The following is a 109,565-nucleotide window of genomic DNA, read 5'->3' on the forward strand; positions in this document are numbered from 1 at the left end:
CTCACCGAAGTGAGCCGGGGTATCAACATATCTGGCGTTGACTTTTGGCACGCTGTTGAGTTCTCAAGGAACGGACGCTTCCTTTGTACTCACCCGCAGAACATTCTCTGGGGCTTTCCTCCGGGCGCTTCCCTTCGGTATTTCGTGTTTCCAACCTTACCAGATCCGTTTTCCGTTCCGTTTCCGGTTCGGATTTCATTTCCGGTGGCCGTTGGAGGGCCTTTGCCTTTCGGCGTGTTCACTACGTTAGCGGATTCCCTCCGCAACTCATAATCGAGTTCCGCGGGTTCGAATTTCGGCATGCGAGCACGCGAAATAGGTCCCCGCTGGGGGAAGTCGTAGGTAGTGGTTGGCCGCTTCCAGCTCCCGGCAGATTGCCGTGACCGGTTCAAGCGGCTCGGACTACATTACGGAGACCCCCGGGCCACGTCAAGTTCGGCGGCGACGGGGCGCGTGGGCCCGATAGGGGCTGACCGTAGGGTCGTTGGCCGTCCAGAAGCGCCACGGGTGCCCGGCCCCCTCTCCCCCGACTCCGGTGCGGGGACCCTCACTGACCTGGTCGGCGTCCACCGGGGTGCCCGCCAGGATCGAGAAGGGGCTGTCGGGGCCACCGAAGAGGTCCGCGCCGTCGAGGCTCCGGTCCACGTCAAGAGCCGTGGCCAGTCGGGCCGGGCCTTTGGCCAGTTCCTTGTCGTTGCGGGCCGAGAGTCGACGCTTGCGGGCCAGTTCGGCGCCCACGGTGATCTCGCCGGCGCGCAGCAGGACCGCGCTCGCCATCCCCTCCGGGCCGCACACGAGGTTCATGCAGTGCCACATGCCATAGGTGAAGTAGACGTACACATGTCCGGGCGGGCCGAACATGACGTCGTTGCGGGGCGTGCGGCCGCGGTAGGCGTGGGAACCGGGGTCGACCTCACCGGCGTAGGCCTCGACCTCGGTCAGGCGCAGCTCGATCGGTCCGTCGTCCGAGTGGCGCACCAGGACGCGCCCCAGGAGGTCGGGCGCCACCTCCAGAACGGGGCGGTCGAAGAAGTCTCGGCTCAGGGGCGTACGGTCAGGGCTCGCGATCATGCCTTTCGAGCGTAGTACACCTCCGTCCGTTTGCTCCGGGCGTCCGTGGGTGCCCGGTTGTGGGGGCGTCGGGGGTGTTGACGCGGAACCGGGCGGGGTCTCCTCGCGTTGGTACCGGTCGAAGGTTCAAGTCGATAGTCGGGACGAGCCACAGGCGGCGGCCTGGGGAGGAGTGTCATGGGGTTCAAGAAGCTGCTCGCGAGTCTGGGGGCCGGCGGTGCCTCCGTCGAGACCGTGCTGACCGAGGTCAACGTGGTCCCGGGCGGCGTGGTCCAGGGCGAGGTGCGGATCCAGGGTGGATCGGTGGACCAGCAGATCGAGGGGCTCTCCGTCGGTCTGCAGGCCAGGGTCGAGGTCGAGGGCAACGACCAGGAGACCAAGCAGGACATCGAGTTCACCAAGATGCGGCTCGGCGGTGCCTTCACGCTCCTGGCGGGCGAGGTGCACGCGGTGCCGTTCGGTCTGGAGATCCCCTGGGAGACCCCGGTCACGAGCATCGAGGGGCAGCAGCTGCGCGGCATGAACATCGGTGTGACCACCGAGCTGGAGATCGCGCGCGCCGTGGACTCCGGCGACCTGGACCCCATCAACGTGCACCCGCTGCCGGCGCAGCAGGCCATCCTGGACGCCTTCATCCAGCTGGGCTTCCGCTTCAAGAGCGCCGACATGGAGCGCGGTCACATCCGCGGCACGCGGCAGAAGCTGCCGTTCTACCAGGAGATCGAGTTCTACCCGCCGCAGCAGTACCGCGGGCTGAACCAGGTCGAGCTGAGCTTCGTCGCGGACGACCGGGAGATGGACGTCGTCCTGGAGATGGACAAGAAGCCCGGTCTGTTCAGCGAGGGCAGCGACTCGTTCCGGTCCTTCCAGGTCGGGCTGAACGACTTCCAGGGCACGGACTGGGCGGCGTACCTGAACGAGTGGCTGTCCCAGGTCGGCAGCAAGCGCAACTGGTTCTAGGCTCGAAACGCACAGCAATCGACCAGGAGGTGCTCACGTGACCGAGCCGAAGAGGCCACCGCTTCCCCACGACTTCCACCCTCCCGTGCCGTCGTTCACGGTCGTGAGCGAGGACATCGAGCCGGGGGCGACTCTCAAGGACGCTCAGGTCCAGTCGGGCGGCGACACCTCGCCGCACTTGCGCTGGGAGGGTTTTCCGGCCGGGACGAAGAGCTTCGCCGTGACGTGCTTCGACCCGGACGCCCCCACGGGCAGCGGGTTCTGGCACTGGAGCGTGTTCGACATCCCGGCCTCGGTCACCGAACTGCCGGCCGGTGCCGGCAGCGGCAAGTTCGAGGGGCTGCCCGAGGGCGCGGTGCAGGTGCGCAACGACTACGGGGCGAAGGAGTTCGGCGGTGCGGCGCCGCCGCCCGGGGACCCCGCGCACCGTTATGTGTTCACCGTGTACGCGGTGGACCAGGAGAAGCTGGGTCCCGATTCGGACGCCTCGCCCGCGGTCGTCGGCTTCAACCTGCGGTTCCACACGCTCGCGCGTGCGCAGCTCATCGGCGAATACGGCGCCCCCGCGGAGAACTGACCGTTCACCGATTGTTTGCCCGCCTCTGGTCATGGAAGTGATCAGAGGCGGGCATTTTTTATTGCGTTGTCCATCTCGGCGTGCCCGTTCAGAGTTGATCCAAGCCCGCCAGGCGGTGGGCCGGTGCATACGGGAGGTGGGCAGGTTGATGCGGGACACTCTGGTGCTGAACGCGAGCTTCGAGCCGCTCTCGACGGTGACGCTCAACCGGGCCGTCGTCCTGGTGCTCCAGGACAAGGCCGTGGTGGAACAGGCCCACCCCGGGCTCCGTGTGCGCGCGGCGGCAGTGGAGATACCGGTGCCCCGGGTGATCAGGCTCTGCAGATACGTCCGGGTGCCGTTCCGAAGACAGGCACCGTGGTCGAGGCGAGGAGTCCTCGTCCGGGACCAGCACCGGTGCGCGTACTGCGGCAGACGGGCCACGACGGTGGACCACGTCGTGCCGCGCTCGCAGGGCGGCGCCGACTCCTGGCTGAACACGGTGGCTTCGTGTGCGCCGGACAATCACCGCAAGGCGAACCGGACGCCCGAGGAGGCCGGGATGCCGTTGCTGCGCCAGCCGTTCGAGCCGACTCCCGCGGGGGCGATGCTCTTGTCGCTGGGGCGGGAGGACTTGGCTTCGTTGCCGGAGTGGTTGGCGCAGCCTGCGGCTTAGGGGCCTGACTCTGTCTGCGGGTTGTCCTGGGCCGGACGCGCACGCCCCCGCGCCCCTTTCGGGGCGCTGCCTTCGGAGGGCTCTAGTCGATCGGCGGCTGTTCGCGGCGCTCCTTGCCGGACGAGCCGCCTGAACCGCCGCCCAGGGGGCCGAAGTTGCCGAGGGCGCCGCCGAGGCCCTTGAGGGCGTCGCCGATCTCGCTGGGCACGATCCAGAGCTTGTTCGCGTCGCCCTCGGCGATCTTGGGGAGCATCTGGAGGTACTGGTAGGAGAGCAGCTTCTGGTCCGGGTCGCCGGCGTGGATGGACTCGAAGACCGTGCGGATCGCCTGGGCCTCGCCCTCGGCGCGCAGGGCCGCGGCCTTGGCCTCACCCTCGGCGCGCAGGATCGCGGACTGCTTCTCGCCCTCGGCGCGCAGGATCTCCGACTGCCGGACACCTTCGGCCTGGAGGATCGCGGCGCGCTTGTCGCGGTCGGCGCGCATCTGCTTCTCCATCGAGTCCTGGATGGAGGTCGGCGGCTCGATCGCCTTCAGCTCGACGCGGTTGACGCGGATGCCCCACTTGCCGGTGGCCTCGTCGAGGACGCCGCGCAGGGCCGCGTTGATCTCCTCGCGGGAGGTCAGGGTCCGCTCCAGGTCCATGCCGCCGATGATGTTGCGCAGGGTGGTGACGGTGAGTTGCTCGATCGCCTGGATGTAGCTGGCGACTTCGTAGGTCGCGGCCCGCGCGTCGGTCACCTGGTAGTAGATGACGGTGTCGATGTTGACCACCAGGTTGTCCTGGGTGATCACCGGCTGGGGCGGGAAGGGCACCACCTGTTCACGCAGGTCGATGCGGTTGCGGATCGAGTCGATGAACGGGACGACGATGTTCAGGCCCGCGTTCAGCGTGCGTGTGTAGCGGCCGAAGCGCTCGACGATGGCGGCGCTGGCCTGTGGGATGACCTGGATGGTCTTGATCAGGGCGATGAAGACCAGCACCACCAGAATGATCAGGACGATGATGATTGGTTCCATCGTGGCTCCCCGTACCCTTCATGCCTCGGTGTGTGCCCGCGCGGCACGGAGACCCGCGGGTTCTCAAAGATCTTGCTGGTCGAGTCTGTCAGACCGCCGCACGGCCCGTGGGGCATTCACAGGACGATGGCCGTCGCTCCGTCGATCTCGACGACGTCCACTTCTTGGCCGGCCTCGTAGGCGCGGTCCGCGTCGAGCGAGCGCGCGGACCAGATCTCGCCCGCGAGCTTGATGCGGCCGCCGGAGCCGTCGACCCGTTCCAGGACGACGGCCGACCTGCCCCTCAACGCGTCGATTCCGGTGGCCAGTTCGGGCCGCTGGGCTCGGTGCCGGGTCGCGATGGGGCGTACGACGGCGATGAGCGCGACCGAGACCGCGGCGAAGACGACCACCTGGAGGACGGTGCCCGCGCCGAGGCTAGCGGCCACGGAGGCCGCGACGGCGCCCGCGGCGAGCATGCCCAGCTCCGGCATCGCGGTCAGTACGAGCGGGATTCCGAGCGCGGCGGCGCCGATCAGCCACCACACCCATGCGTCGATGTCCACGTGGTCATCGTAGGACCGGGGGTCGCTTCCGGGACAGGGCGCGGTCAGTCGGTCCGGACGCGCCCCTTCAGGACATCGGCAGGCCCGTGGCGGTCCAGCGGTCGTTGCGCTGTTCGACGACGAGCGGGAGTCCGAAGCAGAGGGAGAGGTTGCGGGAGGTGAGCTCCAGCTCCAGCGGGCCCGCGGCGAGGACCTTGCCCTGTCGGATCAGCAGGACGTGCGTGAAGCCGGGGGCGATCTCCTCGACGTGGTGCGTGACCATGATCATCGAGGGGGCGATGGGGTCGCGGGCGAGGCGGCCGAGGCGGCGTACGAGGTCCTCGCGGCCGCCGAGGTCGAGGCCGGCGGCGGGCTCGTCGAGGAGGAGCAGCTCGGGGTCGGTCATCAGGGCGCGGGCGATCAGGGTGCGCTTGCGCTCGCCCTCGGAGAGCGTGCCGAACCTGCGCTCCAGGTAGTCGCTCATGCCGAGGCGGTCGAGGAAGGCGCGGGCGCGCAGCTCGTCGACGTCCTCGTACTGCTCGCGCCAGCCGGCGGTCATGCCGTACGCGGCGGTGAGCACCGTCTGCAGGACGGTCTGGCGCTTGGGCAGCTTGTCCGCCATGGCCATGCCGGCGACGCCGATGCGGGGGCGGAGCTCGAAGACGTCGGTGCCGGGCTTGCCGAGGGTCTCGCCGAGGATGGTGGCGGTGCCGGTGGTCGGGAAGAGGTAGCTGGACGCGACGTTGAGGAGGGTGGTCTTGCCCGCGCCGTTCGGGCCGAGGATGACCCAGCGCTCCCCTTCCTTGACCGACCAGGAGACCTGGTCCACCAGAGCCCGGCCCTCTCGGACCACAGATACGTCCTCAAGCTCCAGTACATCGCTCATGAGCGCGCTGTCTCCCATTGCAGTCTCGGTCGTCGCTCGCGTCGGTGGACGCGGTCCCCGGATAAAACCTACGCCACCGGTCGGGCGTTCCTGTCGCGAGCCCGGTCCTTAGGCTGTGCGCATGCTCTCGGAACCACGCTCAGGACGCCTGGCCGCATGGGGAAATGCCCTGTTGGCCGGACTTGTTTCCCCGGATGACGCGGTGCTCGCGATGGTCGGCGAGGACGCGGTGCACCGGGTCGAAGGACTTCCCGGGGAGTCGGGCCCCGTGGGTCTCACGCTCGCGATGGGGCGGCTGCGCTCGCTCGGGGTGACGGGTTTTCGGGTGGCGCTGCCCGCGCCCGGGCATCCGCTCGGGCTGAGCGGCCCGCCCGAGTTCAACGCGCGGGCCCTGGAGGCGCAGGAGGCCGTGGTCGCGTTCGGCGCGCCCCATGGGCTCGTGCCCGAGGTGTTCGAGGCGGGGCCCGAGGGTGACGTGCATGTGGAGGTCCGCTGGCACTGCCTGCCGGTGCGGGAGGCGCCCCCGGCGGACGTGCCCTCGCTCGGGGAGGCGGAGCGCGAGCTGGCGGAGGCGCTGCGGGACGCCACGCGGGTGCTGTCCCGGCTCGACGTGGCGGGGTCCGGGCCGGTGGCCGAGGCGGCGCTCGACGCGTACCGGGCGCGGGCCGAGCGGGGGCGCGAGCTGCTGGCCCCCGGGTATCCGCCGCGTGCGGTCCGGGTGCTCGAGCTGGCGCAGCGGGTCGGACTGCTGATCTCCCTGGCGTACGACAACGGGCACGGCGGGGCCGTGAGCGCCTCGGAGATGGCCGCGCGGGGGCAGGCGCTGCGGCCGGTGGAGCGAACGGCGCGGCGGGCGCAGGTGGCCGCGTACAACGCCTATGTGGAGGAGCGGGAGCGGCGCTGAGGGGTGCCCTCCGGGGGCCGGTCCTGGCGCGCGGGAAGGCCCCGCGGGCCGAGGGAGCCGCGGGGCCTTCTGTTCCGGAGCGGTGCTCCGTCCGGCGTGGCAGCCGTTCCGGAGCGGTGCTCAGTGGTTGACCGAGGCGTTTCCGAAGGCGGGGTTGAGCACGCCGATCACGTCGACGCTGTTGCCCGTGATGTTGACCGGGACGTCGACCGGGACCTGCACGAGGTTGCCGGAGGCGACGCCCGGCGAGTTCGTCGCGGCGCCGTGGGCGCCGGCGTCGGAGGCGGCGGACGCGGCTCCGGCGGAGGCACCCGCGGCGAGTCCGGCGGTGACGACGGCGAAGGCGGCCTTCTTGGCGATGCTGTTCATGGGTGGTGCTCCTCCTGCTGACATGGGCGGCCCCTGCGGCGGGGCCGGGGTGCGGGGCTCGATCAGAGGTTCGCGCGAACGTTCCCGGACGTCGGGTTCAGGACGCCGATGACGGTGACGGTGTTCCCGCGGGCGTCGGCGGCCTTGTTCGGGTTCTGCACTGCGCGATCCTCCGGAGCGGAAGCTGCGGCCGGCCGCCGCAGCACGCACTGGAGAACGCCCGGGCGCCCCGGGGGTTGCGCCAAATGGGGGACATATACACGACGGTATGAATCTCAGTCCGGAGCGCGACGGTCCGCGCCCCCGGCGCCGGCCCCGGGGGCGCGCGGGGATCAGTCGGTCACACCGTGGCGTACGGCCCAGAGCGCGGCCTGGGTGCGGTCGGCGAGGTCCAGCTTCATCAGGATGTTCGAGACGTGCGTCTTGACCGTCTTCTCCGAGAGGACGAGGGCGCGGGCGATCTCGCGGTTGGAGCGGCCGTCGGCGATCAGGCCGAGGACCTCACGCTCGCGCTCGGTCAGCGAGCCGCCCCGACCGTGGCCGCCGCCCGCCTCCTCCTGGGAGAGCAGCGCCCCGGCCACCTCGGGCTGGAGCAGGACGTGTCCCGCGTGCACCGAGCGGATGGCGCCGGCGAGGGCGTCCGGGTCGACGTCCTTGTAGACGTAGCCGGCGGCGCCCGCGCGCAGGGCCGGGACGACCGTGCGCTGCTCGGTGAAGCTGGTGACGATGAGGACGCGCGCGGGGTTGGCCAGCTCGCGCAGCCTGCGCAGTGCCTCGACGCCGTCCATGCCGGGCATCTTGACGTCCATCAGGACCACGTCGGGCTTCAGTTCCTCGGTCCGCGCCACTCCCTCGGCGCCGTCGGATGCCTCGCCGACGACCTCGATGTCGTCCTGGACCTCCAGGAACGTCCGCAGGCCGCGGCGGACCACCTGGTGGTCGTCGACCAGCAGGACCCGGATCCTCGTCCTCGCGTCGTGCTCGGCGTCAGCCACCGGGGACCTCCATCTCGATCGTCGTGCCCTTGCCGGGCTCCGATTCCACGGTCAGCCGTCCGCCGACCCCGCTCGCCCGGTCGCGCATGGAGACCAGACCCAGGTGGCGCCCCGCGCGCCGTATCGCCATCGGGTCGAAGCCCCTGCCGTCGTCGGTGACGCGCAGGACGGCTCCCGCGCCCCGCTTGCCGAGGGACACGGTGACCCGCTCGGCCCCGGAGTGGCGCAGGGCGTTGTGCAGGGCCTCCTGGGCGACGCGGAGCAGGGCTTCCTCCTGGGAGGCGGGCAGCGCCCGTACGCCGTTGCTCTCGAAGGTGACCTGTGCGGAGTGGGCGCGGTGCAGCACCTGGATGTGCGTGCGCAAGGTGGCCACCAGGCCGTCCTCGTCCAGGGCGGCGGGGCGCAGCTCGACGACGGCGGCGCGCAGCTCGTCCGCGGCCTCGGCGGCGAGGGCTGCGACCTGGTGCAGTTCGCCCTTGGCGCGGGAGGGGTCCCGGTCGACCAGGGCGGCGGCGGCCTGGGCCGTCAGGCGCAGCGAGAAGAGCTTCTGGCTCACGGCGTCGTGCAGTTCGTGGGCGAGGCGTGAGCGCTCCTCGGCGATGGTCAGCTCGCGGCTGCGCTCGTAGAGGCGGGCGTTGGTGAGGGCGATCGCGGCATGCTGGGCCAGGAGGGACAGCAGCTCCTCGTCCTGCGCGGTGAAGCCGCAGCCGCCCTGGGGTTTGGGGCACTTCTTGTTGGCGAGGAAGAGCGCGCCGAGCGTCTCGTCGCCGTAGCGAATGGGGAGGCCGAGAAAGTCGGACATGTCCGGGTGGGCGGCGGGCCAGCCCTCGAAGCGGGGGTCCTCGCGGACGTCGGCGAGGCGCTCGGGCTCGGCCCGCCGGAGCATCGCCGCGAGGATGCCGTGCTGCCTGGGCAGCGGGCCGATGGCCTTCCACTGCTCGTCGCTGACGCCGTCGACGACGAACTGGGCGAAGCCGCCGTGGTCGTCGGGGACCCCGAGCGCGGCGTACTCGGCGTCGAGCAGCTCGCGGGCGGAGGCGACGATCGTCTTGAGGACGTCGCGCACCTCCAGGTGCCTGCTCATGGCGAGCAGCGCGGCGCTCACCGCGTCCAGGCCGGATCGGGGTCCTTGACTCATGGCGACACCGTACCGGCGGGGTGTGACTGTGCGTATCCGCCCTGTGGTGGCCCCCTGGTGGGCCGCGAGGCCTAGGACCAGGGGCCGACCCTCACCGAGCGCATTGCTGGGGCAACGCATGGTGAGACTGTTACGTGCCCGATGTGAGCCCGGGCATAGGGCGAACATCACGTACGAAGGTTCCTAGTGGATGAGGGAACCCATATGGGGACCGGCGAGCGGGGTCATGCGGGTGCGGTGCGTACCCCCTGATCCACTATGCCGGGTCGTACGTCACTGCTTTGCCACAGAATTTTGCTGCCGCTAAGAATTGCTCCCGTCGCTCGACGCCGCGGTCCTCGCACCGCGGCGTTTGTGCCGGAGCAGCAACCGTCCCCCACCGGTGTAGAGCGACCTCCGCTACCCGAAGAGGTCCCTTACCCATGTCCAAGCCCGTCACCCCTGGTCTCAGTCGCGACAACGTGACCAGAACCCAGAAGTTCTCGATCGCCGGAGTCGCCGCGCTCGGCGCCGCCGCCCTCGCCTTCTCGCTCGTGCCGGGCAACTCCGAGGCCGGGGCCCAGGCCGCCGACGTCTCCCCCGTCGCCTTCGCCGTCTCCGCCGGCGCGCAGAAGACGGTCCACGCCAGCGTCTCCAAGCAGCAGTCGAACGCCGACAAGCAGGCCAGGGACGCCGCCGCGAAGGCGGCTGCCGACAAGAAGGCCGCGGACGAGGCCGCCGCCAGGAAGCGGGCCGAGGACGAGCGCAAGGCCAAGGAGGCCGCGAGCCGCGCGGCCGCCCGCAAGCCGGTCTACGCCAACAACCTCGACGGCTGGATCCGCCAGTCCCTGGACATCATGCGGGCCAAGGGCATCCCCGGCTCCTACGAGGGCCTGCACCGCAACATCCTCCGCGAGTCCTCGGGCAACCCGAACGCCATCAACGGCTGGGACATCAACGCGATCAACGGCACCCCCTCGATCGGCCTGCTCCAGGTCATCAAGCCGACGTTCGACGCGTACCACGTCGAGGGCACCTCGACGAACATCTACGACCCCGTCGCCAACATCACGGCCGCGGCCAACTACGCGGCCGACCGGTACGGCTCGATGGACAACGTGAACAGCGCCTACTGAGCCTTGATCGCCTGATCAACGGACCTCTTCAGCCGAAGGCGAGGTTCAGCGACGCCGAAGGGCGGCACCCCGTGCGGGGTGCCGCCCTCGTCGTGCGTACGGGCGTGTCGTCCGTACGTGCGCGCTTACTTGCGCATGACCTCCGGCTCGTGGCGGCGCAGCAGGCGGGCGACCGCGAAGCCGCAGATGACGCCGAGCGCGAGCAGCACCGTGAGGTTGATGCCCCACTGTCCGACCGAGTGCTCCCACAGGGGGTCCAGGTCGTTGGGGTTCTTCGCGTCCCACGGCGGCATCAGGTGCGCGAGGTCCAGGGTGGCGCCCGCGCCGGCGATGGCCCAGCGGGACGGCATCAGCCAGGCGAACTGCTCCAGGCCGGGCGAGCCGTAGACCTGGAAGAGGACGCCGGTGAAGACGACCTGCACGATCGCGAACATGACCAGCAGCGGCATGGTCTTCTCGGCGGTCTTCACCAGGGAGGAGATGACCAGGCCGAACATCATCGAGGTGAAGCCGAGCGCGATGATCGTCAGGCAGATCTCGGCGGCCGGCGGCATGATCAGGCCCTCTTCGGGCAGCTCGCGCGGGGCGAAGCCGATGGCGCAGATGATGACGCCCTGGATGGCGGTGATGACGCCGAGGACGATGACCTTGGACATCAGGTACGCCGAGCGGGAGAGGCCGGTGGCCCGTTCCCGTTCGTAGATGACCCGTTCCTTGATCAGCTCACGTACGGAGTTGGCCGCGCCCGAGAAGCACATGCCGACCGCGAGGATCAGCATGATCGTTCCGGCGTCGCCGTTGAACTTGGACGGCGGCTTGGGCGGGGCGAGGCCGAAGTCGGCCGGGATGACGACGCTGACGACACCGAGGACCGCGGGCAGGATCACCATCAGGCCCATGAAGCCCTTGTCGGAGGCGATCACCGAGGTGTAGCGGCGGATCAGGGTCCACAGCTGCGAACCCCAGCCCTGCGGCTTGGGCGGCTTGACCGCCTGCGGGGGCGGCATCGGTACGGACTGGGCGGCGACGGCGTCGATGTCCGCGGCGTACATCTGGTAGTGCTGCGAGCCCTTCCAGCGGCCCGCCCAGTCGTAGTCGCGGTAGTTCTCGAAGGCGGAGAAGACATCCGCCCAGGTGCTGTAGCCGAAGAAGTTGAGGGCTTCCTCCGGCGGGCCGAAGTACGCCACCGAGCCGCCCGGCGCCATCACCAGGAGCTTGTCGCAGATCGCCAGCTCGGCGACCGAGTGCGTGACGACCAGGACCGTGCGGCCGTCGTCGGCGAGGCCGCGCAGCAGCTGCATGACGTCGCGGTCCATGCCCGGGTCGAGGCCGGAGGTCGGCTCGTCCAGGAAGATCAGCGACGGCTTGGTCAGCAGCTCCAGGGCCACCGACACGCGCTTGCGCTGGCCACCGGAGAGGGAGGTGACCTTCTTCTCCTTGTGGATGTCCAGCTTCAGCTCGCGCAGCACCTCGCCGATGCGGGCGTCGCGCTCGGCCTCCGTGGTGTCGGCCGGGAAGCGCAGCTTGGCCGCGTACTTCAGGGCCTTCTTGACGGTCAGCTCCTTGTGCAGGATGTCGTCCTGCGGGACCAGACCGATGCGCTGGCGCAGCTCGGCGAACTGCTTGTAGAGGTTGCGGTTGTCGTAGAGGACGTCGCCCTGGTTGGCGGGCCGGTAGCCGGTGAGCGCCTTGAGCAGGGTGGACTTTCCGGAACCGGAGGGGCCGATGACCGCGATGAGCGACTTCTCCGGGACGCCGAAGGAGACGTCCTTGAGGATCTGCTTGCCGCCGTCGACGGTGACCGTGAGGTGGCGGGCCGAGAAGGAGACGTCACCGGTGTCGACGAACTCCTCGAGCTGCCCGCCGACCAGGCGGAACGTCGAGTGACCGACGCCGACGATGTCGTTCGGGCCGATCGACACCGTCGAGGACTTCGCGATCGGCTGACCGTTGACGTACGTGCCGTTGTGCGAGCCGAGGTCGTGCAGCTCGAAGCGGCCGTCGGGCGTCGCGGTGAACTCGGCGTGGTGGCGCGAGACCTGGAGGTCGGAGACGACCAGCTCGTTCTCCAGGGCGCGGCCGATGCGCATCTTGCGGCCGAGGGCCAGCTGGTGGAACGTCGTCGGGCTGCGGTCGCCGTGCACCGGCGGCGCCCCCGCGGCACCGCCGGAACCGGGGGTCTTCTGCGCGTACTGGCCGACCGGTGCGCCCTGCTGCTGCGGCACGTGCGGGTGCTGCGGCGGCTGGTGTGCCTGGGGTGGCTGGTGCGCTTGGGGCTGTTGTTGCTGGTGCTGCTGCCAGGCCTGCTGCTGCGGCTGGTACGGGGCCTGCTGCTGGGCGTGCTGCGGTGCGGCCGCGTGCTGGGCGTGCTGCGGTGCGGCTGCCTGGTGCGGCGTGGCTGCTTGGTGCTGCGGTGCGGAGACGGCCGCGGCCGTGGCGGCACCGGACAGATTCAGCCGCGGGCCGTCGGTCGCGTTGCCGAGGTGGACCGCCGAACCGGGGCCGATCTCCTGCTGATGGATCCGCTGGCCCTGCACGAAGGTGCCATTGGTGCTGCCATGGTCCTCGATGACCCAACTGCGCCCGCTCCAGCTGATCGTGGCGTGACGCCAGGACACCCTGGCGTCGTCGAGCGCGATGTCTCCCTGCGGATCGCGTCCGAGGGTGTATGGCCTGGACGAATCGAGCGTCCAGGACCTTCCATTCAATTCCAGTACGAGTTCCGGCACTCCATGCCCCACTGAGTTGTCCCCCGAGCTAGCCCCCATGTGGGGAGTCTAGGGATGTCGAACATCGGGAGGAACTATTTCAGGAGGAGGCCTCTGACCGAAAGTCGGGCCTTGTGAAGACTGCGTACCGGCCTTTGGGGTTGCCCCGTTGACGGAGCAGAAAACGCCCCGGAGAGTAGTAAGCGCCCATCACGGCCATTACACGTACGAGATGCGTGAAAGCGTATGTATCGAGTGCGGAATGTGCACCGTGATAGCGATGGCAGCCGCGACGGTGGCGCTCGGTGCGGGAGGTTCCCTCACGCCGTCCGGCGATGTCTCGGTGTTCGGCCTGGACGGGGCCGAGGCGACCACGGCGGTCGATATCGCGCCACTTGGGGTGAGTCTGGTGGGCGCGCTGCTCCTCGCCCACTTCTTCCCTCTTCCTGGCGATGCTCGCGGGGCTCGCCTGGGTGGGGCACGACGTCGTGACGATCGACGGCGAGCGGCGGGTGGGAGGGCCTCACCTCTGGCGTCGACACGGCGCCGGGGTCGGTGTCGGTATCGGCACGGGCATCAGTCCCGGGTTCGTCGTGGGCCACGGCCTCGGCGGCATCGCCTTCGGCGCAGGCACCGGCACCGGCACCGGCACCAGCCGAAGCCCCGGACCCCGCCTCCCCGGCGGCGGGCCCGTACCGGCCCAGCGCCCCGCAGCGGCCGCCGAACCCGGATACGAACCCCTATCTACGGCCCCCGGGGGACGTTTCCGGCGCGCCCACCGCGTCGGGCCCCCTCCTGCCACCGCCCCGGCCCCGGCCCCGCCCGCGCTCGGGCGGCCGGCCGCCTCCGCCGCCCCCTCCCCCACCACCGCCGAAGCCTCCGCCCCGCAGGCCCCGCTGACATCCGCCTCTTCCCTCGATACCCGGCACCACGGGCAAACGTCGCGAAGCGAGCGGGAGGCGAACAGCCGGTGTCCGGGAAGCGGACCGCCGGGCGCCCCCGGGAGGTGGACGGATACCGTAGGCAGCACCATGAGTGCTTCGCAGCCCCCTCAGTCCGCCGACGTCCCGACGCTTCTCGTCAAGATCTTCGGCAAGGACCGCCCCGGCCTCACCGCCGGCCTCTTCGACACCCTCGCCGCCTACTCCCTCGACGTCGTCGACATCGAGCAGGTCGTCACGCGCGGCCGGATAGTGCTGTGCGCGCTGGTGACCGTCCCGCCCGCTGGTATGGAGGGTGACCTGCGGGCCACCGTCCACAGCTGGGCGGAGTCCATGAAGATGCAGGCCGAGATCATCTCGGGCATCGGCGACAACCGGCCGCGCGGCCTCGGCCGCTCGCTCGTGACCGTGCTCGGCCACCCGCTGACCTCGGAGTCGACCGCGGCGATCGCCGCCAGCATCACGGGGACCGGCGGCAACATCGACCGTATCTTCCGGCTCGCCAAGTACCCGGTCACGGCCGTCGAGTTCGCGGTGTCCGGCACCGAGACCGAGCGGTTGCGCACCGCCCTCGCCATAGCGGCCGCGAAGCTCGGCGTGGACGTCGCGGTGGTCGCGGCGGGCCTGCACCGCCGCGCGCAGCGCCTGGTCGTGATGGACGTCGACTCGACGCTCATCCAGGACGAGGTCATCGAGCTGTTCGCCGCGCACGCCGGGTGCGAGGACGAGGTCGCCGAGGTGACGTCCGCCGCGATGCGCGGCGAGCTGGACTTCGAGCAGTCGCTGCACGCGCGCGTGGCACTGCTCGCGGGTCTGGACGCCTCGGTGGTCGACAAGGTCCGCTCCGAGGTCCGGCTGACCCCGGGGGCCCGCACCCTCATCCGCACCCTCAAGCGCCTCGGGTACCAAGTGGGCGTCGTCTCGGGCGGTTTCACCCAGGTGACCGACGACCTGAAGGAACGTCTCGGCCTCGACTTCGCCCAGGCCAACACGCTGGAGATCGTCGACGGCAAGCTGACCGGCAAGGTGACCGGCGAGATCGTCGACCGGGCGGGCAAGGCGCGGCTGCTGCGCCGCTTCGCCCAGGAGGCCGGGGTCCCGCTGGAGCAGACCGTGGCGATCGGCGACGGTGCGAACGACCTGGACATGCTGAACGCGGCCGGGCTCGGGGTCGCGTTCAACGCCAAGCCCGTGGTCCGCGAGGCCGCGCACACCGCGGTGAACGTGCCCTTCCTGGACACCGTCCTCTATCTCCTCGGGATCACCCGCGAAGAGGTCGAGGCCGCGGAGACCCACAGCGACTGACGGCCGGGGCCGGCTCGGCTCCGCCCTCCCGTCCTTTCCCCTCCCGCGCGTCCCTCGCACGACGGGGCCCCGCGCCCTACAGGCGGGGCCCCGTCGTCGTAACGGTGGAGGGGTGGGTCACTCGGACGGCGCCCAGTAGTCGACGAGGGTGGCCACGCCCGGTTCCAGTGCCTTCCAGGATCCGGAGTACGTCAGGACGGCGAAGGTGGCGGTCGGGAAGCCCCGGCGGTTCAGCCGCTCCCTGACATCGCCCTCGGCGTCCCCGGCGAGGACGTCGGCCAGGCCGTGGATGCTGGGGTTGTGGCCGATCAGGACGATGTTGCGCACCTCGTCCGGGGTTTCGTTGAGCACGGCGATCAGCTCACCGGGCGAGGCCTCGTACAACCGGTCCTCGTAGACGGTCCTCGGCCGCTGCGGCAGCTCCGAGACGGCGAGCTTCCACGTCTCGCGGGTGCGGACCGCGGTCGAGCAGAGGGCCAGGTCGAGGGGGATGCCGCTGTCGGCCAGCTTGCGTCCGGCGACGGGGGCGTCCCTGCGGCCTCGATCAGCGAGCGGCCGCTCGTGGTCGGAGACATCGGGCCAGTCGGCCTTCGCATGCCGGAAGAGGACGATCCTGCGGGATTCTGCGACGCTCATGCGTCCCAGCTTCGCATGAAACGCGCCACAGGGCGCAGGTAGTTGGAGCGGTCGGCCGAGGCGGGTGAGTGAGGCGGCGGGGCGGGGCTCACGCGGTCGCGCGCAGGGCTATCGCCTGGATGCGTTCGAGGAGGCTCGTGACGACCGGTTCGCTGCTCGCGGCGTGGGCGTCGGCGGGGTTCAGGATCAGCAGGAGCAGGGTCGCGAAGGCGAGGGCGGGCAGGGCGATCCCCCACCAGGGGAGCTGGATCTCGATGCTCCCCGACTCCGCGGGGTCGCGCCGGGTGTGCGTACGGGCCGACATACCGCCTCCGTGTCTTCGAGTGGTCGATGCCCCGTCGTCGCGGGCACAACTCGAAACTAGGCGATCGGCGGCCCTTGGCCCATCCGGTGTTCCACCCACTTGACCCTGACACTGGCCCCCTAGGGGATAGGGGGGCCAGCCCCACCATCCCGCTGCGGACGGCCTCAGGTCACGGTGAGGCGATGGCGGCGATGATGCCGATGATCACGGTGATGGCCAGCATCGCGCCGAGCACGATGAGCAGCTTCTTCTGGCCGTTCTGGGGGTTCGGGTCGAGGACGGGCATGACGCCAGTCTCCCACCCTCGCCCCCTGCCCCGGTCGGTGGGGTCAGGCCGCCTCGGCCGCCGCCCGGTCGGCCCTGGCCGCCACCTCGTCCTCGACCGTGCGGTTGCGGCCCGCGAGGGTGCCGACGACGATCTGGGGCACCATCAGGCCCGCCATCAGGGCGATCGGCAGGCCCCAGCCCCCGCTGTGCTGGTAGAGGACGCCCACCAGGAGCGGTCCGGGGATCGAGATCAGGTAGCCGGTGCTCTGCGCGAAGGCGGACAGCTTGGCCACGCCGACGCTGCTCTTGGCCCGCATGCCGACCATCGTGAGGGCGAGCGGGAAGGCGCAGTTGGAGATGCCGAGCAGCAGGGCCCACGCCCAGGCGCCGCCCGCGGGTGCGAGGTAGAGGCCCGCGTATCCGGCGAGACCGCAGGCGCCGAGGACGATCACGACGGGGCCCTGGTTGGTCAGCCGCGTGGCGACCCTCGGGATGACGAACGCCAATGGCACGCCCATGGCCATCGTGACGGCGAGGAGCACGCCCGCCTCGCCGGCGGGGACGCCCGCGTCACGGAAGATCTGCGGCATCCAGCCCATCGTGACGTACGCGGCCGTGGCCTGGAGTCCGAAGAAGACGGCGAGCGCCCAGGCGGTGCGGCTGCGGGTGATGCGCAGCCCCTCGTCCTGCCGGCGCACGTCGGGGCTGACGTGCTCCGGGGCGGCGGCGGTGGCGGCCCGGTCCCGGCTGACGAGCGGGATCCACGGCACGACGGCGACGACGGCGAGCACCGCCCAGAGGGCGAGCCCGCTCTGCCAGTGCCCGCCGAGCGCGTCGGTCATCGGGACGGTGAGGGCGGCGGCGAGGGAGGTGCCGAGCGCGAGCGCCATCGAGTACAGGCCGGTCATGGAGCCGACCCGGTCGGGGAACCAGCGCTTGACGATGACCGGCATCAGGACGTTGCTGACCGCGATGCCCATGAGGGCGAGCGCGGTGGCGGCGAGGAAGCCGGCGGTGCCGCCGAGGAAGGGGCGTATCACCAGGCCGGCGGCGATCGCGGCCATGCCGACGCAGACCACCGCGCCGGCGCCGAAGCGCCGGGCGAGGCGGGGCGCCATCACTCCGAAGACGGCGAAGCACAGGGGCGGCACGGAGGTGAGCAGTCCGGCGAGGGTGCCGCTCATGCCGAGGCCGTCGCGGACCTCTTCGAGGAGGGCGCCGAGGCTGGTGATGGCCGGGCGGAGGTTGAGGGCCGCGAGGACGATGCCGACGACGACCAGGCGCGTCGTCCACGCGCGCGTGGAGGCTTGTTTCGCCGCCGGTCCGGTACGCGGGGAGGGGGGCGCCGTCGGTGTCATCGTGGTGGTTTCCTCACTAGCCATGGCCCCATCATAGAATCATAGGATGATTGGCTGTCCAATCCGTTTGGGAAGGTAATGTCATGCCGCTGACCACCGCGCGCCGTTCGGCCCTGTCCGAGCAGGTCATCGCCGAGCTGCGCAACCAGATCTCCTCGGGCGAGTGGCCGGTCGGCTCCCGCATCCCCACCGAGCCGGAACTGGTCGAGCAGCTGGGCGTGGCCAGGAACACCGTCCGAGAGGCCGTGCGCGCCCTCGCGCACAACGGCCTGCTCGACATCCGCCAGGGCTCGGGCACCTTCGTCCTCGCCACCAGCGAACTGGCGGGCGTGATGCACCGCAGGTTCGCCGACGCGGACCCGCGGCACGTCGCCGAGCTGCGCAGCACGCTGGAGTCGAGTGCGGCGAGGCTCGCCGCGGAGCGCCGCACCGCGCGGGACCTCAAGCAGCTCGACGCCCTCCTGGCGCGCCGCGAGGAGGCCTGGGCCTCGGGGGACGCGGAGACCTTCGTGACAGCCGACGCGTCGTTCCACATGGCCGTCGTCGCCGCGTCGCACAACGACGTGATGATGGCGCTCTACGCGGACCTCGGCGAGGTGATGCGCGACTGGCTGCGCGAGGACGTCGGCACGAAGCTCACGCCCGAGGCGCACATGGACCACGCCCGGCTCGTCGAGGCGATCCGCGCGCGGGACACGGAAGCCGCGGCCACGGAGGCGGCCGGCTACCCGTTCATGTGCCGGCCCGTCACTTCTGGTGACTGACCCAGGCCGCGCGGACCTCCTTCCAGCACCGTCCGGTCAGGCGCACGGTCTGGGCCGGACCCGCCTCGACCCCGGCCGTGTCGACGTCGATGTCCCACCACCGGTCGCACTCCACGTGCAGGCGGACCCGGTCGGTCTCGGGGTAGGGGTTGTGGCAGTACGCGACCACCGCGGCACCGGCGACGCCGGTGCGGCACTCCGCGCCGAAGGGCCGGGGTTTTCGTGGCTCCACGCGCGCGTGCGGGCCGTTTTGACCGGCCTCGCCGAGGGGCGCGGCGCCGGACGGCGGCGCGGCGGCCAACAGGGCGAGAGCGGCGAGCACCGCACCGGAGAGACGCACACTCCAGGGTGCGCGGCACTGCCCCGGCGCCGCCCGGCACGGGGGCCGAACGGGTGACGCCCCGCCTCCCGCGCGGTGCGGGGACGGGGCGTCATCGGCGTAGGAGATGCCGGGTCAGGCACCCATCATGTGGACGCCGCCGTCGACGTGGACGATCTCGCCGGTGGTCTTCGGGAAGAAGTCCGAGAGCAGGGCGACGATGCCGCGGCCCGCGGGCTCCGGGTCGGCCATGTCCCACTCCAGCGGGGAGCGGCTGTTCCACACGTCCGCGAGGTCGGCGAAGCCCGGGATGGACTTGGCCGCCATGGAGCCGATCGGGCCCGCGGAGATGAGGTTGCAGCGGATGTTCTCCTTGCCCAGGTCACGGGCGAGGTAGCGGCTGGTGGCCTCCAGGGCGGCCTTGGCCGGGCCCATCCAGTCGTACTTCGGCCACGCGTACTGCGCGTCGAAGGTGAGGCCGACCACCGAGGCGCTGTCGCCGAACAGCGGGCGGCAGGCCATGGTGAGCGACTTCAGGGAGTACGCCGAGACGTGCATCGCCGTGGAGACGTCCTCGAAGGTGGCCTCCAGGAAGTTGAAGGCGCCCTGCGGGGCGAAGCCGATGGAGTGCACGACGCCGTCCAGGCCGCCGAGCTCCTCGCGGACGAGGCCCTCCAGGCGGTCCAGGTGCTCCTGGTTGGTCACGTCCAGCTCGATGACCTTGGCGGGCTTGGGGAGCTTCTTGGCGATGCGCTCGGTGAGCGTGGGCCGCGGGAAGGCGGTGAGAATGACCTCGGCGCCCTGCTCCTGGGCGACCTTGGCCGCGTGGAAGGCGATGGAGGACTCCATCAGCACACCCGTGATGAGGATGCGCTTGCCGTCGAGAATTCCGCTCATGTGATCAGTGACCCATGCCCAATCCGCCGTCAACGGGGATGACGGCTCCAGTGATGTACGAGGCGTCGTCGGACGCGAGGAACTTCACCGCGGCGGCGATCTCCTCGGGGCGCGCGTAACGGCCGAGCGGCACCTGAGAGACGATGCCCTCGCGCTGCTCGTCCGTCAGCACCTTGGTCATGTCGGTGTCGACAAAACCGGGTGCGACGACGTTGAAAGTGAGGTTGCGCGACCCGAGCTCGCGGGCGAGGGAGCGCGCGAAGCCGACCAGACCCGCCTTGGAGGCGGCGTAGTTGGCCTGCCCGGGCCCGCCCATGAGGCCCACGACCGAGGAGATCAGGACGACGCGGCCCTTCCTGGCGCGCAGCATGCCGCGGTTGGCGCGCTTGACGACGCGGAAGGTGCCGGTGAGGTTGGTGTCGAGGACGGAGGTGAAGTCCTCCTCGGACATGCGCATCAGGAGCTGGTCCTTGGTGATGCCGGCGTTGGCGACCAGCACCTCCACGTTCCCGTGCTTGTCCTCGATCTCCTTGTAGGCCTGCTCCACCTGCTCGGCGTCGGTGATGTCGCACTTGACGGCGAGGACCCCGGCGTCGGTCAGGACCCGCGGCGGCTCACCCGAGCGGTAGGTGATCGCGACCTTGTCGCCGGCGTCGGCGAAGGCGCGGGCGATGGCGAGGCCGATGCCCCGGTTTCCTCCGGTGACGAGAACCGAGCGGCTCAACGGATCACCCTTTCGATAGCGGTCTGGTACCTCGAAAACCTATCGGTACCTTCCGCGATACGGAGAATCGGCGACCGACAGTGGCTCGGAGGACTCCCTGTCGGGTCCCTACAGAAAACTCTGGCCGCGGGGCCGTCGGGCGCGACATGATCGGACCCGACCGGTGCCGACAACAGGGAGACACCCGTGCCTCATACCATCGATGAAGCCTTCACGGCGCTGCCGCTGAGGGCTCTCGCCGACGCCGCGCTCGCCCGCGCGCGGGCGCTCGGCGCCGACCACGCGGACTTCCGCCTGGAGCGGGTGCGCAGCGCGTCCTGGCGGCTGCGCGACGCCAAGCCGTCCGGTTCCTCGGACACCACGGACCTGGGGTACGCGGTCCGGGTGGTGCATGGGGGCACCTGGGGTTTCGCCTCGGGCGTCGACCTGACGATGGACGCGGCGGCGAAGGTGGCCTCGCAGGCCGTGGCCATGGCGAAGCTGTCGGCGCGGGTGATCGGGGCGGCCGGCTCCGACGAGCGCGTCGAGCTCGCGGACGAGCCCGTGCACGCCGATCGCACCTGGGTGTCGTCGTACGAGATCGACCCCTTCACGGTCCCGGACGAGGAGAAGTCCGGGCTGCTCGCCCAGTGGAGCGCACGCCTGCTGGCCGCCGACGGGGTCGCGCACGTCGACGCCTCGCTGGTCACCGTGCACGAGAACAAGTTCTACGCGGACACGGCGGGCACCGTGACCACCCAGCAGCGGGTGCGGCTGCATCCGGAGCTGACGGCGGTCGCCGTGGACGCGACGAGCGGCGAGTTCGACTCGATGCGCACGCTCGCGCCGCCGGTCGGCCGGGGCTGGGAGTACCTCACCGGAACCGGCTGGGACTGGGCGGGCGAGCTGGCGAGACTGCCCGAGCAATTGGCCGAAAAGATGCGGGCGCCGAGCGTGCGGGCGGGCTCGTACGACCTCGTCGTCGACCCGTCGAACCTCTGGCTGACGATCCACGAGTCCATCGGTCACGCCACCGAGCTGGACCGCGCGCTCGGCTACGAGGCGGCGTACGCGGGCACCTCGTTCGCCACCTTCGACCAGCTCGGCAAGCTCGCCTACGGCTCCTCGCTGATGAACGTGACGGGTGACCGGACCGCCGAGCACGGGCTCGCCACCATCGGGTACGACGACGAGGGCGTGGCCGCGCAGTCCTGGGACCTGGTCAAGGACGGCACGCTGGTCGGCTACCAGCTGGACCGGCGCATCGCCCGGCTCACCGGCTTCGAGCGCTCCAACGGCTGCGCGTACGCCGACTCCCCCGGCCATGTGCCGGTGCAGCGCATGGCGAACGTGTCGCTCCGGCCGGATCCCGGCGGGCTCTCCACCGAGGACCTGATCGCGGGCGTGGACCGGGGCATCTACGTGGTCGGTGACCGGTCGTGGTCGATCGACATGCAGCGGTACAACTTCCAGTTCACCGGTCAGCGCTTCTACAAGATCGAGAACGGACGGCTCGCGGGACAGCTCCGCGACGTCGCCTACCAGGCGACGACCACCGACTTCTGGGGCTCCATGGCCGCCGTCGGCGGTCCGCAGACGTACGTACTCGGTGGCGCCTTCAACTGCGGCAAGGCCCAGCCGGGCCAGGTCGCCGCGGTCTCGCACGGCTGCCCGTCCGCCCTGTTCCGGGGCGTGAACATTCTGAACACCACGCAGGAGGCCGGTCGATGAGCCCGCGCACCGCCAAACCGCACGAGATCGTCGAGCGCGCCCTCGACCTGTCCACCGCCGACGGCTGCGTGGTGATCGCCGACGAGGAGTCGACGGCGAACCTGCGCTGGGCGGGCAACGCCCTGACCACCAACGGCGTCACCCGCGGCCGCACCCTGACCGTCATCGCCACCGTCGACGGCAAGGAGGGCACCGCCTCCGGCGTCGTCTCCCGCTCCGCCGTCACCGCCGACGACCTGGAGCCGCTGGTGCGCGCCGCCGAGGCGGCCGCCCGCTCGGCCGGCCCCGCGGAGGACGCGCAGCCGCTGGTGACCGGCGTCGCCGCGTCGCCCGACTTCACCGACGCCCCCGTCGAGACCACCTCGGCGGTCTTCGCGGACTTCGCCCCCGCGCTCGGCGAGGCCTTCGCCCGGGCCCGCGCGGGCGGCCGCGAGCTGTACGGCTTCGCCAACCACGAGTACGTCTCCAGCTACCTCGGCACCTCCACGGGGCTGCGCCTGCGCCACGACCAGCCCAACGGCACCCTCGAACTGAACGCCAAGTCGCCGGACCGCACCAAGAGCGCGTGGGCGGGACGGGCCACCCGGGACTTCAAGGACGTCGACCCGACCGTGCTCGACGCGGAGCTGGAGCGGCGCCTGGCCTGGGCACGGCGGCGCGTCGAGCTGCCCGCCGGGCGGTACGAGACGCTGCTGCCGCCGACCGCCGTCGCGGATCTGCTGATCTACCAGTTCTGGTCGTCCTCGGCCCGGGACGCCGCCGAGGGCCGCACGGTCTTCGCCAGGCCGGGCGGCGCCACCCGCCTCGGCGAGCGGCTCGCCCGGCTGCCGCTGACGCTGCGCAGCGATCCGCACGAGCCCGGCCTGGAGTCGGCGCCGTTCGTGCTCGCGCACTCCTCCGGCGGGGACGCCTCCGTCTTCGACAACGGACTGCCGCTGAGCGCCACCGACTGGATCCGCGAGGGTGAGCTGGCCCACCTGGCCACCAGCCGGCACAGCGCCGCCCTCACCGGCCTGCCGGTGACCCCGGCCGTCGACAACCTCGTCCTGGATGGCGGCGGCAACCGCTCCCTGGACGAGATGGTCGCCGCGACCGGGCGCGGGCTGCTGCTCACCTGCCTCTGGTACATCCGCGAGGTCGACCCGGCGACGCTGCTGCTCACGGGCCTGACCAGGGACGGCGTCTACCTCGTGGAGAACGGCGAGGTCGTCGGCGAGGTGAACAACTTCCGCTTCAACGAGTCGCCGGTCGACCTGCTCGGCCGGGCCTCGGAGGCGGGCCGCACGGAGCGGACGCTGCCGCGCGAGTGGGGCGACTACTTCACCCGGGCCGCGATGCCCGCGCTGCGCGTCCCCGATTTCAACATGAGTTCGGTCAGCCAGGGCGTATAACCTCGGTCCTTGCACATCCGTGCACCCTGTAAGCACTCCCGAGGAGACGCGAGACCCGTGACGGACATCGTCGACGAGCTGAAGTGGCGGGGACTTTTCTCCCTGTCCACCGATGAAGACGCACTGCGCAAGGCGCTCGCGGACGGTCCCGTCACGTTCTATTGCGGCTTCGACCCCACCGCGGCGAGCCTGCACGTCGGACACCTCGTGCAGGTCCTCACCGTGCGCCGGCTCCAGCAGGCGGGGCACCGCCCGCTGGCCCTGGTGGGCGGCGCCACGGGCCAGATCGGCGACCCGCGGCCGACCGCCGAGCGCACCCTGAACGACCCGGAGACGGTCGCGAACTGGGTGGCGCGGCTGCGCTCGCAGATCGAGCCGTTCCTGTCCTTCGAGGGCGAGAACGCCGCGGTGATGGTCAACAACCTCGATTGGACCGCGGGCCTGTCCGCGATCGAGTTCCTGCGGGACATCGGCAAGCACTTCCGGGTGAACAAGATGCTGACCAAGGACTCGGTCGCCCGGCGCCTGGAGTCGCAGGAGGGCATCTCCTACACGGAGTTCAGCTACCAGCTCCTGCAGGGCATGGACTTCCTGGAGCTGTACCGGCGCTACGGCTGCACCCTCCAGCAGGGCGGGTCCGACCAGTGGGGCAACCTCACGGCCGGCATCGATCTGATCCACCGCCTGGAGCCGGACGCGGCCGTGCACGCGCTCGCCACGCCCCTGATGGTCAAGGCCGACGGCACCAAGTTCGGCAAGTCCGAGAGCGGCGCCGTCTGGCTCGACCCGACGATGACGACGCCGTACGCGTTCTACCAGTTCTGGCTGAACGTGGACGACCGGGACATCTCGACGTACATGCGGATCCTGTCCTTCAAGTCCCGCGCGGAGCTGGAGGAGATCGAGAAGCAGACCGAGGAGCGTCCGCAGGCGCGCGCCGCGCAGCGCGCGCTCGCCGAGGAGCTGACGACGCTGGTGCACGGCGCCGACCAGTGCGCCGCGGTCATCGCCGCGTCCAAGGCGCTCTTCGGCCAGGGCGAGCTGGCCGATCTGGACGAGGCGACGCTGGCCGCGGCCCTCTCCGAGCTGCCGCGCGTGCGGGTCGCCGAGCTCGGCCCGGTCGTGGACCTGTTCGCCGAGGTCGGCCTGGTGGCGAGCAAGTCCGCCGCCCGTCGCACGGTCAAGGAGGGCGGCGCCTACGTGAACAACGTCAAGGTCGCCGCCGAGGACGCCGTCCCGGCCCGCGAGGACCTGCTGCACGGGCGGTGGCTCGTGCTGCGCCGGGGCAAGAAGAACCTCGCGGCCGTCGAGGTGACGGCGGGCTGATCACGCCCGGGGCCGTTCCCCCGCGGGCTGCTCACGCGCTCACGGCGAAGGCCCGGCGCCCCGCATGGGGGGCCGGGCCTTCGCCGCGCAGGACGGCTCGCACGCCGTGGCGGCAGGGCTCAGGCTGTTCGCCGGTTGCCTTTGAGCATCTTGTAGGCCGCGTCGCCCAGGCCGACGACCACGACCGCCGCCGCCACCTGGAGCGCGTGCCGGCCCCAGTCGATGCCCTTGGTCTCGTTGATGCCGAACTGCGTCGCGAGCCAGTTGCCCACGACCGCTCCGATGATGCCGAACACCGTGGTCAGCCAGAGCGGACTGTGCTGCTTACCCGGCAGGATCGCCTTGGCAATCAGCCCCAGCACGAATCCCACGATGATCGCCCACAACCAGCCCATAGCTGCCTCCTTGTACGGCTCTACGTGAGCATTACCGCCAGTGTCGGTCCGTGCGCCGTACGGCGCATGTCGGGCGCCCCCATCCGGGGCGGGACACGGGAAGAAGCGTGCCGGGCGCAGGTCTGCCCCGCTCTCGTGGGCGGCGCGGGTCAGGCGTACCGTGGAGGTGCCGGACCGGGGCAGATTCCGGGGTGAGTCCGGCGCAGCGGACAGGGTGGTGGAACGTGATGCGGAAGCAGAGCGGTGGCCAGGTCTTCCGGATCACCGGGGCCCGTCAGGGCCTCGCGGAGGACGTGCGCGGGCGTCAGCGCCGGTATGTGATCTCCATGTCGGTCCGGACGCTGTCCGTGGTCGCCGCGGCCGTGCTGTGGAACGTCGAACGGCATGTGGCCGTCGTCGCGCTGGTCCTCGGCGTGCTCCTCCCGTACATCTCCGTGGTGATCGCCAACGCGGGGCGCGAGAGCAACCGCTCGCTGCCGTCGACGTTCGTACCCGCTCCTTCTCGGCCAATGCTCGCGCCGCCCGCTCCGGTCGGTCCCGCCGAATCCGTCCCGGAAGATCCCCTGGGTGGTGCGCACGACCAGCGGCGCAGCGCTCCGCACGGTCGGAACTGACCGTCGACGTTCCGCCAAGCTCAAGAAAAGCTCAGATCAATCATGTGGTTCCGGTGCCGGTCATCGGGTCCCGCGTGACATACTTCGTACGCGCTCCGCATCCCCCGTCGGAGCGACAGACCGACGCCGGGCAGCTCCCCCCGTGGCTGCTCGGCGTCGCCTTGTTCGGAACGTTGTGGGACACGACTGTGAGTGACGAAACACCGATCTGTTCCGCCAAGGGCTGCCGCGTCGCCGCGGTCTGGGTGCTCGCCTGGAACAACCCGAAGATCCACACGCCGGAGCGGCGCAAGACGTGGCTCGCGTGCGACGAGCACCGCGAGCACCTCTCCCAATTCCTCGGCGTACGTGGAATGTTGAAGGACGTCGTGCCGCTCGCGGAGTGGACGGACCAGAGCTCCTAGGGCGTGTTTCGAAAGTAGCGTCGTCCGCCCGCAGGGCGGGCCTGGCGGCGTCTGGTGCGTGCGATCCCGACAACGCGGCGAGCGTGCGTGCCAGGCGTCGCCAGGCAGACGGGACTTTCGAAACATGCCCTAGCCGCCGATGGCGGACATCGGGCGCTCCGGCTGGAGGAATGAGGGGTCGTCCAGGCCCGAGCCGGCCTTCTTGCCCCACATGGCGCGCTTCCAGATGCGGGCGATCTCCTCGTCCGAGCCTTCCTCGCTGCTCTCCGGGGCGGCGCGCAGTGCCGCGCGCAGGTCCGTCTCCTCGGTGGCGAACAGGCAGGTGCGCACCTGGCCGTCGGCGGTGAGCCGCGTGCGGTCGCAGGCCGAGCAGAAGGGGCGGGTCACGGAGGCGATGACGCCGACGCGGTGCGGGCCGCCGTCCACGAGCCAGCGCTCGGCGGGGGCCGAGCCGCGCTCCCCGGTGCCTTCCTCCGTGAGCTCGAAGCGGGTGCGCAGGGAGGCCAGGATGTCGCCCGCGGTGATCATGCCGTCGCGCTTCCAGCCGTGCTGGGCGTCGAGCGGCATCTGCTCGATGAAGCGCAGTTCGTAGTCGTTCTCCACGGCCCAGGCCAGGAGGTCGGGGGCCTCGTCGTCGTTGAGCCCCGGCATCAGGACGGTGTTGACCTTGACGGGGGTCAGCCCGGCGTCGCGGGCCGCTTCGAGGCCTTCGAGGACGTCCTTGTGGCGGTCCCGGCGGGTGAGGGTCTTGAAGACGTCGGGGCGCAGGGTGTCCAGGGAGACGTTGACCCGGTCGAGGCCGGCGGCCTTGAGGGCCTCGGCGGTGCGCTTGAGGCCGATGCCGTTGGTCGTCAGGGACATCGTGGGGCGGGGCGCCAGCTGGGCGCAGCGCTCGACGATCCCGACGAGGCCGGGGCGCAGGAGGGGCTCGCCGCCGGTGAAGCGGACTTCCGTGATGCCGAGCCGCGTGACGGCGACGCGCACGAGGCGCACGATCTCGTCGTCGGTGAGCAGGTCGGGCTTGGCCAGCCACTGCAGGCCTTCTTCCGGCATGCAGTACGTGCAGCGCAGGTTGCAGCGGTCGGTCAGTGAAACGCGCAGGTCAGTGGCTACTCGGCCAAAGGTGTCGATGAGCACTGCGGCCCCCTCCCCGGCGGTTGGATGCTCGCGGGTCCCACCGGTAGGGATCCCACTGCTTTCGACCTTACGCGACCCCTGTGACAACCTCATGGGCCATTTGCCACGAGGAACGGCGCGGCCGCGTCGTAGGACTGTACGACGCGGCCGCTACGAACATGTGAACACTTTCCGGTCAGTGGGCCCCGAAGCCGGTGAGGGACTTGACCTCCAGCTCGGCGTATTTGCCCTTGTCGGGCTCCTCCTTGGACAGGACGGAGCCGAGCCAGCCGAGCAGGAAGCCCAGCGGGATGGAGATCAGGCCCGGGTTCTCCAGCGGGAAGAAGTCGAAGTTCGCGTCCGGGAACATCGAGGTGGGCTTGCCGGAGACGACCGGGGAGAACAGCACCAGGCCGACGGCCGCGGTCAGACCGCCGTAGATGGACCACAGGGCGCCCTGCGTGGTGAATCTCCGCCAGAACAGGCTGTAGAGGATCGTCGGCAGGTTGGCCGAGGCGGCGACGGCGAAGGCGAGGGCGACGAGGCCCGCGACGTTCAGGTCGCGGGCCAGGGCGCCGAGCGCGATGGAGACGATCCCGATGAAGACGGTCGCCCAGCGGGCGGCCCTCATCTCCTCCTTCTCGGTGGCCTTGCCCTTGCGGATCACGTTGGCGTAGATGTCGTGCGCGAAGGACGAGGACGAGGCCAGGGTGAGGCCCGCGACGACCGCGAGGATCGTGGCGAAGGCGACCGCGGAGATCACCGCGAGGAGGATCGCGCCGCCGGTGGAGCCCCCGCCGCCGCCGATCTCCAGGGCGGCGAGCGGCGCCGCCGTGTTGCCCGCCTTGTTGGAGGCGATGATGTCGGCGTGCTTGAGCAGGGCCGCGGCGCCGAAGCCGAGCACGATGGTCATCAGGTAGAAGGCGCCGATGATGCCGATGGCCCAGTTGACGGACTTCCGGGCGGCCTTCGCGGTGGGCACGGTGTAGAAGCGGATCAGGATGTGCGGCAGGCCGGCGGTGCCGAGGACGAGGGCGATGCCGAGCGAGATGAAGTCCAGCTTGGAAGTGGCGCTCAGGCCGTACTTGAGGCCGGGTTCCAGGAACTTCGAGCCCTGGCCGCTGTTGGAGGCGGCCGAGCCGAGCAGGTCGGAGACGTTGAAGTGGAACTTCAGCAGGATCAGGAAGGTGATGAGGACGGTGCCCGTGATGAGCAGGACGGCCTTGACCATCTGCACCCAGGTGGTGCCCTTCATGCCGCCGATGGTGACGTAGACGATCATCAGGACGCCGACGAGGGCGACGATGAGGATCTTGCCCGCGTCGGAGGTGATCCCGAGCAGCAGCGAGACCAGGACGCCCGCGCCCGCCATCTGGGCGAGCAGGTAGAAGATCGAGACCACGATGGTGGAGGTGCCGGCGGCCGTGCGGACCGGGCGCTGGCGCATGCGGTACGCGAGGACGTCGCCCATGGTGTAGCGCCCGGAGTTGCGCAGCGGCTCGGCGACCAGGAGCAGCGCCACCAGCCAGGCGACCAGGAAGCCGATGGAGTACAGGAAGCCGTCGTAGCCGAAGAGGGCGATGGCGCCGGCGATGCCGAGGAAGGACGCGGCGGACATGTAGTCGCCGGAGATCGCGAGGCCGTTCTGGAAGCCGGTGAACTGGCGGCCGCCCGCGTAGAAGTCGGCGGCGCTCTTGGTCTGCCGGCCGGCCCAGACGGTGATGCAGAGGGTGGCGACGACGAAGGCGGCGAAGAGGCTGATGATCAGCGTGCGGTGCTCGGAGGCGTCGGAGGCCGCCGCGAGGTTCATGGCGGCGGTGTGCGCGGGGCTCATGCGTCGCCCTCCTTGCGGGGCTCGGTGCCGGTCTCCGTGCGGGATGCCATGCGGGTCTCCATGCGGGACTTGATCGCCTCGGCCTTCGGGTCGAGCTTCGCGGCGGCGTGCCGGGAGTAGAACCAGGCGATGAGGAACGTGGTCAGGAACTGCCCGAGGCCGAGCACCAGGGCGACGTTGATGTTGCCGAACAGCTTGGTGCCCATGAAGTCGCCCGCGTAGTTGGAGAGCAGGACGTACACGAGGTACCAGGTGATGAAGGCGACGGTGAGCGGAACGGCGAACGAGCGGTGCGCGGCGCGCAGTTCACCGAACTCCGCGCTCTGCTGCACCTCGGTGAACTCCTCCGTGGAGGGCGCGTGGGGAGCGGTTTCTTTTCCTGCGCCACCCTTCGAAGGGGGCGGTGCGTCGGTGGCCACGGAGTCTCCTCGTGGTGCGGGTGGGATGGGGACGGTCGGTTCTTCCATCGGTTCTCTGGTCTCGCGTTCCGGGGTGACGCGGATCACGTGGACCACGGTTGGCGATGCTAGGGCCACAGGACGTGATCCGACAGGGGTTGATGTTGCTTCCGTTGTCTGCTCAACGTCGCGGTGGCGCGCACGACGCGCCCCGGACCGCCGGTTTCTTCAGGAAGGCATTGCTGGCCTGGGAGTTCGGGGGATAGCTTCACCCGTGCACGACCCGTCATGTACCTGCCCGAGCACCAGCTGTGTTCGGGCAGTTCCGTATCCGGATGATGTGGAGATCCCATGGCTCATCTGCGTTCAAGACGCCGTACGGCGCTCACCGTGCCGCTCGGTATCGCGCTCGCCGCGTCGGTCGGCCTCGTACCCGGTGCCGCGACGGCGGCCCCGGACGAATCGCCCGCCCCCGCCGTCGCGTCGGCCGCGAAGGACGCCCCCGTTTTCGCGTACGTCGTCAACACCCGTGCGGACCACCGGACGACGGCGTACGTGAAGCGGGCGATAGCCGAGGCCGGCGGCTCCGTCGTCGTCGCACACGACACGATCGGCGTCATCGTCGCGCACTCGTCGGACCCCGCGTTCGGCGAGCGGATACGCGGCGTCCGCGGTGTGCAGTCCGCGGGCGCGACCCACACCGCGCCGCTGCGGGCCGCGGGCACCACGGACGACGGCAAGGCGGAGCTGCTGTCCAAGGCCGACGCCGAGGCCCTGAAGCGGACCGCCGCCCCGGGCGCGGAGCCGATGGAGGGCGACCAGTGGGACCTGCGGGCGATCGGGGCCGACAAGGCGGCCAGGATCAACCCGGGCAGCAGGAAGGTCACGGTCGCCGTGATCGACACCGGCGTCGACGACACCCACCCCGACCTGGCCCCGAACTTCTCGGCGGCGCAGTCCGCCAGTTGTGTCGGCGGCAAGGCGGACACCTCGGCCGGTGCGTGGCGCCCGGCGAACAAGGACCACTACCACGGCACGCATGTGGCGGGTGAGATAGCCGCCGCGCGCAACGGCGTCGGCGTCGCGGGCGTCGCGCCCGGCGTGAAGATAGCGGGCATCAAGGTCGCCGACCCGGTCGACGAGCTGTTCTACCCGGAGAACGTGGTCTGCGCCTTCGTGTTCGCCGCCGACCACGGCGTCGAGATCACCAACAACAGCTACTACGTGGACCCGTGGCTGTACAACTGCAAGGACGACCCCGACCAGCGGGCCATCCTCGACGCGGTCAACCGCGCCCAGCTGTACGCCCAGCGCAAGGGCACCCTCAACGTCGCCTCCGCGGGCAACTCCAACCACGACCTGGACTCCCACGCGATCGTCGACAAGACGAGCCCGGACGACTCCACGCCGGTGATCCGCACCATCGACCCGCACGAGTGCCTGGACGCGCCGGCCCAGCTGCCCGGCATCGTCACCACGAGCGGGACGGGGGTCAAGACCCTCAAGGCGGCGTACTCCAGCTACGGCAAGGGCGTCGTGGACATCACGGCCCCCGGCGGCGACAAGTACCAGACACCGACCGACACCCCGTCGAAGAACGGCAACATCCTCTCCACCATGCCGAACGGCGAGTACGGCTGGCTGCGCGGCACGTCGATGGCCGCGCCGCACGCCGCGGGCGTCGCCGCGCTGCTGAAGTCCACGCACCCCAAGGCGGGCCCGGCGCAGCTGCGCGGCCTCCTGAAGGCGCAGGCCGACCGCATGGAGTGCCCCGCCGAGCCGTACGACCCGGACAGTGACGGTGACGTCGACGCGGTCTGCGAGAACGGCGGCAAGGGCGACAACGGCTTTTACGGCAGCGGACTCGTCGACGCGCTCGACGCCGTGAAGAAGAAGTGACGGGGGACACGGACATGACCAGGTCGACCAGATTCTCCGCCGGGGCCATATCCCGGGCCAGGACCACCGGTTTCCCGCGCTCCCGGCGCGCGCTGGCCCTGCCGCTCGGGGTGGCGGTGGCCTCGGCCGTCGCCTTCCTGCCGGGCCCGGCCTCGGCGCGGCCCGCCGCGGTGCCGGACGCGCCGGCGTCCGCAGCCGCCTCGGCTACCTCGGCCTCCTCGGCCGATGCCGCGTCGATGAGTTACGTGGTGAACGTCCGGCCGGGCAAGGGCACTTCGGCCCGCGTGAAGAAGGCCATCGCCCGGGCCGGCGGTGACGTCGTCATCGCGTACGACCGGATCGGCGTCATCGTCGTCCACTCGGCGAACCCGGACTTCGCCGCGACGATCCGCGCGGTCAAGGGCGTCGACTCGGCGGGCGCGACCCGCACGGCTCCGCTGTCCGCGCAGTCCGACGACGCCCTGGACTCCGAGCACACGCTCACCGCCGCCGAGGTCGAGGCCGCCGCGGGCAAGGCGTCGGCGGGCCAGGACGAACTGGAGCCGCTCCAGTGGGACCTGCCCGCCATGAAGGCGGACAAGGCGCACAAGATATCGCTGGGCAGCCGCAAGGTGACGGTCGCCGTGCTCGACTCCGGGGTGGATGACACCCACCCCGACATCGCGCCCAACTTCGACCGCGAGGCGTCCGCGAGCTGCCTGAACGGGGTGCCCGTCCAGAAGGACAACGCGTGGCGCCCGGTCGCCCAGGAGAGCGACCACGGCATGCACGTGGCCGGTTCGATCGCCGCGGCGAAGAACGGCACCGGCATCACGGGCATCGCGCCCGGCGTGAAGGTGGCGAGCCTGAAGGTGGCCGAGCCCGCGACCGGCCTGTACTACACGGAGGCCGTCGTCTGCGGCTTCGTGTGGGCGGCCGAGCACGGCGTGGACGTCACCAACAACAGCTATTACACCGACCCGTGGCTGTTCAACTGCACGACGGACGACGACCAGAAGGCGCTGGTCGACGCGGTCGGCAGGGCCGCGCGGTACGCGGAGCGCAAGGGCGCGGTGAACGTCGCGGCCGCGGGCAACGCGCGCACCGACCTCGCGCAGGACGAGCTCGTCGACAAGACGAGCCCCAACGACACCACTCCGGTGACCCGCACCATCAAGACCAAGGACTGCTTCGACCTCCCCTCGCAGCTGCCCGGCGTCGTGACGGTCTCCGCCACCGGGGCCAAGAACATCAAGGCGTCGTACTCGAACTACGGCCAGGGCGTCATCGACATCACCGCCCCCGGCGGTGACCAGACGAGGTACCAGGCGCCCGAGCCGCCGGCCGTCGACGGCCGGATCCTGTCCACGCTGCCGGGCGGCAAGTTCGGCTACAAGGGCGGTACGTCGATGGCGTCCCCGCACGCGGCGGGCGTGGTCGCGCTGCTGAAGTCCACCCACCCGCACGCCTCCCCGGCCCGCCTGAAGGCGCTCCTGTACCGCCAGGCGGACGCCATCGCGTGCACGGATCCGTACGACATCGACGCCGACGGCAAGATCGACGCGGTCTGCGAGGGCGGCACGGAGAAGAACGGCTTCTACGGCGTGGGCATGGCCGACGCGCTGGACGCCGTGCGCAAGTAGCGCTGTGCCCGAGTAGCGATGTATCGGCACGGGTCGGGCCGGGCGGCCGAGGAGCCGCCCGGCCCTTTCCCGTCGCACCACGAGAGAATTTGTGTCATGTACGAGTTCAAAAGTTCCGCGTTCGTGTTCGCCGGCACGGAGCAGTGGGTGGCGTGGCCCGCCCGGCCCCGTTGGCAGCTGGTGCTGCGGTTCGCCGCCACGGTGCTGTTCATGCCGTTCTGGATCGCGCTGGGGGTCGCGGTCTTCGCCGCCGTCCTCGCCATCGGCCTGGCCACCGAGGTCATCGCCGCGGTGAGCTCCTCGTACGAGCGGGCCTACGAGGACTTCATGGACCGGGCGATGGGCCGGATCACCACGCTCCCCCGCTGGTGCGTGCTCTGGTCCGAGGTGCGCCACGAAGGGGACGCCTCCTACTACCGCGCCCGCGTCGACGCGGCGCTCGCCCGGTGGACAAAGCGCGCGTCGGCGCCGCGCGTGCCCAAGAAGCCGGCACCTCCTTGCGAGTGCGAGATCCCGCGGCGCGACTACCGCGGCTGCGGCGGGCACTACGTCGTCCAGGCGGCGGCCGCCCAGGGGTGGGAGCTGCGGCCCTCGACGCCGGGTGTGTCGATCCGGCTCTGGTGGTCGGCGGCGTCGGAGCGTGAGGGGACGGCCGCGTGAGCGGCACCGGGGCCGCCTGGGCCGCGCTCGGCGGTGACGCCGCGCTCCTGTCCCGGGTCTCCTTCGTCGTACGCGAGGGCGCCCTGCCCGCGCGGCTGCCCGTCATCGGGCTCGCGCGGGCCTGTGGCGCCGTCTGCGCCCTGGCCGCCGCCGAGCTGTCGGCCGCGCGCGGCAACGGAGGCGTGCCGTCCGGGCACGGGTGACCGTCTGCGCGCCTACGCCCCCGCGCGCGGGGAGGTGGTCGCGCTGGGTGTGGTCGTCGTGCTGTCGGCACTGCTGACCGCGGTGCCGTTGCCGGTCCGCCGGTGAGCCGCGCGCAGGACACCTGTGGTCAGCAGGTACTGCGCCGCGAGGTAGGTGAGCATGATCGCGAAGTCGGGCCTCGGCGGCTGCGGCCACGCAGCGACGCCGGTCGCGATGAGCGTGTCGGAGACAAGGAACAGCGCCCCTCCGGCGGCCGCCGCGGGACCGAGCGCGGTGGCGCCGTACGCCATGGCCGTGAGCAGCAGGCTGTAGCCCGCCACGGGGCCCCGCATGTCGGCCGGCAGGTCCGGCCACAGCAGCGTCACGGTGCCGGCGAGCGCGAGGGCGTACCCGGCGACAAGGACCGCCCCACGCGCGCGGGGCGAACCGCCCGCCGGGGCGTACCAGCGGGTGTCGCCATACCGCCTGAAGAGTACGAGGTAGCAGACGTGCCCGGCGGCGAAGGAGCCCATTCCGGCGAGGAAGGCGGGCTCGGCGTCGAAGAGGAGGAGGGTGTCGCCGCCCCAGCCGAAGAGGAGGGCGGCGATCAGCGGGCGGGGGGCCCGCCGGGTGGCGGCGTAGGCCGCGAGGAGCGGCATGAGCAGCGGCTTGCACACGGCATGGCCGGGGCCGAGGTCCGCGAGGAGCGAGAGGAGGTCCCCGAGCGCGGCGAGGGCGAAGGCGCCGAGGAGCAGCCGGGGCGCGGGCCGCCGCGCCGTCACGCCGCCCGCTCCGCGACCGCCGCCTCACCGGGCCGCACGGTGGCCGTGGCGGCCGTGTCGGCCGTGTCGGCCGTGGCGGCCGTGGCGGCCGTGTCGGCCGTGTCGGCCGTGTCGGCCGTGTCGGCCGTGGCGGCCTTCGGTCGCCAGCCGGGGCCGCGGAAGACCCGCCCGGCCCGCTCGCGCCAACTGGTGGCCGCCCGCAGGTCCCTGGCGATGGCCGCGTACTCATGGGTGGCGACGCGCAGCGGGTTGTACGTGCTGATGTTCTTCGTCAGGCCGTACACGGGACGGTCGGTCTCGGCGACCCAGGAGCCGAACAGGCGGTCCCAGATGATCAGGATGCCGCCGAAGTTGCGGTCAAGATAGCCGCCCTGGGAGGCGTGGTGGACGCGGTGGTGCGAGGGCGTGTTGAAGACGAACTCGAAGGGCCGGGGCAGCTTCCCGATGCGTTCGGTGTGGATCCAGAACTGGTAGACCAGGTTGGCCGACGAGCAGAAGGCGAGCGCCGCCGGGTGGACGCCGCAGGCGATGAGCGGCAGGTAGAACGGCCACACCGTCAGGCTCGTCCAGGGCTGGCGCAGCGCGGTCGTGAGGTTGAACTTGCGGCTGGAGTGGTGCACGACGTGGCAGGCCCACAGGATGCGGATGACGTGATGGCCCCGGTGCGACCAGTAGTAGAAGAAGTCCTGGGCGAGGAGCATCAGCGGGATCGTCCACCACAGCACGGGGACGCGCAGGGGCGTCAGCGCGTAGACGGCCGTGTAGATCGCGACGATCGGGATCTTCCACAGCAGGTCGAAGGCGAGGCTGCCGAGGCCCATGGTGACGCTGGTCGCCGCGTCCTTGGTCTCGTACCCCGCCGCGTCCTCGTCGGGATGGATCCGGTGGCTCACGATCTCGACGGCGGTGAGCAGCACGAAGGCGGGGATGGACCACAGCACGACATCGGGCAGGTTCGGGGACATGCGTGCACGGTAGAACGGCTCCCCGCCCGCGACTAGGGGTTGTTACCGACAAGTATTACCGGCGGTACGAGGCTGGTTGTTGGTGATCCCCGCCAAAGGCCGGGCCGTGGGCTGCCGGAGCGGCGGTCGCCCGGCGGTCTCAGCAGCGCCTCGCCGGGGCCAGCGACGTGACCTCGTCGGCGGGTATCGTCCGCCGCGCCGGCCTCCCCCCGCGGGCCCCCTCGCCCGCCACCCGGAGCACCACGCCCCGGGCGTCGCTCACCACCAGCTCTCCGCAGGCGGTGCCCCGCGCCGTCGTCACCCGCACCAGCGGCGGCCCACCAGCGTCTCCCTCGGCCTTCTTGTCCTCCTCGGCGCCGACCGGCACGACCCAGCTGACCGCCAGGGCGGCCACGATCGCGCACAGGCCCACGACCGAGCGCCGCCGGGCACAGGCCAGGGCGTCCTGGGTCTGCTCGACCTCGTCGAGGACGGCCGCGAAGAGCCGGTCGCCGCTCAGCCAGACCTGCTGCCCGAGTTCGCCGTGTGCGGCCCGCACCGCCTTCAGCGCGCCGGACAGCAGCAGGGCGAAGGCGGCGACGAGCAGGCCCGCCGTGGTCCACCGCCACAGGTCGGGCATCCCCGCGACGCTCTCGCGGCCTTTGAGCACGAAGACGGCGCCGACGAGTCCGGTGAGCCCGGCGAGGCCGTTGCGCCATCCCTCGGCCTGTCGGCGGACGGCGCCGAGCTGGTCGATCTGGAGCTGCTGTCCGAGTTGCGCGAACCGCTTCTTGGCGAGGTCGGTCACGGGGTGGCACCCCCTGGTGCCGGGGGCGGAACCGGTACGTCCCAGAAGGCGCCGCACCCGGAGTCGGGCGACTCGGGCGGCCGGTCCGGGTGCGGGTAGCCGCACTGGCAGTAGACCGGGATGGAACCGGTGAGCGGCTCGGGCCGGGTGCGCCGCCCGCGCCCCTTGGCGGGGCCGAGCACTCCGAAGGCGACCCGGAACACGGTGCGGCCGCGGCAGACCGGGCAGGCGCCGGTGACGGTGTACCAGCGGCCGTCGGGGGAGCGCTCCACGGTGAAGGAGCCGGCGGCCTGGGCCTCCGACTCCTGGAACGGAGTCGGATCGTGGGCGGGCATGGGGTGTCGTCCTCCGTGAGCAAGTCGGCCGGGCGGTCAGGCGGTCAGTCGGTCAGGCGGTCAGGCGGTCACTCGGTCGCGGGCACGTAGCGCTCGGCCCGCGGAGTCGGGGCGGGCTCGGCGGGGCAGTGCGCGGGCAGGGTCGTACCGAACAGGGGGGCGTACAGGGCGAGCCGGTCCCGTACCCAGGGGGTGGACTCCTCGACCTCGCGGGCGGCGACGGCGATGTGGCGGGCGGTGATCTCCCCGGCGACGGCGGGGGCCCGCCCCGTGAAGTGGGAGGTGAGCAGGATCAGGTCCTGCCAGCGGGGGATCATCGCCATGTCGGGCCGTTCCATGGTGAGTTCGAGGCCGAAGGGGCGGTAGCGCGCGAGCCGGTCCCAGGCCCGGTCGAGGGGCCAGCCGAAGCGGGCGGCCGCGCGGACGAGGTCGAGAGGGGCGACGGGTCGGCCGCTGCCGACCAGGTCGCCCTTGAAGAGGGCGGTGTCGTGGACGGTGGGCCGGTGGTCGCGCCACGTCTGGTCGTCGGTGTCGGCGGGGGCCTGCCAGGGGGCACCCAGTTCGGCGTACGGAAGGAGGGTGTCCAGGCTCTGGCCCAAGGTGCAGTCCTGGTCGCGCGCGTGCGCGATCAGGGGGCGTACGTCCGGGGTCTCGCGCCAGACGACGCCCCGTTTGCCGCGCAGGCAGCAGGCGGTGGCGTCCGCCTGGGAAGGGCGCAGCCCGGCGAGCCTGGGGGACGGCAGGCGCAGGGGAGCCTCGTGGCCCGTCAGGGGGCCGAGTACGGCGAGCCGGTCGAAGGTCGGGCCGAGGGGCTGCTCGGCGAGCGCCGCGGCCACCAGGCCGTAGGCCGCGTCGAACTCCTCCTGCACGTCGTCGAAGCCGGCCCCCTCGGTCCGTTGCAGGATCCCGTACACGTTCGGGTTGCCCGGCAAGAGTTCCAGGTCCTGACGCGACACCTCCCGCCAGCGGTCCAGCAGTCCGGGCGCCGACGCGTGGATCAGACCGCCCTCCGCCAGCCGGGTGAGAGCCCGGCGCACCTGCTCGGGGTCGGTCCGCACCTCATGGACCGCGCGGGCCGTTTGGACGAGCGGGACGGGCACCGCTTGGACGCCCAGGGGATCGAGGCGGGACCGGGAAGGCTTCAGCAACTCGCAGTCGAGTCTGCTGCACATGTATCCGGCGAGGCCGCCGAGTTCGGGCACCTTCATCCCGAGGGCCTCGAACTGGGGGGCGAACCGCTCGACGACCTCGGCGAACGTCAGGGACAGCGCCTCCGAGGCGATGCCCACCCGGACGAGCGACACCTGCGCATCGGTCACGTACGGGCTGAAGAATTCGGCGTACGCGTCCTTCTCCGCGCCGCTCAGCCCACGGCGCTTGTCGTCCTCCTCGGCCACGGCCTGCCGCTCCTCCCCCAGCGCGGGAAGCTCCGGCAGGCCCAGCCAGGCGTAGCGGCGCAGCACCTCGCCGTAGAACCGGTGGTCCGGGCGGGGGCCGCGCCTGCCGCGCCCGTCGAGCCCCGCGCACCAGGGGTGCCACGACAGGGCGTTCAGCTCTTCGGCGGTGGCCGGCCGGTCGGCGGGCGGCTCCGCGACGGTGTCCGGTACGCGCAAGGCGAATCCGGCGGCGGCGAAGCGCCGCATCCGGCCGAGCGCCTCCCGCAAGGGAAGCCCGGTCCATGTGGAGAACCGCTCGAGGAGCCAGACCGTGTCCTCGACGGCGCTCTTCTCGGTCTCGAGCCGCCAGTAGGGCCCGAGGCCCCCGTAGCCGCCGCGGCCGTTGAGCAGCCCGCGGTCGATGTCGTCCAGCTCCATGGCATGGGCCGCTTCGAGGTCGGCCACGGCGGGCACGTCGATCCCCGTGACGGCGTGGCGGCGGACCCGCGTCAGCAGGCTGCCGAACGTGTGCTTCTCGGTGGCGGGCGACATGGCGGCCCGGAGCAGGAAGTCGCCCGCGTCCAGGTTGTTGTGGTCGGCTCGGGCCTCCCAGGCGCGGGGCCGCGGGTATCCCTCGACGGAGTCCGGCACGGGAAGGGCCCGGCGGCGTTCGCTCCGCCGGATGCCCGCGTCCCGCAGGATGCCCGAGCGCCAGGCCAGGTAGCGTTCGTCGGCGAGTGCGTACCCGGGTCTGGACCTCTCGTGCTCGATGGCGAGCGCCGGGTCGCTCGGGAAGTAGCCCACCCGGCGGAAGGGAATGGGGGCCCGCTGGTCCCAGGCCAGCACGGAGGTGACCCGGGCGTCCGCGGCCAGCAGTCGTTCCGTGATCCGCGCGGCGCCCTCCGGCACCCACCAGGCGAATTCCCAGAGCCACTCCAGGTGGAACCACTGGGGAGCCTCGAACCTCGCGCAGGCGTCGATGATCTCGCGGGCCACCCACTCCTGGTCGTAGGAGAAGACGCGGGTTCTGCTGGTGCTGAGCTCCGGTGTGTGGCTCTCCCGGAGATCCACCACGCACCCGGCCGGGAATCTGCCGCGTCGGGAGTCGTGGGGCTCCCTGTCGTCGTCCCCCCTGGGCCAGGGGGGCAGGTGGAACTCCAGCTCCCCGGCCTGCTCCCCCGGCGTCCCCACCAGCACCCCGTCGGCCAGCAACCGGCCGTCCCCCGGCACCCACCACAGGTCCCGCGCCGCCCGCACCGCCCGACCCGCGTCGCCTTCGTAGTAGAGCGTGTCCGGCTCCCAGGTCCGCACCGTCTGCCCGTCGCGCTCCACCCGCATGGTGTAGTCGGTGCGCCACACCAGCGCCGCCAGCTCCTTGGCGACGTCGACGGAGTCGTCCTGGAGGTAGAGCCGCACCGTGGTGCCGCCGCCGGGCTGCGACTCGTCGCGGGGCCTGATCCGAAAGAGGCTGCCGCTGGAGGCGATGTCCACCCCCAGCCCGCGGCCCGACTCCGCGCGGCCGTACGCGTCCGTGGCGCGCGTGGAGATCCTGATCTCGTCGGCCAGCATGAAGTAACTGAACACGCCCACGCCGAAGCGGCTGTTGGGGTAGATCCGCAGGTTCTCGTCGGCCCGGCGCCACAGGGCCTGTTCCCTGCGGTACTCGCGGGACTGCTCGAAGCGCCGTCCCGCGCGGGAGAACGTGCCGCGGAGCGTGTCGCGCCCCATGCCGACGCCGTTGTCCTCGCACTCCACGTAGGGGCGGCCCTCGTCGTCGGTCCCCTGCCGGAAGACGATCTCGCCCCGCCAGCTGTACGGGATGCCCTTGCCGGCCTTGCCGTAGCGCAGCCGGGCCTGGCGGTAGCGGCAGGCGTCCAGGGCGTTCTGGTACAGCTCGCGCAGGGCGAGCTTGCGGTCCCCGTAGAGCTGCGTGCCCATGAGGAGTTCGCGCATCTCGTCCTCGGCCAGGCCGAAGCGCATGAGGGGCACTCCGTAGGCGTCGCCCTTGGTGCGGACGTCGTACTGGGGGCGCAGTCTGCCGCAGGTGACCCGCTCGGGCAGATGGGCGAGGAGGCCGTCGGGGGCCGGCCGGCCCAGGTGCTGCCTGATGCGCAGCACCGCGTCGTCGGTCCAGCCGGTCAGCGCCTCCAGGCCGGCGTGGACGGCGGGGTGGGGGCAGGCCACATCGAGGTCGATGGCGCGGGTGTAGCGGTCCCTGACCCACCTCAGCTCCCGCACGCACTCGACGGCCCGGCGGGGGACCAGGCCGTCGGCGACGCCGATGTTGTCGACGAGGACGCCGGGCAGCTCCCGCAGGTCCCCGCCGAGCAGTCCGGCGACGGCGATCAGCCAGGACAGCTCGCGGGGCCGCCAGGTCTCCGTCACCTCGCTGACGCCCGGCGGGCCGGCGAGCACGAGTTCGGCGACGCGGAAGGGCGGCTCGCGCTCCTCGTCGTAGGACCGGGCGGGTACGACACCTGTCTGGCGGCAGATACGCACGAGTTCGTCGGTGAGTTCGGCCACCCGGCGGGCGGAGGCGTCCTCGCCGATGAGCGCCGTGGCCAGCGGGGTCAGGAGCTGCCCGGCGTACGCCTCGTCCCACAGCTCCTCCTTGCCGCGGACGTGCCGGTGCAGGAGCCAGGCGGCGACGGCCTGTGCCTCCTCGGCCCGCCCCCGGGCGGCCAGTTCGCGGCCCTTGCGCCAGATCAGCGCGTGCGCGGCGAAGGTGTGCTCCAGGTCGACCCGCTCCGTCCGGAGTCCGGGGCCCGCCGGGACGGGATCGAGCCGGAAGGCGTCCGCGCCGACCGCCGCCTTGACGCCGAGCGCGTACAGCGCCTCCCGTACGAAGGGGGCGGCCGCGAGCACGGCGAACTCGCCCGCGTCCAGCAGGGGCCCGCCCTGGGTCCGGGAGGGGGCGAGCAGCGGGCGGAGGCCTCTGGTGAGGACCCGCACGGGGTAGTCGTCGTCGGCCCACGGGTCGGGCACCCCGGCCATCGAGGAGGTGTACCAGCGCGCGCACTGCCGGGTCAGTTCGACCAGGGCCTTTTGCAGCCGGGCCCGGCGGTCGTCGTCGCAGCGCACGGCCGTCCACAGTTCGGGGTCGCGCACAGCCGTCGACCACGACTCCTGGAGCGTGCGTCCCGCGCACAGGAGCACCGGGGCGATGGCGTCCGGCCCGCTCGGCGCGTAGTGCGGGGTGGGTGTCTGCTCGTGCCGGGCGGCGCGGGCCAGTTCGGTGGTCCGTGTGGTCGTGTACGCGATGACCTCGGCCACGGTGCGCGGCGCGGTGTCGGCGTCGAGTGCCTCGGCGAGGGCGCGCGTGAAGTGGCTGCCGTGCTCGTCGTCGGCGCCGCAGGTCTGGCCGGGCCCGCAACCGAAGAGGACGGCGACGCGGTCGCGCCACGCGGGGAAGTTGGTGGCGGGGCCGCCGTGCGAGGCGCTGTCCGGGCCCGCCCGGTCGCGGCAGGCGTCGACGGTGAGCAGTACCGTGCCGGCCTGGCAGCCCGCGAGCAGGGAGGTCAGGTCCAGGTCGATGAGGCTGTCGACGGCCACCTCGGGCGGCTGGACGGCCCAGCTCAACTGGGCGTCGGCGGGCACGAGATGGTCGGCGCCCCCGAGGGAGAGGCCGTGCCCGGTGAAGTGGATGAGGACGGTCCCGTCCTGCGGGGCCGTGCAGCAGATCCGGCTGACGGCGCTGCGGATGCGGGAGCGCTGGGCGGGCCGGTCGGGGGCGAGGCCGAGGACCTCGACGCTGTACCCGGAGGAGTGCAGGGCCTCGCCGAGGAGTTCCGCGTCCCGGTGGACGGCCGAGGTCAGGTCGGGGAAGGCCTCTTCCAGTTCGTAGCGCGGGACGGCGATGACCAGTGCCTGCTTGCTCTGCCCCATGGCCCGCGCCTCCCGTTGAACCGAGCTCGACGCGGGCCAGGATTTCACAAGGGGCCCGGCGCGGGGCGGGGTTGGCCCGCACCGCCCAGGATCTTCGGGGCGGTACGGCGCTGGGCCGCGCCGCCCCGGGTCAGCGCGCGCTCTCCAGACCCGCACCGCCCCGGGTCAGCGCGCGCTCACCAGACCCGTACCGACCCGCCCGGCGCGAACACGGGGCTCGTCGCGTCGGCGGGGGCCTCCTTGAGGGGTTCGTCCAGTTCCTGGACCCTCGGTCCCACGCGCGCGGCGATGCGCCCGAGCCGCTCCAGGTCGAAGCCGTAGACGCGGGCGGCGTTGCCGCCGACCATCGCCGCGATCTCCTCCCGGGGCAATCCCGCGTAGGCGGCGCGCAGACCTTCGCGGGAGTAGGGGTACGTGCCCTCGTCGTGGGGGTAGTCGCTGCCCCACATGATCTTGTCGAGGCCGATGCGGTGGCGCAGGGCCGCCTCGTGCGGGCGCATGAAGCTGGCGCCGACGAAGCAGTTCTCGCGCCACACCGCGGAGGGGCCCTTGCCCATCGCCTCGGCGAGGCCCGCGCCGAACTTCGACTCGGCGGTGTCGGCGGCCCGCGTCTTCGTCGCGGTGGCGACCAAGCGCGCGTGGTAGTAGTCCAGCATGTCCAGGACGCCGGGGATCCAGCCGGAGCCCTGTTCGGTGAGGACGAGCCGCAGCCCGGGGTGGCGGCGGAAGGCGCCGCCGAAGACGAGGTGCCACAGCGCCCGGTGCGAGAACCACGTGGTCTCCACCATGAACACCGCGCGCGCCGCGGGCTCCTCGCCGAGGGGCGGTGACGCCGAGCCCGCGTGGTGGTTGACCGGCACGCCCAGCTCGGCGCAGGCGGCCCAGATGGGGTCGTACGTGGCCGAGTGCAGCTCCGGCAGGCCCGAGCCGGGCGGGGTGCCGGGCAGCAGCAGCCCGCCGGTGAGGCCCGCCGCCGATCGCCGGATCTCCGCGACGGCTTCGTCGACGTCGTTCAGGAGGATCTGGAAGACGCCCGCCCTGCGCCCCGGCGCGGCGGCGCAGAAGTCGGCGAGCCAGCGGTTGTGGGCGCGCAGGCCCGCCCAGCGCAGCTCGAACTCCGCCCGGGTGGGCGCGGGGGCCATCAGCGAGGCCGAGGGGAAGAACGGCGGGATGGTGTTCGGGAAGACGACCTCGGCGACGATGCCGTCCGCCTCCAGTTCGGCGATGCGGCGGGCGGAGTTCCAGTTGCGGTCGGCGCTCTCCGCGAGGAGGTCCTCGTAGGGGTTGACGTAGGAGGCCGCCCAGGCGTCGAACGCGTCGTGGTGGCGGGATTCCAAGTAGGGCCGGTAGTCCAGCAGATCGGCGCCCGCGTGGCAGTCGGCGGAGATGACGGTGTAGCGGTCGCCGCTCATGAGGCCGTCCCCAGTGCGGGGAAGTCGTGGCCGGTCAGCCAGTGCCGGCCCACCTCGCGCGAGCGGGCCCAGGAGGCCGCCACGGCCGCCTGGTCGCTGTCCTGTCCGAGGTCGGCGGGGGTCGGGCCGATGCGGCGGGCCAGCGGGGCGAGCTTGGCGGTGTCGAAGCCGAAGACCTCGGCGGCGGCGAGTCCCAGCATGCGCCGGCTCTCCGCGACGGGGATGTCGTGGAAGGTTCTCCGCAGCCACGCGCGCGTGTCGGGCCAGGTGCCCTCGGGGTGCGGGAAGTCGCTGCCCCACAGGATGTTGTCGACGCCGATCTCGTAGCGCTGGGCCAGTTCGCGGCGCTTGGTGTTGGTGGCGCAGATAAAAAGCTGGCGGTCCAGGTACTCGTGCGGCGGGCGCTTCAGCTCCGCGAACGGGGAGAGCTTCTTGCCGCCGTGCGCGCCCAGGTAGAGGCGGTCCATGAACCACAGCAGGTTCGGCAGCCACCAGCAGCCCGACTCGGCGACGCCGAACCGCAGCCCAGGGTGGCGCTCGAAGACGCCGGACCAGAGCATGAACCACAGCGGCCGCGCCGGCCACCACGTCACTTCGGAGACGTAGATGCCCAGGTGGTCGCCGTACTCGTGGCGGGGCGCCGCCCCGGAGTGGGTCATCACCGGCATCGCGCACGCGGCGGCCGCCGCCCACACGGGGTCGTAACGCCGGTCGTGGTAGGGCGCTCTGTCGACCCACATGGAGGGGATCATCAGCGCGCCGAGCCCCGACTCCTTGGCGCGGTGGATCTCGGCGACGACGCGCTCCACGTCGCCGGTGACGGGCAGCAGCGCGACGCCGCAGTGCCGTTCGGGGTGCTCGGACACGAAGTCGGCGAGCCAGCGGTTGTGGGCCCGCGCGCCCGCCATGCCCAGCTCGGGGTCCTGGTCGCCGCTGAGGCCGAGCCCGACGCCGAAGGGCGCGGCCGTGCGGCTGTCCACGGCGTCCGCGTCGGGGAAGACGACCTCGCCGGCCACCCCGTCGCCGTCCAGCTCCTTGAGGCGCTGGGCGGTGTCCCAGCCGCCGCGCAGGCCCTCCTCGTTGTCGCGGAACCACCGGTCGGCGAACGCGTCGTTGCGGATGCCCAGCCGGGTCGCCTCCTGGCGGCGGGCGTCCCGCTCGCCGAGGAAGCCGTCGAAGGCGCGGTGGAAGCGGCTGTCCAGGTAGGGGCGGTACTCCTCGGTGGGGAGCCCCGCGTGGCAGTCGGAGGAGATGATCAGATACGGGTCCTGAGCGCTCATCGGGGGCGCTCCCTTCAGTCCAGGATGAAGTTCTCCAGGTACGACGGGGCGGAGCGGTCGAGCATCGACTGCGAGCGGGCCCTGATCTGCCGGTCGCTGTGCTCGCTCGGCGGGAGCAGCCAGAAGCGGTCCGCCGCGATGCCCTCGGCCACGAAGTCCGCGACCTGCTCGACGGGCGTGAACCGCACCTTCTGCCCGGCCTCCCTCATCGCGGCCTCCCACTGGTCGAGGCTGCGGTAAGGGGTCCTGCGGGGGCGTGCCTTGGCGTACCGGTCGGGGCGGTTGCGGTGGGACTCCCACAGGCCGGTGCGCAGCATGTGGGGGCCGGGGAAGAGCACGGAGGCGCCCACGCGCGCGTGCTCGGCCTTCAGATGGGCGTACAGCGACTCGGTCATCGTCACCACGGCCGCCTTGGTGACCGCGTACACGGAGGCGGTGGGCAGCGGCGCGATGCCGCCGTCGCCGGAGGAGGTGTTGACGACGTGCCCCGGTTCGCCGCCCGCGAGCATCCGGGGCACGAAGGCCTGGACGCCGTGGAAGACGCCCCACACGTTGACCTCGAAGGCCCACTTCCAGTCGTTCGGGTCGTGCTCCCACATGCGGCCCTCGGCGCCCGAGCCGACACCCGCGTTGTTGCACAGCACATGGACGGCGCCGAAGGTGTCGTACGCCGCGTCGGCGAGGGCGAGGACCTGCGCGCGGTCGCCGACGTCGACCACGCGCGCGTGGACGCTCGCCCCGTCCGCGCGCAGTCCGGCGGCGGCCTTCTCCAGGGCGGCGCCCTCGACGTCCGCGAGGACCACTTTCAGGCCGTCCGCCGCGAACCGCCGCGCCATGGCGAGCCCGATGCCGCTCGCCGCGCCGGTGACGACGGCGACCTGTCCCTCGCGCAGCTCCATCTCACACGCTCCCCTCGGGCGGCCCGTCGAGGATCTGCGCAGGGTCGTCGTAGCGCTGGTGGACGTAGGGCAGCAGGGCCCGCGCGCTGACGCGCTCGACGACGCGGCCCCGCTGGTCGGTGGTCTTCTCGCCGATGGTGATCCCGACGAGCGAGCGCACGGGCAGATCGGCCACGGGGTCGTACACCGACTCCCGCAGGACCACGTCGCCGGTGACGCTCTCCAGCCTGCGCACCTTCTCGTGGCGTACGCAGTGCACCAGCACGGGGTCGGCGTCGAAGCCCGAACCGTCGACGGCGGGCAGGAACTTGAAGTAGAAGTCCGTCCTGTCGGCCGGCTCGGGGAGCGGGAGCGCGCCGCCGACGGCGCCCCGCACCTCCACGAAGGCGATGCCGTGCCGGGCCAGCCGGGCGCGTACGACCAGGCCGTCGCGCTCCACCTCGACCTCGCCGAGCTTCTTCGGCTCCCCGAAGACCTCGCGGCCCCCGATCAGGGCCCGCTCATGGGTCATCGGCATCACCAGGGGGTACCAGCCGGCCACTCCCCCGTGTTCGGCGGCGACGGCCACCGAGCCCGCGCCGAGCGGATAGCCGGGCAGGTCGACCCTGCTGATGTTCGCCCGCACCAGGGGCCGCCCGGTGGGCTTGAGCGGGGGCGGCAGGACCGCCGCGACCGCGTCGGGGTCGCTCTCCCAGAGGGCCACCACGCCCGTGGACCAGATGTCGGGGAGCCGGGAACTCGCGGTGCGCGATGCGGCGATCTCCGCCTCGGTGCGCGGCCCGTAGCGTACGCGTGCCATGTCGTACCACCCTTCGTCGGCGCGGCGCCGGACTTGCGGCAGCTCTGTAACACAGTTACAACAGGAGCCGTGAAGGGTAAAGGGACGCGTACGCGCCTGGGCCGGGAGGACGTCCTCGCCGCCGCCGAGCGTCTGGTCATGCGCCACGGCCCGCGAGCCCTGACGATGCGCGGCCTCGCCGACGAGCTGGGCGCCGCCGTCACCTCGATCTACTGGCACGTCGGCAACCGCGAGGCGCTCCTGGACGCCCTCGTGGAGCGCACGCTGGCCGACCTCGGCGAGATCCGCCCGGCAGGCCGCGCCCCCGCCCAGCGCGTCGTCTCCGTGGCCCGTGCCCTGCGCCGCCAACTGCTCGACCATCCCCACCTCGTCGCGATGGTCCACGAACGCGGGCTGACCGAACGGATGTTCCTGCCCGCGCAGCGTGCGCTGGTCCACGAGGTGCACGAGGCGGGCCTGCGCGGTGTCCGCGCCGCCGACGCCGTCCGCGCCGTCCAGGTCCTCGTCGTCGGCCACGTCCTGGTCGAACGCAACCGCGAACGCGCCCCCGCGCAGCACCCCGGCGAGGAGGAGTTGTGGACGGCGCGGGCGGCACAGGGGGACGGCGCGCTCGCCCGCGCGCTCGCCGGACCCCTGGATCCGGAGGCGCTGTTCACCACCTCCGTCAAGGCTCTGGTGACGGGGCTTCTCGGACCGGGCGCCTGACTGTCGGTGGCGGCCCGTATCCTCAGGGACCATGCTCGAGGACCAGACGACCGCAGCGCCCGCCGCCCCTTGGCCGGCCGCGTATCCAACGGGGTACGCGGTCGTCGACGTGGAGACCACCGGCCTGGCCCGCGACGACCGCATAGTGTCGGCCGCGGTCTACCGGGTGGGCGCCCGGGGGGAGATCGAGGACCACTGGTACACGCTGGTCAACCCCCAGCGCGACCCCGGCCCCGTCTGGATCCACGGCCTCACCAGTGAGACGCTCGAAGACGCGCCGCTGTTCCGGGACATCGCCGAGGAGTTCGCGAGCCGGCTCGACGGCCGCGTCCTCGTCGCGCACAACGCCGTCTTCGACTGGTCGATGATCGCCAGGGAGTACGCGCGCGCGGAGCGCGTCGCCCCGGTGCGCCAGCGGCTGTGCACGATCGCCCTCTCCAAGGAGCTGGCGCTGCCGCTGCCCAACCACAAGCTGGAGTCGCTGGCCGCCCACTTCGGCGTCGAGCAGCGCCACGCGCACAACGCGCTGGACGACGCGCGCGTGCTCGCCGAGGCGTTCCGTCCGAGCCTGCACGCGGCGGCCGGCGGCAATGTCCGCCTGCCGCTCCTGGAGTGCCGGCCGCTCACCGAGTGGTCCGACGGCACGCCCCGCATCGGCCGGCAGTCGACGGGTCCTGCGCCCTCCTCGTCGTACCGGCCGGGCAGTTGGCGCCCCTCGCGCAAGCGCCCGCCGTGCCCCCACCCGAACCCCGGACGTTACGAACCGGGCAAACCGCTCAAGCAGGGCATGCGGGTGGCGTTCTCCGGGGACACCTCCGTGGAGCGCGACCTCCTGGAGGACCGGGCGGTCGAGGCGGGCCTGCACATCGCCACGAGCGTGTCGCGCCTCACCAGCCTGCTCGTGACGAACGACCCGGACTCGGGCACCTCCAAGACCGTCAAGGCGCGCTCGTTCGGCACGCCGGTGATCGACGAGGCGGCCTTCGGTCAGCTCCTCCAGGACGTGGCGCCCGCCACGGACGGGTGACGGCGGGCGGCCGACCGTCAAGACGGGTGATTTCGGGCGGCCGACCGTCAGACGGGTGATTGCGGGCGACTCGCCCGCACACCGCTCGCCCCGCGCCGCCGTCGCGCCCCACCCTGTGGCGCATGGCACGTTGCGAGGTCTGCGGAAACGACTACGGCATGTCCTTCGAGGTGCACGCGCAGGGCGCGGTGCACGTCTTCGACTGCTTCTCCTGCGCCATCCACCGCATGGCGCCCATCTGCGAGCACTGCCGGTGCCGCATCATCGGCCAGGGCGTCGAGGCGGACGGCCACTGGTACTGCGGCGCCCACTGCTCGCGCGCGGAGGGGCAGGTGGGCATCGTCGACAGAGTCTGAGGCCCGCCCCCGCGCTCCCACCCCATGTCGCGGCGCCCCACGGCCGGACACCGCACGTCGGGACACCCCACGTCGAGACACCCCGCGACCGAGTTGTACCGTCGTGGGGTGTACCGCTTCCTCCTGACCCGGCAGTGGGTGATCCTCACCCTCATCGCCCTCGTCCTCATCCCCGCGATGGTCGAGCTGGGTTTCTGGCAGCTGCACCGGCACGAGCACCGCGTCGCGCAGAACGGACGGATCTCCCGGGCCCTGGCCGCCGACCCGGTCCCGGCCGAGCGGCTCACCTCCCCCGGCCACGAGGTGCCGAGGTCCGATCTGTACCGCCGGGTGAGCGCCAGGGGGACCTTCGACACCCGGCACGAGGTCGTCGTGCGGCGCCGCACCAACGCCGACGACGAGGTCGGCTTCCACGTCCTGACCCCGTTCGTCCTGACCGACGGCAAGGTCCTGCTCGTCAACCGCGGCTGGGTCCCGGCCGACGGCCCGCAGACCGCCTTCCCCGATATCCCCGCCGCCCCCCGGGGCAAGATCACCGTCACCGGCCGCCTGATGGCCGACGAGACGTCCGCGGCCAGCGGCATCAAGGACGTCCGGGGCCTGCCGGACCGTCAGATCATGCTGATCAGCAGCGGCCAGCAGGCCGCGAGCCTCGGCAAGCAGGTCCTCGGCGGCTACATCGAGCAGACCTCGCCCGAGCCCCGCGACGGCTCCCCCGAGCTGATCGGCGAGCCCGACCACAGCGGGATCGGGCCGCACATGGCGTACGCGGTCCAGTGGTGGCTGTTCGCCGCGGGCGTCCCGGTCGGCTGGGTGGTCCTGGTGCGCAGGGAGCGCCGTGACCGCGCCGCAGCGGCCGCCTCCCCCGCCGAGGAGAAGACGCCGGCGGCCGTCTGAGCGCCGCTCACGACTGCCCGGGCTCCTCTCGATTGGCGGGGCCCCGACCCGGGAACCCGTTCTGCGTGTCCCGCCCTATCGAAGACTTCGCGCTCATCGGCGACCACCAGACCGCCGCCCTCATCGGCAAGGACGGCTCCCTGGACTGGCTCTGCCTGCCCCGGTTCGACTCCGCCGCCTGTTTCGCCGCGCTGCTCGGCGACGAGGGGAACGGCCACTGGCGCATCGCTCCCTCGGATGCCGGCTCCTGCACCCGTCGCGCCTACCGCCATGACTCCCTCGTCCTCGACACCGAGTGGGACACCGAGGACGGCTCCGTCCGCGTCACCGACTTCATGCCGCAGCGCGACCGCGCCCCCGATGTCGTACGCATCGTGGAAGGCCTCAAGGGCAGCGTCACCGTGCGCAGCACCCTGCGGCTCCGCTTCGACTACGGCTCCGTGGTGCCCTGGGTGCGCAAAGTGGACGGCCACCGCGTCGCCGTCGCCGGGCCGGACTCCGTCTGGCTGCGCAGCGAACCGGCCGTGCGCACCTGGGGGCACGACTTCGGCACCCACTCCGAGTTCACCGTCGAGGAGGGGGAGAAGGTGGCGTTCGTCCTCACCTGGCACCCCTCGCACGAACCGCGCCCGCCCCTGGTCGACCCCCACGAGGCGCTGCGCGAGTGCCTGGAGGACTGGCGCGCCTGGACCGCGCGCTGCCAGTACGACGGTCCGTACCGCGATGCGGTGATGCGCTCCCTCATCACACTCAAGGCCCTCACCTACGCCCCGACCGGCGGCATCGTCGCCGCCGCCACCACCTCGCTGCCCGAGGAGATCGGCGGCGTACGCAACTGGGACTACCGCTTCTGCTGGCTGCGCGACTCCACCCTCACCCTGGGCGCGCTGCTGATGGCCGGCTATCTGGAGGAGGCCGAGGCCTGGCGCGACTGGCTGCTGCGCGCGGTCGCGGGCAACGCCGCCGACCTGCAGATCGTCTACGGCCTCGCCGGGGAGCGGCGCCTTCCCGAGTACGAGATCCCCTGGCTGCCCGGCTACGAGGGCTCGGCCCCCGTACGCGTCGGCAACGAGGCCGTGGAGCAGTTGCAGCTCGACGTCTACGGCGAGGTCGTCGACTCCCTCGCGCTCGCCCACCGCTCCGGGATAGCGCACCGCGCCCAGGGCTGGAACCTCCAGCTGTGCCTCCTGGAGTTCCTGCACGAGAAGTGGCGCGAGCCCGACCAGGGCCTGTGGGAGGTCCGCGGGCCGGGCCGCCACTTCGTGTACTCCAAGGTGATGGTGTGGGTCGCCGCCGACCGGGCGGTGCGCGCCCTGGAGGAGAACCCGGAGCTGCGCGGCGACCCGGACCGCTGGCGCAAGCTGCGGGACGAGGTGCACCGCGAGGTGTGCGAACGGGGCTACGACCCCGAGCGCAACACCTTCACGCAGTCCTACGGCTCCACCGAGCTGGACGCCTCCTTGCTGCTCATCCCGCACACCGGGTTCCTGCCGCCCGACGACCCGCGCGTCATCGGCACCATCGACGCGGTCCGCGCGGAGCTCGACCACCACGGGCTGATGCGCCGCTACACCTCCGACAAGAAGGAGGTGGACGGCCTGCCCGGCCAGGAGGGCACCTTCCTCGTCTGCTCGTTCTGGCTGGCGGACGCACTGCACATGACGGGGCGCACCAAGGAGGCGCGGGAGCTGTTCGAGCGCCTGGTGTCGCTGAGCAACGACGTGGGGCTGCTCGCGGAGGAGTACGACCCGGTCTGCGGCCGTCAGCTCGGCAACTTCCCGCAGGCGTTCAGCCACATCGGCCTGGTGAACACCGCCCTCGCGCTCTTCGACGGGGAGGCGGGAGGATAGGGGCATGGATCTTGGACTGAAAGACCGTGTCTACGTCGTCACCGGCGCGAGCCGCGGCCTCGGCAACGCCACCGCGCGGGAACTGGTCGCCGACGGCGCGAAGGTCGTCATCACCGGCCGCGACGAGAAGGCCGTCGCCGAGGCGGCCGCCGAGCTGGGCCCGAACGCGGCCGGTGTCGCCGCCGACAACGCCGACCCGGCCGTCGCGGACCGGCTGATCGCGGCGGCCCGCGAGCACTTCGGCGGCTTCGACGGTGTACTGATCAGCGTCGGCGGTCCGCCGCCCGGCTTCGTCGCGGACAGCACCGACGAGCAGTGGCAGGCGGCCTTCGAGTCCGTCTTCCTCGGCGCGGTGCGGCTCGCCCGCGCCGCCGCGACGGAGCTGCGGGAGGGCGGCGTCATCGCCTTCGTGCTGTCCGGTTCGGTGTACGAGCCGATCGCGGGCCTGACGATCTCGAACGGGCTGCGGCCCGGGCTCGCCGGGTTCGCCAAGTCCCTCGCGGACGAGGTCGGCCCGCGCGGCATCCGGGTCCTCGGCGTCCTGCCGGGCCGCATCGGCACGGACCGCATGCGCCAGCTGGACGGCCTCTCCCCCGACCCGGAGGCCACCCGGGCGGCCAACGAGGCGAGGATCCCGCTGCGCCGCTACGGCACACCGCGGGAGTTCGGCCGCGCGGCGGCGTTCCTGCTGTCGCCCGCCGCGTCGTACCTGACCGGGGTCATGGTGCCGGTGGACGGCGGCGCGCGCAGCGGCTTCTGACCGCGGCGGGGCGGGCGGGCAGGGTGCCGCGTGAGCTCAACTCACGCGGTCCGCGCGGTGCTTGACCCCGCGCAGCCGCACCGTCGCGGGCAGGCTCGCGAGGCCCGCCGAGTCGCGGGCGGGCGCGAGGACCTCCGAGGAGAACCGGCGCAGCGCGTCGGACGGCGTGGCCCGCGGTTCGAGTACGAGTTCCACGCCCGCCCGGGGTGCGCCGCGCCGCCCGGTGAGGGTGGCCCGGGCGCGTTCGACGCCGTCCAGCGACTCGGCCTCCCCGGCCAGGACGTCCTCCAGGGCGCGCCCGCGCACCAGCGCGCCCTCGCCGTCCCCGGTCGCCACCAGGACCTCCGCCAGACGGCGCCTGCGCAGCTGCGCCGAGAGCCACCACAGGGCGAGCAGGACCAGGGCGGCGAGGACGGCGATGACCGTGGGCCAGAACCATCCCTCGTCACGCCAGCGGGTGCGTTCGGCTTCGTCGAGCAGCACGTCGTGCCGCCCGTCGTGAAGCCACCAGGAGGGCGGCGAGGCGCCGAGCCCGACGGCGAGGACCGAGCCGCCGAGGACGAGCAGCACCAGCCCGGCCAGGGCCAGGACGACGCGGTTGACCGAGCGGAGCATGGCGCTCACCCCTTCCTTCCCGGCCGGGCGACCCGGACGGCGAGTCCGGGGGTGCGCGCCAGGCCGAGGTCGCGGATGCCGTCGCTCAGCGCCGCGTCCAGGTCGCCCCGTACGTCGTCGAGTTCGCGGAAGTGCGCGACCGCCCGAACGTCCGCCTTGGCACGCGTCAGGCGGACCCGCGCGGACTGCACGCCGGACACGTCCATGGCGCGGTCGCGCAGCAGCGTGGCGGCGGCCGCGCGGTGGAGTCCGGCGCGCACGTCGCCGTCGGTGCGCCGCATCGGCAGGAGCGCGCGCCGGCCCGGTGTCACGGCGAGCACGAGCAGCCACAGGCCGACGAGGGCGGCGACGCCGGCCCCGACCAGCACCGCCGTGTCGTCCAGGGACCACTCGCCGAGCCGGCGGGCGAGTCCGCGTCGCCAGCTCATCGCGCGATGACCGGCCCGCACGGCGACCACGTCGTACAGGAACAGCCCGGCGACGCCGAGGCCGACCACGGCGAGGAGAGCGGCGGGCACCCGGCGCGACGACCAGAACCGGGGCGCCTTGTCGTCGGCGGAGAGGGTGGGCAGGGGCTGACCCGCCGCCGAGGAACCGCTGGACGAGGAACCGTCCGCCGAGGAATCGGAGCGGCTCTGCGGGTCCTCACCGGCCTGTTCGACGACCGGCAGTGACCGTGTGGCGCCGCTCTCCGGGGTCTCGCTCATCGGATCCTCCCCTGTCCCGCGGCACGGACCCGCGCCGAGTGCAGCCGCTCCACCTGGACCACCACTTCGGGGACGGTCATGCCCGCCAACGCCGCCACGCGCTCGGCGACCCGGCTGCGCACGGCGCCGCACTGGCGGCCGATGTCGCAGGGGTAGTCCAGTTCGAGGCTGACGCGGACCCGGGCGGCGTGGTGGGCGACCGAGACCGTGGCGTGCGGCGGGGAGCCGTCGGCCGGCACCGTGCGCAGCGCCTCTCGTGCCGCCCGGGCGGCGATCTTCGCGACGACCCGGTCGGCGATCCGGGTGGCGCCGCGCTCCCCGGGCGCGACCTGTGCCGCCACCGCTCACCGCCGCCGGTCGCCGCGGGCGCGGAAGAACTCGCCGGGTTCCAGGTCTCCCTCCAGGAACCGGCCGGCCACGAAGCCGATCGCTCCCAGGGCGGCCACCAGCAGGAACGCCCCGAATCCGCCGAAGTATCCGGCGAAGCCGAGCGCCATTCCCGCCACCATGCCGATCACGGCCATGCTCATGTGCGCTCCTTAGCGAGACGCGGCTGAAGGTTGGTTGCTACTGGAGACGGCCCGCGGGCTCCTCGTCGTCCTCGTCGGGCAGCTTCACGTCGCTCACCGCGATGTTGACCTCGACCACTTCGAGTCCGGTCATGCGCTCGACGGCGCCGATCACGTTCTCTCGCACGTCCTGGGCGACATCGGCGATCGGCACGCCGTACTCGACGACGATCTCCAGGTCGAGCGCGGTCTGCACCTCGCCGACCTCGGCCTTCACCCCGCGCGTGACGGATTTCGTGCCCCCGCCGGGGACGCGGTCGCGCACGGCCCCGAAGGTCCGCGCGAGGCCGCCGCCCATCGCGTGCACGCCTTCGACGTCGCGTGCGGCGAGTCCGGCGATCTTCTCCACGACGCCGTCGGCGATGGTCGTGCGGCCCCGGCTCCCGGCGTCACCGCCGCCCCGGGCGCCCGCGCCGCCCAGGCCGTGGCCCAGGGAGTCCTTCTCCAGCGTCTGCGACGTCTTCCGCTCTCCGGTGTCGGTCATCGCCGTACCGTCCGTTCGAAAGGGGGATCTGCTTTCTTTGCCCACATTAAGACGGGTTGCGCGACGGCGCCCCAGGGATGCGGCAGGGTGGAGGCATGACGGGTGACGGGTGGACCGAGGCGGTACGCCGCCAACTGGGCCTTGGCCGCGTGCTTCCGCTGGGCGGCGCGCGGGACGGCACATGGGTGACGGAGGCGGCGGCCGGTGCCGTACTGCGCCATGCGGCGCAACGGGTCACCGGGGTGCGCCTGGGCGGACTGCGCGTCGCCCCGGCCGATCCGGGCGCCGCCTGCGCCCCGGCGGTGCCGCCCCCGCCGAGCGCGCTGCCGCCGGGGCCGCTGCGGGTCACGGCGGACTTCACGGCCGCCACCGGTCTGCCGCTGCCGGCCGCGGCGGACCGGCTGCGCGCGGCGCTCCACGAGGCGGCGCGGGGCCTCGGGCTCGCCGCCGAGGAGGTGGACCTGCGGGTGACGGCTCTGCTGGACGTGGGCGAGGGCATCGGCCCCGAGGAGGACGTACGTCCGCCCGCGCCCCGCCCGCCCGCGGCCCAGGTCCCGGCGGGCGAGGGCGACGAGGCCCGCGCGGGGCAGGCGGCGCTCGCGGTGCCCGGCGTGACCCGGCTGACCGGCGCGCTCGGGCCGGCCGTGGTCCTGGAGGAGCGGCCGGCGCCGGGCGCGCTGTCGCGCCGCCATGTGCGCGTGGAGCTGGCGACGGGCCACGCACACCGCGCCCTGGACGTGGCGCTCGCGGTCCGCGCGGCGGTCGGCGACGCGCTGGCCGACCACCCTTCGGTCGCGGTGCTGGTCACCGCGGTGGAAACGCCCTAGGGCGACCGACGACAACGCGGCGAGCGGGCGTGCCGGACGCCGCGAGCCCGGCACGGACCGGAAGAGAGGCCCTAGCCCAGGGCCGCCGAGGTGGCTCAGTCGCCGAGGCCCGCGAGGTCCCGCAGACGGCGGCCCTGCGCGGCACGCTCGGCGACGCGCTGCTCCTCGTACGAACGGTTCACGGCGCCCTGCAGCAGCGCCTTGGTCTCGATGACCGCGTCGCGCGGCGCGGCGATCAGCGCGGCCGCCAGGTCCTGCGCGGCGGCTTCGAGCTGGTCGGCGGGGACGACGAGGTTGGCGAGGCCGATCCGCTCGGCCTCGTCCGCGTGGACGAAGCGGCCGGTGGCGCAGATCTCCAGCGCGCGGGCGTAGCCGACGAGCCCCACGAGCGGATGCGTGCCGGTGAGGTCGGGGACGAGGCCGAGACTGGTCTCGCGCATGGCGAACTGCACGTCGCCGGCCGCGATCCGCAGGTCGCAGGCGAGCGCGAGCTGGAACCCGGCGCCGATGGCATGCCCCTGAACGGCGGCGACGCTCACGAGGTCGCTGCGCCGCCACCAGGTGAACGCCTCCTGGTACTCGGCGATGGTGGCGTCGAGGACGCCGTCCTCACCGCGCGCCAGATCGATGAAGGACGGCTCGCCGTCGAAGCCCTCGGGCGTGAACGCCTGCCGGTCCAGGCCGGCGGAGAAGGACTTGCCCTCCCCGCGCAGCACCACGACCCGGACGTTGCCCGGCAGCAGCTGACCGGCCTCGGCCAACGCCCTCCACAGCGCGGGAGATTGGGCGTTCCTTTTGGCCGGGTTGGTCAGCGTCACCGTGGCGACGGCCTCGTCGATGGTGAGGCGTACGCCGTCCTTGTCGAGAACCGGTGCGAGCTCGCTGCCGGACGAAGCCATGGGTGCCTCCGATGGGGTGCGGTCGGTCCGGACGCCCGGGAGCGCCCGTAAGTGACTGCACAGTAACCACCCGGCCGATCAGGCGATCGACCGGGTGGTCACCATCGGACCATGGAACAGCGCGCGCCCACCGTCAGCCGGCGGGGGCGGCCTTCTTGCCGCGCGTCGCCCCGCCGCGTCCCCGCAGCGTGACGCCGGACTCACTGAGCATGCGGTGCACGAACCCGTACGAACGACCGGTCTCCTCGGCCAACGCCCGGATGCTCGCACCGCCGTCGTACTTCTTCTTCAGGTCTGCCGCGAGCTTGTCGCGCGCGGCGCCGGTCACCCGGCTGCCCTTCTTCAGAGTCTCGGCCACCCGTGCCTCCTCGTGGGAAGTGCGCTCTGGACTTCTCATGATCACCCCTCGCGGGCCTCCTGGCCACCCATTCGGCAAGGTCCGTACGACAAGGTTTGCCGCCCGGACCTGCGACGCCACGAACGGAATCGATGATTCCGCGCGCCGAGGGTCGTACGTGCGAGCGGGCCGCGCCGAGAATCACCAGGTCAGCGGGGTGGTGGCGGAGACGGCCGTCATCATGCCCACGACGCCCCGAAATGCGTGTATGACACACCTCGGTACGAGGACGGCTCACACAGATGAGGGATCACGGATCGGCCGAATGATCCATACGCAGTGGATCAGTGGTTCGATCACGCGAAGTGGACGGCTCAGGCGAGCGCCACGAGGTCCGCGTAGTCCGGGCCCCACAGGTCCTCCACGCCGTCCGGCAGCAGGATGATCCGCTCCGGCTGGAGCGCCTCGACGGCGCCCTCGTCGTGGGTGACGAGGACGACCGCGCCCTTGTAGGTGCGCAGGGCGCCGAGGATCTCCTCGCGGCTCGCCGGGTCGAGGTTGTTGGTGGGCTCGTCCAGGAGCAGGACGTTGGCCGAGGAGACGACGAGGGTCGCGAGCGCGAGCCGGGTCTTCTCACCACCGGAGAGCACGCCCGCCGGCTTGTCGACGTCGTCCCCGGAGAAGAGGAAGGAGCCGAGCGTCTTGCGCACCTCGACCAGGTCGAGGTCGGGGGCGGCCGAGCGCATGTTCTCCAGGACCGTGCGCTCGGGGTCCAGGGTCTCGTGCTCCTGGGCGTAGTACCCGAGCTTGAGGCCGTGGCCCTCGATCACCTGGCCGGTGTCGGGCTTCTCGGCGCCGCCGAGCAGCTTCAGGAGGGTCGTCTTGCCCGCGCCGTTGAGGCCGAGGATGACCACGCGCGAGCCCTTGTCGATCGCGAGGTCGACGTCGGTGAAGATCTCCAGCGACCCGTACGACTTCGACAGGCCCTCCGCCATCAGCGGCGTCTTGCCGCACGGCGAGGGCTCGGGGAAGCGGAGCTTGGCGACCTTGTCGCCGCGGCGCACCTCCTCCAGGCCCGCGAGGAGCTTGTCGGCGCGGCGCGCCATGTTCTGCGCGGCGACCGTCTTGGTGGCCTTGGCGCGCATCTTGTCGGCCTGCGAGTGCAGGACGGCGGCCTTCTTCTCGGCGTTCTGGCGCTCGCGCTTGCGGCGCTTCTCGTCGGACTCGCGCTGCTGCTGGTAGAGCTTCCAGCCCATGTTGTAGACGTCGATCGCCGAGCGGTTGGCGTCCAGGTAGAAGACCTTGTTGACGACCGTCTCCACGAGGTCGACGTCGTGGGAGATCACGATGAAGCCGCCGCGGTAGGTCTTCAGGTAGTCGCGCAGCCAGACGATGGAGTCGGCGTCGAGGTGGTTGGTCGGCTCGTCGAGCAGGAGCGTGTCGGCGTCCGAGAAGAGGATGCGGGCCAGCTCGATACGGCGGCGCTGACCGCCGGAGAGCGTGTGCAGGGGCTGGCCGAGCACCCGGTCCGGGAGGTTCAGCGCGGCGGCGATGGTGGCGGCCTCGGCCTCGGCGGCGTACCCGCCCTTGGTGAGGAACTCCGTCTCCTGGCGCTCGTACTGCTTCATGGCCTTGTCGCGCGTGGAGCCCTGGCCGTTGGCGATCCGCTGTTCGTTCTCGCGCATCTTGCGGATCAGGGTGTCGAGGCCGCGCGCGGAGAGGATGCGGTCGCGGGCCAGCACGTCGAGGTCGCCGGTGCGCGGGTCCTGGGGGAGGTAGCCGACCTCTCCGGAGCGCGAGATCGTGCCGCCCGCGGGGATGCCCTCACCCGCGAGGCACTTGGTGAGGGTGGTCTTGCCCGCGCCGTTGCGGCCGACCAGGCCGATGCGGTCGCCCTTGGCGATGCGGAAGGAGGCGTTCTCGATGAGGATGCGGGCGCCGGCGCGCAGCTCGATGCCGGAAGCGGTGATCACGGGGGGTTACTCCTGAACAGGGTGGACGGCGAGAGGGACGACTGGTTGCTCGGGGCCGGTGTCTACGCCGTCCAACTGAGGAGAGGAGCTGCCATGGCAGCCATTCTAACGGGCGAACGCAACTAGTTTTCTGGGCTCCCGGCGCGCTCCGCGCCCCGCTCCAGGTCTCCGTTGCCCAGCGGCGTGCGGCCCGGGACGACGCGTCCGCGGTCGTCCACCGCGATGACCTGCGCCGTCCAGGACAGGGCGGCCCCCGGGCAGGGCTGCGCGACGAGCAGGGCGCCGCCGCGGCGCAGGGAGCGGGCCGGCGCGAAGGCGCAGCCCGGGCGCGCGGGCAGCACCCAGCGCAGATCGCCGTCCGCGGCGCGGTAGGCGGCGATGCGGTGCGGGGTGACGACCGCCAGCATGCGGGCGCCGTCGGTGAGCGGCCGGAGCACTCCGGCGCCGCCGCGCGCGGCCGGGGTGCGCAGCCACGCGGCGCTCTGCGGGATGGCCCGGTGCCAGCGCACGAAGCGGCCCGCGTCGCGTTCGGTGTCCGTGACCAGACCGTCGCTCCAGAGCGCGAAGGCGTGCCCGGGCGCGGACAGCAGCGCGAGGGGGCGGCGCCCCTCGCGCGTGTACGTCCAGCGGACCGTGCCGCCGCGCGGGTCGTACGCCTCGACGGCCCGCCCCCTGATCCGCAGGGCGGGGGCCGGGCCGGCGTCGGCGCCGCTCACGCGCGCATGGGCCGCGAGGTGGTCTCCGTAGGGGGCGGGCCGCGAGTGGTGGGCGGCGGTGACGAGCGGCACGGCGAGCAGCGCGAGGGCGACGGGGATCAGGAGGCGGGCGCCCGTGCGGGCGCGACGCGCGGGCACCGCCCCGGGGCCGGCGGCCGGCACGCGCGGCGGAGCGGCCATGACGCCCCCCTTCGGTACCACTGCCCACGGATCAGGCGCAGAGCGTAGCGGTGGGGCCGCGGACCGCCCTCGCCCGTGGGCGCGACACGGCGCGGGGTCCCCGGTGCGTTCCCCCGTTCGGACCTCCGACCGGGGCCGCGCGAGGGCGGGCGCATGAGGATGAAGTGGCCGGGGACTCGGTGCGGGGCGGCGCGTGCCGCCCGGAGTGCGACACAGAGGGGTACGCCCATGCAGTTCGACGACGACGCCGGCCTGGACACCTCCGAGGTGCAGGATGTGCGCGGCAGTCGCATCCCCGGCGGTCGGGCGACGGTCGGCGGCGGCATCGCCGGTCTCATCGCGCTGGTGCTCGGCCTGCTGTTCGGGGTGGGGCCCGATCAGCTGGGCCTGTCGTCCGGTGACGAGGAGCCCGAGGCGTCCTCGTCGTCCCTCGCGCAGGTGCAGCAGAGCTGCCGCACGGGGCGGGACGCGAACACCAAGGAGGACTGCCGCATCGTGGCGGTGGTCAACAGCGTCCAGGACTTCTGGCGCCCGGAGTTCCAGCGGAGGCGGGCCTCGTACTCGCCCGCGCGGACCGTCCTGTTCACCGGCCGGGTGGGCACCGCCTGCGGGTCGGCGACCTCGGCGGTCGGCCCGTTCTACTGCCCCGGCGACCGGAAGGTCTATCTGGACCTGGGCTTCTTCGACGAGCTGCGCACGAAGTTCGGCTCCTCGGGCGGTCCGTTCGCGCAGGCGTATGTGGTGGCCCACGAGTACGGGCACCACGTGCAGAACCTGACGGGCGTCCTGGGGCGGGCCCAGGACGGGCGCACGGGCCGCGACAGCAACGCGGTGAAGGTCGAGCTCCAGGCCGACTGCTACGCCGGGGTGTGGGCGCGGCACGCGACCCGCAGCCCCGACGAGCGCACGGGCAAGCCGCTGATCAGCAGCCTCGACGACGCGGACATCCGGGACGGCCTGGACGCGGCGGCCGCGGTCGGCGACGACCGCATCCAGGAGAAGTTCCAGGGCCGGGTCACCCCCGAGTCCTGGACGCACGGCTCGGCCGAGCAGCGCCAGGAGTGGTTCTACCGGGGCTACCGCACCGGCGAGATGGGGCAGTGCGACACCTTCCACTGAGTGGGCCGACCGGGGCGGGGCCCGGCCCGCTCGGGCTCCGGCGGGGTTGTCGGACCCTGGTGCGAGACTGGGGACAGGTGTGGGGTGGATCACATCCCGCGCCAGGGATCCGATGGGAGTGATCGGCATGGCAGGCGACGACGGCGGGCGGCCGAGCGTCTTCCCGACACTGCTGTACGCGGACGCGAAGGCCGCGATCAAGCAGCTGACGGAGGCCTTCGGCTTCACCGAGGTGAGCGTGTACGAGGGTGAGGACGGCAACGTCATGCACGCCGAGCTGGCGCAGGGCAACGGCGCGGTGATGCTCGGCTCCAAGGGCCGGGGCGGCCTCTTCGACCAGGTGATGAAGGACGCGGGGCCCAGCGGGGCGTACATCGTCGTGGACGACGTGGACGCCCATCACCAGCGGGCCAAGGAGCACGGGGCGGAGATCCTGATGCCCCCGACCGACCAGGACTACGGCTCGCGGGACTACATGGCCAGGGACGCCGAGGGCAACGTGTGGAGCTTCGGCACGTACGCCCCCGAGATACGGCCCTGACCCCGCACCAGGCCGTACCGCGGCCGCCCCGGCCGGGTGTCACTCGCCGCCGGTGTGCACCTGGAAGGCGGCGCGGCGCACGGCCTTGGCGAGCGCCGGGTCGGGGTGGGCCGCCGCGAGGGCGACCAGGACCTGCACGGTGCGGGGGTGCCCCGCGCGGCGCACCTCGTCCAGGAGGGCGGGCACGGTGGGCTGCACGGCCGACTCCAGGTGCCGGACGAGCAGTTGGGCCTCCCCGTGGTCGGCGACGGCCGCCGCGGTGTCGATCCACAGCCAGGTGGACTCCTCACGGGTGAGCACGAGGTGGACGTCCTCGGGGTCGGCGCCCTCCTGTTCGGCGAGCCACAGCAGGGCGTAGGGCCGCAGCGGGGTCTCGTCCAGGACGGCCCTCACCTCCGCCTCGGCCGGGGCTCCGACGACGCGCAGCGCCTCGAAGGCGAGGCCGCGCAGCAGGGCGTCCTCGCCGCGGGCGGCGGTGAGCAGGTCGGTGACGGCGCTGCCGACGGGGCGGGCGGCGAGCCAGGCGCGGTACTCGGCGCGGGCCGCGTTGGGCCGCAGGCGGGCGCAGCCGCGCAGCATCTCCTCGGCGGACTGCTCGAAGTGCCCGGCGGGGCTCTGCGCCGCGACGCAGATCTGCTCCAGCTTGACCCAGACCGCCCAGCTGCCGAGCGGGGTGAGGGTGGCCTGTCCGTCGGCGAAGGTGAGCGCGCCGACGGCGGCGAGGCCGTGCAGCGCCCAGTCCAGGAGGGCCGGCAGCGGGGCGTCCTCTGCGGCGCGGTCGGCCGGGGCGTCCTCTTCGGCGCGGTCGACCGGGGCGGTTTCGGGGGTCGCCTCGGGGGCGGTCCCGGAGTGCGCGCCGTACGGGATCTCGCAGCGTTCGGTGCGCAGTTCGGTGACGCGCTGGTCCAGGAGGTCGAGCAGTTGCGGCACGGGGACCGGGCCCGCCGACAGCTGCAGGAAGGACAGGACCTGCGGCATGGCCTCGACGACCTCGGCGACCGCCGCGGCGGGCAGGTCGTCCGGCGCCGGATGGGCCAGCGACCAGGCGTCGAAGAGCGCGACCCAGCCGCGCAGCACGGCGGTGTCGTCGCGGTCCCAGGCGCGCAGGCGCCAGCCGGGGCGGGCGCTGTCGCCGTGCATCTCCACGAGGCCCGCGAGGCGCGCGGTGTCCCAGTCGGCACGGACCTGAGCGGGGGTCAGTCCCAGCTCGGCGGCGGCCCGTTCGGCGGTGGCGTCGGACAGGGCGCCCCTGCCGTCCGGGCGCGCGCCGGTGCGGGCGGGCCCCGGGCGCAGGGCGGCGTCGGCCCAGCGGGCGACCCGCACCGCGTCGGCGAGGCCCTCGCGTGCTCCCCGGGCCAGCTCGGAGGGCGCCGGCGTGCCCTCGGGCGGGCGGGGCGCGGGGCGGCGCGTGCGGCGGTTGCTCACCGCGCCGGGGGCGGCGGAGAGGGGGCGCGCTGGGTCGCGCTGGGCCTCCCCCCGCTTCTCGGCCCTCTGGCGGGGAGCACGGACGAGTCGGAGCCTGGAGTCGCGCGGGGTACGGGACGTCACGGGAGCAGTCTTCCTGTTGACGGTCCGAAAACCCAAACGGGATGGCGTCGGTGGGCCCTCGGGACGCCGTGCGACAGGGATTTCGCGGCCGGGTCGGAAAGGTGCGGACGGTCACATCAGGGGGTGCCACTCAGCGGGTGCCACCTCGGCGGAGTGTCACATCAGGGGGGTGAGGAAACGGCGCAGGGCCTCCTCGTAGCCCGCCGGGTCGGCGTTCCACATGGCGCCGTGCGGGGCGCCGGGGACGACCCGCAGGGTGACCAGTTCGGGGCGCTGCTTGGCCAGTTGCCGGGAGTGGTCCCACGGGGCGATGGCGTCGTCGGGGCCGTGCAGGATCAGGGTCGGGACCCGCAGCAGGTCGGGGCGGGCGGCCGCGAGGACGCGGTCGCCGCGCAGCCCCGTGCGGCCCTGTGCCGCGCGGACCGCGAGCGGCAGGAGCGGCCCCGGGGTGCGCCGGGCGGCGGCGAGGGCGCGCAGGGTGGTCTCCCAGTGGAGCACCGGGGAGTCCAGGACGAGGCCGCTGACGCGCTCGCGCAGCGCCGAGTGCGCGGCGGCGTGCAGGCACATCGTGGCGCCGGTGGACCAGCCGTGCAGGATGACGTTGCGCGCCCCGCGGCGCACCGCGTAGCGGATGGCGGCGTCCAGATCGCGCCACTCCGTCTCGCCGAGGTGGCCGAGGCCGTCCGCGGAGCGGGGGGCGCCCGGGTCGCCGCGGTAGGCGATGTCGAGCACCGGCAGTTGCAGGCGGTGCAGGAAGTCCATGACGACCATGGGGTGTTCGCGGGAGGTGCCGAGGCCGTGCACGGTGATGACCCAGGTGTCGCGCGGTCCGGGCACGAACCAGGCGGGCAGGCCGCCGAGCTCGCCGGGGACGACGACCTCCTCGTGGTCGAGGCCGAGCGCGGTGCCCGGGTCGCCGAGGTGGACCTGCGGGGTGAGCCAGACCTTCGCGCCCGGTTCCAGGGTGCCGTGGGTGACGGATTCGAGGCGGCGCACGACGGTGTCCGCCTTGTGCGGGGCCCCGTCCAGGACCGGGCCCACGATCGCGTGGGTGCCGCTGCCGCTCAGGCCGTAGGTGCCGGGGCGCAGGCTGGCCAGGGCGCGGGTCAGGGTGATCTGGCCGGCGGCCGTGGCGTGCAGGGTCAGGCGTGGCTCGGTCGGCAGCGGGCGGCCCGCCGGAGCCTTGAGGGCGGCGTCGCTGGCGAATCTGCCCGCCGCGACCGCGGCCGCGGCTGTCCCGAGGGCTGCTGTGACTGCGGTGACGGCCGCTGCCGTCGCTTTGGCTGGGCGCACTGTCCCAGTGTCCGGGGGCAGGCGCCTTGGGGCCAGTGGGCGGGGCCCGCGGGGTGATGCGGGCGCGGAGCGCTGCCAGGGCAGCGCCCCGCCCCGTCGGCCCGCGGGCCGGGAGCCGGGTGTACGCGTCGGTTCTGCCATACGTGTCTGGTGCCCCGGGATGGCGCTGTCAACGGTCGGGAAGCGGCTCGGCCGGATGTGGACGCTCGCCGGGAGCGGCCTGTGCGGCAGCGGGCTGTCCGTAGCCGCGCAGTTTGTCGCGTGCCTCGCGCAGCTGGGCGTCGGACAGGAGGGTGGGGGCACGGCCGGGCACCGCGCTGGCCGTGAGCCACAGGCGGGACATCCATTCCAGCTGCGCGGTGCGGTCGTACGCCTGGGCCAGGGAGTCCCCGTAGGTGATGGTGCCGTGGTTGCGCAGGAGGCAGCCGGTGCGTTCGCGCAGGGCCCGGAGCATGTTCTGGGCCAGTTCGTCCGTGCCGTAGAGCGCGTAGGGGGCCACGCGGACCGGGCCGCCGAGGGCGCCCGTCATGTAGTGGACGGCCGGCAGCTCGGAGACCAGCATCGAGACGGCGGTGGCGTGCACGGCGTGGGTGTGGACCACGGCCCGCGCGTCGGTGCTGCGGTAGATCGCCAGGTGCATGGGCAGCTCGCTGGTGGGCGTGAGCTCCCCGAGGACGCGCCGCCCCGCGAGGTCGACGCCGAGCGCGTCGGCGGGCCCCAGCCGGTCGTAGGGCACGCCGCTCGGGGTGACCAGGACCGTGTCGCCGACCCGTACGGAGACGTTGCCCGAGGTGCCGACGACGAGGCCGTCCGCCACCGTCCTGCGCGCCGTCTCGACCAGCTCGCCCCATGCCCGCCCGACGGCGTCCCGCTCCGCGCCCTGCCGCTGCTCAGTCATGGGGGCGATCCTGCCAGCCGGCGGCGCGGCCCTGTAGGCCTCGCCGAGAGCCCGGGGCGGGTGAGATGGGTCTCTCGGGGAGGGTGGTGTGCCATTCCGCTTGGGGCGTGGAAAGGGGGTGCGCGAGGGCGCCCGGGAGGGTGGCGGAGGGCGACACTCCGGCTGGATCAGGGGCCCTGAGCCCCCACTCCGTACGATCGCTCGCAGACGCCTGGAGGATATGGAGAGGCGGCGCTCCGCTTAGGGTCACCGCGTCGCCCGGCCCAGTTCACTTTCCGTTCACCCAGGTTGCCTACGTTTCTCATGCCACTGACGTCCAACAGAAGCCTGGGTAAATGGAACACATCACGCTTCTCCTCGGGATCGTGATCGTCACCGCTCTCGTGTTCGATTTCACGAACGGTTTCCACGACACTGCCAACGCGATGGCGACGACCATCTCGACCGGCGCTCTCAAGCCCAAGACGGCGGTGGCCATGTCCGCCGTGCTGAACCTCGTCGGAGCCTTCCTCTCCGTCGAAGTCGCCAAGACGATCTCAGGCGGCATCGTCAACGAGGACGGCCTCAAGACCGAGGTCATCTTCGCCGCGCTCGTCGGCGCGATCCTGTGGAACCTGCTGACCTGGCTGGTGGGCCTGCCCTCCAGCTCCTCCCACGCGCTCTTCGGCGGCCTCATCGGCGCCGCGGTCATGTCGATGGGCTGGTCGTCGATCAACGGCGGCACCGTCGTCACCAAGATCCTCATCCCGGCCCTCGCCGCGCCGCTCGTGGCGGGCCTCGCCGCGATGCTGGCCACCCGCCTCACCTACCGGATCGGCCGCAACACCGACACCCGGGCCACCGCCAAGGGCTACCGCGCGGGCCAGATCGCCTCCGCGGGCCTCGTCTCGCTGGCCCACGGCACGAACGACGCGCAGAAGACCATGGGCATCATCACGCTCGCCCTGGTCACCGGCGGAGTCCTGAGCCCCGGCTCGAACCCCCCGCTGTGGGTCATCGTCTCGGCCGGTGTGGCCATCGCCCTCGGCACCTACCTGGGCGGCTGGCGCATCATCCGCACCATGGGCAAGGGCCTCACCGACCTCCAGCCGCAGCAGGGCTTCGCCGCCCAGACCAGCGCCGCGACGGTCATCCTCGCCTCCTCGCACCTGGGCTTCTCGCTCTCCACCACCCAGTCCTGCTCCGGCGCCGTGATGGGCGCGGGCCTCGGCCGCAAGGGCGGCGTGGTCCGCTGGTCGACCGCGACCCGCATGTTCATCGCCTGGGGCCTGACCCTGCCGGCCGCCGGTCTGGTCGGCGCGGGCGCCGAGTTCCTCACCCAGCAGGGCCCCTGGGGCGTCGCGGCCACCGCCGCGCTGCTCATCGCGGGCGCCGCGGTGATCTGGGTGCTCTCGCGGCGCAACTCCGTCGACCACACCAACGTCACCGACGACGAGATCCGCCGCGCCGCCGCCCCGGGCGCCGAGCCCGCGGGCGTCGTGACCACGGCCATCGCCGCCGTCTCCCCGCCCCCCGCGGGCACGCTGACCGCCGTCGGCGCCCCCGCCGACGAACCGGTCAAGGCCACCATCGCGGCCCCGACCACGACCTCGACCGGCGCCATGGCGGACCCCGCCCGGCCCGCGACGGTGTAAGGACACATCAGCATGCACATCGACTGGGCAGCTCTCGGTTCGGTCTTCGGAGTCAGCCTCGCCGTGACGGTGGCTCTCGTGGGCCTGTTCACCCTCGGCGTCGTCGGCCTCTCCAAGCAGGAGACGGCCGCCGCCGCCCCGGCCGGCGGCTCCGCGACCCTGGCCCGCACCGGCGCGTACGCCTGCTTCGCCCTGTGCGCGGCAGCCGTGGCGTACGGGATCTATCTGATCGTCGCCTGACGGCGGCGACTCCCCGGTGGGGCGCGGGACGTGTGTTCACGTCCGGCGCCCCACCGTCGTATGTGGGGCTCCGCACACTCTCCCGCCGCAGGTCAACGGCGAGTTGACGGGCGTTCGCGGGGCGTGGTGGACTTCCGGGGCCAACTACGGCGGCAGAAGAGGAAGCCGGTGCGAATCCGGCGCGGTCCCGCCACTGTCACCGGGAGGCCGTCACGGACGCTCCCCCGGAAAGCCAGGAACTCTCGCCGCCGATCACGTCGAACCAGGGCGCGGACACCCTGAGTGAGGACATATCGCCATGCGCGGCCGCCCGTTGCCGGACCACTCCCCGAGCGTCAGCTCCCTTCTCGGCACAGCGGCCGGCTGAGCCGATGAGTGCCGACCGCGACTTCGCGTACGGCGCCGCCGCCGGCCTCCTGGGCGACCTGCTGCTCGGCGATCCCCGCCGCGGCCATCCGGTCGCCGGGTTCGGCCGGGCGGCGGGCGCCGTCGAACGGCTGCTGTGGCGCGACCACCGCGGATGGGGCGCGCTGCACGCCGTGGTGTGCGCCGGGGGCGCGGCGGGAGCCGCCGCCCTCGCCGCCCGTCTCGTGCGCCGCTCCCCCGCCGCGTCCGTCGCGCTGACCGCCGCCGCGACCTGGGCCGTGGTCGGCGGGACCTCGCTGGGCCGGGAGGCGCGGGCCGTCGGCGGCGCCCTCGAAGCGGGGGACATCGAGGTGGCCCGGGAGCGGCTGCCCCATCTGTGCGGCCGGGACCCGCAGGCGCTGGACCGCGACGGCATCGCGCGCGCCGTGGTCGAGTCCGTCGCCGAGAACACCTCGGACGCCGTGGTCGGCGCGCTGGTGTGGGGCGCCGTCGGCGGGGTGCCGGGGCTCGTCGCCTTCCGCGCCGTGAACACCCTCGACGCGATGGTCGGGCACAAGTCGCCCCGGTACCGGCGCTACGGCTGGGCGTCGGCCCGGCTGGACGACGTCCTCGGCTGGCCGGGGGCCCGGCTCACCGCGGGGCTCGCGGCGCTGGCCGGGGGTTCGCCCTCGGGGGCGGTGCGGGCGTGGCGCGCGGACGCCGCCAAGCACCCGAGCCCGAACGCCGGTCCCGTCGAGGCCTCCTTCGCGGGGGCGCTGGGCGTACGGCTCGGCGGCACCCTCTCGTACGGGGGGCGGGTCGAGCACCGGCCCGTGCTGAACGCGGGCGGGCGGGACGTGCGCGTGGCGGACATCGAGCGGGCCGTGCGGCTCTCCCGGCGGGTCAGCTGGCTGGCGCTGGGGGTCGCGGTGGCGGCCCGGCGGGTGCTGGGGTCGACGAGGTCGCCGCGAGCGGCGAAGTCAGGGAGAAGAGCATGAGCGGTGGACTGCTGGTCGCCGGGACCACATCGGACGCCGGGAAGAGCGTCGTCACCGCGGGGATCTGCCGGTGGCTCGCCCGCAAGGGCGTGTCCGTCGCGCCGTTCAAGGCGCAGAACATGTCGTTGAACTCCTTCGTGACCCGCGAGGGCGCCGAGATCGGCCGGGCGCAGGCCATGCAGGCGCAGGCCGCCCGCGTCGAGCCGAGCGCGCTGATGAACCCCGTCCTGCTCAAGCCGGGCAGCGACCGCTCCAGCCAGGTCGTCCTCATGGGCAAGCCGGTGGGCGAGATGAGCGCGCGCGGGTTCTTCGGCGGGCCCGGCGGGGCGTCCTCCGGGACACCGCAGCCGGGAGGGCGCCAGGCGCTCCTGGAGACCGTCGTGGGGTGTCTGGAGGAGTTGCGGAGCACGTACGACGTCGTGATCTGCGAGGGCGCGGGCAGCCCCGCCGAGATCAATCTGCGGCGCACCGACATCGTGAACATGGGCATCGCGCGCGCCGCCCGCTTCCCCGTCCTGGTGGTCGGGGACATCGACCGGGGCGGGGTGTTCGCCTCGTTCTTCGGGACGACGGCGCTGCTGAGCGCGGCCGACCAGGAGCTGGTGGCCGGATACCTCGTCAACAAGTTCCGGGGGGACGTCTCGCTCCTCGAACCCGGCCTCGACATGCTCCAGGGCCTCACCGGCCGGCGCACCTTCGGTGTGCTGCCCTACCGGCACGGGCTCGGCATCGACGAGGAGGACGGCTTGCGGGTGTCCCTGCGGGGCGCCGTGCGGGAGTCGGCCGTGGCGCCGCCGGTCGGCGCGGACGTGCTGCGGGTCGCGGTGTGCGCGGTGCCGCTGATGTCCAACTTCACGGACGTGGACGCGCTGGCCGCCGAGCCGGGTGTCGTCGTGCGGTTCGTGGACCGGGCCGAGGAGCTGGTCGACGCCGACCTCGTGGTCGTGCCGGGCACCCGGGGGACCGTACGGGCGCTCCAGTGGCTGCGGGAGCGCGGGCTCGCGGACGCGCTGGCGCGCCGGGCCGCCGAGGGGCGTCCGGTGCTCGGGATCTGCGGCGGCTTCCAGGTCCTCGGCGAGCACATCGAGGACGACGTCGAGTCGCGGGCGGGCTCGGTGGACGGGCTCGGCCTGCTGCCGGTGCGGGTGCGGTTCGCCCGGGAGAAGACGCTGGCCCGGCCGGTCGGCGAGGCCCTCGGCGAACCGGTCGAGGGGTACGAGATCCATCACGGGGTCGCCGAGGTCGCCGGCGGGGAGCCGTTCCTGGACGGCTGCCGGGTCGGTGAGGTGTGGGGCACGCACTGGCACGGGTCGCTGGAGAGCGACGCGTTCCGGCGCCGCTTCCTCACCGAGGTGGCGCGCGCGGCCGGGCGCCGCTTCGTGCCGGCGCCGGACACCAGCTTCGCCGCCCTGCGCGAGGAGCAGCTGGACCTGCTCGGTGACCTGATCGAAGAACACGCGGACACGGACGGGCTGTCGCGCCTGATCGAGAAGGGCGCGCCGGCCGGCCTGCCGTTCATCGCGCCGGGCGCGCCGTCATGAGCACCGCCCCGCACCACCGCACCAAGGAGGCTCTGTGAGTACCCCGTATCCGTTCACCGCTCTTGTCGGGCAGGACGACCTGCGGCTCGCGCTGTTGCTGAACGCCGTCTCGCCCGCCGTCGGCGGCGTGCTCGTACGGGGTGAGAAGGGCACCGCCAAGTCCACCGCCGTACGCGCCCTGTCGGCGCTCCTGCCGCCGGTGCCGATCGTCGCCGGATGCCGTTTCTCGTGCGACCCGGCGGCGCCCGACCCGAACTGCCCCGACGGCCCGCACGAGGCGGGCGGTGCCACGGCGCGGCCCGCGCGGATGGTGGAGCTGCCCGTGGGCGCCTCCGAGGACCGTCTCGTCGGGTCCCTCGACATCGAGCGCGCGCTCGCGGAAGGCGTCAAGGCCTTCGAGCCCGGGCTGCTGGCCGCGGCGAACCGCGGCATCTTGTACGTGGACGAGGTCAATCTGCTGCACGACCATCTCATCGACCTGCTCCTGGACGCCGCCGCGATGGGCGCCTCGTACGTCGAGCGTGAGGGCGTGTCCGTGCGGCACGCCGCGCGGTTCCTGCTCGTCGGCACCATGAACCCCGAGGAGGGCGAGCTGCGGCCGCAGCTGCTCGACCGGTTCGGGCTGACCGTGGAGGTGGCCGCGTCCCGGGACACCGACCAGCGCGTGGAGGTCGTGCGGCGGCGGCTCGCGTACGACGACGACCCCGAGGCCTTCGCGGGGCGCTTCGCCGCGGACGAGGCCGCGCTGCGCGAGCGGGTCGTGGCGGCGCGGGCGCTGCTGCCCCAGGTCGTCCTGGGCGACGGGGCGCTGCGTCAGATCGCGGCGACCTGCGCGGCGTTCGAGGTGGACGGGATGCGGGCGGACATCGTGATGGCGCGCACGGCGACGGCGCTGGCCGCCTGGGCGGGGCGTACGGACGTCACGAGCGAGGACGTGCGGCAGGCCGCGCTGCTCGCGCTGCCGCACCGCAGGCGCCGCAACCCCTTCGACGCGCCGGGGCTGGACGAGGACAAGCTCGACGAGACGCTGGAGGAGGCCCGCGAGGACGGCACTGCCGAGGAGCCCGAGCCGCCGGAGGGCGACGACGATCCCGACGGCGGCGGCCCCGGCGGCGGCCCGGGCGGCGGGCAGCCCCCCGCGGACGGTCCCACCGCCCCCGACCTGCCCTCCCAGCAGCAGGGGCCGGGACCCGACGAGGCGCCGGCCCCGCAGGAGCCCGCCCCGGGTGCGGGCGCCGGTGAGCAGCGGGCGGTGGGCGCCGCCGAGCCGTTCCGCACGAAGACGCTGAGCGTGCCCGGCATCGGCGAGGGCGCCGCCGGGCGGCGCTCGCGGGCCCGGACCGAGCACGGCCGCACGACGGGTTCGCGGCGTCCCCGGGGCGCGCTGACCAAGCTGCACCTGGCGGCGACCGTGCAGGCCGCGGCGCCGCACCAGAAGGCGCGCGGGCGCTCCGGCCCCGGGCTGGTCGTCCGCCGTGACGATCTGCGGCAGGCGACGCGGGAGGGCCGTGAGGGCAACCTCGTGCTGTTCGTCGTGGACGCCTCCGGGTCGATGGCGGCCCGGCAGCGGATGAGCGCCGTGAAGGGCGCCGTCCTGTCCCTGCTGCTCGACGCCTACCAGCGGCGCGACAAGGTGGGGCTGGTGACGTTCCGGGGCAAGGACGCCGAGGTGGCGCTGCCGCCGACGTCGTCGGTGGACGCGGCCGCGGCCCGGCTCGCATCGCTGCCGACCGGCGGGCGCACCCCGCTGGCCGCGGGCCTGCTGAAGGCGCACGACGTCCTGCGCGTCGAGCGGCTGCGGGACGCGGCGCGGCGGCCGCTGGTGGTCGTGGTGACGGACGGGCGCGCCACGGGCGGGGTGGAGCCGGTGGCCCGGGCGGGGCGCGCGGCGCGGCTGTTCGCGGCCGAGGGCGTCGCCTCGGTGGTCGTGGACTGCGAGTCGGGTTACGTACGGCTGGGTCTGGCCGGGCAGTTGGCGGGCGAGCTCGGCGGGACGGCCGTGACGCTGGACGAGCTGCGGGCGGATTCGATCGCCGGTCTGGTCAAGAACGTACAGGGAATGAACTCGCCCACGAGGAGGGCCGCCTGATGCCGCAGGGACAGCCGAGTGTCGTACCGGACGACGGGCTCACGACACGCCAGCGCCGCAACCGCCCGCTCGTCTTCGTCCACACGGGCGTCGGCAAGGGCAAGTCGACCGCCGCGTTCGGGCTCGCGCTGCGGGCCTGGAACCAGGGCTGGCCGATCGGGGTGTTCCAGTTCGTGAAGTCGGCGAAGTGGAAGGTCGGCGAGGAGAACGCGCTGAAGGTGCTCGGCGCCTCCGGCGAGGGCGGCACGGTCGCCTGGCACAAGATGGGCGAGGGCTGGTCGTGGATCCAGCGCGCTCCCGCCGAGGGCGAGCCGACCAACGAGGACAAGGCCCGCGAGGGCTGGGAGCAGGTCAAGCGCGACCTCGCCGAGGAGACGTACAAGCTGTACGTCCTGGACGAGTTCGCCTATCCGATGCACTGGGGCTGGATCGACACGGACGAGGTGGTCGAGGTCCTGCGCGACCGTCCCGGCACCCAGCACGTGGTCATCACCGGCCGCAACGCCCCGCGGAAGCTGGTCGACTTCGCGGATCTCGTCACCGACATGTCCAAGGTCAAGCACCCGATGGACACCGGCCAGAAGGGCCAGAGGGGCATCGAGTGGTAGCTCGCCTCGTCATCGCGGCGCCGTCGTCGGGCAGCGGCAAGACGACCGTCGCGACGGGCCTGATGGCCGCCTTCGCGGCGGCCGGGCTCGCCGTGTCCCCGCACAAGGTCGGGCCCGACTACATCGACCCCGGCTATCACGCGCTGGCGACCGGCCGCCCCGGCCGCAACCTCGACGCGTACCTGTGCGGGCCCGACCTGATCGCGCCGCTGTTCGCGCACGGGTCCGCCGGGTGCGATCTCGCCGTGATCGAAGGCGTGATGGGGATGTACGACGGTGCCGCGGGCCAGGGGGAGCTGGCGTCGACGGCGCATGTCGCCAAGCTGCTGCGGGCGCCGGTGGTGCTGGTCGTGGACGCGTCCTCGCAGTCCCGGTCGGTGGCGGCGCTGGTGCACGGCTTCGCCTCGTGGGACCCCGGGGTGCGGGTGGCGGGCGTCATCCTGAACAAGGTCGGCTCGGACCGGCACGAGCTGTTGTTGCGGGAGGCGCTGGAGGAGTCCGGGGTGCCGGTGCTCGGCGCGCTGCGCCGTGCGCCGCAGGTCGACACGCCGTCGCGGCACCTGGGGCTCGTGCCGGTGGCCGAGCGGCACGCCGACGCGGTGGCCTCCGTGGCGGCGCTCGCCGCGCAGGTGCGGGCGGGATGCGACCTGGACGCCCTCCTCGCCCTGGCGCGCGGTGCGGCTCCCCTGTCGGGGGAGGCGTGGGACCCCGCGGCGGGGCTCGGGCCGGCACCGGCTTCGCCGGGTGCGTCCGCGCCCTCCCCCGGCACCGGGCCCACGACGGGCCGGGGGGCGCCCGCACGACGGCCCGTGGTGGCCGTCGCCGGCGGGGCCGCCTTCACCTTCTCCTACGCCGAGCACGCGGAGCTGCTCGCCGCCGCCGGGGCCGAGGTCGTCACCTTCGACCCGCTCCGGGACGAGCGGCTGCCGGACGGGACCGCCGGGCTGGTCATCGGGGGCGGCTTCCCCGAGGTGTACGCGCCCGAGCTGTCCGCCAACGAGCCGCTGCGCGAGGCGGTGGCGGAGCTGGCGTGTTCCGGGGCGCCGGTGGCCGCCGAGTGCGCGGGGCTGCTGTACCTGGCCCGCGAGCTGGACGGAAAGCCGATGTGCGGGGTGCTCGACGCCGGGGCGCGGATGTCGGGGCGGCTCACCCTCGGGTACCGGGACGCCGTGGCCGTGTCGGACAGCGTGCTCGCGGCGGCGGGGACGCGGGCGCGGGGACACGAGTTCCACCGCACCGTCGTGGAGCCCGGCGCGGGGGCGGCGCCCGCCTGGGGCCTGCACGCGCCCGAGCGGCGCGTCGAGGGCTTCGTACAGGCGAACGTGCACGCCAGCTATCTGCACACGCACTGGGCCGCGCGGCCGGACGTCGCGCGCCGCTTCGTCGACAGATGTACGCCGTGACCGCGCGCCGCCGCTCACTCGGCGACGCCCACCACCAGCCAGATGAACGCCGCGCCCGCCACCGTGCACAGCAGCGTCGAGCGGGCCGGGTGGTCGTGGTGCGCCTCGGGCAGGATCTCGGCCGCCGCGAGGTAGAGCAGCGCGCCGCCGAAGAAGCCGAGATAGCCGCCGAGCGGTTCTTCCGGGATGGTGAGCAGCAGCGTCGAGGCGGCGCCGGCCACCGGGGCCAGCGCGTCCGCGAACAGCATCGCGAGGGCCTTGCGGCGGGCGTTCCCGTACAGACTGGTGATCGTGTACGTGTTGAAGCCGTCCGCGAAGTCATGGGCGATGACGGCGAGCGCCACGGCCGCCCCCATGCCGCCGCCCACCTGGAAGGCGGCGCCGATCGCGACGCCGTCCATGACGCTGTGGCCGACCATCGCGGCGGCCGCCGTGAGCCCCACCTGGGGGACCCGGCCGTGCGCGTGCTCGCCCGCGCCGTGCGCGGCCTGGCGGCCCGCGAGGAGGCGTTCCACGAGGTGGGCGGCGAGGAAGCCGGCCACGAACAGCAGCAGCGCCGCCGGTACGCCGAACACCGGCCGCCCGGCCGCGTCCAGCGCCTCCGGCAGCAGGTCCAGGCCGACGACGCCGAGCATCAGGCCGCCCGCGAGCCCGAGGACGAGATGGCGCCGGTCGGTGACCCGCTGGGCCGTCCAGCCGCCCACCAGGGTCATGAGGAAGGCGCCGAGCGCCACGAACACCGCCATGGCCCCTTGCTAGCGGATCACCGCCCTCCCGCGCGCATCCCGCACCCCGTGTCCCCCCTCCTCGTATGAAAGGACCCCTCCATGGCTGACGTCCAGGTACTGGTCGTGGGCGTCGGCGCCTGCGAGGGCGCCTCCCTCGACGAGGTGCTCGGGCTCGTGCGGGACGCGGTCGCCGAGGCCGGCTTCGACGAGGGGGCGGTGGCCGAGCTGGCGACCGTCGACGTGAAGGCGCGGGAGCCGGGCATCGTCGGGGCGGCGGCGCGGCTCGGGGTGCCGCTCGTGGCGTACCCGGCGCGGGAGCTGGCGGACGTGCGGGTGCCGAACCCCACCGACCGGTCCCGCGCGGCCGTCGGGACGCCGTCCGTCGCGGAGGCGGCGGCGCTGCGTGGCGGCGGTGAACTGCTCGTCCCCAAAAGGAAGTCGGCGCCGGCCGGGCGCCCGGCGATGGCCACGTGCGCGGTCGCGCGCCGCGTCGACGGCTCCGAGCGGTCCGGCCTCGGCCACGACCTGCGCCACCACGGGGACGCGGAGGTGCGGGACGACGGCGCGGACCTCACCGACCTCGCGGTGAACGTACGGGCCGACACTCCCCCGGTGTGGCTCAAGGACGTCATCGCCGCTTCCCTGGACGGCCTCGCGGCCTACCCGGACGGCCGGCGGGCGCGGGAGGCGGTGGCGGCACGGCACGGGGTGCCACCCGACCGGGTGCTGCTCACCTCGGGGGCGGCGGAGGCGTTCGTCCTGCTCGCCCGCGCCCTGAAGGTGCGGCGGCCCGTCGTCGTGCATCCGCAGTTCACCGAGCCCGAGGCGGCCTTGCGGGACGCCGGGCACGAGGTGGGGCGGGTGCTGCTGCGGGAGGCGGACGGCTTCCGGCTCACCGGGTCGACGGCGATCCCCGAAGAGGCCGACCTCGTCGTCATCGGCAACCCCACGAACCCGACGTCCGTGCTCCACCCGGCGGCCTCGGTCGCCGCGCTGGCGCGGCCCGGGCGGATCCTGGTCGTGGACGAGGCGTTCATGGACGCCGTGCCGGGCGAGCGGGAGGCGCTGGCCGGACGGACGGACGTGCCCGGCCTCGTGGTGCTGCGCAGCCTCACCAAGACGTGGGGCCTCGCCGGGCTGCGCATCGGTTACGTCCTCGCCGCCCCCGACGTGATCTCCGCGCTGGAGCAGGCGCAGCCGCTGTGGCCCGTGTCCACGCCGGCGCTGGTGGCCGCCGGGGCCTGCGTGGGGCCGCGGGCGCTGGCGGAGGCCGGTCACGCGGCGTACCGCGTCGCCGCGGACCGGGCCCATCTCCTCACCGGGCTCGCGGAGTTGGCCTCCTTCGGGGTGCGGGCGGTGGGGCCCGCGGAGGGGCCCTTCGTCCTGGTGCGGGTGCCCGGGGCCGCGGGGGTGCGGGAGCGGTTGCGGGGGCGGGGATTCGCGGTGCGGCGGGGCGACACGTTTCCTGGCCTGGGGCCTGGGTGGTTGCGGGTCGCGGTCCGGGATCGGGGGACCTCGGACCGCTTCCTCGCCGTGTTGCGGGAGGTGCTTCTTCCCTAGGCCGGGTCGCCGGTGGCTCGCGCCGCCGCTGCGCGGCGGGTGTTTACCCGCCCACCCGCCCGTTTACCCCGCGTGGGGCCGTTGGCGTAGGGGCCTGGCTGTGCCGCCGCTGCGCGGCGGGTGTTTCCCGCCCACCCGCCCGTTTACCCCGCATGGGGCGGCTGGCGTAGGAGCCTGGGGTGGCGTCAGTTCCGGCCACGGCGGGTCAGGGCCAGGCCGCCGGCGCCCGTGAGGAGGAGCAGTACCGCGCCGCCCGCCACGTACGGCGTGGCCGAGCTGCCGCCGGTCTCGGCGAGGTTCGCCTCGGGGGCCTTCGGCGCGGCCGGCTTCGCCGGTTCGCCCTGCGGCTTCGCGCCGCCCGGCCGCCGCGCCGGCTCCGGCGCCTCGCAGCCGGCCCCCGCCAGTTTCACCGTTCCCTCGACCTCGGCGACGTTCAGCTTCAGCGGGTTCACCGACACCTTGAGCTCCAGCGCGGACGCCGCCGCCGTACGCGACGTCGTGTGCGTCTTCGACAGGTCGAGCCGCACCTCCCCGACCCCGGGGACCTTGACCTCCGTCGCCTGTCCGGCGCTCAGCGTGACCTTCTTGCCGAGCACGGTCACCCCGCCCAGGACGTTCGCCTCGGCGACGGGCCGCTTGCCCGTCTCGCAGACGGCCTTGGCGGTGACCTGGTCGACCTCGACGAGGGAGAGCAGCGGCAGCCCCGGCACGTGCATCTTGGCCCGCACGAGGCTGCTGCGGCCCTCGGCCCGATCGCCCTCGACGGTCGCCTTGGCCGTGGCGACGTCCGCGCGCAGCACGGTGAACGGCCGTCCGCCGTCGATGCCGTCCAGGCGGGCGGTGAGCGCCGTCTTGTCGGCGGAGGCGGGGGCCTGCACTTCGTTGAGGGAGACCCGGAGCGGGACGCGCACGGTCTTGTCGAGCAAGGAGACGTCGAGTCCGGTCCGCAGGACGACGGCGTCGGCGCGGCCGCCGCGGTCGTGGTCGCCGCCGGTCGCCTGCGCGGTCCCGGCGCCCGTGAGCACCGCGGGACCGGCGGCGAGGGCGGTGGCGGTGGCCACGACGGCGAGACTGCGACGGGCGGGCATGCGGAAGGTGTTGCTGTTCAAGGTGGTGGAACCCCCACGGGAGACATGGGCCGTCGGCGGCGCACGCCACATGGGGACATCACGTGCGCGCCGAGGGCGTCGCCCTCCATCGACGGGGGCGACGCGGGAATCTTTACGCACCCAGAGTGAACAGTCAGCAACGAGACGTGAGTTCACTCCAAAGGGCGGTTTCCGACCTTGCTTTCGAATCTTCCGGCACGTGCGTTCCCCGGAACCACCCGTTGCTCACCCGCTTCGGGTACGGCGGCCGTCCAACGCCCCCGAATCAGCCCGGACAAACGAGGGTCGCGGCTCTCGCGTAACGCCCGGTCAACCTGCCGCCTCCGTCGAGGGGTTCCGGCTAGCCCACCACTCTGCCGTTCAGGACCACCCGCCGCGGTGCCGCGAGGACCCGTACGTCCTGGCGGGGGTCCGACTCGTAGACCACGAGGTCGGCCGGGGCGCCCTCGGTGAGGCCGGGGCGGCCGAGCCAGGCGCGGGCGGCCCAGGTCGTCGCGGAGAGCGCGGCCAGGGGCGGGATGCCGGCGCGGGTCAGCTCGGCGACCTCGGCGGCGACCAGGCCGTGCGGCAGGGAGCCGCCCGCGTCCGTGCCGGTGAAGACGGGGATGCCGGCGTCGTAGGCGGCGCGCACCGTGTCGTAGCGGCGGGCGTGCAGCCTGCGCATGTGGGCCGACCAGCGGGGGAACTTCTTCTCGGCGCCCGTGGCCAGGTCGGGGAAGGTGGCGATGTTGACGAGGGTCGGCACGATCGCGACCCCCCGCTCGGCGAAGAGCGGGATGGTGTCCTCCGTCAGGCCCGTGGCGTGCTCGACGCAGTCGATGCCCGCCTCGACCAGGTCCCGCAGGGAGTCCTCGGCGAAGCAGTGGGCGGTGACGCGGGCGCCGAGCCGGTGCGCCTCTGCGATCGCCGCCCGGACCGCGTCGCGCGGCCAGCAGGCCGTCAGGTCGCCGGCCTCGCGGTCGATCCAGTCGCCGACGAGCTTGACCCAGCCGTCGCCGCGCCGGGCTTCCTGGGCGACGTACGCGACGAGGTCCTCGGGCTCGATCTCGTGGGCGTAGTTGCGGATGTAGCGGCGCGTGCGGGCGATGTGCCGGCCCGCCCGGATGATCTTCGGCAAGTCCTCGCGGTCGTCGATCCAGCGGGTGTCGGAGGGCGAGCCCGCGTCCCGCAGGAGCAGGGCGCCGATCCCGCGGTCGGTCAGCGCCTGCTTCTCGGCCGTGTCGGCGTCGACGGGGCCGTGCGCGTCCAGGCCGACGTGGCAGTGCGCGTCGACCAGGCCGGGCAGCGCCCAGCCCTCGACGGTGACCGTCTCGGCGGCCGGGGCGACGGGCCGCTGATAGGTCACCCTGCCCCCGACGACCCACAGTTCGTCCCGTACGTCCTCGGGCCCGACGAGCACCCGCCCCTTCACGTGCAGCACCGCGTGATCACTCATGGCAGCAGCTTAGGAGGCGCTCCGGGCGGGCGGTACGGGGCGCTGGGAACGCCGCCGCACGGGCCGGTCGGTACGCTCGTACCGCAGCCCGGACGAACTCGTGAGCGAAGTGAGCAGTGACGTGAGCAGTACTGTGACGCACCCCTTTTTGGATCTGGCGCCGCTGAGCGCCCAGCACTTCGCCGCCATCGAGGCGCGGGTGGCCCGGCTGCTCGGCACCGGGCAGGACGTCGTGATCATGCAGGGTGAGGCCCTGCTGCCCCTGGAGGGGTGCATCCGGGGCGTCGCGGGACCCGGCACGACCGCGCTGAACGTGATCACCGGCCCCTACGGGCAGACCTTCGGCGACTGGCTGCGGGACTGCGGTGCCACGGTCGTCGATCTCGCCGTGCCGTTCCACACGGCCGTCACCGCCGACCAGGTGCGCCGGGCCCTCGCCGAGCACCCGGCGATCGACTTCGTGTCGCTGGTGCACGCCGAGGCCGCCACCGGCAACACCAACCCGGTCGCGGAGATCGGTGAGGTCGTGCGCGCGCACGGCGCCCTGTTCATGCTGGACGCGGTCGCCTCGGTGGCCGCCGAGCCGCTGCTGCCCGACGCGTGGGGCGTGGACCTGTGCGTGATCGGCGCGCAGAAGGCGATGGGCGGCCCCGCGGGTGTCTCCGCGGTGTCGGTGAGCGAGCGGGCCTGGCAGCGCATCGCCGCCAACCCGCGGGCGCCCCGCCGCTCCTACCTCTCCCTCCTGGACTGGAAGGAGCGCTGGATCGACGCCGGCCGCAAGGCCCTGCTGCACGCGCCCGCGCAGCTGGAGATGCTGGCCTTGGAGGCCTGCGTGGAGCGTATCGAGACCGAGGGCCTGGCCGCCGTGACGGCGCGGCACGCCACCGCTGCCGCCGCCACCCGCGCGGGCGCGCTCGCGCTCGGCGGGGGCCTCGCGCCCTATGTGCGCGAGGCCGTGGACGCGGCGCCGGTCGCCACCACCCTGCGCACTCCCGCCGGCACCGACGCCTCGGAGCTGGTCGCCAAGGCGCTGGCCGCCGACCCGGTGCTGCCGCTGGTCGCCGGGGGCGGGGCGCTGGCCAAGGAGATGATCCGGGTCAACCACTACGGGCCGGACGCGACGCGCGGTGTCGTGCACGCCTGTCTGGCGGCCCTCGGCGCCGCGATGGGCGAGGCCGGTCTCACTGTCGATCTGGAGGCGGCCCGGCGCGCGGTGACCGACGCCTGGCGCTGAGCGGCCCCCGGCCGTCCGGATCGCTGCCGGGAGCCCCGCGGGCGGCTCTTCCCCCGCGGGGTCCTCGCATGGCAGCGTGCGGGGCATGACCACGCTTCCGGACGGCCGCCGCATCCCGCCCCCGACCGCCGACGAGCCCGCCATGCTGGCGGGTTGGCTCGACATGCACCGCGCGACGCTCGCCCTGAAGTGCGCGGGCCTCGACGACGAGCAGACGCTGCGTACGCCGGTCGAGCCGTCCACCCTCTCGCTGTTCGGCCTGGTGCAGCACCTGGCCGAGGTCGAACGGAACTGGATCCAGCGGGTGTTCGCCCGGCGCGAGGCGCCGCCGCTCCACCGGGACCCCAGCGGCTTCACCCCGGACCGGTCCAGGACGTTCGCCGAGGTGCTCGCGGTGTGGGAGGGCGAGGTCGCCGTGAACCGCGAGATCTGCGCGGGGCGTTCCCTGGACGACACGGGGCGGCTCGGGCCTCAGGAGGCGGCCGTCATGGGCGGCGCGGAGGCGGTCAGCCTCCGCTGGATCCTGGTCCACCTCATCGAGGAGTACGCGCGCCACAACGGCCACGCGGATCTCTTGCGGGAACGCATCGACGGCGTGACGGGAACATGAATCGGGCGTTCCCGCAAAGCTCTCACCGAGCATCGTCCCGCAATTCCCCCGCGCATTCTCACGAATTCTTTATCAACACAGCTTGCAGTCTCCTTCTGCCCGATTTCCACGACCCTAAACACTAAGGTTTCGTCAGGGCCGAACGGCGTGATTCGAGCGCATCACGAGGAGGTTTCCCTCGTGTGACACACTCCACATCGCGCCCTTTTCATCCCTGTATGTCCAGGTCAAATCGGGCCATATCGTGAACTCCTCATGTGTGCGCACACCTACGCGCGATAACATATGACAAGCGCTGGCGTAACCCCTCCCCCCGATGCAATTCAAGAAATTGCTCGGTAAATTCACTTCGCATGACCGCTGCACAAGCCGATCTACCGACCGACCTGCGAGCGAAATTCCTGGAAATGCCGGAGGGGCTGCGACTCGACACCCCCGCTGTCGCCGACGGCGCCGCCATCTGGCGGATCGCCCGCGACTCCAAGGTGCTGGACCTCAACTCTTCGTACAGCTACCTGCTGTGGTGCCGCGACTTCGCGGCGACCTCGGTGGTGGCCCGGGGCGCCGACGGCGAGCCGGCCGGTTTCATCACCGGCTACATCCGGCCCGAGCGCCCGGACACCCTGCTGGTCTGGCAGGTGGCCGTCGACCACGAGCAGCGCGGCCGCGGCCTCGCCGGGGCCCTGCTCGACGGGCTGACCGCGAAGGTCGCCGCCGAACGCCGGCTGACCACGATCGAGACGACCATCACGCCGGACAACACGGCGTCCGAGCGGCTCTTCCTCTCCTACGCGCGACGGCACGGCGCGTCGGTCGAGCGGAAGATCCTCTTCGACGCGGGTCTTTTCCCTGATGACGGGCACGAGTCAGAGGTGCTCTACCGCATCGGCCCGATCGGCCACTGAGCCCCGGCGCCCTCGCTGCCCTCCCCCCGCACGTCCATACCCCCCACTCCCACGACTTTCCATCTCCCAGGAGATCCGCTGTGACCATCACCCAGCCCGACCTGAGCGTCTTCGAGACCCTGGAGTCGGAGGTGCGCAGCTACTGCCGCGGTTGGCCTACGGTTTTCGACCGCGCGCAGGGCAACCGCATGTACGACGAGGACGGCCATGAGTACCTCGACTTCTTCGCCGGGGCCGGCTCGCTCAACTACGGGCACAACAACCCGGTGCTCAAACGCGCGCTGATCGACTACCTGGAGCGCGACGGCGTCGTGCACGGCCTCGACATGTCGACGAGCGCGAAGCGCAACTTCCTGGAGTCGTTCCAGAACATCATCCTGCGCCCGCGCGACCTGCCGTACAAGGTCATGTTCCCGGGCCCGACGGGCACCAACGCCGTGGAGTCGGCGCTGAAGCTGGCCCGCAAGGTCAAGGGCCGCGAGTCGATCGTGTCGTTCACGAACGCCTTCCACGGCATGTCGCTCGGCTCGCTCGCGGTGACCGGCAACGCCTTCAAGCGGGCGGGCGCCGGCATACCGCTGGTGCACGGCACACCGATGCCGTTCGACAACTACCTCGACGGCCAGACCCCCGACTTCATCTGGTTCGAGCGGCTCCTTGAGGACCAGGGCTCGGGCCTCAACCAGCCCGCCGCCGTCATCGTGGAGACGGTGCAGGGCGAGGGCGGCATCAACGTCGCCCGCGCCGAGTGGCTGCGCAAGCTCGCCGACGTGTGCGAGCGCTGGGACATGCTCCTGATCGTCGACGACATCCAGATGGGCTGCGGCCGCACCGGCGCCTTCTTCTCCTTCGAGGAGGCGGGCATCACGCCGGACATCGTGACGGTGTCGAAGTCCATCAGCGGCTACGGCATGCCGATGTCGCTGTGCCTGTTCAAGCCGGAGCTGGACGTCTGGGAGCCGGGCGAGCACAACGGCACCTTCCGCGGCAACAACCCGGCGTTCGTCACCGCCGCCGCCGCCCTCGAGACGTACTGGACCGACGGTTCGGCCATGGAGAAGCAGACCCGCGCCCGCGGCGAGCAGGTCGAGCAGGCGCTGGCCGCCATCGTCGAGGAGAACCGGACCGAGATCAAGGAGTTCCGCGGCCGCGGCCTGGTCTGGGGCATCGAGTTCCTGGACAAGGACCGCGCGAGCGCCGTGGCGAAGCGGGCCTTCGAACTGGGCCTGCTCATCGAGACCTCCGGCCCCGAGGGCGAGGTCGTCAAGCTCCTCCCGGCGCTGACGATCACCCCCGACGAGCTGGACGAGGGGCTGCGCACGCTGGCCCGGGCGGTCCGCGAGACCGCCTGAGCCAGCGAGAGTCCGAGCCCCGCACGACGTAAGAGAAAAGGAAACACCACACCGTGATCGTCCGTTCGTTCAAGGACATTGAAGGCACCGACCGGCATGTGAAGGCCAAGTCGGGTACCTGGGAGAGCAAGCGCATCGTCCTCGCCAAGGAGCGTGTCGGGTTCTCCCTGCACGAGACCATCCTGTACGCGGGCACGGAGACGTCGATGTGGTACGCCAACCACATCGAGGCCGTCGTCTGCACCAAGGGCGAGGCCGAGCTGACCGACGACACGACCGGCGAGAAGTACACGATCACGCCCGGCACGATGTACCTGCTCGACGGGCACGAGAAGCACACCATGCGGATCAAGGAGGACTTCCACTGCCTGTGTGTCTTCAACCCGCCCGTCACCGGCCGTGAGGACCACGACGAGAACGGTGTGTACCCACTGCTGACGGAGGACGACGAGGGCTGAGCGCCGCGCGCCGGTCGGCCGAGTCGGCCGACATCCCGCACAGGGCCGTACGAGAGGAGAGGCAGGCAACACCATGACCACCGCACCCGAACGCACCATTGACCTGTACCCGACCCGAGGCGCCGAAGAGGTGCTCATCGAACGCAAGGACCCGGTGGTGTGGTCCGAGCCGGGTACGCGGGGGCCGATCGCGGCCGGGGATCTCGCGGGGTTCGAGCGGGACGGCTTCCTGGCCATCGACCAGCTGATCACCCCGGACGAAGTGGCCACGTACCACGCCGAGCTGGAACGGCTCATGCACGATCCCGCGATGCGCGCGGACGAGCGTTCCATCGTCGAGCCGCGCTCGCAGGAGATCCGCTCGATCTTCGAGGTGCACAAGATCAGCGAGCTGTTCGGCAAGCTGGCGGCCGACCCGCGCGTGGTGGGCCGGGCCCGGCAGATCCTCGGCTCCGACGTGTACGTCCACCAGTCGCGGATCAACGTGAAGCCGGGCTTCGGGGCCTCCGGGTTCTACTGGCACTCGGACTTCGAGACCTGGCACGCCGAGGACGGCCTGCCCAACATGCGCACCGTCTCGGTGTCGATCGCGCTGACGAAGAACCACGACACCAACGGCGGTCTCATGATCATGCCGGGGTCGCACAAGACGTTCCTCGGCTGCGCGGGCGCCACGCCGAAGGACAACTACAAGCGCTCGCTCCAGATGCAGGACGCGGGCATCCCGTCGAACGAGACGCTGACGCACCTCGCGTCCGAGCACGGCATCCGCCTCTTCACCGGTGAGGCCGGCTCGGCCACCTGGTTCGACTGCAACGCCATGCACGGCTCCGGGGACAACATCACGCCCTACCCGCGGTCGAACGTCTTCATCGTCTTCAACAGCGTGGAGAACACCGCCGTCGAGCCGTTCGCGGCGCCGGTGCGCAGGCCCGAGTTCATCGGGGCGCGGGACTTCACCCCGGTGGGGTGACCTGACGCAGACGGGCCGGTGGTCCGGCACCCCCGTGGGTGCCGGGCCACCGGCCTTTTCGTCGGTGCTACAGCTTCGTCGCGCTACAGCGCCGGGTAGTCCGTGTAGCCCTTCTCCGCGCCGCCGTAGAAGGTCGCCGGGTCGGGCGTGTTGTACGGGCCGCCGGCCCGCAGGCGGGCCGGCAGGTCGGGGTTGGCGAGGAAGAGCGCGCCGAACGCGATGATGTCCGCGGTGCCGTCCTCGACGAGGGCGAGGGCGTCCTGGCCGGTAGGGCCCTCGGTCCGCGGGTTCAGGATGAGCGTCCCGCCGAAGTCCCGGCGCAGCCGGTCGGTGAGCTCGCGGATCTCGCCCGCCTCCAGGATGTGCAGGTACGCGAGGTCCAGCGCCGCCAGCTCCTTGACCAGCGCGGTGTACGTCGGCTCCGGGTCGGGCTCGGCGATGTCGTTGAAGGGGTTGCCGGGCGAGAGGCGGATGCCGGTGCGGGCGGCACCGATCTCCGCGCTGACCGCCTTGGCGACCTCGACGGCGAAGCGCAGGCGGTTCTCCACGGAGCCGCCCCACGCGTCGGTGCGCAGGTTGGTGTTGGGCGCGAGGAACTGGTGGATGAGGTAGCCGTTGGCGCCGTGCAGTTCCACCCCGTCGAAGCCCGCGTCGATCGCGCCCCGCGCGGCGGCGGCGAAGTCGGCGATGGTGGCGCGGATCTCGACGTCGGTCAGCTCGCGCGGGGTGACGAAGTCCTTGGGGCCCTCGGCGGTGTAGACCTGGCCCGCGGCGGCGACCGCGGAGGGCGCGACGTTGACCTCGCCCTCGGGGAGCAGGACCGGGTGGCCGATGCGGCCGACGTGCATGAGCTGGGCGAAGATCGTGCCGCCCGCCGCGTGGACGGCGTCGGTTACCTTGCGCCAGCCGGCGATCTGCTCGGCGCTGTGCAGGCCCGGCGTATCGGGATATCCCTGGCCGACCACAGAAGGCTGGATGCCCTCGGTGATGATCAGGCCGGCGGAGGCGCGCTGGGCGTAGTACTCGACGGTCAGATCCGTGACCACACCGCCCTGGCCTGCGCGGCTTCGTGTCATGGGGGCCATGGCGATGCGGTTGGCGAGCGAGGTTCCGGACAGGTCGATCGGGTCGAACGCGGTGGTCATCAGAACTCCCTGACAAGGTTTATGTGGTCGGCCAAGTAACGCGCCGGACCACACTGTAGCTCATTCCTTGGCCGACCAAGGTAAACTTTTCGGAAGACGTCCGATGACCCGTAGGAGCACGTGATGAAGGCCGACCCCGCACCGACCGAAGCGGCCGACCCCGCCTGTCCCCCCGGGCTCCCCCAGGTGGCCGGGGCGGGGCCCGTCAGTCATGCGCTCAGCCGGGTGGCGCGGCTGCACCGCATCGCCGCGGGCAAGGTCCTGAAGGGGGTCGGCCTCTACCCGGGCCAAGAGTTCGTGATGATGCACCTGTGGGACGCCGGTCCGGTGCGGCAGTCCGAGCTGATCAAGGCCGTGGACCTCGACCCGTCGACGGTCACCAAGATGCTCCAGCGCCTGGAGCAGTCGGGGCACGTGCGCCGGCGCCCCGACCCGGCCGACCGCCGGGCGGTGCTCGTCGAGGCCAGCGACGCGAGCTGCGGGCTGCTCGCGCAGGTGGAGCGGGCCTGGGGCGAGCTGGAGGGGCACACGCTGGCCGGCCTGGACGAGGCCGAGCGCGGGGAGCTGCTGCGGCTGCTCACCCGGGTGGAGACGAACCTCTGCACGGAGACGGCGGACTGCCCCGAGCGCCGCGCGGAGGAGGCGGCCCGGGAGCGGGCGTCGCGCCGCTGAGCCGACGCCTGGGTGCCCCTTTCAGCCGACCGCGGGGGCCGTCGGCCGGGCAGTTCCGGCGTGGGGGCCGGCGGCCCGGGGGGCTCAGTTCGACAGCGCGTCGAGGAGGCGGTCCACGTCCGCCTCGGTGTTGTAGAGGTGGAAGGTGGCGCGCAGGTGGCCGGCCCGGGCGGAGGCGATGATGCCCGCGCGGGCCAGTTCCGGCTCGCGGGCGGCGAGTCCGGGGACCGAGACGATCGCCGCGGTGCCCGGCACCGGGGTGTGGCCCAGTTCCGCGAGCCCCGCGCGGTAGCGCTCGGCGAGCGCCACGTCGTGCGCGTGGATCGCCGCGACGCCCACCTCCTCGACGAGCGAGAGCGCCGCCGCGGCCCCGTGGTAGGCGAGGAAGGCCGGCGGCTCGTCGAACCTGCGGGCGTCCGGGGCCACTTCACCGATCGGGCCGTACGTCGACTCCCAGCCGTCGGCCGCCGCGAGCCAGCCGCCGTGCAGCGGCGCCAGGGACTCCTGCGCCGCCTCGCCCACCGTGAGGAAGGACGTGCCGCGCGGGCAGAGCAGCCACTTGAAGGCGCCGGTGACGGTGTAGTCGTACGCCCCGGCGTCGAACGGCAGCCAGCCCACCGACTGGGTGGCGTCGGCGAGGGTGCGCGCGCCATGGGCGGCCGCCGCCTCGCGTATCGCGGCGCAGTCCGCCGTCCTGCCGTCGGCCGACTGGACGGTGGAGAACGCCACCAGCGCGGTCCGGGGGCCGACCGCGTCGGCGAGTTCCGCCAGCGGCGCGAACCTCGGCTCGAGATCGCCCCGGAGCACGAAGGGGTTGATCAGGGACGAGAAGTCGCCCTCGGGGAAGAGCACTTCGGCGCCCGCCGGGAGCGACGCGGCGATCAAACCGACGTGCACGGCCACCGAACCGCCCGTCGCCACCCGCGAGGGGTCCACGCCCACCAGACGCGCGAAGGACCGGCGCGCCGCGTCGACCGTGGCGAAGTCGCCGGAGCCGACGCGCCCGCCGGAGGCGATCTCCGCCGTCAGGGCCCCGACGGCCTCGGCGGCGCGGCGCGGCAGCAGGCCGTAGCTCGCGGTGTTGAGGTAGGTCGTCGTCGGGGCGAACTCCCCCGCGAGGCCGGTGCCGTCGCTGATCCCCATGAGTGTCATGAAGATCAACCTACGTGAGCGGTCAGCCCTGCGGAACCGCACATCCGTCCGGCCCGCACGCCTCGCCGCCGTCGCTGTCCGCGAGGGTGGTCAGCGGCGAGCGGTTGCCCCACGCCTGCTCCAGGGCCTGCGTGAAGACCTCGGCGGGCTGGGCCCCGGAGACGCCGTAGGTGCGGTCGAGGACGAAGAACGGCACGCCGGTCGCGCCCAGTTCGGCGGCCTCGCGCTCGTCGGCGCGCACGTCGTCGGCGTACTTCGCGGGGTCGGCGAGCACGGCACGCACCTCGTCGGCGTCCAGACCGGCCTCGACGGCGGCCGCCACGACGCGCTCGTCGTCCTCGAAGAGGGACCGCTCCTCGGCGAAGTTGGCGCGGTAGAGCAGGCCGATCAGCTCGTCCTGCCTGCCGCGCTCCTTGGCGAGATGCAGGACGCGGTGCATGTCGAAGGTGCTGCCGTGGTCGCGGCCCTCGGTGCGGTACTCCAGGCCCTCCGCCGCGGCGTTCTCGCCGAGCCGGCGCTCGCCCTCGCGGGCCTGGTCCTCGCTCATGCCGTACTTGCGCATGAGCATCGGGATCACCGGGCCGCTGTCACCCTTGGCGCGGGTGGGGTCCAGCTCGAAGGAGCGGTGCACGACCTCGACGCCGTCGCGGTGCGGGAAGGCGGCGAGGGCCTTCTCGAAGCGGGCCTTGCCCACGTAGCACCAGGGGCAGGCGATGTCGCTCCAGATCTCGACGCGCATGTGTGGCTCTTTCCGGGTCGTGCGGTACGCGGCCGCGTCGGTACGCGGCGGTCGGTGCGGAGGGAGCCTCCGCTCAGGGCGTCAACGCACGGGCAAAGCGGCTCATTCCCCCGCCGCGAACTTTCCCGCGTTCGCCCTGACCCAGGTCCGCAGGTGGGCGAGCGGCTCCAGGGCGCCGCGGCCGAGGCCGGTCAGCTCGTACTCGACGCGGGGCGGGACCTCGGCGTACACGGTGCGCGTGACCAGGCCGTTCTCCTCCAGGCGGCGCAGGGTCTGGGTGAGCGCCTTGGGGCTGACGCCCTCCAGCTTGCGGCGCAGTTCGCCGAAGCGGCGCGGGCCGTCCTCCAGGGCGGTGATGGCGAGCCCCGTCCACTTGTGGACGAGCAGCTCGAAGACCTCGCGGCCGGGGCAGAGCAGGCCGTAGATGTCGTGCGGCCGAGCGGCCGCGCCGGGGCGCTCATCAGGGGTCTGACCAGTCATGGTTCCCCCAATATAGTTGGGTCCCTTGCGGGTGACCGGGCGGTCCGCCCTACGGTCCCGCTCATGACTTCTCCCGACCTCTCCCCCGTCTCCCCCCTCTCCCGCCTCTCCCCCTCCTCGCCCGTGCGGGTCGGCCTCGTCGGCCTGTCGGCCCGGGGCGGCTGGGCGTCCCGCTCCCATCTGCCGGCGCTCTCGCGCCTCAAGGGGTACGAGCTGCGCGCCCTGTCCGCGTCGAGCGAGGCGTCCGCGCGGGCGGCGGGCGAGAAGTACGGGGTGCCGCTGGCCTTCGGGTCGACCGGGGAACTCGTCCGCAGCGACGAGGTCGACCTCGTCGTGGTGAGCGTGCGGGTGCCGCTGCACCGCGAGGCGGTCCTCGCCGCGCTCGACGCGGGCAAGGCGGTCCTGTGCGAGTGGCCGCTCGGCAACGGCCTCGCCGAGGCCGAGGAGCTGGCGGCGGCCGCGGACCGGGCCGGGGTGCGGACGTTCGTCGGGCTCCAGGCCCGTTCGGCGCCTCCGGTGCGGTACGTACGGGAACTGGTAGCCGAGGGCCGGGTGGGCGAGGTCCTGTCGACGAGCCTGGTGGCCTCGGGGCGCGGGTGGGGGCCCACGTTCGAACCGAGCGGCGCCTATCTGCTGGACGAGCAGAACGGCGCCACGATGCTGACGATCCCCTTCGGGCACACCGTCGACGCGCTCACCATGGCCCTCGGGGAGTTCACCGAGGTCTCCGCGACGCTGGCGACGCGGCGTCCCGTCGTACGCGAGGCGGGCACCGGACGCGCCGCCCCGATGACGGCCGCCGACCAGGTGGCGGTGTCGGGGCGGCTCGCCTCGGGCGCGGTCGTCTCGGCGCACTTCCGCTCCGGTCTGTCCCGAGGCACGAACTTCCGCTGGGAGATCAACGGCACGGACGGGGACCTCGTCGTCACCGGCGACTCCGGCCACCTCCAGCAGGCGGCGGTGACCGTGCGCGGCGGACGCGGCACGGAGCGCGGCCTCACCGGACTCCCGGTGCCCGCACGCCACTTCGCCGTGCCGGAACTGGACGAGCTGCGCGCCGTGCCGTCTTACGAAGTGGCCTACAACGTAGGGGCGCAGTACGCCCGCGTCCTCGCCGACCTGACGGAGGGCACCGCCCACGCGCCGGACTTCGCGCACGCGGTGCGGCGCCACCGGCTGCTGGACGCGATCGGGCGGGCGGCGGCCACCGGGACCCGGGTGACGGTGTGAGGCCCGGAACGGCCGGGCCCCGCCCCGGGCCCGCCGCGGGTCAGTGCTCCAGCCGTCCGTCCACCCTCCTCGGCAGCCCCAGCGGGTTGGCGTCGCGCAGCTCCGGCGGGAGCAGGGCCTCGGGGGTGTTCTGGTACGCGACCGGGCGCAGCCAGCGCTCGATGGCCGTGCCGCCCACGGACGTCGACGTGGACGTGGTGGCGGGGTAGGGCCCGCCGTGGTGCTGGGCGGGCGCGACGGCGACGCCGGTGGGCCAGCCGTCCACGAGCACGCGCCCGGCGAGCGGGGTCACCTCGGCCAGGAGCTCGGCGCCGCGCGCGCTCACGCCCGCCGCCTCGTCGGTGGAGAGCTGCACCGTCGCGGTGAGGTTGCCGGGCAGCCGCGAGAGGACGGCGGTGATCTCCGCGTCGTCAGTGTAGCGCGCGACGACGGTGACCGGGCCGAAGCACTCCTCCAGGAGCAGGTCGTGCGGCCCTTCGCCCGCCAGGCGCGCGGCCGGGACCGTGAGGAAGCCGGCGCTGACGGTGTGCTCGCCGCCGGCGCCCGGGGTCACCGGGGCCTGGACGTCGGGGAGCGCGGCGCGCTCGCGTACCCCGGCGACGAAGTTGTCGCGCATCCGGTGGTCCAGGAGCACCCCGGCCTCGGTGTCGGCGACCGCCTCGGTCAGCGACTTCACGAACCGGTCGCCGGCCGCGCCCTCGGGGGCGAGGACGAGACCCGGCTTGACGCAGAACTGGCCGACGCCGAGCGTCATCGAACCGGCGAGTCCGGTGCCGATCTGCTCGCCGCGCTCGGCGGCGGCGGCCTCGGTGACCACGACGGGGTTGAGGGAGCCCAGCTCGCCGTGGAAGGGGATCGGCACCGGCCGGGCGGCGGCCGCGTCGAACAGGGCGCGCCCGCCGCGGATGGAACCGGTGAACCCGGCGCCGGCGATCAGCGGGTGCTTGACCAGCTCGACGCCCGCGTCGAAGCCGTGCACCAGGCCGAGGACGCCCTCGGGGATGTCGTGCCTGGCCGCCGCCCTGCGCAGCACGGAGGCGACCAGCTCGGAGGTGCCCGGGTGGTCGGGGTGGGCCTTGACGACGACGGGGCAGCCCGCGGCGAGCGCGCTCGCGGTGTCGCCGCCGGGCACGGAGAAGGCGAAGGGGAAGTTGGACGCGGAGTAGACCGCGACGACGCCGAGCGGGAGCTTGTAGCGCCGCAGGTCCGGGATGGGCGGGGTCGCCGAGGCGTCCGGGTGGTCGATGACGACGCCGAGGAAGGCGCCCTCGTCGACCAGGTCCGCGAAGGCCCGCAACTGGTAGCAGGTGCGCGCGAGTTCACCGGTGAGCCGGACCGGGCCGAGCGCGGTCTCCGCGTCGGCGGTCTCCACGAGGTGGTCCTTCGCCTCGTCGAGCAGTTCGGCGGCGGTGCGCAGGAAGGCGGCGCGGACCACGCGGTCGGCGAGGGCGGGCGCCGCGTCCCGGGCCGCGCGGACCGCGCCGTCGACCTCCTCGGCCGTGGCTTCCACCGCAACCTGCTCGCGCTGCTTCCCGGTTCGGGGGTCGACACTCCAGACTGGTGCTGCTGCCACCGCGAATTCCCTTTCCAAAGGTGATGCCGGTCGTTCTGGCCGAGGTCTGCCGCTCACCAGGGCTGTTCGATATGCTGAACAACGTCTCCGCTGATGAACGGGCAGGGACTCGGAGCGTATTTCTCGGCGATCTAAGGGGTCAAGGGCGATGTCGGCTGGCGAGACCGGAGGCGGGGCGCAGGTCAAGTCCGCGGTGCGGACGGTGGAACTCCTCGAGTACTTCGCGGGCCGTCCCGGAATGCACTCCCTGGCGGCCGTCCAGGAGGCGGTCGGGTACCCCAAGTCGAGCCTCTACATGCTGCTGCGCACCCTGGTCGAGCTGGGCTGGGTGGAGACGGACGCGACCGGCACGCGGTACGGCATCGGCGTGCGCGCCCTGCTGGTGGGCACCTCCTACATCGACGGCGACGAGGTGGTGGCCGCCGCGCGGCCGACCCTGGACCGGCTCTCCGACGACACCACCGAGACCATCCACCTGGCGCGGCTCGACGGCACGAACGTCGTCTATCTGGCCACCCGCCAGTCGCAGCACTATCTGCGGCCCTTCACCCGCGTCGGCCGCAGGCTGCCCGCGCACTCCACCTCGCTCGGCAAGGCGCTGCTCGCCACCTTCACCGACGAGCAGGTCCGCGCGCTGCTCCCCCAGGCGCTGCCCGCGCTCACCGAGCACACCATCACCGACCGCGAGAAGCTCATCGAGGAGCTGCACACGGTCCGCGAGCAGGGCTTCGCGGTGGACCGCGAGGAGAACACGCTCGGCCTGCGCTGCTTCGGCGTCGCCATCCCCTACCGCACCCCGGCCCGGGACGCGATCAGCTGCTCGGTGCCGGTGGCCCGCCTCACGCCCGCGCACGAGCAGATGGTCAAGGACGCCCTGTTCGACGCGCGCGACCGGCTGACCCTGGCGACGCGCCGACTCTGAGGCGGACAACGCCGGTTCGCCGCGGTCCTGGGCTCGGGGGCGGCCGGCTGCTGTTCGGTTCGCTCATGAGCCTCGGCGACGCCACGAGGCGGCCCACCGGCGTCACGGTCCTCGCCTACGCTGTGCAGATGATCACCGGAACGCTCGTGGCCGCCGTCGGGGTGCGCTTCCTCACGGAGCGGGCGGGTTCCCCGGCGTGCGGGGCTTCGGCGTGCGGGGCTTCGGCGTGAGGGGCCTCGGCATCGCGCTGTTCGGGCGCCGGGCGCGCCGCCGGTGGGTCCATCTGATCCTCGGCGGCGCGCTCGCCATGCCGTACGTCTTCGTCGGCTCGGTGATCGTCGGACCGCTCCTGAACGACGACCGCTTCTTCGGCTCGCTCACCTCGCAACTCGCCTCCTTCGCCGCCGGGTTGCCGCTGGCCGCGATCACCGCGCTGTTCTCGCTGACCCGCCCGATGTCGGTGGCCGCCGTCCGCGCCCTGTGCGCGGTGCCCGAGGGCGCTCTGGCCGAGGGTCCCGCGCGGGGGCGGGTGGCACGCGGGCGGACCGCCGCGTGGTTCACCCTGCACCTGGGCCTCGGCGGGCTCGTCAGCGGCATGTCGCTGGCGCTGCCGCCGTTCGCGTGCGTCCTGCTGGCGGTGCCGTTCTTCGCCGTGTTCCGCGACAGCCGCATCGGCCTGCCCGGAGTCTTCGGCGAGCCCTGGCTGGTGGCGCTCTCGCCGGTCGTCGGCTGCGCCTCGCTGGTGGCGCTCGCCGCCTGCGCGGCCGCGTCCGGCGGGCTCCTCGCGCGCTGGGCCCCGGCGCTGCTCGGGCCGACGCCCGCCGACCGGCTCGCGGCCGCCGAGCAGCGCGCCGCCGACCTCGCGGTGCGCAACCGCCTGGCACGCGAACTGCACGACTCGGTGGGCCACGCGCTGAGCGCCGTCACCCTGCAGGCGAGCGCGGCCCGCCGCGTCCTGGACCACGACCCGGAGTTCGTCCGGGAGGCGCTGGCCGCCATCGAGGACACCACGCGCCGCACGGTCGGCGAACTCGACGCCGTGCTCGGTGTGTTGCGGGAGGCCGACGACGCCCGCTCCACGGCGCCCGCGCCGACCCTCGCCACCGACTTGGACGGACTGCTGCGCCGCACCAGGGCGAGCGGTCTGCGGGTCGGCGCCACCGTCGCCCTGGAGCCGGACACCCTGCCCCCGCTGGTCTCCCGCGAGGCGTACCGCATCGTGCAGGAGGCGCTCGGCAACGCCCTGCGGCACGGCGGCGGGGACGCCCGGGTGAGCCTGCGCATCGCCCTGGACGGCCCCGACCTGGCCGTCACGGCCGAGAACCCGCTGCCGCCCCGCTCCCCCGCCACCCGCCCCGGCGGCGGCCACGGCCTGCGCGGCATCGCGGACCGGGCCCGGCTGCTCGGCGGCACGGCCGCGGCGGGCCCGGCGGACGGCGCCTGGCGACTGGACGTACGACTTCCGCTGAAGGGACACGCATGACGACCACCCCCGCCCCCACCGCCACCGCCACCGCCATCCGGATCGTCCTCGCCGACGACGAGCGCATGGTGCGCACCGCCCTGCGCGCGATCCTCTCCGCGGAGGCGGGCATCGAGGTCGTCGGCGAGGCGGCGACCGGCGCCGAGGCCGTGTCGGTCGTGCGGCGGCTGCGGCCCGACGTCGTCCTGATGGACGTGCGCATGCCGGAGATCGACGGCATCCGCGCCACCGAGCAGATACTCCGGACGATGCCGGAGCCGCCGCGGATCGTCGTCGTGACGACCTTCGAGAACGACGCGTACGTGTACGAGGCGCTGCGCGCGGGCGCCGCCGGCTTCCTGCTCAAGCGGGCGGACGCGGACGCGCTCGTCCAGGCGGTGCGCGTGGTGGCGCACGGCGACTCGCTGCTGTTCCCCGCGGCGGTGCGCGCCCTGGCCGCCGAGTACGGGCGGGCGCGGCCGGCGCCGCCCGCGTGGGTGGCGCGGCTGACCGGCCGGGAGAGCGAGGTGCTGCGGCTGATGGCGGCGGGGCTGACCAACGCGGAGATCGCCGGACGGATGGGGGTGGGCGCCGCGACGGTGAAGACGCACGTGGCGTCCGTGCTCGCCAAGACGGGCGCGCGGGACCGCACGCAGGCGGTGATCGCCGCGTACGAGGCGGGCTTCGTGGACCGGGGCTGAGCCCGGTCCGCCCGGCCGGTCGGGGCGCCCCGGGATCATGAGGACTTTCTGAGAAAACGGTCGCAAGCGGACCAGAAGGGAACGAAACCCTCCAGTCCGCTCGTCCTTCCGTGGGATGAACAAGACGATCAGGCGCGCCTCGGTCTTCGCACTGCTGCTCGTGCTCGCCCTGCTGGTGCGGGCGACGTGGGTGCAGTTCCACGACTCGAAGGCGCTCGCGGACGACAAGCACAACCGGCGCAAGGCGATCGAGCAGTACGCGAACCCGCTGGGCGACATCATCGTGGGCGGTGAGGCCGTCACCGGCTCCGCGCGGACGAAGGGAGGAGACCTCGCGTACAAGCGCACGTACAAGAACGGTGCCCTCTACGCGCCCGTCACGGGCTACAGCTCGCAGGTGTACGGCGCCACGCAGCTCGAAGGCATCTACCAGGACCTCCTCGACGGCACCGACAGCCGGCTGAGGAACCCGCTCGACACGCTCACCGGCAAGCGCGCCGAGGGCGGGGATGTGGTGACGACCATCGACCCGGCGGTGCAGAAGGCCGGGTACAAGGCGCTCGGCGACACCAAGGGCGCGGCGGTCGCCCTCGACCCGAAGAGCGGCGAGATCCTCGGCATGGTCTCGACGCCGTCGTACGACCCGTCGAGGATCAGCGGCTCCACCGACTCCGCGCAGTGGCGGGAGCTGACCTCCGACAAGGAGAAGCCGATGGTGAACCGCGCGATGCGCCAGCCGTTGCCGCCCGGTTCGACGTTCAAGCTGGTCGTCGCGGCGGCGGCCCTCGAGGACGGCCTGTACTCCTCGGTGGACGCGCGCACCGACAGCCCGAACCCGTACACGCTGCCGGGCACGGCGACGGTCCTGCGCAACGAGAACGCGTCGGCGCCCTGCGAGAACGCGACGATCCGCACCGGCCTGCGGTACTCCTGCAACAACGTCTTCGCGAAGATGGCCGTCGACCTGGGGCAGGACAAGGTCGCGGCGATGGCGGAGAAGATGGGCTTCAACACGGACAAGCTCGACGTGCCGGTGCGCGCGGCGAAGAGCGTGTACCCCGCCGGCATGGACAAGGCGCAGACGGGTCTGTCGGGCATCGGCCAGTTCGACGTGACGGCGACGCCGCTCCAGATGTCGATGGTGTCGGCGGCGATCGCGAACGGCGGCGAGCTGGTCCGGCCGCACATGGTCTCGCAGATCACCGACGCCGACGGCAACACCCTGGAGAAGTACGGCGACGGGGACTCCCGGCGCGTGATGAGCGAGTCCGTCGCCGAGGGCCTGCGGTCGGCGATGCGGACGGTCGTGGAGAAAGGCACCGGTTCGAACGCGCGGATCGACGGCGCGACGGTGGGCGGCAAGACGGGTACGGCGCAGCACGGCGAGAACAACAGCAAGACGCCGTACGCGTGGTTCACGTCGTACGCCAAGGGCGGCGACGGCCGGGAGGTGGCGGTCGCGGTGATGATCGAGTCGTCGAGCGCGGCCCGCGACGAGGTCAGCGGCAACGGCCTGGCGGCGCCGATCGCCAAGGCGATGATGAAGGCGGCGCTGACCCGCTGAGCGGGCCCGCCACCACCCCACGCCGCCACCGCCGTCCCACGCCGCCACCGCGGCACCTCGCCGCGGCGGCGGCCCTCCCCTCGACGCCCCGCCGCCGCGGTGGCCCGACACTCCGCCACGACGGCGGCCTGCCGCCACGGTGGCCCGCCCCGCCGCTGCGGCCCCCCGCCGCCCCGAGGCTCCCACCCCCCCCGGCCCCAGCCCCTGCCCCGCTTCGGCCCGGCTGGGCCTGCCTCACTCGGCCTGGTCACAACGCCCGTCCGCCTCAGCCCCCGCCCGCGTCGGCCCGACCCGGTCTCACTCCCGGCCCCGGGCCCGTTTCCGCTCGCGGCCCCCGCGCCAGGTCCGGCCGAGCACGATCAGCAGGAACGGTGCGCAGGCGCCCGCCAGCAGGCCCGTCGCGTAGCCGAGCCCGGTGCTCGCACCGTCGTCGAGGGCGGTCGAGACACCCGAGACGGCCACGGCGGCGATGACGACGGCCACCAGGGCGTAGAACTTCCGGCTCAGGAAGTTGCTGCGCTCCGGCACGGGCGGCGGCGACGCGATCTCCGCGCCGGGGCCGAGGCTCGCCGCCTTCGGCCGCTTGAACCAGGCGTGCACCAGCCAGGTGCCGCAGGCCTCCCAGCCGTCGGGGGCGAGCCGCCCGTCCAGGCCCTCGCGGCCGCGCGGGACCAGCTCGCGCCGGTACTCCCAGCGCTGCGGCCGCTCCGCGTCCCGGCGGCAGACGAAGCGGCCGAGCGCGTCGACCCGCTCCACCTCCCAGCCCTCGTCGCCGAAACGGTTCAGCAGCTCCTCGTCGACGTAGGTGTCGGCGGTCCAGCGCCACGTCTCGCCGTGGGCGGCCGGTGCGGTCGGTGCCCGCTCCCCCGTGGCGGGCACCAACTGCCCGGCGAACTCGTCGGCCGGCCCGAACTCCTCCAGCGGGTCGGCTCCCGACTCCTCCAGGTGCGCGGCCAGCTCCTCGACGGTCGCCTCGATCCGGTCGGCGGGCAGCCCGCGCGCCCGCAGCCGCTCGGCGAGGTCGATGAGGTAACCGTCCTGCTCGTACCGGGTGTTCACCGCGTCCGCTCCGTTCATCGTGGCGTCACTCCCGCCCTGCCCAGGACCTCGCGCACGGAGGTGTCGAAGGCCAGCCACAACCCGCCCTGCTCGCCGAGGGTCTCCCGGCCCGCGTCGGTGAGCCGGTAGTAGCGCCGGCCGGGCCCCTTCTCGGTGGCGCGGAACTCGGCGGCGACCAGGCCCGCCTCCTCCAGCCGGTTGAGGACGGGGTAGAGCGTGCCGCCCTTGATCTGCCCGAAGCCCGCGGCCGAGAGCAGCTTGGCGATCTCGTAGCCGTAGCTCTCGTCGTCGGTGAGGCTGGCGAGCACGAGGAGGTCGAGTACGCCCTTGAACCAGCTGGCGCGGCGGTCGGTCATGGTGTCAGGCCCTTCTTCGGCACGGGTCCCCCTCGTCAGGCGGCGGACGGGGCGCGCGGCCCGTCCGGCGCGGGCAGCGTCAGGTCGCGGACGCTCAGCGCGGCGTGCGCCACCACGGGGAGCAGCAGGCTGCCCGTCGCGAAGTAGAGGCCGGTCATGACGGCGCCGAACACGGCGAAGACCAGGATGCCCTGGCGGCCCTGGTAGGCGCCGGCGAGCGCGTAGATGAGGACCGAGAGGGCCGCGGCCACCGTGAGGTCGAGGCCGAGCGCGCCGACGCCGAAGGCGATGAGGAGGCCGCGGTACAGGAGGTTGGCGCCGATGCCGTCGGTCACGGCGACGGCGATCGCCAGCCGCCGCTCCTCGGCCGTGCGCGGCAGCATCGCCTCGATGGAGGCGAGCCCCGGCACGTGCCTGCCCCGCTCGGCCATGCCGCGGAAGTTGCGCCCCGAGGCCACGGCGACCGCGACGAAGACGAGCATCAGGGCCACGGTGTATCCGGGCCGTTCCGGCAGGACGAGACCGAGGTCGGCGGCGTCGACGCCGGGCGACAGCAGCAGCGCCGCCACGGCGCCGGCGGCGAGGACGCCCCACAGGGCGAGCGTACGGCCGAAGTAGCGGACGAGCGCGCGGGGTTCGGTGTCCCTGCGGCGGGCCAGCGAGGCGTACATCCGGCGGCCGGCCCAGGGCTCACCGAGCAGCAGATAGGCGGCGAGCGCGGCCGTGACGGCCGTCGAGGCGACCGAGAAGTCCGGCGAGATGGTCATGGGATCCCCCTTCCCGAGGGGGCCGCGCGGCGCATGTCTACGCCTGCCGTGCGACCCCTGAGCGACTGAACTACCTAGACCGTATGGCCACCTAGTCAGGATTGCAACCTATATCGCGGTGCCGTCACCAGAACCGCCTCCGCTAAGGCGGCGGCCTCGGTGTGTCTCCTCTGGCGGGCGGCCCGGGGCCCGGACTCACCGGCCGGCGGTTGGGGAAACAGCCCGATTCCGTGCCGGGGGCCTTAGAAGCCAGCATCACCTGGCATGACATCGACGATCGGGCGCGTCCTGCGGGACCGCGACGCCCGCCTCTACCTGGGCGCGGTGGTGGTCTCGGGCTTCGGGTCCTCCGCGCTCTGGCTGGCCTGCGGCATCTGGGTGAAGGAGCTGACCGGCTCCGACGGGCTCGCCGCGCTCTGCCAGTTCGCCCTGTGGGCGCCCACCCTCATCGGCCCGCCGCTCGGCACCCTCGCCGACCGCATGCGCCGCAGACCGCTCCTGGTGGCCGTGAACCTCGCGCTCGGGGTGCTGCTCCTGTCCCTGCTCGCCGTGGACGGCACGGGAGGGCTGTGGGTCCTCTTCGCCGTCCTCCTGCTGTACGGGGCGTGCGGCGTCGTCACGGACGCGGCGGAGGCCGCTCTGATCCCGATAGCCGTCGGCAAGGAAGTGCTCGGCGACCTCAACGGCCTGCGGATGTCCGCGAACGAGGGCATGAAACTGGTGGCGCCCCTCGCGGGCGCCGGCCTGTTCGCCGCCTGCGGGGGCGCCGGGGTGGCGCTCCTGGACGCCGTCACCTTCGTGCTCGCCGCCGGCCTGTACGCGCTGCTGCGGGTGCGTGAGGCCGCCCCGGTGCGTGAGCGTGCCTCCCTGTGGGCCCGTACCGCCGAGGGGGCACGGCACCTGTGGGGGCACGCGCGGCTGCGGCCGTTGGTGGTGGCGGGCGGTCTGACGATGCTGTCGTCGGGGGTCGGCGGCGCGGCCATCTACGCGATCGTGGAGCGGCTCGGCCACGCGCCCGCGTACTCGGGGGTGCTGTACGCCGTGCAGGGGGCGGGGTCCGTCGCGGTGGGCGTGGCGTCGGGGGCGCTGCTGCGGCGGTTCGGGGCGCGGCGGTTCGGCGGGGCGGGCATCGCGCTGACCGGCGCGGCGGCGGCCCTGAGCGCGCTGCCGAGCGACGCTGCGGTCCTCGCGGGGAGCTTCGCGAACGGCGTCGGACTGCCCTGTGTGCTGATCGCGGGCCTGACGGCGGTGCAGCGCGAGACGCCCGGGGCGCTGCTCGGCCGGGTGGCGGCGACCGCCAACACGTTGATGTTCACGCCGACCGCGCTCGGCATCGCGGCGGGCGCGGCCCTCGTGGAGTGCGTGGACCTGCGCGTCCTGTTGCCGGTGCTCGCGGGGGCGCGGCTGCTGATCGCCGCGCCCCTGCTTCTGCGGCGCCCGGCTGCTGCACGTGCGCCCGGCGCTTGATCGTCGTGACGGTCGGCGCCTGTGCGGTCGGGCAGGCCTCGGGCAGCTTGGCCTCGGGCAGCTTGGCCTCGGGCAGCTTGAGAAGCTCCCGGAGCCCGACTGTGGTGCCCGGATCGTGGGGGCGTTCACTCCGGGGTCGACAGGGCCCTGCCGACCTGCGCGAGGTCGTGGTCCGACGCCAACCCCGCGTGGTACAGCCGCAGTTCCGTGGCGCCGAGCCGCGCCGCGCGGGCCGCGTCGGCGGCGAGCGTGCCGGGGCGGCCGCCCATGGCGCCCACCACGGTGAGGTTGGCGGCCAGGACGGTGGCGGGCCCGGCGTGGGCGGTGAACGGCGTCAGGGCCTCGGCGCCGTCCGTGCACGGCACGACGACACCGTCGGCCACGGAGAGGATGTGCGCCGGGTCCACGCCCGCGTTCGCGCCGCAGTGGTAGGGCACCGGGTCGGCGTGCAGCAGCACCTGGAAGTCCGGCGGGGCGGCCGCCCGTACGGCGGCGACGGCGGCCTCCTGGAGCGTGCGGGCGGTTTTCTCGCGCCACGCGCGCGTGGCCGCCGCCAGGTCGGTGCCGATGAGCGTCTCGACGGACGCCCAGCCCGTGTCGTCCGCCTCGCCGCGCCACACGGGCTCCAGGCCGCGCCGGACGGCGGCCGCCAGCGCGTCCGGGTCGAGGCCTGCTCCCGCGTACCCCGCGCGGCAGGAGGAGCAGAAGCACAGGGACATCAGGTACTGCCCCGCCTCGCCGAGGCCGACGCCGGCGGTCTTGTCGTGGGCGTGCAGATGCGCGAGGCCGTACCAGCCGCACGACTCCAGTTCGGTGCCGCGCGCTCCGGGGCGCACGGCGGCCTCGGCGGCGAGATCGACGAGGTACGCGCGCGTGGCGGGCCGCGCGATGCACGGCGCCCACGGGTAGCGGTCCCCGTAGGCGTTGACGACGGAGGTGGCCGGGTGCTCCTCGCCCATCCGGGAGTTGTGGGCGAGGACGACCCAACTGCGTACGTCGATACCGGCGGCCGCGAGCGCGTCGGCGGCCGCTCCGTAGGCGTCGCCGGGCGCCCACTCCCCGGCGGGGTACGGCCGCAGCGCACGGCCCTGCCACCGGTCGCCCGGCGGGTAGAGCACGGCGGCGTGCGCGGCCGTGACGATGCGGTGGCGGGGGTGGCGCGGGGTCAGGGCGCGCGTGGAGTGGTAGGCGGCGGCGAGGGTGACCTGGCGGATGCCGAGACCGAGGAGGCGGGCGGGCGCGTCGGGGTCGCCGATGACGTCCCAGGGGTAGAGGAACGCGGCGGCCCTCACGCGTCGGCCCCGGGGTGGGCGTGCCCGAGGGACTCCCGGCCGCGTTCGATGAGTTCGGCCAGCCGCTTGACGTGTTCGCCGGCCGGTTCGTGCAGCGGCGGCCGCACGGGGCCCACGTCGAGGCCGCCGAGCCGTACGCCCGCCTTGACGAGGGAGACGGCATAGCCGCGGCCGAGCGCGCGCAGCTCCACGAAGGGCCGGTAGAAGCCGTCGAGGAGGCGGTTGACGGTGGCGTCGCCCTCCGGGGTGCCCGCGTTGAACGCGCGGTGGAAGGCGAGCGCGATGTCGGGCGCGAAGCAGAAGACGGCCGAGGAGTACAGCCGCACGCCGATGCCCCGGTAGGCGAGGCCGGTCAGCTCGGCGGTCGGCAGTCCGTTGAAGTAGAGGAAGTCCCCCGGCACCTCGCCGCGCACGGCGCTCACGACGCGCTGCATCAGGTCCATGTCGCCGAGGCCGTCCTTGAAGCCGATGATCCCGTCGGCGCGGGCGAGTTCGACGACGGTCCTGGGGGTGAAGACGGCGTTGTCGCGCTGGTAGACGATGACGTCCAGGGAGGTGGCCCCCGCCAGCTCGCTGTAGTGCCGTACGAGGCCTTCCTGCCCGGCGACGACGAGGTAGGGCGGCAGGGCGAGCAGCCCGTCGGCGCCCGCCTCCTCGGCCAGGCGCGCGTACCGCACGGCGAGCGCGGTGCCGTACCCGGTGCCCGCGACGACCGGCACGCGCCCCGTCGTCTCCTGGACTGCCGCGGCGACGCAGCTCTGGAACTCCTCGGGCGTCAGGGCGTGGAACTCGCCCGTGCCGCAGCAGGCGAAGACGGCCGCGGCGCCCGCGTCGACACCGGCGCGCACATGGGCGCGGAAGGCGTCCAGGTCCACGGAGCCGTCCGGGCCGTACGCGGTGACCGGGAAGAACAGCGGCCCGCTGGGGACGCGAAGTCGGGAAGCGAGAGGGGCTGGCGTCACGGACTCTCCCTAGGCGTGCACGTTCATGATTGGCGTCCATATCCCTGAACACGGTCACGCTAAGGCGCCCCGTCGGCCGAGGTCAAGCGGACGAACTCCCCGCAGAGGAGCGGGTTTCCCGCCGCCGGAAGACACCGGGAGACTCCGGGAAGCCGCCCGCAGACACTTGACGCGGCGCGACCGCGATCCCTAGGTTGTCTACGGATGTGAATCCTGTACGTCGATAAGAACAGTCACGTCCGTCCGTACGGCTACGCGCCCGCATACGGCCGCCCGAGGAGACCCGCATGCCCGCTGCCCGCACCGTCCTGCTCACCGGCGCCGCCGGCGGCCTAGGCACGCTGATGCGCGACCTCCTGCCGGCCCATGGGCACGACCTGCGCCTGCTCGACGTGCGCGCCATCGAGGACGAGCCGGACGCGATCGTCGCCGACCTCGCCGACAAGGAGGCGCTGCGTGCGGCCGTACGGGGGGTCGACGCGGTCCTCCATCTCGCGGGCATCTCCCTGGAGTCCACCTTCGACAAGATCCTCAAGGCCAACATCGAAGGGACGTACAACCTGTACGAGGCGGCCCGCGCGGAAGGTGTGCGGCGGGTGGTTCTCGCCTCCTCCAACCACGCGGTGGGCTTCACACCGCGCCCCCGGGGGGACGACCCGCTGATCCCGGTCGACACCCCGCACCGCCCCGACACGTTCTACGGCCTGTCGAAGTGCTTCGGCGAGGACCTCGCCCAGTTCTACTGGGACAAACACGGCATCGAGACGGTCTCCATGCGCATCGGCTCCTGCTTCCCCGAGCCGACGAACGTACGGATGCTGTCCGTCTGGATGAGCCCCGCCGACGGCGCCCGGCTCTTCCACGCGGCGCTCACCGCCGAGGACGTCGGGCACACCGTCGTCCACGGCTCGTCCGCCAACACCCGCCTGTGGTGGGACCTCTCCTCCGCGCGGGCGCTCGGCTACGACCCGCGGGACGACTCCGAGCCGTACGCCGCGAAGCTCGTCGCCGAGCAGGGCGAACTGGATCCCGGCAACCCCGCCCACGCACACCTCGGCGGCCACTTCTGCACCGACCCGCCGGTGTGGCCGCACTGACCCCGTAATCCGATACCGCGCGGGCAGGGGCGCGCCGTACCCTCCGGGTCATGCCGAGACCGCAGGGATTCACCTACGAACAGCGCGCCGACGGCGCCGTCGTCATCACGCACGGCGCCCGCGCCGCCGGGACGCTGCGCGGGCCCCGCGCCGAACAGTTCCTCGCCGAGGTGCGCGGCGGGGACCCGCAACTGGTGATGGCCCGCTGGACCGGCAACTACAAGCGGGGCAACGAACGCTCGGCGCGGGCGCACCCGCGCAACCGGGGCTGAGCCGCGCGAGCGGCCGGGAAAAAGCTTGCGCGAGTAAGGGAACGGTAAAGCGGGGTCGTTCGTTACCTCTGGCATGACAGCTATGACCCCCGGCTCGAACATCCCGCTGACCGCCGCCCGCGTGGCGGTGGACGTCGCCGCCCCGGTGCGGCTCGACGTATCGGGCCTGCTGCTCACCGCCGACGGCAAGGTGCGCTCCGACGACGACTTCATCTTCTTCAACCAGCCCTCGGGCCCCGGTGTGACCTATCAGTCGGGTGGCGGTACGACCCCCGACAAGGTCATCGTGGACACGGCCGCCGTGCCGGCCGGCATCGAGAAGATCGTCGTGACCGCGAGCCCGGACGCGGCGGGCCAGACCTTCCAGGGCATCGAGCCCACCGCCACCATCCGCGACGCGGACAGCGGCTCCGTCCTCGCCACCTTCACCCCGCCGCGGCTCGGCTCCGAGACGGCCCTGGTGATCGTCGAGATCTACCTGCGCAACGGCGCGTGGAAGGCCCGCGCGGTCGGCCAGGGGTACGCCAACGGCCTCGCGGGCATCGCGACGGACTTCGGCGTGTCGGTCGAGGAGCCCGCCCCGGCCCCGGCCGCCGCGCCCGCCGCCCCGATGGCGCCCCCCGTGGGGCAGCCGGTCCAGGGCCCGCCCCCGCCGGTCGCCGACCCGCGTCAGGCCGCGCCGAGCGCGCCCGCCGCTCCCCCGGCCCCCGCCGCGCCCGCCCCCGGCGCCGGGAAGATCAACCTGGACAAGGGCCGGGTCAGCCTGCAGAAGAACCAGACGGTGTCCCTGGTCAAGGGCGGCAAGCCGCTGCTCTCCCAGGTCAAGATGGGCCTCGGCTGGGAGCCCGCCTTCCGCGGCAAGGACATCGACCTGGACGCCTCCGTCATCGCCTACGGCCCGAACCGCAACCACGTGGACAGCTGCTACTTCGGCAAGCTGTCGATCGTGAACGGCGCGATCAAGCACTCCGGCGACAACCTCACGGGCGAAGGCGGCGGTGACGACGAGGTGATCGTCGTGGACCTCGGCCGCCTCCCCCAGGACGTCACGGGCCTGGTCTTCACGGTGAACTCCTTCTCCGGCCAGAAGTTCACCGAGGTCGCGAAGGCGTACTGCCGTCTGATCGACGCGGCGTCCGGCGAGGAGCTGGTCCGCTTCGACCTGACGAACGCCGAGGCGCAGACGGGCGTCATGATGGCCAAGCTGATCAAGCAGTTCACCGGCGAGTGGGAAATGACCGGCATGGGCCAGTTCGTCAAGTCGCGCACGGTCCGCGGCATGGTGAAGCCGGCCGCCCAGGCGCTGTAGCCGGACATGCGTGAGGGGCGGCGGACCGCGGCATGCGGTCCACCGCCCCTCACGTGTGTCAGGTCAGCGGTCGGGCGTCAGAGCTTGGACAGCTTCGAGTAGGGGCTCAGGAAGCGTCCCTGGCGTCCCTGGAAGTCGATGACGACCGCGTCCTCTCCCTCGACGCCGACGATCCTCCCGAGTCCGTACTGGTCGTGGGAGACCCGGTCGCCCACGGCGAACTGCTCTACGGGTGGTGCGGGCGGAGCGGGCACGTTGAAGGGACTGTTCGGCAGGTGGCGGCGCGAGCCGGCGGGCCTCGTCATATTCGAAGTATGCGCCCCCGGACACCCCCCGCACCATGCTCCGAGTTCACACCGCTTTCACATCGGTATGGAACAGACACACAAGCGGCTGGTGCGGGGGGTGTTTTCCATGATCGGTTCGCCCCCTGTCCGGAGGGGGCGATCTCGCCGTATCGGGTGAGACCGCACCCGCCGCCACCCGCGTTCGGAGCCGCGGACGACGCCGGTATGGCCAGTAACCGCCCGGATTGTCGCGCCAGACGCCAGGGGGGCCAGGGCCTCGGCGGTGGGTCCGCCGGCGAAGAAAGTGCCGGAGGCACGGATCACCGGCATCGCTCCACGCCCGGGCCCCGGGGAGCCGGTGGGCCGCGCCGGCGGGCCGCCGGAAGCGACGAAATCGTGACACCTCTCACGCCCGGACAGGCGATTCAGCGCCGCTGCCTCTTCCACGGACCGGTGATGGCCAGCAGGATGCCGGGCTTTTGGATGTTGGCGAACAGCGTCCGGCCGTCGGGCGAGAAGGTGACGCCGGTGAACTCGCTGTACTCCGGGTCGTCCTCCGTGCCGAGGTTCAGTTCGTTCCGCGCGATGGGGTACGTCCGGCCGCGCTCCGTGGCGCCGAACAGGTGCTGGACGCCGTCGCCGTCCTCGGCGACGACCAGACCGCCGTAGGGCGAGACGGTGATGTTGTCGGGGCCGTCGAAGGCGCCGTCCCGGCCCGGGTCGGGGTTCACGCCGAGCAACACCTTCAGGGTCAGGGTGCGGCGGCCCGGGTGGTAGAACCACACCTGCCCGTCGTGCTGTTCGGGGCTCTCGCCGCGGGCGAAGGAGGACACGACGTAGACGCCGCCGTCGCCCCACCACATGCCCTCCAGCTTGCGGGCGCGCGTGATGTCGCCGTCGTCGAACTGCTGGCGCACCGGCACGGTCCGCGCGTCGCGGTCGGGGACCTCCACCCAGTCCACGCCGTACACCGTGCCGATCCGCGTGGCGCGGGACAGGTCGTCGACGAAGCGGCCGCCGGAGTCGAAGCACTTGGGGGCCTTGAGGACACCCGCGTCGTCGGCGAGGGTGCGCAGCCTGCCGCGGCCGTGCTCGAAGCCGTGCGGCGGGCTCCAGCGGTAGAGCAGGCCGTTGGGCCCGGAGGCGTCCTCGGTGAGGTAGAGGTGCCCGCGCCTCGGGTCGACCACGACGGCCTCGTGGGCGAAGCGGCCGAGCGCCTTGACGGGCTTGGGGGCGCGGTTGGCGCGCCGGTCCATGGGGTCGACCTCGAAGACGTAGCCGTGGTCCTTGGTCATGCCGTTGCGGCCGGCCTTGTCCTCGGTCTCCTCGCAGGTCAGCCAGGTGCCCCAGGGAGTGCTGCCGCCGGCGCAGTTGGTGGCGGTGCCCGCGAGGGCGACCCATTCGGCGATCCGCCCGTCGCGGTGGACCTCGACCACGGTGCAGCCGCCGGACGCGGCCGGGTCGTACACCAGCCCCTCGGCGAGCGGGACGGGGTGCTCCCACTTGCCGCGCGGGCCGCCCAGCTCGTGGTTGTTGACGAGGAGGGTGGTGCCGCGCGGGCCCGCGAAGGCGGCGGTGCCGTCGTGGTGCGAGGGGGTGTACTCGCCGCTCTCCAGCCTCGTCTTCCCGCTGTGGGTCAGGACGCGGTAGGAGAACCCGGCGGGCAGGGCCAGCAGGCCCTTCGGGTCGGGGAGCAGCGGGCCGTAGCCGGGGTCGTGGTGTCCGTGGCCCCGCGCTTCCGCGTCCGCGCCCACCTCGCCGGGGTCGGTGCCGTGGCCGGTGTCGGTCTCGGTGGCGGCGAGCGCGCCGGGTGCGGTGGCGAGCGCGCCGACGCTGCCGGCCAGGGCGACCCCCGCCCCGGAGAGCGCGGAGCGTCTGGTGAGGTCCCTGCGGGCGAGCGACATGGTTTCTCCTGAGGCGCGAAGGCGGATGCGTACGACCGGCTGCCGTCGGCGAAACCGTCCCGCCCGCGCTTGAACGGCGGTTGAACGCCGCTCGACGCCGAAGGGCCACCTTGCGTGAACCTGACCGCAGGGTGGGCGGGGCGATGCACGCCCACCCGGCGGTCCGCCCGATCACAGTCCCTGCTGCGACCTCGCCTTGAAGGCCGCCTTGCGCGCCTCCTTGGCCACCTTCTTGTCGGGGTGCAGCCGGCCCATCGCGTCCAGGACGTCCGCCGTCGCCGGGTGCTCCACCCGCCACGCCTGGGCGAAGAAGCCGCTGTGCTGCTGCGCGAGTCCCTCGACCAGGCCCTGCAGCTCGTCGGAGTTGCCCTCGGCGGCGAGCTGCGCGGCCAGCGTGTCGATGGTCAGCCAGAAGATGAGCGCCTCCGACGGCGCGGGCACGTCCGCGGCGCCCTGCTCGGCGAGCCACACCCGGGCGAGCCCGCCGAGCTCCGGGTCGTCGAGCACCTCCCGCAGAGCGGGCTCCGCCTCGCCGCCGACCAGGGAGAGCGCCTGCTGGCAGCGGAGCCTGCGCAGCGGCGCGCCCTCGTCGCCGCCGCGGGCGGCGGCCAGCAGCTCGCGCGCCGCGCCGAGCGGCTCGTGCCGGGCGAGCCACTGCTCGATCTCCGCCTGCGCGGCGGCCTGCGGGAAGCCGGAGGTGCCCGCCAGGAGCGCGTCGGCGCCCTTGTCCGCGAGGTCGCCGACGGCGGGCGCGTCGACGCCGGCCTCCAGCATGCGGGCGCGGACGCCGTACAGGCCGAGGGGGGTGAGCCGGACCATGCCGTAGCGGGTGACGTCCTCGTCGTCCACCGGGGCGGGCTCCCGCACCTCCTCGTCGCCGTCGTCGTCGATCTCGGCCATGAGGGCCTCGTCGACCGGCTGGTACTCGACCAGGCCGAGCGGTTCGAAGAGGCGGAACTGGTCGTCGAGCCTCATCATCGCGTCCGACACCTGCTCCAGGACGTCGTCCGTGGGCTCGCCCATGTCGTCGGGGACGATCATCGAGGCGGCGAGCGCGGGCAGCGGGACCGGGCCCCCGCCGGCCGCGGCGTCGCCCACGGTGAGCAGGTAGAGGTTGCCGAGCACGCCGTCGAGGAAGTCGGCCTCCGCCTGCGGGTCCCAGCCCAGCTCGTCGAAGTTCACCTCGCCGTTCTCCTCCAGGACGTCCAGGAGGTTCTCCATGTCGGGCACGGTGGCGTCCGCGTACACGGTGTCCAGGGCGCCGAGCCAGATGCCGAGGACGTCCTGCGGGCCGCCGGAGGAGAGCAGGGCCAGCTCCTCGCCCTGGGCTGCGGTGCCCTGCGCGCCCTCCTCCTCGGCGTCCGTGACGTCGACCAGGCCGGTGTCCACGGCGATCCGCCAGGCCTCGCTCGCGAGCGCGGCCGCGTCCGGGTCGTCCGCCGCGAGGCCCAGCTCGGCGGCGGCCGCCGGGAGCTGGTCCTCGACCAGCTCGCCACCCGCGCCGACCCGGGTCCCCGGGCCGGTCCAGCGGGCGAGCCGGACGGCGCGGGAGAGCAGCGGGGTGGCGAGCGCGGCCCGCGCGAGCTCCGCTTCGGAGTGCAGCAGCACCGGCGGCAGGGTGGCGGGGCTTACGGACATCGGCTGGTTCTCCTCCGGCGGATGGGGGGTTCCCCAGCTCGAACGGCGTCCGGAGCGCGGGGAAGGGTCGGGCAGGGCGCAAGCCTAGACGGATTTGGCCCCATGCCGCCCGGTTCATGTCCCTGTCAGAAGACGCGGGGTGCGGGAATGCCCGTACAACCTTGACAACTGCCCTGGTCAGGCCAGAGATTGACGCGCGTAGAGCACCCGCGGGGCCCGCTCGGCCCCGTGCGACGCCGCACCGCCGCACCGTTTTCCCTCACCCTCATCCGGAGCCCCTCATGCCGCAGATACCGACGCCCCGCACCTCCAGAACGGCCGCCGTCAGTGCTGTCGTCGCCACCGCCCTGGCGGCCGGCCTGCTCGCCGCCTCCTCCTCCGCCGCCTCGGCCGACGGGGTCGGCGTCCACGACATCCAGGGCACCACCCGCGTCTCCCCGCTGGCCGGGCAGCAGGTCACCGACGTCCCCGGCATCGTCACCGGCGTGCGGACCTACGGCTCCAAGGGCTTTTGGCTCCAGTCCGCGCAGGCCGACGCGGACCCGGCCACCAGCGAGGGCGTCTTCGTCTTCACCGGCTCGGCGCCGCTCACCGTCAAGCCGGGCGACGCCGTGCGGGTCTCCGGCACGGTCGGGGAGTACGTCCCCGGGGGCACCGGCTCCGGCAACCAGTCGCTGACGCAGCTCACCAAACCGACGGTGACGGTGGAGTCCTCCGGCAACGCGCTGCCCGCGCCGGTGCGGATCGACGCACGAGCGGTGCCCGACCGCTACGCGCCCGCCGGTGACCCGGCGCAGGGCAACAGCGTCAACGGGCTGCCGCTGAAGCCCCGTACGTACGCCCTGGACCTCTACGAGTCCCTGGAGGGCATGAACGTCAGCGTCGGCACCTCGCGGGTGGTCGGGGCGAGCGACCCGTACAACGAGCTGTGGGTGACGGTGAAGCCGCACGAGCACCGCGACCGGCGCGGCGGCACCGTCTACGGCTCCTACGACGCGCAGAACGGCGGCCGGCTCCAGATCCAGCAGCTCGCGCCGGTCTCCGAGCACCCCTTCCCGAAGGCGAACGTCGGCGACGTGCTGACCGGCGGCGCGGCCGGCCCCCTGGACTTCAACCAGTTCGGCGGTTACACCCTCGCCGCCCGCGAGCTGGGCGACGTCCGCGACAAGGGCCTCGGGCGGGAGAAGACGCGGCGCCAGGCCAAGGGTGAGCTGGCCGTGGCCACGTACAACGTCGAGAACCTCGACCCCACGGACCCGCAGGAGAAGTTCGACGCGCTCGCCGGGGCGGTCGTGACGAACCTCGCCTCGCCCGACGTCGTCGCCCTGGAGGAGATCCAGGACGACAACGGCGCGAAGAACGACGGCACGGTCACCGCGGCCGCGACCCTGCGCAAGTTCACGGACGCGATCGCCGCCGCGGGCGGGCCGCGCTACGAGTGGCGCTCCATCGACCCGGTGAACAACAAGGACGGCGGCGAGCCGG

General features: G+C 72.9%; 107 protein-coding genes, 2 pseudogenes and 1 riboswitch (1 of these 110 running past the window's edge). Of the genes and pseudogenes, 52 read left to right on the forward strand and 57 right to left on the reverse strand.

Translation table 11 applies throughout. The annotated features are described in order from the left end of the window. Positions 1-429: 429 nt before the first annotated feature. Positions 430-1,071: a DNA-3-methyladenine glycosylase gene (locus tag ACZ516_RS00005; protein ID WP_469007756.1), complete on the reverse strand. Its 642-nt coding sequence runs from the start codon at positions 1,069-1,071 to the stop codon at positions 430-432. Between the two features lie 177 nt (positions 1,072-1,248). On the opposite strand from ACZ516_RS00005, the gene ACZ516_RS00010 reads away from it, so the two are divergent. From ACZ516_RS00010 to ACZ516_RS00020, 3 genes are all read left to right on the forward strand, one after another. After that, the gene (locus tag ACZ516_RS00010; RefSeq protein WP_361088341.1) at positions 1,249-2,031 is read left to right on the forward strand and encodes a sporulation protein; all 783 of its coding nucleotides are present in this window, start codon (positions 1,249-1,251) and stop codon (positions 2,029-2,031) included. Between the two features lie 37 nt (positions 2,032-2,068). Then, positions 2,069-2,608 carry a YbhB/YbcL family Raf kinase inhibitor-like protein gene (locus ACZ516_RS00015; RefSeq protein ID WP_358585893.1) on the forward strand — a complete coding sequence of 180 codons (540 nt, stop codon included), beginning with the start codon at positions 2,069-2,071 and terminating at the stop codon, positions 2,606-2,608. Between the two features lie 148 nt (positions 2,609-2,756). Then, positions 2,757-3,263 (forward strand): HNH endonuclease, encoded by a 507-nt coding sequence (locus tag ACZ516_RS00020; protein ID WP_358585891.1) that lies wholly within the window; start codon positions 2,757-2,759, stop codon positions 3,261-3,263. Between the two features lie 82 nt (positions 3,264-3,345). Here ACZ516_RS00020 and ACZ516_RS00025 read toward each other — a convergent pair whose 3' ends face one another. From ACZ516_RS00025 to ACZ516_RS00035, 3 genes are all read right to left on the reverse strand, one after another. Then, the gene (locus tag ACZ516_RS00025; RefSeq protein WP_468749660.1) at positions 3,346-4,281 is read right to left on the reverse strand and encodes an SPFH domain-containing protein; all 936 of its coding nucleotides are present in this window, start codon (positions 4,279-4,281) and stop codon (positions 3,346-3,348) included. Between the two features lie 116 nt (positions 4,282-4,397). Further along, positions 4,398-4,826 (reverse strand): NfeD family protein, encoded by a 429-nt coding sequence (locus ACZ516_RS00030; protein ID WP_358585888.1) that lies wholly within the window; start codon positions 4,824-4,826, stop codon positions 4,398-4,400. A gap of 67 nt (positions 4,827-4,893) precedes the next feature. Next, positions 4,894-5,691, reverse strand: coding sequence for an ABC transporter ATP-binding protein (locus ACZ516_RS00035; protein WP_469007758.1), 798 nt, complete (start codon positions 5,689-5,691; stop codon positions 4,894-4,896). Between the two features lie 121 nt (positions 5,692-5,812). On the opposite strand from ACZ516_RS00035, the gene ACZ516_RS00040 reads away from it, so the two are divergent. Continuing rightward, positions 5,813-6,595, forward strand: a complete 783-nt coding sequence (locus tag ACZ516_RS00040; RefSeq protein ID WP_469007759.1) for a hypothetical protein — start codon at positions 5,813-5,815, stop codon at positions 6,593-6,595. A gap of 120 nt (positions 6,596-6,715) precedes the next feature. Here the strand turns inward: ACZ516_RS00040 and ACZ516_RS00045 are convergent, their stop codons facing one another. The 4 genes from ACZ516_RS00045 to ACZ516_RS00060 all read right to left on the reverse strand — a co-directional run bounded on the left by ACZ516_RS00045 (position 6,716) and on the right by ACZ516_RS00060 (position 9,097). Then, a complete protein-coding gene (locus tag ACZ516_RS00045; RefSeq protein WP_469007761.1) occupies positions 6,716-6,964 on the reverse strand; it encodes a chaplin in 249 nt (82 codons plus the stop codon). Between the two features lie 62 nt (positions 6,965-7,026). Then, complete coding sequence (locus ACZ516_RS00050; RefSeq protein ID WP_469007762.1) at positions 7,027-7,125, reverse strand: chaplin family protein; 99 nt, start codon at positions 7,123-7,125, stop codon at positions 7,027-7,029. Positions 7,126-7,296: 171 nt separating this feature from the next. Next, positions 7,297-7,959: a response regulator transcription factor gene (locus ACZ516_RS00055; protein WP_361088360.1), complete on the reverse strand. Its 663-nt coding sequence runs from the start codon at positions 7,957-7,959 to the stop codon at positions 7,297-7,299. Then, on the reverse strand, positions 7,952-9,097 hold the full coding sequence (locus ACZ516_RS00060; protein WP_361088363.1) for a GAF domain-containing sensor histidine kinase: 1,146 nt from the start codon (positions 9,095-9,097) through the stop codon (positions 7,952-7,954). The genes ACZ516_RS00055 and ACZ516_RS00060 overlap by 8 nt, the downstream gene beginning before the upstream one ends. A 422-nt stretch (positions 9,098-9,519) precedes the next feature. On the opposite strand from ACZ516_RS00060, the gene ACZ516_RS00065 reads away from it, so the two are divergent. Then, positions 9,520-10,212, forward strand: coding sequence for a transglycosylase SLT domain-containing protein (locus ACZ516_RS00065; protein ID WP_358697212.1), 693 nt, complete (start codon positions 9,520-9,522; stop codon positions 10,210-10,212). Between the two features lie 125 nt (positions 10,213-10,337). On the opposite strand, the gene ACZ516_RS00070 is transcribed toward ACZ516_RS00065, so the two are convergent. Beyond that, entirely contained in the window at positions 10,338-12,941 is a 2,604-nt protein-coding gene (locus ACZ516_RS00070; RefSeq protein WP_469007764.1) for an ABC transporter ATP-binding protein/permease, read from the reverse strand. Between the two features lie 259 nt (positions 12,942-13,200). Here ACZ516_RS00070 and ACZ516_RS00075 point away from each other — a divergent pair. After that, positions 13,201-13,429: pseudogene (locus ACZ516_RS00075) on the forward strand (streptophobe family protein); the annotation flags it as partial. 522 nt (positions 13,430-13,951) lie between these two features. Then, the gene (serB, locus tag ACZ516_RS00080) at positions 13,952-15,166 is read left to right on the forward strand and encodes a phosphoserine phosphatase SerB (protein WP_358698856.1); all 1,215 of its coding nucleotides are present in this window, start codon (positions 13,952-13,954) and stop codon (positions 15,164-15,166) included. 117 nt (positions 15,167-15,283) lie between these two features. Here the strand turns inward: serB and ACZ516_RS00085 are convergent, their stop codons facing one another. The 4 genes from ACZ516_RS00085 to ACZ516_RS00100 all read right to left on the reverse strand — a co-directional run bounded on the left by ACZ516_RS00085 (position 15,284) and on the right by ACZ516_RS00100 (position 17,755). Continuing rightward, the gene (locus tag ACZ516_RS00085; RefSeq protein ID WP_358585871.1) at positions 15,284-15,802 is read right to left on the reverse strand and encodes a SixA phosphatase family protein; all 519 of its coding nucleotides are present in this window, start codon (positions 15,800-15,802) and stop codon (positions 15,284-15,286) included. Between the two features lie 88 nt (positions 15,803-15,890). Continuing rightward, the gene (locus ACZ516_RS00090; RefSeq protein WP_361088370.1) at positions 15,891-16,106 is read right to left on the reverse strand and encodes a hypothetical protein; all 216 of its coding nucleotides are present in this window, start codon (positions 16,104-16,106) and stop codon (positions 15,891-15,893) included. A gap of 169 nt (positions 16,107-16,275) precedes the next feature. Continuing rightward, complete coding sequence (locus ACZ516_RS00095; RefSeq protein ID WP_358585867.1) at positions 16,276-16,392, reverse strand: SGM_5486 family transporter-associated protein; 117 nt, start codon at positions 16,390-16,392, stop codon at positions 16,276-16,278. Between the two features lie 43 nt (positions 16,393-16,435). Further along, positions 16,436-17,755 carry a CynX/NimT family MFS transporter gene (locus ACZ516_RS00100; protein WP_467465289.1) on the reverse strand — a complete coding sequence of 440 codons (1,320 nt, stop codon included), beginning with the start codon at positions 17,753-17,755 and terminating at the stop codon, positions 16,436-16,438. Between the two features lie 59 nt (positions 17,756-17,814). On the opposite strand from ACZ516_RS00100, the gene ACZ516_RS00105 reads away from it, so the two are divergent. Next, entirely contained in the window at positions 17,815-18,495 is a 681-nt protein-coding gene (locus ACZ516_RS00105) for a FadR/GntR family transcriptional regulator (protein ID WP_469007765.1), read from the forward strand. Here the strand turns inward: ACZ516_RS00105 and ACZ516_RS00110 are convergent. The 3 genes from ACZ516_RS00110 to fabG form a co-directional block, all read right to left on the reverse strand. Continuing rightward, entirely contained in the window at positions 18,479-18,835 is a 357-nt protein-coding gene (locus tag ACZ516_RS00110) for a hypothetical protein (RefSeq protein ID WP_467465288.1), read from the reverse strand. The two genes, ACZ516_RS00105 and ACZ516_RS00110, sit on opposite strands and share 17 nt — an antisense overlap. 114 nt (positions 18,836-18,949) lie before the next feature. Next, complete coding sequence (gene fabI / locus ACZ516_RS00115; protein WP_468749646.1) at positions 18,950-19,711, reverse strand: enoyl-ACP reductase FabI; 762 nt, start codon at positions 19,709-19,711, stop codon at positions 18,950-18,952. Positions 19,712-19,715: 4 nt separating this feature from the next. Next, positions 19,716-20,435, reverse strand: coding sequence for a 3-oxoacyl-[acyl-carrier-protein] reductase (gene fabG / locus ACZ516_RS00120; RefSeq protein ID WP_358585862.1), 720 nt, complete (start codon positions 20,433-20,435; stop codon positions 19,716-19,718). A 186-nt stretch (positions 20,436-20,621) separates the two neighbouring features. Here fabG and ACZ516_RS00125 point away from each other — a divergent pair, with 186 nt between their 5' ends. The 3 genes from ACZ516_RS00125 to tyrS are packed head-to-tail and all read left to right on the forward strand — an operon-like array spanning position 20,622 to position 24,862. Beyond that, a complete protein-coding gene (locus tag ACZ516_RS00125; RefSeq protein ID WP_469007767.1) occupies positions 20,622-22,145 on the forward strand; it encodes a TldD/PmbA family protein in 1,524 nt (507 codons plus the stop codon). Continuing rightward, positions 22,142-23,536 carry a metallopeptidase TldD-related protein gene (locus ACZ516_RS00130; RefSeq protein WP_469007768.1) on the forward strand — a complete coding sequence of 465 codons (1,395 nt, stop codon included), beginning with the start codon at positions 22,142-22,144 and terminating at the stop codon, positions 23,534-23,536. The genes ACZ516_RS00125 and ACZ516_RS00130 overlap by 4 nt, the downstream gene beginning before the upstream one ends. A gap of 57 nt (positions 23,537-23,593) precedes the next feature. Then, complete coding sequence (gene tyrS / locus ACZ516_RS00135) at positions 23,594-24,862, forward strand: tyrosine--tRNA ligase (RefSeq protein ID WP_358585856.1); 1,269 nt, start codon at positions 23,594-23,596, stop codon at positions 24,860-24,862. Positions 24,863-24,981: 119 nt separating this feature from the next. On the opposite strand, the gene ACZ516_RS00140 is transcribed toward tyrS, so the two are convergent. Then, complete coding sequence (locus ACZ516_RS00140) at positions 24,982-25,257, reverse strand: GlsB/YeaQ/YmgE family stress response membrane protein (protein WP_358585854.1); 276 nt, start codon at positions 25,255-25,257, stop codon at positions 24,982-24,984. Positions 25,258-25,484: 227 nt separating this feature from the next. Between ACZ516_RS00140 and ACZ516_RS00145 the strand changes: the two genes are divergently transcribed. Then, positions 25,485-25,871, forward strand: coding sequence for a DUF3099 domain-containing protein (locus tag ACZ516_RS00145; protein WP_469007770.1), 387 nt, complete (start codon positions 25,485-25,487; stop codon positions 25,869-25,871). Between the two features lie 188 nt (positions 25,872-26,059). Then, positions 26,060-26,275 carry a hypothetical protein gene (locus tag ACZ516_RS00150; RefSeq protein WP_361088386.1) on the forward strand — a complete coding sequence of 72 codons (216 nt, stop codon included), beginning with the start codon at positions 26,060-26,062 and terminating at the stop codon, positions 26,273-26,275. Positions 26,276-26,404: 129 nt separating this feature from the next. On the opposite strand, the gene moaA is transcribed toward ACZ516_RS00150, so the two are convergent. From moaA to ACZ516_RS00165, 3 genes are all read right to left on the reverse strand, one after another. Next, a complete protein-coding gene (moaA, locus tag ACZ516_RS00155) occupies positions 26,405-27,412 on the reverse strand; it encodes a GTP 3',8-cyclase MoaA (protein ID WP_469007771.1) in 1,008 nt (335 codons plus the stop codon). 175 nt (positions 27,413-27,587) lie between these two features. After that, positions 27,588-29,225: a solute symporter family protein gene (locus ACZ516_RS00160; RefSeq protein WP_469007772.1), complete on the reverse strand. Its 1,638-nt coding sequence runs from the start codon at positions 29,223-29,225 to the stop codon at positions 27,588-27,590. Continuing rightward, positions 29,222-29,644 carry a DUF485 domain-containing protein gene (locus ACZ516_RS00165; RefSeq protein ID WP_358589906.1) on the reverse strand — a complete coding sequence of 141 codons (423 nt, stop codon included), beginning with the start codon at positions 29,642-29,644 and terminating at the stop codon, positions 29,222-29,224. The genes ACZ516_RS00160 and ACZ516_RS00165 overlap by 4 nt, the downstream gene beginning before the upstream one ends. 330 nt (positions 29,645-29,974) lie before the next feature. On the opposite strand from ACZ516_RS00165, the gene ACZ516_RS00170 reads away from it, so the two are divergent. The 4 genes and pseudogenes from ACZ516_RS00170 to ACZ516_RS00185 form a co-directional block, all read left to right on the forward strand. Then, complete coding sequence (locus tag ACZ516_RS00170; protein WP_361084151.1) at positions 29,975-31,522, forward strand: S8 family serine peptidase; 1,548 nt, start codon at positions 29,975-29,977, stop codon at positions 31,520-31,522. 14 nt (positions 31,523-31,536) lie between these two features. Beyond that, positions 31,537-33,144, forward strand: coding sequence for a S8 family peptidase (locus ACZ516_RS00175; RefSeq protein WP_358913967.1), 1,608 nt, complete (start codon positions 31,537-31,539; stop codon positions 33,142-33,144). A 96-nt stretch (positions 33,145-33,240) separates the two neighbouring features. Further along, entirely contained in the window at positions 33,241-33,804 is a 564-nt protein-coding gene (locus ACZ516_RS00180; protein ID WP_469007774.1) for a hypothetical protein, read from the forward strand. Beyond that, a pseudogene (locus ACZ516_RS00185) lies at positions 33,801-33,977 on the forward strand (CoA transferase); the annotation flags it as partial. The gene ACZ516_RS00180 and the pseudogene ACZ516_RS00185, both read left to right, overlap by 4 nt. Positions 33,978-34,019: 42 nt before the next feature. Here ACZ516_RS00185 and ACZ516_RS00190 read toward each other — a convergent pair. The 9 genes from ACZ516_RS00190 to ACZ516_RS00230 all read right to left on the reverse strand — a co-directional run bounded on the left by ACZ516_RS00190 (position 34,020) and on the right by ACZ516_RS00230 (position 46,507). Next, positions 34,020-34,769, reverse strand: coding sequence for a lysoplasmalogenase (locus tag ACZ516_RS00190; RefSeq protein WP_469007775.1), 750 nt, complete (start codon positions 34,767-34,769; stop codon positions 34,020-34,022). After that, on the reverse strand, positions 34,766-35,734 hold the full coding sequence (locus ACZ516_RS00195) for a sterol desaturase family protein (RefSeq protein WP_469007776.1): 969 nt from the start codon (positions 35,732-35,734) through the stop codon (positions 34,766-34,768). The genes ACZ516_RS00190 and ACZ516_RS00195 overlap by 4 nt, the downstream gene beginning before the upstream one ends. Before the next feature lie 139 nt (positions 35,735-35,873). After that, entirely contained in the window at positions 35,874-36,521 is a 648-nt protein-coding gene (locus tag ACZ516_RS00200) for a hypothetical protein (RefSeq protein ID WP_358698112.1), read from the reverse strand. Then, positions 36,518-36,856 (reverse strand): hypothetical protein, encoded by a 339-nt coding sequence (locus ACZ516_RS00205; RefSeq protein WP_358698113.1) that lies wholly within the window; start codon positions 36,854-36,856, stop codon positions 36,518-36,520. Before ACZ516_RS00205 ends, ACZ516_RS00200 begins: the two co-directional genes overlap by 4 nt. Before the next feature lie 68 nt (positions 36,857-36,924). Continuing rightward, positions 36,925-42,117: an HD domain-containing protein gene (locus ACZ516_RS00210; RefSeq protein WP_469007778.1), complete on the reverse strand. Its 5,193-nt coding sequence runs from the start codon at positions 42,115-42,117 to the stop codon at positions 36,925-36,927. A gap of 176 nt (positions 42,118-42,293) precedes the next feature. After that, entirely contained in the window at positions 42,294-43,529 is a 1,236-nt protein-coding gene (locus tag ACZ516_RS00215; protein ID WP_469007780.1) for an amidohydrolase family protein, read from the reverse strand. Next, positions 43,526-44,809 carry an amidohydrolase family protein gene (locus tag ACZ516_RS00220; protein WP_469007781.1) on the reverse strand — a complete coding sequence of 428 codons (1,284 nt, stop codon included), beginning with the start codon at positions 44,807-44,809 and terminating at the stop codon, positions 43,526-43,528. The genes ACZ516_RS00215 and ACZ516_RS00220 overlap by 4 nt, the downstream gene beginning before the upstream one ends. A gap of 14 nt (positions 44,810-44,823) precedes the next feature. Then, the gene (locus tag ACZ516_RS00225; protein WP_361084173.1) at positions 44,824-45,708 is read right to left on the reverse strand and encodes an SDR family NAD(P)-dependent oxidoreductase; all 885 of its coding nucleotides are present in this window, start codon (positions 45,706-45,708) and stop codon (positions 44,824-44,826) included. A 1-nt stretch (position 45,709) separates the two neighbouring features. After that, positions 45,710-46,507: an acetoacetate decarboxylase family protein gene (locus tag ACZ516_RS00230; protein ID WP_358698963.1), complete on the reverse strand. Its 798-nt coding sequence runs from the start codon at positions 46,505-46,507 to the stop codon at positions 45,710-45,712. A 138-nt stretch (positions 46,508-46,645) separates the two neighbouring features. Between ACZ516_RS00230 and ACZ516_RS00235 the strand changes: the two genes are divergently transcribed. The 6 genes from ACZ516_RS00235 to ACZ516_RS00260 all read left to right on the forward strand — a co-directional run bounded on the left by ACZ516_RS00235 (position 46,646) and on the right by ACZ516_RS00260 (position 52,102). Then, complete coding sequence (locus ACZ516_RS00235; protein ID WP_467465294.1) at positions 46,646-47,212, forward strand: TetR/AcrR family transcriptional regulator; 567 nt, start codon at positions 46,646-46,648, stop codon at positions 47,210-47,212. Positions 47,213-47,243: 31 nt separating this feature from the next. Further along, entirely contained in the window at positions 47,244-48,239 is a 996-nt protein-coding gene (locus ACZ516_RS00240; protein WP_361084179.1) for a DEDDh family exonuclease, read from the forward strand. 122 nt (positions 48,240-48,361) lie between these two features. Then, positions 48,362-48,595, forward strand: coding sequence for a hypothetical protein (locus ACZ516_RS00245; protein ID WP_358586064.1), 234 nt, complete (start codon positions 48,362-48,364; stop codon positions 48,593-48,595). A 108-nt stretch (positions 48,596-48,703) separates the two neighbouring features. Next, entirely contained in the window at positions 48,704-49,492 is a 789-nt protein-coding gene (locus ACZ516_RS00250; RefSeq protein ID WP_358586062.1) for an SURF1 family cytochrome oxidase biogenesis protein, read from the forward strand. Positions 49,493-49,557: 65 nt separating this feature from the next. Beyond that, positions 49,558-51,342, forward strand: a complete 1,785-nt coding sequence (locus ACZ516_RS00255; RefSeq protein WP_469007783.1) for a glycoside hydrolase family 15 protein — start codon at positions 49,558-49,560, stop codon at positions 51,340-51,342. A 4-nt stretch (positions 51,343-51,346) separates the two neighbouring features. After that, entirely contained in the window at positions 51,347-52,102 is a 756-nt protein-coding gene (locus tag ACZ516_RS00260; protein WP_358586058.1) for an SDR family oxidoreductase, read from the forward strand. A gap of 36 nt (positions 52,103-52,138) precedes the next feature. Here the strand turns inward: ACZ516_RS00260 and amaP are convergent, their stop codons facing one another. The 5 genes from amaP to ACZ516_RS00285 are packed head-to-tail and all read right to left on the reverse strand — an operon-like array spanning position 52,139 to position 54,477. After that, positions 52,139-52,717, reverse strand: coding sequence for an alkaline shock response membrane anchor protein AmaP (gene amaP / locus ACZ516_RS00265; RefSeq protein WP_469008688.1), 579 nt, complete (start codon positions 52,715-52,717; stop codon positions 52,139-52,141). Positions 52,718-52,722: 5 nt separating this feature from the next. Further along, the gene (locus ACZ516_RS00270) at positions 52,723-53,424 is read right to left on the reverse strand and encodes a DUF6286 domain-containing protein (protein WP_361084187.1); all 702 of its coding nucleotides are present in this window, start codon (positions 53,422-53,424) and stop codon (positions 52,723-52,725) included. Further along, on the reverse strand, positions 53,421-53,765 hold the full coding sequence (locus ACZ516_RS00275; RefSeq protein WP_358586054.1) for a hypothetical protein: 345 nt from the start codon (positions 53,763-53,765) through the stop codon (positions 53,421-53,423). Before ACZ516_RS00275 ends, ACZ516_RS00270 begins: the two co-directional genes overlap by 4 nt. 3 nt (positions 53,766-53,768) lie before the next feature. Next, positions 53,769-53,954 (reverse strand): hypothetical protein, encoded by a 186-nt coding sequence (locus ACZ516_RS00280; protein ID WP_055550183.1) that lies wholly within the window; start codon positions 53,952-53,954, stop codon positions 53,769-53,771. 37 nt (positions 53,955-53,991) lie between these two features. Further along, positions 53,992-54,477 carry an Asp23/Gls24 family envelope stress response protein gene (locus ACZ516_RS00285; RefSeq protein ID WP_358586052.1) on the reverse strand — a complete coding sequence of 162 codons (486 nt, stop codon included), beginning with the start codon at positions 54,475-54,477 and terminating at the stop codon, positions 53,992-53,994. A gap of 95 nt (positions 54,478-54,572) precedes the next feature. Here ACZ516_RS00285 and ACZ516_RS00290 point away from each other — a divergent pair, with 95 nt between their 5' ends. Then, positions 54,573-55,304, forward strand: a complete 732-nt coding sequence (locus ACZ516_RS00290; RefSeq protein ID WP_361084192.1) for a nucleopolyhedrovirus P10 family protein — start codon at positions 54,573-54,575, stop codon at positions 55,302-55,304. 95 nt (positions 55,305-55,399) lie between these two features. Here ACZ516_RS00290 and ACZ516_RS00295 read toward each other — a convergent pair whose 3' ends face one another. The 4 genes from ACZ516_RS00295 to ACZ516_RS00310 form a co-directional block, all read right to left on the reverse strand. Further along, entirely contained in the window at positions 55,400-56,203 is an 804-nt protein-coding gene (locus tag ACZ516_RS00295) for an enoyl-CoA hydratase/isomerase family protein (protein ID WP_469007786.1), read from the reverse strand. A 133-nt stretch (positions 56,204-56,336) separates the two neighbouring features. Next, positions 56,337-56,561: a helix-turn-helix domain-containing protein gene (locus tag ACZ516_RS00300; protein ID WP_358586047.1), complete on the reverse strand. Its 225-nt coding sequence runs from the start codon at positions 56,559-56,561 to the stop codon at positions 56,337-56,339. Positions 56,562-56,914: 353 nt separating this feature from the next. Next, positions 56,915-58,513 (reverse strand): ABC-F family ATP-binding cassette domain-containing protein, encoded by a 1,599-nt coding sequence (locus ACZ516_RS00305; protein ID WP_358586045.1) that lies wholly within the window; start codon positions 58,511-58,513, stop codon positions 56,915-56,917. Positions 58,514-58,635: 122 nt separating this feature from the next. Further along, positions 58,636-59,409 (reverse strand): PQQ-binding-like beta-propeller repeat protein, encoded by a 774-nt coding sequence (locus ACZ516_RS00310; RefSeq protein ID WP_469007787.1) that lies wholly within the window; start codon positions 59,407-59,409, stop codon positions 58,636-58,638. A 228-nt stretch (positions 59,410-59,637) separates the two neighbouring features. On the opposite strand from ACZ516_RS00310, the gene ypfJ reads away from it, so the two are divergent. Beyond that, entirely contained in the window at positions 59,638-60,528 is an 891-nt protein-coding gene (ypfJ, locus tag ACZ516_RS00315) for a KPN_02809 family neutral zinc metallopeptidase (RefSeq protein ID WP_361084200.1), read from the forward strand. A gap of 127 nt (positions 60,529-60,655) precedes the next feature. After that, a complete protein-coding gene (locus ACZ516_RS00320) occupies positions 60,656-61,069 on the forward strand; it encodes a VOC family protein (RefSeq protein WP_469007789.1) in 414 nt (137 codons plus the stop codon). Positions 61,070-61,108: 39 nt separating this feature from the next. On the opposite strand, the gene ACZ516_RS00325 is transcribed toward ACZ516_RS00320, so the two are convergent. From ACZ516_RS00325 to ACZ516_RS00335, 3 genes are all read right to left on the reverse strand, one after another. Further along, positions 61,109-62,617: a hypothetical protein gene (locus ACZ516_RS00325; protein WP_361084203.1), complete on the reverse strand. Its 1,509-nt coding sequence runs from the start codon at positions 62,615-62,617 to the stop codon at positions 61,109-61,111. Between the two features lie 156 nt (positions 62,618-62,773). Continuing rightward, the gene (locus ACZ516_RS00330) at positions 62,774-63,910 is read right to left on the reverse strand and encodes an alpha/beta hydrolase (RefSeq protein WP_469007791.1); all 1,137 of its coding nucleotides are present in this window, start codon (positions 63,908-63,910) and stop codon (positions 62,774-62,776) included. A gap of 169 nt (positions 63,911-64,079) precedes the next feature. After that, on the reverse strand, positions 64,080-64,808 hold the full coding sequence (locus ACZ516_RS00335) for a class II aldolase/adducin family protein (RefSeq protein WP_469007792.1): 729 nt from the start codon (positions 64,806-64,808) through the stop codon (positions 64,080-64,082). A 335-nt stretch (positions 64,809-65,143) separates the two neighbouring features. On the opposite strand from ACZ516_RS00335, the gene ACZ516_RS00340 reads away from it, so the two are divergent. The 7 genes from ACZ516_RS00340 to ACZ516_RS00370 all read left to right on the forward strand — a co-directional run bounded on the left by ACZ516_RS00340 (position 65,144) and on the right by ACZ516_RS00370 (position 73,666). After that, the gene (locus ACZ516_RS00340) at positions 65,144-66,442 is read left to right on the forward strand and encodes an inorganic phosphate transporter (RefSeq protein ID WP_361084212.1); all 1,299 of its coding nucleotides are present in this window, start codon (positions 65,144-65,146) and stop codon (positions 66,440-66,442) included. A 12-nt stretch (positions 66,443-66,454) separates the two neighbouring features. Further along, complete coding sequence (locus tag ACZ516_RS00345) at positions 66,455-66,682, forward strand: hypothetical protein (RefSeq protein WP_469007794.1); 228 nt, start codon at positions 66,455-66,457, stop codon at positions 66,680-66,682. Positions 66,683-66,801: 119 nt separating this feature from the next. Continuing rightward, positions 66,802-66,924, forward strand: a riboswitch (cobalamin riboswitch). Between the two features lie 129 nt (positions 66,925-67,053). Next, complete coding sequence (locus ACZ516_RS00350; RefSeq protein ID WP_361084218.1) at positions 67,054-68,025, forward strand: cobalamin biosynthesis protein; 972 nt, start codon at positions 67,054-67,056, stop codon at positions 68,023-68,025. After that, positions 68,022-69,566 (forward strand): cobyric acid synthase, encoded by a 1,545-nt coding sequence (locus ACZ516_RS00355; protein ID WP_358700354.1) that lies wholly within the window; start codon positions 68,022-68,024, stop codon positions 69,564-69,566. Before ACZ516_RS00350 ends, ACZ516_RS00355 begins: the two co-directional genes overlap by 4 nt. Positions 69,567-69,600: 34 nt before the next feature. Further along, positions 69,601-71,655 (forward strand): putative cobaltochelatase, encoded by a 2,055-nt coding sequence (locus ACZ516_RS00360; protein ID WP_469007796.1) that lies wholly within the window; start codon positions 69,601-69,603, stop codon positions 71,653-71,655. Continuing rightward, positions 71,655-72,263, forward strand: coding sequence for a cob(I)yrinic acid a,c-diamide adenosyltransferase (gene cobO / locus ACZ516_RS00365; RefSeq protein WP_358590696.1), 609 nt, complete (start codon positions 71,655-71,657; stop codon positions 72,261-72,263). Before ACZ516_RS00360 ends, cobO begins: the two co-directional genes overlap by 1 nt. Continuing rightward, positions 72,257-73,666 (forward strand): cobyrinate a,c-diamide synthase, encoded by a 1,410-nt coding sequence (locus ACZ516_RS00370; protein ID WP_469007798.1) that lies wholly within the window; start codon positions 72,257-72,259, stop codon positions 73,664-73,666. Before cobO ends, ACZ516_RS00370 begins: the two co-directional genes overlap by 7 nt. A 14-nt stretch (positions 73,667-73,680) precedes the next feature. Here the strand turns inward: ACZ516_RS00370 and ACZ516_RS00375 are convergent, their stop codons facing one another. Then, positions 73,681-74,412, reverse strand: coding sequence for a ZIP family metal transporter (locus ACZ516_RS00375; protein ID WP_361084233.1), 732 nt, complete (start codon positions 74,410-74,412; stop codon positions 73,681-73,683). Positions 74,413-74,493: 81 nt separating this feature from the next. Between ACZ516_RS00375 and cobC the strand changes: the two genes are divergently transcribed. Continuing rightward, the gene (cobC, locus tag ACZ516_RS00380; RefSeq protein WP_469007799.1) at positions 74,494-75,954 is read left to right on the forward strand and encodes an Rv2231c family pyridoxal phosphate-dependent protein CobC; all 1,461 of its coding nucleotides are present in this window, start codon (positions 74,494-74,496) and stop codon (positions 75,952-75,954) included. 185 nt (positions 75,955-76,139) lie between these two features. Here the strand turns inward: cobC and ACZ516_RS00385 are convergent, their stop codons facing one another. Both ACZ516_RS00385 and ACZ516_RS00390 read right to left on the reverse strand, forming a co-directional pair. Continuing rightward, complete coding sequence (locus ACZ516_RS00385; RefSeq protein WP_469007801.1) at positions 76,140-77,063, reverse strand: SCO1860 family LAETG-anchored protein; 924 nt, start codon at positions 77,061-77,063, stop codon at positions 76,140-76,142. A gap of 340 nt (positions 77,064-77,403) precedes the next feature. Then, positions 77,404-78,498 (reverse strand): amidohydrolase family protein, encoded by a 1,095-nt coding sequence (locus ACZ516_RS00390; protein WP_469007803.1) that lies wholly within the window; start codon positions 78,496-78,498, stop codon positions 77,404-77,406. 133 nt (positions 78,499-78,631) lie between these two features. Between ACZ516_RS00390 and ACZ516_RS00395 the strand changes: the two genes are divergently transcribed. The 6 genes from ACZ516_RS00395 (at position 78,632) to thpD (ending at position 84,030) form a co-directional block, all read left to right on the forward strand. Continuing rightward, positions 78,632-79,732 (forward strand): pyridoxal-phosphate-dependent aminotransferase family protein, encoded by a 1,101-nt coding sequence (locus ACZ516_RS00395; RefSeq protein WP_469008690.1) that lies wholly within the window; start codon positions 78,632-78,634, stop codon positions 79,730-79,732. A gap of 85 nt (positions 79,733-79,817) precedes the next feature. Beyond that, on the forward strand, positions 79,818-80,342 hold the full coding sequence (locus ACZ516_RS00400; protein ID WP_361084245.1) for a DinB family protein: 525 nt from the start codon (positions 79,818-79,820) through the stop codon (positions 80,340-80,342). Positions 80,343-80,695: 353 nt separating this feature from the next. After that, a complete protein-coding gene (ectA, locus tag ACZ516_RS00405) occupies positions 80,696-81,247 on the forward strand; it encodes a diaminobutyrate acetyltransferase (protein WP_361084248.1) in 552 nt (183 codons plus the stop codon). 80 nt (positions 81,248-81,327) lie between these two features. Further along, complete coding sequence (ectB, locus tag ACZ516_RS00410) at positions 81,328-82,599, forward strand: diaminobutyrate--2-oxoglutarate transaminase (RefSeq protein ID WP_469007805.1); 1,272 nt, start codon at positions 81,328-81,330, stop codon at positions 82,597-82,599. A gap of 53 nt (positions 82,600-82,652) precedes the next feature. Next, positions 82,653-83,057 carry an ectoine synthase gene (locus ACZ516_RS00415; RefSeq protein ID WP_055536365.1) on the forward strand — a complete coding sequence of 135 codons (405 nt, stop codon included), beginning with the start codon at positions 82,653-82,655 and terminating at the stop codon, positions 83,055-83,057. A gap of 73 nt (positions 83,058-83,130) precedes the next feature. Then, the gene (thpD, locus tag ACZ516_RS00420) at positions 83,131-84,030 is read left to right on the forward strand and encodes an ectoine hydroxylase (RefSeq protein WP_358698871.1); all 900 of its coding nucleotides are present in this window, start codon (positions 83,131-83,133) and stop codon (positions 84,028-84,030) included. An 83-nt stretch (positions 84,031-84,113) separates the two neighbouring features. On the opposite strand, the gene ACZ516_RS00425 is transcribed toward thpD, so the two are convergent. Continuing rightward, on the reverse strand, positions 84,114-85,175 hold the full coding sequence (locus ACZ516_RS00425; RefSeq protein ID WP_469007808.1) for an alkene reductase: 1,062 nt from the start codon (positions 85,173-85,175) through the stop codon (positions 84,114-84,116). A gap of 123 nt (positions 85,176-85,298) precedes the next feature. Here ACZ516_RS00425 and ACZ516_RS00430 point away from each other — a divergent pair, with 123 nt between their 5' ends. After that, positions 85,299-85,847 (forward strand): MarR family winged helix-turn-helix transcriptional regulator, encoded by a 549-nt coding sequence (locus ACZ516_RS00430; RefSeq protein WP_361084256.1) that lies wholly within the window; start codon positions 85,299-85,301, stop codon positions 85,845-85,847. A gap of 84 nt (positions 85,848-85,931) precedes the next feature. On the opposite strand, the gene ACZ516_RS00435 is transcribed toward ACZ516_RS00430, so the two are convergent. From ACZ516_RS00435 to ACZ516_RS00445, 3 genes are all read right to left on the reverse strand, one after another. After that, positions 85,932-86,999 carry an aminotransferase class V-fold PLP-dependent enzyme gene (locus ACZ516_RS00435; RefSeq protein WP_361084259.1) on the reverse strand — a complete coding sequence of 356 codons (1,068 nt, stop codon included), beginning with the start codon at positions 86,997-86,999 and terminating at the stop codon, positions 85,932-85,934. A 22-nt stretch (positions 87,000-87,021) separates the two neighbouring features. Then, the gene (locus ACZ516_RS00440) at positions 87,022-87,738 is read right to left on the reverse strand and encodes a DsbA family oxidoreductase (RefSeq protein WP_469007810.1); all 717 of its coding nucleotides are present in this window, start codon (positions 87,736-87,738) and stop codon (positions 87,022-87,024) included. Between the two features lie 102 nt (positions 87,739-87,840). Then, complete coding sequence (locus ACZ516_RS00445) at positions 87,841-88,218, reverse strand: winged helix-turn-helix transcriptional regulator (protein WP_358588134.1); 378 nt, start codon at positions 88,216-88,218, stop codon at positions 87,841-87,843. 63 nt (positions 88,219-88,281) lie between these two features. Between ACZ516_RS00445 and ACZ516_RS00450 the strand changes: the two genes are divergently transcribed. Continuing rightward, positions 88,282-89,448 (forward strand): Gfo/Idh/MocA family protein, encoded by a 1,167-nt coding sequence (locus ACZ516_RS00450; RefSeq protein WP_469007813.1) that lies wholly within the window; start codon positions 88,282-88,284, stop codon positions 89,446-89,448. Between the two features lie 40 nt (positions 89,449-89,488). Here the strand turns inward: ACZ516_RS00450 and ACZ516_RS00455 are convergent, their stop codons facing one another. Beyond that, positions 89,489-91,021, reverse strand: a complete 1,533-nt coding sequence (locus tag ACZ516_RS00455) for an aldehyde dehydrogenase (NADP(+)) (RefSeq protein WP_469007815.1) — start codon at positions 91,019-91,021, stop codon at positions 89,489-89,491. A gap of 148 nt (positions 91,022-91,169) precedes the next feature. On the opposite strand from ACZ516_RS00455, the gene ACZ516_RS00460 reads away from it, so the two are divergent. From ACZ516_RS00460 to ACZ516_RS00480, 5 genes are all read left to right on the forward strand, one after another. Further along, positions 91,170-91,943, forward strand: a complete 774-nt coding sequence (locus ACZ516_RS00460; RefSeq protein ID WP_358588126.1) for an IclR family transcriptional regulator — start codon at positions 91,170-91,172, stop codon at positions 91,941-91,943. A gap of 65 nt (positions 91,944-92,008) precedes the next feature. Further along, positions 92,009-92,173: a hypothetical protein gene (locus ACZ516_RS00465; protein ID WP_469007816.1), complete on the forward strand. Its 165-nt coding sequence runs from the start codon at positions 92,009-92,011 to the stop codon at positions 92,171-92,173. Next, complete coding sequence (locus tag ACZ516_RS00470) at positions 92,170-93,426, forward strand: sensor histidine kinase (protein ID WP_469007818.1); 1,257 nt, start codon at positions 92,170-92,172, stop codon at positions 93,424-93,426. The genes ACZ516_RS00465 and ACZ516_RS00470 overlap by 4 nt, the downstream gene beginning before the upstream one ends. Continuing rightward, positions 93,423-94,106 carry a response regulator transcription factor gene (locus ACZ516_RS00475; RefSeq protein WP_469007820.1) on the forward strand — a complete coding sequence of 228 codons (684 nt, stop codon included), beginning with the start codon at positions 93,423-93,425 and terminating at the stop codon, positions 94,104-94,106. Before ACZ516_RS00470 ends, ACZ516_RS00475 begins: the two co-directional genes overlap by 4 nt. Positions 94,107-94,221: 115 nt before the next feature. After that, positions 94,222-95,670, forward strand: coding sequence for a peptidoglycan D,D-transpeptidase FtsI family protein (locus tag ACZ516_RS00480; RefSeq protein ID WP_469007822.1), 1,449 nt, complete (start codon positions 94,222-94,224; stop codon positions 95,668-95,670). A 297-nt stretch (positions 95,671-95,967) separates the two neighbouring features. Here the strand turns inward: ACZ516_RS00480 and ACZ516_RS00485 are convergent, their stop codons facing one another. Genes ACZ516_RS00485 through ACZ516_RS00495 form a run of 3 tightly spaced genes read right to left on the reverse strand, consistent with a single transcriptional unit; the run spans position 95,968 to position 97,852 of the window. After that, on the reverse strand, positions 95,968-96,747 hold the full coding sequence (locus ACZ516_RS00485; RefSeq protein ID WP_469007823.1) for a hypothetical protein: 780 nt from the start codon (positions 96,745-96,747) through the stop codon (positions 95,968-95,970). Further along, positions 96,744-97,085: a PadR family transcriptional regulator gene (locus tag ACZ516_RS00490; protein WP_358913904.1), complete on the reverse strand. Its 342-nt coding sequence runs from the start codon at positions 97,083-97,085 to the stop codon at positions 96,744-96,746. The genes ACZ516_RS00485 and ACZ516_RS00490 overlap by 4 nt, the downstream gene beginning before the upstream one ends. 35 nt (positions 97,086-97,120) lie before the next feature. Next, positions 97,121-97,852: a CPBP family intramembrane glutamic endopeptidase gene (locus ACZ516_RS00495; RefSeq protein WP_469007825.1), complete on the reverse strand. Its 732-nt coding sequence runs from the start codon at positions 97,850-97,852 to the stop codon at positions 97,121-97,123. 264 nt (positions 97,853-98,116) lie between these two features. On the opposite strand from ACZ516_RS00495, the gene ACZ516_RS00500 reads away from it, so the two are divergent. After that, positions 98,117-99,319 (forward strand): MFS transporter, encoded by a 1,203-nt coding sequence (locus tag ACZ516_RS00500; protein WP_469007827.1) that lies wholly within the window; start codon positions 98,117-98,119, stop codon positions 99,317-99,319. Between the two features lie 125 nt (positions 99,320-99,444). Here the strand turns inward: ACZ516_RS00500 and ACZ516_RS00505 are convergent, their stop codons facing one another. Both ACZ516_RS00505 and ACZ516_RS00510 read right to left on the reverse strand, forming a co-directional pair. Continuing rightward, on the reverse strand, positions 99,445-100,611 hold the full coding sequence (locus ACZ516_RS00505) for a hypothetical protein (RefSeq protein ID WP_469007829.1): 1,167 nt from the start codon (positions 100,609-100,611) through the stop codon (positions 99,445-99,447). Next, complete coding sequence (locus ACZ516_RS00510) at positions 100,608-101,573, reverse strand: 5-dehydro-4-deoxyglucarate dehydratase (RefSeq protein ID WP_469007830.1); 966 nt, start codon at positions 101,571-101,573, stop codon at positions 100,608-100,610. The genes ACZ516_RS00505 and ACZ516_RS00510 overlap by 4 nt, the downstream gene beginning before the upstream one ends. A 287-nt stretch (positions 101,574-101,860) precedes the next feature. Between ACZ516_RS00510 and ACZ516_RS00515 the strand changes: the two genes are divergently transcribed. The 3 genes from ACZ516_RS00515 (at position 101,861) to ACZ516_RS00525 (ending at position 104,251) form a co-directional block, all read left to right on the forward strand. Then, positions 101,861-102,670: an NAD-dependent epimerase/dehydratase family protein gene (locus tag ACZ516_RS00515; protein ID WP_469007831.1), complete on the forward strand. Its 810-nt coding sequence runs from the start codon at positions 101,861-101,863 to the stop codon at positions 102,668-102,670. 50 nt (positions 102,671-102,720) lie between these two features. Beyond that, positions 102,721-102,942 (forward strand): hypothetical protein, encoded by a 222-nt coding sequence (locus ACZ516_RS00520; RefSeq protein WP_469007833.1) that lies wholly within the window; start codon positions 102,721-102,723, stop codon positions 102,940-102,942. Positions 102,943-103,024: 82 nt separating this feature from the next. After that, positions 103,025-104,251 (forward strand): TerD family protein, encoded by a 1,227-nt coding sequence (locus ACZ516_RS00525; RefSeq protein WP_358586296.1) that lies wholly within the window; start codon positions 103,025-103,027, stop codon positions 104,249-104,251. A 77-nt stretch (positions 104,252-104,328) separates the two neighbouring features. Here the strand turns inward: ACZ516_RS00525 and ACZ516_RS00530 are convergent, their stop codons facing one another. The 3 genes from ACZ516_RS00530 to ACZ516_RS00540 all read right to left on the reverse strand — a co-directional run bounded on the left by ACZ516_RS00530 (position 104,329) and on the right by ACZ516_RS00540 (position 108,080). Then, complete coding sequence (locus ACZ516_RS00530) at positions 104,329-104,556, reverse strand: CarD family transcriptional regulator (RefSeq protein WP_358586269.1); 228 nt, start codon at positions 104,554-104,556, stop codon at positions 104,329-104,331. A 407-nt stretch (positions 104,557-104,963) separates the two neighbouring features. After that, positions 104,964-106,442, reverse strand: coding sequence for an alkaline phosphatase PhoX (locus ACZ516_RS00535; protein ID WP_469007835.1), 1,479 nt, complete (start codon positions 106,440-106,442; stop codon positions 104,964-104,966). A gap of 171 nt (positions 106,443-106,613) precedes the next feature. Beyond that, on the reverse strand, positions 106,614-108,080 hold the full coding sequence (locus ACZ516_RS00540; protein WP_469007836.1) for a hypothetical protein: 1,467 nt from the start codon (positions 108,078-108,080) through the stop codon (positions 106,614-106,616). Positions 108,081-108,361: 281 nt separating this feature from the next. Here ACZ516_RS00540 and ACZ516_RS00545 point away from each other — a divergent pair, with 281 nt between their 5' ends. Next, on the forward strand, positions 108,362-109,565 hold the 5' portion of the coding sequence (locus ACZ516_RS00545) for an endonuclease/exonuclease/phosphatase family protein (protein ID WP_469007838.1). It continues 644 nt past the right edge of the window; the window shows 1,204 of its 1,848 coding nt (coding positions 1-1,204); the start codon lies at positions 108,362-108,364; its stop codon lies off the right edge, out of view.

Source organism: Streptomyces sp. NPDC034037 (genome assembly GCF_055575715.1).

What these genes read in the sequence shown, in the direction of transcription:
- ACZ516_RS00005 (WP_469007756.1), bottom strand. Translation starts at nt 1,071, where the DNA reads ATGATCGCGAGCCCTGACCGTACGCCCCTGAGCCGAGACTTCTTCGAC.
- ACZ516_RS00010 (WP_361088341.1), top strand. Translation starts at nt 1,249, where the DNA reads ATGGGGTTCAAGAAGCTGCTCGCGAGTCTGGGGGCCGGCGGTGCCTCC.
- ACZ516_RS00020 (WP_358585891.1), top strand. Translation starts at nt 2,757, where the DNA reads ATGCGGGACACTCTGGTGCTGAACGCGAGCTTCGAGCCGCTCTCGACG.
- ACZ516_RS00025 (WP_468749660.1), bottom strand. Translation starts at nt 4,281, where the DNA reads ATGGAACCAATCATCATCGTCCTGATCATTCTGGTGGTGCTGGTCTTC.
- ACZ516_RS00035 (WP_469007758.1), bottom strand. Translation starts at nt 5,691, where the DNA reads ATGAGCGATGTACTGGAGCTTGAGGACGTATCTGTGGTCCGAGAGGGC.
- ACZ516_RS00040 (WP_469007759.1), top strand. Translation starts at nt 5,813, where the DNA reads ATGCTCTCGGAACCACGCTCAGGACGCCTGGCCGCATGGGGAAATGCC.
- ACZ516_RS00045 (WP_469007761.1), bottom strand. Translation starts at nt 6,964, where the DNA reads ATGAACAGCATCGCCAAGAAGGCCGCCTTCGCCGTCGTCACCGCCGGA.
- ACZ516_RS00060 (WP_361088363.1), bottom strand. Translation starts at nt 9,097, where the DNA reads ATGAGTCAAGGACCCCGATCCGGCCTGGACGCGGTGAGCGCCGCGCTG.
- ACZ516_RS00065 (WP_358697212.1), top strand. Translation starts at nt 9,520, where the DNA reads ATGTCCAAGCCCGTCACCCCTGGTCTCAGTCGCGACAACGTGACCAGA.
- serB (WP_358698856.1), top strand. Translation starts at nt 13,952, where the DNA reads ATGAGTGCTTCGCAGCCCCCTCAGTCCGCCGACGTCCCGACGCTTCTC.
- ACZ516_RS00085 (WP_358585871.1), bottom strand. Translation starts at nt 15,802, where the DNA reads ATGAGCGTCGCAGAATCCCGCAGGATCGTCCTCTTCCGGCATGCGAAG.
- ACZ516_RS00090 (WP_361088370.1), bottom strand. Translation starts at nt 16,106, where the DNA reads ATGTCGGCCCGTACGCACACCCGGCGCGACCCCGCGGAGTCGGGGAGC.
- ACZ516_RS00095 (WP_358585867.1), bottom strand. Translation starts at nt 16,392, where the DNA reads ATGCCCGTCCTCGACCCGAACCCCCAGAACGGCCAGAAGAAGCTGCTC.
- ACZ516_RS00100 (WP_467465289.1), bottom strand. Translation starts at nt 17,755, where the DNA reads ATGGCTAGTGAGGAAACCACCACGATGACACCGACGGCGCCCCCCTCC.
- ACZ516_RS00105 (WP_469007765.1), top strand. Translation starts at nt 17,815, where the DNA reads ATGCCGCTGACCACCGCGCGCCGTTCGGCCCTGTCCGAGCAGGTCATC.
- fabI (WP_468749646.1), bottom strand. Translation starts at nt 19,711, where the DNA reads ATGAGCGGAATTCTCGACGGCAAGCGCATCCTCATCACGGGTGTGCTG.
- ACZ516_RS00130 (WP_469007768.1), top strand. Translation starts at nt 22,142, where the DNA reads ATGAGCCCGCGCACCGCCAAACCGCACGAGATCGTCGAGCGCGCCCTC.
- ACZ516_RS00140 (WP_358585854.1), bottom strand. Translation starts at nt 25,257, where the DNA reads ATGGGCTGGTTGTGGGCGATCATCGTGGGATTCGTGCTGGGGCTGATT.
- ACZ516_RS00145 (WP_469007770.1), top strand. Translation starts at nt 25,485, where the DNA reads ATGCGGAAGCAGAGCGGTGGCCAGGTCTTCCGGATCACCGGGGCCCGT.
- ACZ516_RS00160 (WP_469007772.1), bottom strand. Translation starts at nt 29,225, where the DNA reads ATGAGCCCCGCGCACACCGCCGCCATGAACCTCGCGGCGGCCTCCGAC.
- ACZ516_RS00170 (WP_361084151.1), top strand. Translation starts at nt 29,975, where the DNA reads ATGGCTCATCTGCGTTCAAGACGCCGTACGGCGCTCACCGTGCCGCTC.
- ACZ516_RS00175 (WP_358913967.1), top strand. Translation starts at nt 31,537, where the DNA reads ATGACCAGGTCGACCAGATTCTCCGCCGGGGCCATATCCCGGGCCAGG.
- ACZ516_RS00180 (WP_469007774.1), top strand. Translation starts at nt 33,241, where the DNA reads ATGTACGAGTTCAAAAGTTCCGCGTTCGTGTTCGCCGGCACGGAGCAG.
- ACZ516_RS00195 (WP_469007776.1), bottom strand. Translation starts at nt 35,734, where the DNA reads ATGTCCCCGAACCTGCCCGATGTCGTGCTGTGGTCCATCCCCGCCTTC.
- ACZ516_RS00205 (WP_358698113.1), bottom strand. Translation starts at nt 36,856, where the DNA reads ATGCCCGCCCACGATCCGACTCCGTTCCAGGAGTCGGAGGCCCAGGCC.
- ACZ516_RS00210 (WP_469007778.1), bottom strand. Translation starts at nt 42,117, where the DNA reads ATGGGGCAGAGCAAGCAGGCACTGGTCATCGCCGTCCCGCGCTACGAA.
- ACZ516_RS00215 (WP_469007780.1), bottom strand. Translation starts at nt 43,529, where the DNA reads ATGAGCGGCGACCGCTACACCGTCATCTCCGCCGACTGCCACGCGGGC.
- ACZ516_RS00220 (WP_469007781.1), bottom strand. Translation starts at nt 44,809, where the DNA reads ATGAGCGCTCAGGACCCGTATCTGATCATCTCCTCCGACTGCCACGCG.
- ACZ516_RS00225 (WP_361084173.1), bottom strand. Translation starts at nt 45,708, where the DNA reads ATGGAGCTGCGCGAGGGACAGGTCGCCGTCGTCACCGGCGCGGCGAGC.
- ACZ516_RS00230 (WP_358698963.1), bottom strand. Translation starts at nt 46,507, where the DNA reads ATGGCACGCGTACGCTACGGGCCGCGCACCGAGGCGGAGATCGCCGCA.
- ACZ516_RS00235 (WP_467465294.1), top strand. Translation starts at nt 46,646, where the DNA reads ATGCGCCACGGCCCGCGAGCCCTGACGATGCGCGGCCTCGCCGACGAG.
- ACZ516_RS00240 (WP_361084179.1), top strand. Translation starts at nt 47,244, where the DNA reads ATGCTCGAGGACCAGACGACCGCAGCGCCCGCCGCCCCTTGGCCGGCC.
- ACZ516_RS00245 (WP_358586064.1), top strand. Translation starts at nt 48,362, where the DNA reads ATGGCACGTTGCGAGGTCTGCGGAAACGACTACGGCATGTCCTTCGAG.
- ACZ516_RS00260 (WP_358586058.1), top strand. Translation starts at nt 51,347, where the DNA reads ATGGATCTTGGACTGAAAGACCGTGTCTACGTCGTCACCGGCGCGAGC.
- amaP (WP_469008688.1), bottom strand. Translation starts at nt 52,717, where the DNA reads ATGCTCCGCTCGGTCAACCGCGTCGTCCTGGCCCTGGCCGGGCTGGTG.
- ACZ516_RS00270 (WP_361084187.1), bottom strand. Translation starts at nt 53,424, where the DNA reads ATGAGCGAGACCCCGGAGAGCGGCGCCACACGGTCACTGCCGGTCGTC.
- ACZ516_RS00280 (WP_055550183.1), bottom strand. Translation starts at nt 53,954, where the DNA reads ATGAGCATGGCCGTGATCGGCATGGTGGCGGGAATGGCGCTCGGCTTC.
- ACZ516_RS00285 (WP_358586052.1), bottom strand. Translation starts at nt 54,477, where the DNA reads ATGACCGACACCGGAGAGCGGAAGACGTCGCAGACGCTGGAGAAGGAC.
- ACZ516_RS00290 (WP_361084192.1), top strand. Translation starts at nt 54,573, where the DNA reads ATGACGGGTGACGGGTGGACCGAGGCGGTACGCCGCCAACTGGGCCTT.
- ACZ516_RS00295 (WP_469007786.1), bottom strand. Translation starts at nt 56,203, where the DNA reads ATGGCTTCGTCCGGCAGCGAGCTCGCACCGGTTCTCGACAAGGACGGC.
- ACZ516_RS00310 (WP_469007787.1), bottom strand. Translation starts at nt 59,409, where the DNA reads ATGGCCGCTCCGCCGCGCGTGCCGGCCGCCGGCCCCGGGGCGGTGCCC.
- ypfJ (WP_361084200.1), top strand. Translation starts at nt 59,638, where the DNA reads ATGCAGTTCGACGACGACGCCGGCCTGGACACCTCCGAGGTGCAGGAT.
- ACZ516_RS00320 (WP_469007789.1), top strand. Translation starts at nt 60,656, where the DNA reads ATGGCAGGCGACGACGGCGGGCGGCCGAGCGTCTTCCCGACACTGCTG.
- ACZ516_RS00335 (WP_469007792.1), bottom strand. Translation starts at nt 64,808, where the DNA reads ATGACTGAGCAGCGGCAGGGCGCGGAGCGGGACGCCGTCGGGCGGGCA.
- ACZ516_RS00340 (WP_361084212.1), top strand. Translation starts at nt 65,144, where the DNA reads ATGGAACACATCACGCTTCTCCTCGGGATCGTGATCGTCACCGCTCTC.
- ACZ516_RS00345 (WP_469007794.1), top strand. Translation starts at nt 66,455, where the DNA reads ATGCACATCGACTGGGCAGCTCTCGGTTCGGTCTTCGGAGTCAGCCTC.
- ACZ516_RS00350 (WP_361084218.1), top strand. Translation starts at nt 67,054, where the DNA reads ATGAGTGCCGACCGCGACTTCGCGTACGGCGCCGCCGCCGGCCTCCTG.
- ACZ516_RS00355 (WP_358700354.1), top strand. Translation starts at nt 68,022, where the DNA reads ATGAGCGGTGGACTGCTGGTCGCCGGGACCACATCGGACGCCGGGAAG.
- cobO (WP_358590696.1), top strand. Translation starts at nt 71,655, where the DNA reads ATGCCGCAGGGACAGCCGAGTGTCGTACCGGACGACGGGCTCACGACA.
- ACZ516_RS00375 (WP_361084233.1), bottom strand. Translation starts at nt 74,412, where the DNA reads ATGGCGGTGTTCGTGGCGCTCGGCGCCTTCCTCATGACCCTGGTGGGC.
- cobC (WP_469007799.1), top strand. Translation starts at nt 74,494, where the DNA reads ATGGCTGACGTCCAGGTACTGGTCGTGGGCGTCGGCGCCTGCGAGGGC.
- ACZ516_RS00390 (WP_469007803.1), bottom strand. Translation starts at nt 78,498, where the DNA reads ATGAGTGATCACGCGGTGCTGCACGTGAAGGGGCGGGTGCTCGTCGGG.
- ACZ516_RS00400 (WP_361084245.1), top strand. Translation starts at nt 79,818, where the DNA reads ATGACCACGCTTCCGGACGGCCGCCGCATCCCGCCCCCGACCGCCGAC.
- ectA (WP_361084248.1), top strand. Translation starts at nt 80,696, where the DNA reads ATGACCGCTGCACAAGCCGATCTACCGACCGACCTGCGAGCGAAATTC.
- thpD (WP_358698871.1), top strand. Translation starts at nt 83,131, where the DNA reads ATGACCACCGCACCCGAACGCACCATTGACCTGTACCCGACCCGAGGC.
- ACZ516_RS00425 (WP_469007808.1), bottom strand. Translation starts at nt 85,175, where the DNA reads ATGACCACCGCGTTCGACCCGATCGACCTGTCCGGAACCTCGCTCGCC.
- ACZ516_RS00430 (WP_361084256.1), top strand. Translation starts at nt 85,299, where the DNA reads ATGAAGGCCGACCCCGCACCGACCGAAGCGGCCGACCCCGCCTGTCCC.
- ACZ516_RS00435 (WP_361084259.1), bottom strand. Translation starts at nt 86,999, where the DNA reads ATGACACTCATGGGGATCAGCGACGGCACCGGCCTCGCGGGGGAGTTC.
- ACZ516_RS00440 (WP_469007810.1), bottom strand. Translation starts at nt 87,738, where the DNA reads ATGCGCGTCGAGATCTGGAGCGACATCGCCTGCCCCTGGTGCTACGTG.
- ACZ516_RS00445 (WP_358588134.1), bottom strand. Translation starts at nt 88,218, where the DNA reads ATGACTGGTCAGACCCCTGATGAGCGCCCCGGCGCGGCCGCTCGGCCG.
- ACZ516_RS00450 (WP_469007813.1), top strand. Translation starts at nt 88,282, where the DNA reads ATGACTTCTCCCGACCTCTCCCCCGTCTCCCCCCTCTCCCGCCTCTCC.
- ACZ516_RS00460 (WP_358588126.1), top strand. Translation starts at nt 91,170, where the DNA reads ATGTCGGCTGGCGAGACCGGAGGCGGGGCGCAGGTCAAGTCCGCGGTG.
- ACZ516_RS00465 (WP_469007816.1), top strand. Translation starts at nt 92,009, where the DNA reads ATGAGCCTCGGCGACGCCACGAGGCGGCCCACCGGCGTCACGGTCCTC.
- ACZ516_RS00475 (WP_469007820.1), top strand. Translation starts at nt 93,423, where the DNA reads ATGACGACCACCCCCGCCCCCACCGCCACCGCCACCGCCATCCGGATC.
- ACZ516_RS00480 (WP_469007822.1), top strand. Translation starts at nt 94,222, where the DNA reads ATGAACAAGACGATCAGGCGCGCCTCGGTCTTCGCACTGCTGCTCGTG.
- ACZ516_RS00485 (WP_469007823.1), bottom strand. Translation starts at nt 96,747, where the DNA reads ATGAACGGAGCGGACGCGGTGAACACCCGGTACGAGCAGGACGGTTAC.
- ACZ516_RS00490 (WP_358913904.1), bottom strand. Translation starts at nt 97,085, where the DNA reads ATGACCGACCGCCGCGCCAGCTGGTTCAAGGGCGTACTCGACCTCCTC.
- ACZ516_RS00495 (WP_469007825.1), bottom strand. Translation starts at nt 97,852, where the DNA reads ATGACCATCTCGCCGGACTTCTCGGTCGCCTCGACGGCCGTCACGGCC.
- ACZ516_RS00500 (WP_469007827.1), top strand. Translation starts at nt 98,117, where the DNA reads ATGACATCGACGATCGGGCGCGTCCTGCGGGACCGCGACGCCCGCCTC.
- ACZ516_RS00515 (WP_469007831.1), top strand. Translation starts at nt 101,861, where the DNA reads ATGCCCGCTGCCCGCACCGTCCTGCTCACCGGCGCCGCCGGCGGCCTA.
- ACZ516_RS00520 (WP_469007833.1), top strand. Translation starts at nt 102,721, where the DNA reads ATGCCGAGACCGCAGGGATTCACCTACGAACAGCGCGCCGACGGCGCC.
- ACZ516_RS00525 (WP_358586296.1), top strand. Translation starts at nt 103,025, where the DNA reads ATGACCCCCGGCTCGAACATCCCGCTGACCGCCGCCCGCGTGGCGGTG.
- ACZ516_RS00530 (WP_358586269.1), bottom strand. Translation starts at nt 104,556, where the DNA reads ATGACGAGGCCCGCCGGCTCGCGCCGCCACCTGCCGAACAGTCCCTTC.
- ACZ516_RS00535 (WP_469007835.1), bottom strand. Translation starts at nt 106,442, where the DNA reads ATGTCGCTCGCCCGCAGGGACCTCACCAGACGCTCCGCGCTCTCCGGG.
- ACZ516_RS00540 (WP_469007836.1), bottom strand. Translation starts at nt 108,080, where the DNA reads ATGTCCGTAAGCCCCGCCACCCTGCCGCCGGTGCTGCTGCACTCCGAA.